The 112,673-nt window shown below is 55.7% G+C and carries 114 protein-coding genes and 3 tRNA genes (2 of these 117 only partly in view); 47 read left to right on the forward strand and 70 right to left on the reverse strand.

The window, feature by feature from the left end:
* The 5 genes from arcC to ygeW form a co-directional block, all read right to left on the reverse strand.
* On the reverse strand, nt 1-559 hold the 5' portion of the coding sequence (gene arcC, locus Q1L34_RS10930) for a carbamate kinase (protein ID WP_004862832.1). It extends 374 nt beyond the left edge of the window; 559 of the gene's 933 nt are visible here — the first part of the coding sequence; the start codon lies at nt 557-559; its stop codon lies beyond the left edge, outside the window.
* 12 nt (nt 560-571) lie between these two features.
* Nucleotides 572-1,978, reverse strand: a complete 1,407-nt coding sequence (gene hydA / locus Q1L34_RS10935) for a dihydropyrimidinase (RefSeq protein WP_004862828.1) — start codon at nt 1,976-1,978, stop codon at nt 572-574.
* 51 nt (nt 1,979-2,029) lie between these two features.
* The gene (locus Q1L34_RS10940; protein ID WP_004862825.1) at nt 2,030-3,241 is read right to left on the reverse strand and encodes a YgeY family selenium metabolism-linked hydrolase; all 1,212 of its coding nucleotides are present in this window, start codon (nt 3,239-3,241) and stop codon (nt 2,030-2,032) included.
* A gap of 62 nt (nt 3,242-3,303) precedes the next feature.
* Complete coding sequence (gene dpaL / locus Q1L34_RS10945; RefSeq protein ID WP_004862823.1) at nt 3,304-4,503, reverse strand: diaminopropionate ammonia-lyase; 1,200 nt, start codon at nt 4,501-4,503, stop codon at nt 3,304-3,306.
* A gap of 60 nt (nt 4,504-4,563) precedes the next feature.
* Complete coding sequence (gene ygeW, locus Q1L34_RS10950; protein ID WP_004862818.1) at nt 4,564-5,751, reverse strand: knotted carbamoyltransferase YgeW; 1,188 nt, start codon at nt 5,749-5,751, stop codon at nt 4,564-4,566.
* Nucleotides 5,752-6,217: 466 nt separating this feature from the next.
* Between ygeW and Q1L34_RS10955 the strand changes: the two genes are divergently transcribed.
* From Q1L34_RS10955 to Q1L34_RS10975, 5 genes are all read left to right on the forward strand, one after another.
* Entirely contained in the window at nt 6,218-7,996 is a 1,779-nt protein-coding gene (locus tag Q1L34_RS10955; protein WP_015584180.1) for a sigma-54 interaction domain-containing protein, read from the forward strand.
* A 297-nt stretch (nt 7,997-8,293) separates the two neighbouring features.
* Nucleotides 8,294-9,943: an OFA family MFS transporter gene (locus tag Q1L34_RS10960; protein ID WP_032716412.1), complete on the forward strand. Its 1,650-nt coding sequence runs from the start codon at nt 8,294-8,296 to the stop codon at nt 9,941-9,943.
* Nucleotides 9,944-10,155: 212 nt separating this feature from the next.
* Nucleotides 10,156-10,791, forward strand: a complete 636-nt coding sequence (locus Q1L34_RS10965; RefSeq protein WP_004862810.1) for a carbonic anhydrase — start codon at nt 10,156-10,158, stop codon at nt 10,789-10,791.
* 174 nt (nt 10,792-10,965) lie between these two features.
* A complete protein-coding gene (locus Q1L34_RS10970) occupies nt 10,966-11,760 on the forward strand; it encodes an MBL fold metallo-hydrolase (RefSeq protein ID WP_327204504.1) in 795 nt (264 codons plus the stop codon).
* Nucleotides 11,761-12,036: 276 nt separating this feature from the next.
* The gene (locus Q1L34_RS10975; protein WP_327204505.1) at nt 12,037-12,174 is read left to right on the forward strand and encodes a hypothetical protein; all 138 of its coding nucleotides are present in this window, start codon (nt 12,037-12,039) and stop codon (nt 12,172-12,174) included.
* Between the two features lie 9 nt (nt 12,175-12,183).
* On the opposite strand, the gene Q1L34_RS10980 is transcribed toward Q1L34_RS10975, so the two are convergent.
* Both Q1L34_RS10980 and Q1L34_RS10985 read right to left on the reverse strand, forming a co-directional pair.
* On the reverse strand, nt 12,184-13,794 hold the full coding sequence (locus tag Q1L34_RS10980) for an FAD-NAD(P)-binding protein (protein ID WP_099843742.1): 1,611 nt from the start codon (nt 13,792-13,794) through the stop codon (nt 12,184-12,186).
* Between the two features lie 237 nt (nt 13,795-14,031).
* Nucleotides 14,032-14,640: a glutathione S-transferase family protein gene (locus Q1L34_RS10985; RefSeq protein WP_069475887.1), complete on the reverse strand. Its 609-nt coding sequence runs from the start codon at nt 14,638-14,640 to the stop codon at nt 14,032-14,034.
* 241 nt (nt 14,641-14,881) lie between these two features.
* Between Q1L34_RS10985 and gcvA the strand changes: the two genes are divergently transcribed.
* Nucleotides 14,882-15,787: a transcriptional regulator GcvA gene (gene gcvA / locus Q1L34_RS10990; protein WP_032716408.1), complete on the forward strand. Its 906-nt coding sequence runs from the start codon at nt 14,882-14,884 to the stop codon at nt 15,785-15,787.
* A 27-nt stretch (nt 15,788-15,814) separates the two neighbouring features.
* Here the strand turns inward: gcvA and Q1L34_RS10995 are convergent, their stop codons facing one another.
* On the reverse strand, nt 15,815-16,720 hold the full coding sequence (locus Q1L34_RS10995; protein ID WP_044349852.1) for a LysR family transcriptional regulator: 906 nt from the start codon (nt 16,718-16,720) through the stop codon (nt 15,815-15,817).
* Between the two features lie 102 nt (nt 16,721-16,822).
* Between Q1L34_RS10995 and Q1L34_RS11000 the strand changes: the two genes are divergently transcribed.
* Nucleotides 16,823-17,140, forward strand: coding sequence for a nuclear transport factor 2 family protein (locus tag Q1L34_RS11000; RefSeq protein WP_180553818.1), 318 nt, complete (start codon nt 16,823-16,825; stop codon nt 17,138-17,140).
* A complete protein-coding gene (locus tag Q1L34_RS11005; protein ID WP_088912307.1) occupies nt 17,133-17,912 on the forward strand; it encodes an SDR family oxidoreductase in 780 nt (259 codons plus the stop codon). The genes Q1L34_RS11000 and Q1L34_RS11005 overlap by 8 nt, the downstream gene beginning before the upstream one ends.
* A gap of 80 nt (nt 17,913-17,992) precedes the next feature.
* Here the strand turns inward: Q1L34_RS11005 and Q1L34_RS11010 are convergent, their stop codons facing one another.
* The 3 genes from Q1L34_RS11010 to Q1L34_RS11020 all read right to left on the reverse strand — a co-directional run bounded on the left by Q1L34_RS11010 (nt 17,993) and on the right by Q1L34_RS11020 (nt 19,662).
* Complete coding sequence (locus Q1L34_RS11010) at nt 17,993-18,466, reverse strand: RES family NAD+ phosphorylase (RefSeq protein WP_015584188.1); 474 nt, start codon at nt 18,464-18,466, stop codon at nt 17,993-17,995.
* Complete coding sequence (locus Q1L34_RS11015; RefSeq protein ID WP_004862777.1) at nt 18,463-18,906, reverse strand: Xre family toxin-antitoxin system antitoxin; 444 nt, start codon at nt 18,904-18,906, stop codon at nt 18,463-18,465. The genes Q1L34_RS11010 and Q1L34_RS11015 overlap by 4 nt, the downstream gene beginning before the upstream one ends.
* 189 nt (nt 18,907-19,095) lie before the next feature.
* On the reverse strand, nt 19,096-19,662 hold the full coding sequence (locus tag Q1L34_RS11020; protein WP_015584190.1) for a DJ-1/PfpI family protein: 567 nt from the start codon (nt 19,660-19,662) through the stop codon (nt 19,096-19,098).
* A 397-nt stretch (nt 19,663-20,059) separates the two neighbouring features.
* Here Q1L34_RS11020 and Q1L34_RS11025 point away from each other — a divergent pair, with 397 nt between their 5' ends.
* Together Q1L34_RS11025 and zigA are read left to right on the forward strand one after the other, a co-directional pair.
* Nucleotides 20,060-20,842, forward strand: coding sequence for a DUF3750 domain-containing protein (locus Q1L34_RS11025; protein ID WP_032717546.1), 783 nt, complete (start codon nt 20,060-20,062; stop codon nt 20,840-20,842).
* 196 nt (nt 20,843-21,038) lie between these two features.
* Nucleotides 21,039-22,262: a zinc metallochaperone GTPase ZigA gene (gene zigA / locus Q1L34_RS11030; RefSeq protein WP_004862767.1), complete on the forward strand. Its 1,224-nt coding sequence runs from the start codon at nt 21,039-21,041 to the stop codon at nt 22,260-22,262.
* A gap of 247 nt (nt 22,263-22,509) precedes the next feature.
* Here the strand turns inward: zigA and Q1L34_RS11035 are convergent.
* The 6 genes from Q1L34_RS11035 to Q1L34_RS11055 form a co-directional block, all read right to left on the reverse strand.
* A tRNA-Val gene (locus Q1L34_RS11035) sits at nt 22,510-22,586 on the reverse strand.
* A 4-nt stretch (nt 22,587-22,590) separates the two neighbouring features.
* Nucleotides 22,591-22,667, reverse strand: a tRNA-Val gene (locus tag Q1L34_RS11040).
* A 4-nt stretch (nt 22,668-22,671) separates the two neighbouring features.
* Nucleotides 22,672-22,748 (reverse strand) — tRNA-Val (locus Q1L34_RS11045).
* Nucleotides 22,749-23,036: 288 nt separating this feature from the next.
* Nucleotides 23,037-23,120 (reverse strand): small membrane protein YdgU, encoded by an 84-nt coding sequence (gene ydgU, locus Q1L34_RS28520; RefSeq protein ID WP_099130681.1) that lies wholly within the window; start codon nt 23,118-23,120, stop codon nt 23,037-23,039.
* A gap of 70 nt (nt 23,121-23,190) precedes the next feature.
* Complete coding sequence (gene asr / locus Q1L34_RS11050; protein ID WP_071887178.1) at nt 23,191-23,667, reverse strand: acid resistance repetitive basic protein Asr; 477 nt, start codon at nt 23,665-23,667, stop codon at nt 23,191-23,193.
* A 177-nt stretch (nt 23,668-23,844) separates the two neighbouring features.
* A complete protein-coding gene (locus Q1L34_RS11055; RefSeq protein ID WP_044349432.1) occupies nt 23,845-24,474 on the reverse strand; it encodes an NADPH-dependent F420 reductase in 630 nt (209 codons plus the stop codon).
* A 107-nt stretch (nt 24,475-24,581) separates the two neighbouring features.
* Between Q1L34_RS11055 and Q1L34_RS11060 the strand changes: the two genes are divergently transcribed.
* Nucleotides 24,582-25,475, forward strand: a complete 894-nt coding sequence (locus Q1L34_RS11060) for a LysR family transcriptional regulator (RefSeq protein ID WP_015584194.1) — start codon at nt 24,582-24,584, stop codon at nt 25,473-25,475.
* A 51-nt stretch (nt 25,476-25,526) separates the two neighbouring features.
* Here Q1L34_RS11060 and mdtK read toward each other — a convergent pair whose 3' ends face one another.
* Nucleotides 25,527-26,900, reverse strand: a complete 1,374-nt coding sequence (gene mdtK, locus Q1L34_RS11065) for an MdtK family multidrug efflux MATE transporter (RefSeq protein ID WP_004862752.1) — start codon at nt 26,898-26,900, stop codon at nt 25,527-25,529.
* 229 nt (nt 26,901-27,129) lie between these two features.
* On the opposite strand from mdtK, the gene Q1L34_RS11070 reads away from it, so the two are divergent.
* On the forward strand, nt 27,130-27,765 hold the full coding sequence (locus tag Q1L34_RS11070; protein WP_004862750.1) for a riboflavin synthase: 636 nt from the start codon (nt 27,130-27,132) through the stop codon (nt 27,763-27,765).
* A 65-nt stretch (nt 27,766-27,830) separates the two neighbouring features.
* Here the strand turns inward: Q1L34_RS11070 and cfa are convergent, their stop codons facing one another.
* Nucleotides 27,831-28,979: a cyclopropane fatty acyl phospholipid synthase gene (cfa, locus tag Q1L34_RS11075; RefSeq protein ID WP_004862748.1), complete on the reverse strand. Its 1,149-nt coding sequence runs from the start codon at nt 28,977-28,979 to the stop codon at nt 27,831-27,833.
* A gap of 295 nt (nt 28,980-29,274) precedes the next feature.
* Complete coding sequence (gene punC, locus Q1L34_RS11080; protein ID WP_004862745.1) at nt 29,275-30,459, reverse strand: purine nucleoside transporter PunC; 1,185 nt, start codon at nt 30,457-30,459, stop codon at nt 29,275-29,277.
* Between the two features lie 109 nt (nt 30,460-30,568).
* On the opposite strand from punC, the gene punR reads away from it, so the two are divergent.
* Complete coding sequence (gene punR, locus Q1L34_RS11085; protein WP_004862743.1) at nt 30,569-31,480, forward strand: DNA-binding transcriptional activator PunR; 912 nt, start codon at nt 30,569-30,571, stop codon at nt 31,478-31,480.
* A gap of 18 nt (nt 31,481-31,498) precedes the next feature.
* Here the strand turns inward: punR and purR are convergent, their stop codons facing one another.
* The gene (purR, locus tag Q1L34_RS11090; protein ID WP_004862740.1) at nt 31,499-32,524 is read right to left on the reverse strand and encodes an HTH-type transcriptional repressor PurR; all 1,026 of its coding nucleotides are present in this window, start codon (nt 32,522-32,524) and stop codon (nt 31,499-31,501) included.
* 296 nt (nt 32,525-32,820) lie between these two features.
* Here purR and cydH point away from each other — a divergent pair, with 296 nt between their 5' ends.
* Both cydH and Q1L34_RS11100 read left to right on the forward strand, forming a co-directional pair.
* Complete coding sequence (cydH, locus tag Q1L34_RS11095; RefSeq protein ID WP_004862736.1) at nt 32,821-32,910, forward strand: cytochrome bd-I oxidase subunit CydH; 90 nt, start codon at nt 32,821-32,823, stop codon at nt 32,908-32,910.
* A 163-nt stretch (nt 32,911-33,073) separates the two neighbouring features.
* Nucleotides 33,074-34,240: an MFS transporter gene (locus Q1L34_RS11100; RefSeq protein ID WP_004862733.1), complete on the forward strand. Its 1,167-nt coding sequence runs from the start codon at nt 33,074-33,076 to the stop codon at nt 34,238-34,240.
* A gap of 42 nt (nt 34,241-34,282) precedes the next feature.
* On the opposite strand, the gene sodB is transcribed toward Q1L34_RS11100, so the two are convergent.
* Entirely contained in the window at nt 34,283-34,864 is a 582-nt protein-coding gene (sodB, locus tag Q1L34_RS11105) for a superoxide dismutase [Fe] (protein WP_004862730.1), read from the reverse strand.
* A 299-nt stretch (nt 34,865-35,163) separates the two neighbouring features.
* On the opposite strand from sodB, the gene Q1L34_RS11110 reads away from it, so the two are divergent.
* Nucleotides 35,164-35,655, forward strand: coding sequence for a GNAT family N-acetyltransferase (locus tag Q1L34_RS11110; RefSeq protein WP_088912405.1), 492 nt, complete (start codon nt 35,164-35,166; stop codon nt 35,653-35,655).
* A gap of 38 nt (nt 35,656-35,693) precedes the next feature.
* On the opposite strand, the gene Q1L34_RS11115 is transcribed toward Q1L34_RS11110, so the two are convergent.
* Nucleotides 35,694-36,572, reverse strand: a complete 879-nt coding sequence (locus Q1L34_RS11115; protein ID WP_327204506.1) for a C40 family peptidase — start codon at nt 36,570-36,572, stop codon at nt 35,694-35,696.
* Between the two features lie 337 nt (nt 36,573-36,909).
* Between Q1L34_RS11115 and grxD the strand changes: the two genes are divergently transcribed.
* Nucleotides 36,910-37,257, forward strand: coding sequence for a monothiol glutaredoxin 4 (grxD, locus tag Q1L34_RS11120; protein WP_004862717.1), 348 nt, complete (start codon nt 36,910-36,912; stop codon nt 37,255-37,257).
* 52 nt (nt 37,258-37,309) lie between these two features.
* On the opposite strand, the gene rnt is transcribed toward grxD, so the two are convergent.
* From rnt to Q1L34_RS11140, 4 genes are all read right to left on the reverse strand, one after another.
* On the reverse strand, nt 37,310-37,957 hold the full coding sequence (rnt, locus tag Q1L34_RS11125) for a ribonuclease T (RefSeq protein ID WP_004862716.1): 648 nt from the start codon (nt 37,955-37,957) through the stop codon (nt 37,310-37,312).
* 106 nt (nt 37,958-38,063) lie between these two features.
* Nucleotides 38,064-38,471 (reverse strand): lactoylglutathione lyase, encoded by a 408-nt coding sequence (gene gloA, locus Q1L34_RS11130; RefSeq protein ID WP_004862713.1) that lies wholly within the window; start codon nt 38,469-38,471, stop codon nt 38,064-38,066.
* A gap of 247 nt (nt 38,472-38,718) precedes the next feature.
* Nucleotides 38,719-39,816 (reverse strand): alkene reductase, encoded by a 1,098-nt coding sequence (locus Q1L34_RS11135; RefSeq protein WP_004862710.1) that lies wholly within the window; start codon nt 39,814-39,816, stop codon nt 38,719-38,721.
* Nucleotides 39,817-39,869: 53 nt separating this feature from the next.
* A complete protein-coding gene (locus Q1L34_RS11140) occupies nt 39,870-40,469 on the reverse strand; it encodes a TetR/AcrR family transcriptional regulator (protein WP_004862709.1) in 600 nt (199 codons plus the stop codon).
* Between the two features lie 138 nt (nt 40,470-40,607).
* Between Q1L34_RS11140 and Q1L34_RS11145 the strand changes: the two genes are divergently transcribed.
* From Q1L34_RS11145 to sodC, 3 genes are all read left to right on the forward strand, one after another.
* On the forward strand, nt 40,608-40,847 hold the full coding sequence (locus Q1L34_RS11145; protein ID WP_004862706.1) for a DUF1289 domain-containing protein: 240 nt from the start codon (nt 40,608-40,610) through the stop codon (nt 40,845-40,847).
* A gap of 48 nt (nt 40,848-40,895) precedes the next feature.
* Complete coding sequence (locus tag Q1L34_RS11150) at nt 40,896-41,792, forward strand: aldo/keto reductase (protein WP_004862703.1); 897 nt, start codon at nt 40,896-40,898, stop codon at nt 41,790-41,792.
* A 71-nt stretch (nt 41,793-41,863) separates the two neighbouring features.
* Entirely contained in the window at nt 41,864-42,385 is a 522-nt protein-coding gene (gene sodC / locus Q1L34_RS11155) for a superoxide dismutase [Cu-Zn] SodC (RefSeq protein ID WP_327204507.1), read from the forward strand.
* On the opposite strand, the gene Q1L34_RS11160 is transcribed toward sodC, so the two are convergent.
* From Q1L34_RS11160 to Q1L34_RS11170, 3 genes are read right to left on the reverse strand one after another with little or no spacing between them, the layout of a single operon-like run.
* The gene (locus Q1L34_RS11160) at nt 42,378-44,402 is read right to left on the reverse strand and encodes an FUSC family protein (RefSeq protein ID WP_004862698.1); all 2,025 of its coding nucleotides are present in this window, start codon (nt 44,400-44,402) and stop codon (nt 42,378-42,380) included. The genes sodC and Q1L34_RS11160 overlap by 8 nt on opposite strands.
* Nucleotides 44,402-45,298 (reverse strand): efflux RND transporter periplasmic adaptor subunit, encoded by an 897-nt coding sequence (locus Q1L34_RS11165; protein WP_071359515.1) that lies wholly within the window; start codon nt 45,296-45,298, stop codon nt 44,402-44,404. Before Q1L34_RS11165 ends, Q1L34_RS11160 begins: the two co-directional genes overlap by 1 nt.
* Before the next feature lie 10 nt (nt 45,299-45,308).
* Nucleotides 45,309-45,545 (reverse strand): DUF1656 domain-containing protein, encoded by a 237-nt coding sequence (locus Q1L34_RS11170; protein ID WP_004862692.1) that lies wholly within the window; start codon nt 45,543-45,545, stop codon nt 45,309-45,311.
* A gap of 172 nt (nt 45,546-45,717) precedes the next feature.
* On the opposite strand from Q1L34_RS11170, the gene slyA reads away from it, so the two are divergent.
* Nucleotides 45,718-46,158, forward strand: a complete 441-nt coding sequence (slyA, locus tag Q1L34_RS11175; protein WP_032687399.1) for a transcriptional regulator SlyA — start codon at nt 45,718-45,720, stop codon at nt 46,156-46,158.
* Between the two features lie 475 nt (nt 46,159-46,633).
* On the opposite strand, the gene slyB is transcribed toward slyA, so the two are convergent.
* On the reverse strand, nt 46,634-47,101 hold the full coding sequence (gene slyB, locus Q1L34_RS11180) for an outer membrane lipoprotein SlyB (protein ID WP_004862684.1): 468 nt from the start codon (nt 47,099-47,101) through the stop codon (nt 46,634-46,636).
* Between the two features lie 267 nt (nt 47,102-47,368).
* Here slyB and anmK point away from each other — a divergent pair, with 267 nt between their 5' ends.
* From anmK to pdxY, 5 genes are all read left to right on the forward strand, one after another.
* Nucleotides 47,369-48,493: an anhydro-N-acetylmuramic acid kinase gene (gene anmK, locus Q1L34_RS11185; protein ID WP_032687401.1), complete on the forward strand. Its 1,125-nt coding sequence runs from the start codon at nt 47,369-47,371 to the stop codon at nt 48,491-48,493.
* Nucleotides 48,494-48,585: 92 nt separating this feature from the next.
* The gene (gene mliC / locus Q1L34_RS11190; protein WP_015584200.1) at nt 48,586-48,909 is read left to right on the forward strand and encodes a C-type lysozyme inhibitor; all 324 of its coding nucleotides are present in this window, start codon (nt 48,586-48,588) and stop codon (nt 48,907-48,909) included.
* A 57-nt stretch (nt 48,910-48,966) separates the two neighbouring features.
* Entirely contained in the window at nt 48,967-49,623 is a 657-nt protein-coding gene (gene pdxH / locus Q1L34_RS11195) for a pyridoxamine 5'-phosphate oxidase (protein ID WP_015584201.1), read from the forward strand.
* A gap of 241 nt (nt 49,624-49,864) precedes the next feature.
* Nucleotides 49,865-51,139, forward strand: coding sequence for a tyrosine--tRNA ligase (tyrS, locus tag Q1L34_RS11200; RefSeq protein WP_004862674.1), 1,275 nt, complete (start codon nt 49,865-49,867; stop codon nt 51,137-51,139).
* Nucleotides 51,140-51,200: 61 nt separating this feature from the next.
* Nucleotides 51,201-52,061 carry a pyridoxal kinase PdxY gene (gene pdxY, locus Q1L34_RS11205; protein WP_044349041.1) on the forward strand — a complete coding sequence of 287 codons (861 nt, stop codon included), beginning with the start codon at nt 51,201-51,203 and terminating at the stop codon, nt 52,059-52,061.
* A 46-nt stretch (nt 52,062-52,107) separates the two neighbouring features.
* Here the strand turns inward: pdxY and gstA are convergent, their stop codons facing one another.
* From gstA to blr, 13 genes are all read right to left on the reverse strand, one after another.
* Complete coding sequence (gene gstA / locus Q1L34_RS11210) at nt 52,108-52,710, reverse strand: glutathione transferase GstA (RefSeq protein ID WP_015584202.1); 603 nt, start codon at nt 52,708-52,710, stop codon at nt 52,108-52,110.
* A gap of 105 nt (nt 52,711-52,815) precedes the next feature.
* Nucleotides 52,816-54,321: a dipeptide/tripeptide permease DtpA gene (gene dtpA / locus Q1L34_RS11215; protein WP_015584203.1), complete on the reverse strand. Its 1,506-nt coding sequence runs from the start codon at nt 54,319-54,321 to the stop codon at nt 52,816-52,818.
* Nucleotides 54,322-54,921: 600 nt separating this feature from the next.
* A complete protein-coding gene (gene nth, locus Q1L34_RS11220) occupies nt 54,922-55,557 on the reverse strand; it encodes an endonuclease III (protein ID WP_004862665.1) in 636 nt (211 codons plus the stop codon).
* Nucleotides 55,554-56,258 carry an electron transport complex subunit E gene (locus tag Q1L34_RS11225; RefSeq protein ID WP_048025228.1) on the reverse strand — a complete coding sequence of 235 codons (705 nt, stop codon included), beginning with the start codon at nt 56,256-56,258 and terminating at the stop codon, nt 55,554-55,556. The genes nth and Q1L34_RS11225 overlap by 4 nt, the downstream gene beginning before the upstream one ends.
* Nucleotides 56,259-56,261: 3 nt before the next feature.
* Entirely contained in the window at nt 56,262-56,882 is a 621-nt protein-coding gene (rsxG, locus tag Q1L34_RS11230) for an electron transport complex subunit RsxG (protein WP_015584205.1), read from the reverse strand.
* A gap of 9 nt (nt 56,883-56,891) precedes the next feature.
* Entirely contained in the window at nt 56,892-57,944 is a 1,053-nt protein-coding gene (rsxD, locus tag Q1L34_RS11235) for an electron transport complex subunit RsxD (RefSeq protein WP_004862657.1), read from the reverse strand.
* A complete protein-coding gene (gene rsxC / locus Q1L34_RS11240; RefSeq protein WP_327204508.1) occupies nt 57,945-60,242 on the reverse strand; it encodes an electron transport complex subunit RsxC in 2,298 nt (765 codons plus the stop codon).
* Nucleotides 60,235-60,813: an electron transport complex subunit RsxB gene (gene rsxB, locus Q1L34_RS11245; RefSeq protein ID WP_015584207.1), complete on the reverse strand. Its 579-nt coding sequence runs from the start codon at nt 60,811-60,813 to the stop codon at nt 60,235-60,237. The genes rsxC and rsxB overlap by 8 nt, the downstream gene beginning before the upstream one ends.
* Before the next feature lies 1 nt (nt 60,814).
* Nucleotides 60,815-61,396, reverse strand: a complete 582-nt coding sequence (rsxA, locus tag Q1L34_RS11250) for an electron transport complex subunit RsxA (RefSeq protein WP_004862649.1) — start codon at nt 61,394-61,396, stop codon at nt 60,815-60,817.
* A 79-nt stretch (nt 61,397-61,475) separates the two neighbouring features.
* Nucleotides 61,476-61,916, reverse strand: a complete 441-nt coding sequence (locus tag Q1L34_RS11255) for a DUF2569 domain-containing protein (RefSeq protein WP_004862645.1) — start codon at nt 61,914-61,916, stop codon at nt 61,476-61,478.
* 68 nt (nt 61,917-61,984) lie between these two features.
* Complete coding sequence (ydgT, locus tag Q1L34_RS11260) at nt 61,985-62,200, reverse strand: transcription modulator YdgT (RefSeq protein ID WP_004862642.1); 216 nt, start codon at nt 62,198-62,200, stop codon at nt 61,985-61,987.
* 217 nt (nt 62,201-62,417) lie between these two features.
* Nucleotides 62,418-63,788, reverse strand: coding sequence for a GH1 family beta-glucosidase (locus Q1L34_RS11265; RefSeq protein WP_004862640.1), 1,371 nt, complete (start codon nt 63,786-63,788; stop codon nt 62,418-62,420).
* Between the two features lie 126 nt (nt 63,789-63,914).
* Complete coding sequence (gene blr / locus Q1L34_RS11270) at nt 63,915-64,064, reverse strand: division septum protein Blr (protein WP_071824612.1); 150 nt, start codon at nt 64,062-64,064, stop codon at nt 63,915-63,917.
* 189 nt (nt 64,065-64,253) lie between these two features.
* On the opposite strand from blr, the gene Q1L34_RS11275 reads away from it, so the two are divergent.
* The gene (locus Q1L34_RS11275) at nt 64,254-65,294 is read left to right on the forward strand and encodes an oxidoreductase (RefSeq protein ID WP_327204509.1); all 1,041 of its coding nucleotides are present in this window, start codon (nt 64,254-64,256) and stop codon (nt 65,292-65,294) included.
* 36 nt (nt 65,295-65,330) lie between these two features.
* On the opposite strand, the gene add is transcribed toward Q1L34_RS11275, so the two are convergent.
* Nucleotides 65,331-66,332, reverse strand: coding sequence for an adenosine deaminase (gene add / locus Q1L34_RS11280; RefSeq protein ID WP_325940347.1), 1,002 nt, complete (start codon nt 66,330-66,332; stop codon nt 65,331-65,333).
* A 49-nt stretch (nt 66,333-66,381) separates the two neighbouring features.
* Nucleotides 66,382-66,813 (reverse strand): hypothetical protein, encoded by a 432-nt coding sequence (locus Q1L34_RS11285; protein WP_126509599.1) that lies wholly within the window; start codon nt 66,811-66,813, stop codon nt 66,382-66,384.
* A gap of 31 nt (nt 66,814-66,844) precedes the next feature.
* Here Q1L34_RS11285 and Q1L34_RS11290 point away from each other — a divergent pair, with 31 nt between their 5' ends.
* Complete coding sequence (locus Q1L34_RS11290; RefSeq protein ID WP_004862627.1) at nt 66,845-67,558, forward strand: hypothetical protein; 714 nt, start codon at nt 66,845-66,847, stop codon at nt 67,556-67,558.
* Between the two features lie 13 nt (nt 67,559-67,571).
* Here the strand turns inward: Q1L34_RS11290 and dgcJ are convergent, their stop codons facing one another.
* Both dgcJ and Q1L34_RS11300 read right to left on the reverse strand, forming a co-directional pair.
* Nucleotides 67,572-69,104 carry a diguanylate cyclase DgcJ gene (gene dgcJ, locus Q1L34_RS11295; RefSeq protein ID WP_327204510.1) on the reverse strand — a complete coding sequence of 511 codons (1,533 nt, stop codon included), beginning with the start codon at nt 69,102-69,104 and terminating at the stop codon, nt 67,572-67,574.
* A gap of 93 nt (nt 69,105-69,197) precedes the next feature.
* Nucleotides 69,198-69,368, reverse strand: coding sequence for a hypothetical protein (locus tag Q1L34_RS11300; protein ID WP_004862622.1), 171 nt, complete (start codon nt 69,366-69,368; stop codon nt 69,198-69,200).
* Nucleotides 69,369-69,622: 254 nt separating this feature from the next.
* On the opposite strand from Q1L34_RS11300, the gene metQ reads away from it, so the two are divergent.
* Nucleotides 69,623-70,438 (forward strand): methionine ABC transporter substrate-binding lipoprotein MetQ, encoded by an 816-nt coding sequence (gene metQ, locus Q1L34_RS11305; protein WP_004862619.1) that lies wholly within the window; start codon nt 69,623-69,625, stop codon nt 70,436-70,438.
* A 55-nt stretch (nt 70,439-70,493) separates the two neighbouring features.
* Here the strand turns inward: metQ and yedF are convergent, their stop codons facing one another.
* The 4 genes from yedF to Q1L34_RS11325 form a co-directional block, all read right to left on the reverse strand.
* Nucleotides 70,494-70,727 carry a sulfurtransferase-like selenium metabolism protein YedF gene (gene yedF / locus Q1L34_RS11310; protein ID WP_004862615.1) on the reverse strand — a complete coding sequence of 78 codons (234 nt, stop codon included), beginning with the start codon at nt 70,725-70,727 and terminating at the stop codon, nt 70,494-70,496.
* The gene (gene yedE / locus Q1L34_RS11315; protein ID WP_004862613.1) at nt 70,724-71,935 is read right to left on the reverse strand and encodes a selenium metabolism membrane protein YedE/FdhT; all 1,212 of its coding nucleotides are present in this window, start codon (nt 71,933-71,935) and stop codon (nt 70,724-70,726) included. The genes yedF and yedE overlap by 4 nt, the downstream gene beginning before the upstream one ends.
* Nucleotides 71,936-72,123: 188 nt before the next feature.
* Entirely contained in the window at nt 72,124-72,327 is a 204-nt protein-coding gene (ydfZ, locus tag Q1L34_RS11320) for a putative selenium delivery protein YdfZ (RefSeq protein ID WP_004862611.1), read from the reverse strand.
* Nucleotides 72,328-72,491: 164 nt separating this feature from the next.
* Nucleotides 72,492-74,114, reverse strand: a complete 1,623-nt coding sequence (locus Q1L34_RS11325; RefSeq protein ID WP_064359277.1) for an inorganic phosphate transporter — start codon at nt 74,112-74,114, stop codon at nt 72,492-72,494.
* Between the two features lie 187 nt (nt 74,115-74,301).
* Here Q1L34_RS11325 and Q1L34_RS11330 point away from each other — a divergent pair, with 187 nt between their 5' ends.
* Nucleotides 74,302-75,330: a CorA family divalent cation transporter gene (locus tag Q1L34_RS11330; protein ID WP_004862606.1), complete on the forward strand. Its 1,029-nt coding sequence runs from the start codon at nt 74,302-74,304 to the stop codon at nt 75,328-75,330.
* A 70-nt stretch (nt 75,331-75,400) separates the two neighbouring features.
* Here Q1L34_RS11330 and Q1L34_RS11335 read toward each other — a convergent pair whose 3' ends face one another.
* Nucleotides 75,401-76,573 carry a MalY/PatB family protein gene (locus Q1L34_RS11335; protein ID WP_065906598.1) on the reverse strand — a complete coding sequence of 391 codons (1,173 nt, stop codon included), beginning with the start codon at nt 76,571-76,573 and terminating at the stop codon, nt 75,401-75,403.
* Nucleotides 76,574-76,622: 49 nt separating this feature from the next.
* Nucleotides 76,623-78,215 (reverse strand): maltose/glucose-specific PTS transporter subunit IIBC, encoded by a 1,593-nt coding sequence (gene malX / locus Q1L34_RS11340; RefSeq protein WP_004862603.1) that lies wholly within the window; start codon nt 78,213-78,215, stop codon nt 76,623-76,625.
* Between the two features lie 174 nt (nt 78,216-78,389).
* Between malX and Q1L34_RS11345 the strand changes: the two genes are divergently transcribed.
* Entirely contained in the window at nt 78,390-79,418 is a 1,029-nt protein-coding gene (locus tag Q1L34_RS11345) for a Mal regulon transcriptional regulator MalI (protein ID WP_004862601.1), read from the forward strand.
* Nucleotides 79,419-79,596: 178 nt separating this feature from the next.
* On the opposite strand, the gene Q1L34_RS11350 is transcribed toward Q1L34_RS11345, so the two are convergent.
* The gene (locus Q1L34_RS11350; RefSeq protein ID WP_004862598.1) at nt 79,597-81,141 is read right to left on the reverse strand and encodes a YdgA family protein; all 1,545 of its coding nucleotides are present in this window, start codon (nt 81,139-81,141) and stop codon (nt 79,597-79,599) included.
* Between the two features lie 98 nt (nt 81,142-81,239).
* On the reverse strand, nt 81,240-82,418 hold the full coding sequence (gene manA / locus Q1L34_RS11355; RefSeq protein WP_064359280.1) for a mannose-6-phosphate isomerase: 1,179 nt from the start codon (nt 82,416-82,418) through the stop codon (nt 81,240-81,242).
* 196 nt (nt 82,419-82,614) lie between these two features.
* Here manA and fumA point away from each other — a divergent pair, with 196 nt between their 5' ends.
* The gene (fumA, locus tag Q1L34_RS11360; protein ID WP_004862594.1) at nt 82,615-84,261 is read left to right on the forward strand and encodes a class I fumarate hydratase FumA; all 1,647 of its coding nucleotides are present in this window, start codon (nt 82,615-82,617) and stop codon (nt 84,259-84,261) included.
* A 144-nt stretch (nt 84,262-84,405) separates the two neighbouring features.
* A complete protein-coding gene (gene fumC, locus Q1L34_RS11365) occupies nt 84,406-85,806 on the forward strand; it encodes a class II fumarate hydratase (protein WP_015584215.1) in 1,401 nt (466 codons plus the stop codon).
* Here the strand turns inward: fumC and tus are convergent.
* The 3 genes from tus to Q1L34_RS11380 form a co-directional block, all read right to left on the reverse strand.
* Entirely contained in the window at nt 85,796-86,728 is a 933-nt protein-coding gene (gene tus / locus Q1L34_RS11370) for a DNA replication terminus site-binding protein (RefSeq protein WP_004862589.1), read from the reverse strand. The genes fumC and tus overlap by 11 nt on opposite strands.
* An 82-nt stretch (nt 86,729-86,810) precedes the next feature.
* On the reverse strand, nt 86,811-88,112 hold the full coding sequence (gene rstB / locus Q1L34_RS11375) for a two-component system sensor histidine kinase RstB (RefSeq protein ID WP_064356998.1): 1,302 nt from the start codon (nt 88,110-88,112) through the stop codon (nt 86,811-86,813).
* A 163-nt stretch (nt 88,113-88,275) separates the two neighbouring features.
* Nucleotides 88,276-89,166 (reverse strand): LysR substrate-binding domain-containing protein, encoded by an 891-nt coding sequence (locus Q1L34_RS11380; RefSeq protein WP_118860318.1) that lies wholly within the window; start codon nt 89,164-89,166, stop codon nt 88,276-88,278.
* 163 nt (nt 89,167-89,329) lie between these two features.
* On the opposite strand from Q1L34_RS11380, the gene Q1L34_RS11385 reads away from it, so the two are divergent.
* The 3 genes from Q1L34_RS11385 to Q1L34_RS11395 are packed head-to-tail and all read left to right on the forward strand — an operon-like array spanning nt 89,330 to nt 91,116.
* Nucleotides 89,330-89,854 carry a DUF4286 family protein gene (locus Q1L34_RS11385; RefSeq protein ID WP_004862584.1) on the forward strand — a complete coding sequence of 175 codons (525 nt, stop codon included), beginning with the start codon at nt 89,330-89,332 and terminating at the stop codon, nt 89,852-89,854.
* A gap of 20 nt (nt 89,855-89,874) precedes the next feature.
* A complete protein-coding gene (locus tag Q1L34_RS11390; protein WP_004862582.1) occupies nt 89,875-90,201 on the forward strand; it encodes a hypothetical protein in 327 nt (108 codons plus the stop codon).
* A 12-nt stretch (nt 90,202-90,213) separates the two neighbouring features.
* Nucleotides 90,214-91,116 (forward strand): MBL fold metallo-hydrolase, encoded by a 903-nt coding sequence (locus tag Q1L34_RS11395; protein ID WP_327204511.1) that lies wholly within the window; start codon nt 90,214-90,216, stop codon nt 91,114-91,116.
* A 55-nt stretch (nt 91,117-91,171) separates the two neighbouring features.
* Here Q1L34_RS11395 and rstA read toward each other — a convergent pair whose 3' ends face one another.
* The gene (gene rstA, locus Q1L34_RS11400; RefSeq protein ID WP_004862578.1) at nt 91,172-91,888 is read right to left on the reverse strand and encodes a two-component system response regulator RstA; all 717 of its coding nucleotides are present in this window, start codon (nt 91,886-91,888) and stop codon (nt 91,172-91,174) included.
* Between the two features lie 246 nt (nt 91,889-92,134).
* Here rstA and Q1L34_RS11405 point away from each other — a divergent pair, with 246 nt between their 5' ends.
* On the forward strand, nt 92,135-92,470 hold the full coding sequence (locus Q1L34_RS11405) for a GlpM family protein (protein ID WP_004862575.1): 336 nt from the start codon (nt 92,135-92,137) through the stop codon (nt 92,468-92,470).
* Here the strand turns inward: Q1L34_RS11405 and folM are convergent.
* The 3 genes from folM to ydgH form a co-directional block, all read right to left on the reverse strand.
* Nucleotides 92,467-93,192, reverse strand: a complete 726-nt coding sequence (gene folM / locus Q1L34_RS11410; protein ID WP_004862572.1) for a dihydromonapterin reductase — start codon at nt 93,190-93,192, stop codon at nt 92,467-92,469. The genes Q1L34_RS11405 and folM overlap by 4 nt on opposite strands.
* Before the next feature lie 36 nt (nt 93,193-93,228).
* Nucleotides 93,229-94,611, reverse strand: a complete 1,383-nt coding sequence (locus Q1L34_RS11415; RefSeq protein WP_004862570.1) for an amino acid permease — start codon at nt 94,609-94,611, stop codon at nt 93,229-93,231.
* A gap of 178 nt (nt 94,612-94,789) precedes the next feature.
* Nucleotides 94,790-95,740 carry a DUF1471 family protein YdgH gene (gene ydgH / locus Q1L34_RS11420; protein ID WP_165459024.1) on the reverse strand — a complete coding sequence of 317 codons (951 nt, stop codon included), beginning with the start codon at nt 95,738-95,740 and terminating at the stop codon, nt 94,790-94,792.
* A 522-nt stretch (nt 95,741-96,262) separates the two neighbouring features.
* Here ydgH and pntA point away from each other — a divergent pair.
* From pntA to Q1L34_RS11440, 3 genes are all read left to right on the forward strand, one after another.
* A complete protein-coding gene (gene pntA / locus Q1L34_RS11430; protein WP_004862565.1) occupies nt 96,263-97,792 on the forward strand; it encodes a Re/Si-specific NAD(P)(+) transhydrogenase subunit alpha in 1,530 nt (509 codons plus the stop codon).
* Nucleotides 97,793-97,802: 10 nt separating this feature from the next.
* Nucleotides 97,803-99,191, forward strand: a complete 1,389-nt coding sequence (gene pntB, locus Q1L34_RS11435; RefSeq protein WP_004862561.1) for a Re/Si-specific NAD(P)(+) transhydrogenase subunit beta — start codon at nt 97,803-97,805, stop codon at nt 99,189-99,191.
* Nucleotides 99,192-99,339: 148 nt separating this feature from the next.
* The gene (locus Q1L34_RS11440; protein ID WP_327204512.1) at nt 99,340-99,528 is read left to right on the forward strand and encodes a YdiH family protein; all 189 of its coding nucleotides are present in this window, start codon (nt 99,340-99,342) and stop codon (nt 99,526-99,528) included.
* 138 nt (nt 99,529-99,666) lie between these two features.
* Here Q1L34_RS11440 and uspE read toward each other — a convergent pair whose 3' ends face one another.
* The 3 genes from uspE to ogt all read right to left on the reverse strand — a co-directional run bounded on the left by uspE (nt 99,667) and on the right by ogt (nt 102,219).
* Nucleotides 99,667-100,617 carry a universal stress protein UspE gene (uspE, locus tag Q1L34_RS11445; protein ID WP_004862557.1) on the reverse strand — a complete coding sequence of 317 codons (951 nt, stop codon included), beginning with the start codon at nt 100,615-100,617 and terminating at the stop codon, nt 99,667-99,669.
* Nucleotides 100,618-100,755: 138 nt separating this feature from the next.
* Entirely contained in the window at nt 100,756-101,508 is a 753-nt protein-coding gene (fnr, locus tag Q1L34_RS11450; RefSeq protein WP_004862555.1) for a fumarate/nitrate reduction transcriptional regulator Fnr, read from the reverse strand.
* A 195-nt stretch (nt 101,509-101,703) separates the two neighbouring features.
* Nucleotides 101,704-102,219, reverse strand: coding sequence for a methylated-DNA--[protein]-cysteine S-methyltransferase (ogt, locus tag Q1L34_RS11455; protein WP_004862553.1), 516 nt, complete (start codon nt 102,217-102,219; stop codon nt 101,704-101,706).
* Nucleotides 102,220-102,356: 137 nt separating this feature from the next.
* On the opposite strand from ogt, the gene Q1L34_RS11460 reads away from it, so the two are divergent.
* Nucleotides 102,357-102,623 carry a hypothetical protein gene (locus tag Q1L34_RS11460; RefSeq protein ID WP_004862550.1) on the forward strand — a complete coding sequence of 89 codons (267 nt, stop codon included), beginning with the start codon at nt 102,357-102,359 and terminating at the stop codon, nt 102,621-102,623.
* A 353-nt stretch (nt 102,624-102,976) separates the two neighbouring features.
* Here Q1L34_RS11460 and abgT read toward each other — a convergent pair whose 3' ends face one another.
* From abgT to Q1L34_RS11475, 3 genes are read right to left on the reverse strand one after another with little or no spacing between them, the layout of a single operon-like run.
* Nucleotides 102,977-104,503: a p-aminobenzoyl-glutamate transporter gene (gene abgT / locus Q1L34_RS11465; protein WP_004862546.1), complete on the reverse strand. Its 1,527-nt coding sequence runs from the start codon at nt 104,501-104,503 to the stop codon at nt 102,977-102,979.
* A 58-nt stretch (nt 104,504-104,561) separates the two neighbouring features.
* Complete coding sequence (locus tag Q1L34_RS11470) at nt 104,562-106,007, reverse strand: M20 family metallopeptidase (protein ID WP_015584220.1); 1,446 nt, start codon at nt 106,005-106,007, stop codon at nt 104,562-104,564.
* Nucleotides 106,007-107,317: a M20 family metallo-hydrolase gene (locus Q1L34_RS11475; RefSeq protein ID WP_327204513.1), complete on the reverse strand. Its 1,311-nt coding sequence runs from the start codon at nt 107,315-107,317 to the stop codon at nt 106,007-106,009. The genes Q1L34_RS11470 and Q1L34_RS11475 overlap by 1 nt, the downstream gene beginning before the upstream one ends.
* Before the next feature lie 165 nt (nt 107,318-107,482).
* Here Q1L34_RS11475 and Q1L34_RS11480 point away from each other — a divergent pair, with 165 nt between their 5' ends.
* On the forward strand, nt 107,483-108,394 hold the full coding sequence (locus Q1L34_RS11480; RefSeq protein WP_015584221.1) for a LysR family transcriptional regulator: 912 nt from the start codon (nt 107,483-107,485) through the stop codon (nt 108,392-108,394).
* A gap of 97 nt (nt 108,395-108,491) precedes the next feature.
* Nucleotides 108,492-109,055, forward strand: a complete 564-nt coding sequence (smrA, locus tag Q1L34_RS11485; protein ID WP_327204514.1) for a DNA endonuclease SmrA — start codon at nt 108,492-108,494, stop codon at nt 109,053-109,055.
* Here the strand turns inward: smrA and Q1L34_RS11490 are convergent.
* Nucleotides 109,052-109,858, reverse strand: a complete 807-nt coding sequence (locus Q1L34_RS11490) for an IclR family transcriptional regulator domain-containing protein (protein WP_004862537.1) — start codon at nt 109,856-109,858, stop codon at nt 109,052-109,054. The genes smrA and Q1L34_RS11490 overlap by 4 nt on opposite strands.
* 167 nt (nt 109,859-110,025) lie before the next feature.
* Here Q1L34_RS11490 and Q1L34_RS11495 point away from each other — a divergent pair, with 167 nt between their 5' ends.
* The 4 genes in view from Q1L34_RS11495 to Q1L34_RS11510 are tightly spaced (at most 10 nt apart) and all read left to right on the forward strand, a layout consistent with a single transcriptional unit that may run on beyond the window.
* The gene (locus Q1L34_RS11495; RefSeq protein ID WP_004862535.1) at nt 110,026-110,712 is read left to right on the forward strand and encodes a 3-oxoacid CoA-transferase subunit A; all 687 of its coding nucleotides are present in this window, start codon (nt 110,026-110,028) and stop codon (nt 110,710-110,712) included.
* 10 nt (nt 110,713-110,722) lie between these two features.
* Nucleotides 110,723-111,379 carry a 3-oxoacid CoA-transferase subunit B gene (locus Q1L34_RS11500; RefSeq protein ID WP_004862533.1) on the forward strand — a complete coding sequence of 219 codons (657 nt, stop codon included), beginning with the start codon at nt 110,723-110,725 and terminating at the stop codon, nt 111,377-111,379.
* A gap of 10 nt (nt 111,380-111,389) precedes the next feature.
* Entirely contained in the window at nt 111,390-112,592 is a 1,203-nt protein-coding gene (gene pcaF, locus Q1L34_RS11505) for a 3-oxoadipyl-CoA thiolase (protein WP_015584222.1), read from the forward strand.
* Nucleotides 112,593-112,601: 9 nt separating this feature from the next.
* Nucleotides 112,602-112,673, forward strand: partial view of a 3-carboxy-cis,cis-muconate cycloisomerase gene (locus Q1L34_RS11510; protein ID WP_015584223.1) — the beginning only. The gene runs 1,281 nt beyond the window's last position; 72 of the gene's 1,353 nt are visible here — the first part of the coding sequence; the start codon lies at nt 112,602-112,604; its stop codon lies off the right edge, out of view.

The raw sequence follows: 112,673 nt of genomic DNA on the forward strand, positions 1-112,673 counted from the left end.
CGGTAATCACCACATGACCCGCTTCCATCATCGCTTTCACCGTCTCTTTTTCGATGATATCCACCGGTTGTGGCGATGCGACAACGCGGCGGTAGCCGCGGCCGGCATCCTCTTTCATGGTGTACCCCTGGCGGGTCAGCTGCCTGGCGTCTTCTTCGCTAAAAAAGGAGCCGATAGGTTTGGTTGGATGTTTAAATGCGGGGTCGTTGGCGTCCACTTCGACCTGGGTAATCAGCGTTGCCACGGGCACGGTCATTCCTCGGGAAAGGAGTGCTTCACGGAGTGCGTTTTGTAAGTCGTAGCCAATGTAGCCCTGGCTCAGGGCGACGCAGACCGACATTGGCAGCATGGGCGTGTGCGCTTCCGTTTTAGCAGCGGCTTCAAAAGCGAGGTTAATCATCCCCACCTGCGGACCATTTCCGTGAGTCACCACCACCTGGTGTCCCTGCGCAATCAGGTCAACGATGGCCTGCGCGGTTTGTTTAACGGCCTGCATTTGCCCGGCCAGGTCGTCCCCTAAGGCATTTCCGCCAAGGGCGAGAACAATTTTCTTACTCATTCATTCCTCACTTTAGGGTGCATTTCCGCTTACGGGAGCGTTAGCGATTGAAAAGGGATGGCGGCGCAGGAAACGCCCCTGGCCTGCGGTGCCGGTAAAGTGACCGTTATCGAAGATCACTCTGCCGTGAGACAAGGTCTGGCGAATAGCGCCCTGACAGATAAACCCCTCCCACGGGGAATAGTCAGCGTTGTCATGCAGCATTTCATGACGAATGGTGGTAGTCCGACGCGGATCGATGATCGCCACATCGCCATCGGCGCCGGGTGCCAGCAGCCCTTTTTTCGGCCACAGACCGAACAGTTTTGCCGGCGTCGCGCTGGTGAGAGCCACGAAACGTTCCGCCGAAATGCGTCCGGTCATCACCCCGTGGGAGAACAGGAGCAGCAAACGATTTTCGACTCCCGGCAGACCGTTCGGACAGCGGCTGAAATCGCCACCGGAAAGCTGCTGGCGTTGGGCCATGGAGAAAGCACAGTGATCGGTGGCGACAACATCAATCGCGCCATCGCTGATGCCGCACCACAGGGCATCGTTATGCCTGGCATTACGCAGCGGTGGACTGAGCAGAAACTGCAGGGCATCTTCACGCTCATAGCAGCGTTCGTCGAGCAGCAGATACTGTGGGCAGGTTTCTACCCATACCGGCTGATGGCGGGCCTGGGCGAGACGTAGATAGTCCAGACCCAGACTATTGGAGAGATGCACAATGTATAGCGGTGCATTGCCGGCAAGCTGTGCCAGATTGATCATCCGCGCGATGGCTTCGGCTTCGCACTCAAACGGGCGACTTAAAGCGTGATAGCGCGGGGCGGTCTTACCGGCGGCAAGAAACTCAGCGCGCTTTTGCGCGATAGCGGCATCATTTTCCGGATGGACGGTCGTTAATGCCCCGGCACGCTGTAGATGACGCATCGCCTGCAGCACCTCGTCATCATTGAGTTTGTACTGGTAGGTCAGGTAGAGCTTAAAGCTACTGATCCCCGCCTCGACCATCATCGGGATCTCATCAAGAATCGCGTGATTTATATGCTGGATAACGCCATGAAAACTGTAGTCAATCACCGCTTTATAAGCGGCATATCCGTGGTAGGCCTCCAGCTGGTGGCGTAACCGACAGCCGGCAGGGCCAAAGCCCATATGATCGATGATGGTTGTTGTACCGCCACACGCGGCGGCGCGGGTACCGGTAAAAAAATCATCACAGCTGCGGGCGAGTCCGGTATCAATATTAAAGTGGGTATGAACATCGATGCCGCCGGGCATCACGTAGCAACCTTCGGCATCAATAGTGTCGCAAGGTTGGTCAGGCGTTATCTGGGGGGCCAGGCGGCTGACCAGACCGTTTTCAATGAGCAGATCCTGTTTAGCCCGGCCGTCGGCATTGACGACGATGCCATTTTTAATCAGTACGCGCATAAACACTCCAGACTCCCGTCGCGAAGCGACGGGAGGGGTTGCAGTCAATGATTATTCAGTGGCCAGCCAGCTAAGCGGAATGGCGGCATACATCGCGGCACAGGTCACCAGATGGGATTTCCAGGTCTTCTCATTAGGCGCATGGGCTTCCGGTTCTTTACCTGGCCCAAAACCGATGACCGGAATGCCGTGACGGCCCATGATGGAAACGCCGTTGGTCGAGAAGGTCCATTTATCAACGACCGGCGCTTTACCAAACAGCCCTTCATAGGCATTGCTTAGCGCACGGACGGTGAAGTGGTTTTCTTCCACTTTCCAGGTCGGGAAATAGCACTCGGTCGGGTAGACCAGCCCGGTCCAGGACGGACGGTCATAGTTGTACATCGACACCACCGCGCCGGCATTTTGTACGGCGGGCAGGGCGCGAATTTCAGCCAGAGCGCCTTCCCAGGTTTCCCCCCAGGTCAGGCGCCGGTCGATGGAGACTGCGCAGCTGTCGGCAACGGCGCAGCGGCTTGGCGAGGTGAAGAAAATTTCGGAAACGGTCAGGGTGCCTTTGCCCAGGAACTCATCATTGCCCAGTTTGTGCGAGAGTTCCTGCAGTTCATTGAGGATTGGTCCCATTTTGAAAATCGCGTTATCGCCGCGTTCCGGCGCGGAACCGTGGCAACTGATGCCCTGGACATCAACGCGAATTTCCATACGCCCGCGCTGACCGCGGTAGATCTGACAATCCGTTGGTTCGGTGCTGACAACAAACTCCGGGCGAATACCTGACTGCTCGATGATGTACTGCCAGCACAGCCCATCGCAATCTTCTTCCTGAACGGTGCCGGTGACCAGCAGGGTGTACTCATCTTCCAGTCCGAGGTCTTTGATAATTTTACCGGCGTAGACCATGGAGGCCATTCCCCCCTCCTGGTCAGACGTTCCACGACCGCCGATTAACTCATCGGTCTCCATGCCTTCATAGGGATCGAAATTCCAGTTCTTGATGTTGCCGATGCCGACGGTATCGATATGTGCGTCCATCGCGACGAGACGCGGGCCATGGCCGATATAACCAAGAACGTTGCCCATCGGGTCGATGACCACTTTGTCGAAGCCGACCTTTTCCATCTCTTCTTTAATGCGATGGACAACGCGTTTTTCATCACAGCTTTCGCTAGGTATTGCCACCATGTCCCGTAGAAAACGGGTCATGTCCTGCTGGTAGTGGTTTGCTTTTTCAAGAATAAGTTTGAAGGGAATGTGCTTGGCCATGAATCAGTTCTCCAGTTTTTGTTTCCCGCTCAGCGGGATGAATTTGTCAGTGTTCTGAGGAATTATTGGGCTGCCGGATATTTACCTTCCCAGACGACTTCCCGGTAGTGCTCCACATCGGTATCGCCTTCAGTACTGATAACCAGCACCACGGAGCGGCTATCCAGTCCGAGCTTATTCATCAGCGCTTCGCGCTGTGGATGGAAATGTACGGCGGAGAGAATGCCCAGACCGACAGCGCCAGACTCTCCGGAAATCACCCGCGGATCGGTACCGAGAGGATTACCCAGTACGCGCATCCCGAGCGCGGCTACGGCATCCTGACAGGAGATAAACTGGGTGGCGCAGTTGCGCAGAATGTCCCAGCCCAGCGGATTGGGTTCGCCGCAGGCCAGGCCTGCCATAATCGTGGCCATGCTGCCGCCAACGTTGACGATTTGACCTTTGACGCCTGAACGGTAGAGACAATCCGCCAGCTCTGGCTCAACGATAACCGAATGCAGATCGCGTGCGCCGAAGACGTCCACCAGATAACCGAGCACGCCGCCGGCCATCGCGCCGACGCCAGCCTGCAGGAAAACGTGGGTCGGACGAGCAATGCCCATTGCCGCCATCTGCTCTACCGCTTCATCGGCGAGGGTGGCGTAACCTTGCATAATCCAGGTCGGGATTTTGGTATAACCTTCCCAGGCGGTGTCTTGTACCACTTCCCAGCCGTTTTGCCGGGCGGTTTGCATCGTGAAGCGTACGGTATCGTCATAGTTCATCTCGGTGACGATACACCTGGCGCCAAGCCGCAGGATGGCATCAACGCGCTCCTGGGCAGAACCTTTGGGCATATAGATGACGGCATTCTGTCCCAGCTGCTGTGCCGCCCACGCCACGCCGCGTCCGTGGTTACCGTCGGTGGTGGTGGCAAAGGTCATCTTTTCTTTGATGCTGGATTTGAAGGTTGCGAAGGAAAATGCGTTGATATCCAGGTGATATTTTTCGCACAGCAGCTGTGCGATAGCGTAGGCGCCGCCCAGCATTTTGAATGCGTTCAGACCGAAACGCTGCGACTCGTCTTTGACCAGAATCGTACTTACGCCGAACAGAGCAGCCAGCGATTTGAGGGCATACAGCGGCGTCGGTTTATATCCGACGATTTTTTGATGAAAATGTCGTGCCTGTTGCGCCTGCTGGCGCGAAAACAGCGGGGATGTTTCGCCGGTAAAAAAACGGTTTTCGGCAATATCCATTTTCAGTGAGAAAGCAGACATACTCTGTCCTTATCCATCATGCGGAGAGTGTGATGCTGGCCTGCAGGCCAGCCTGATAGGTTACTTGACGCGTTTTTGTGCTTCGTTGAGCAATTGCTCCAGCAGCTGGCCAGGTCTGGCGTATTTGCGGCACAAAATCATGGCGGCGATGATGTATGGCTTCCAGCTGGCTTCTTTGTAGGTGGCGATACGGTATTTTTCGAAGACCGCTTCGGTGACTTCCCCCTCGTCGCAGGAGACGCCGGTGATGTCGGCAGGCAGACAGTGCATATATAGCGCCTCGCCGTTTTTAGTCTGCGCCATCATCTCTTCAGTACAGTGCCAGTCTTTATGGTTGGCGTTTTGCGCCAGGCAGGCCTGCTCCAGCGCTTTTAACCCATCATGATCGTTAGCGCGCAGCAGTTCGGTGCGTTTTTCCATCACCTTATAAGGTGCCCAGGACTTCGGATATACAATGTCCGCATCCTTAAACGCTTCTGCCATATCGGTGACCTGACGGAAGCGGCCGCCAGAAGCTTCGGCGTTGTTTTTCGCCACGTCGATGACGTCCGGAATCAGATCGTAGCCTTCCGGGTGTGCCAGAGTGACGTCCATACCAAAGCGGGTCATCAGACCGATAATTCCCTGAGGCACCGAGAGAGGTTTGCCGTAACTTGGCGAGTAGGCCCAGGTCATGGCGATTTTTTTACCTTTCAGGTTTTCCAGCGATCCAAAATGTTCGCGCAGCCAGGCAAGATCGGCCATTGCCTGCGTCGGGTGGTCGATATCGCACTGCAGGTTAATGAGGGCCGGGCGCTGCGGCAGTACGCCCTGTTGGAATCCGTCGTCCAGCGCGTCGCCGACTTCGCGCATGTAGGCATTGCCGGCGCCAAGATACATGTCGTCGCGAATACCGATAACGTCGGCACAAAATGAGATCATGTTGGCGGTTTCGCGAACGGTTTCGCCGTGGGCAATTTGTGATTTGCCTTCATCAAGGTCCTGCTGCGCGAGACCTAACAAATTCAGCGCTGAGGCATAGGAGAAACGAGTGCGGGTTGAGTTATCGCGAAAAACGGAAATTCCCAGCCCGCTATTAAAGGCCTGGGTGGCAATATTCTCTGCACGCAGCGTCTTTAAGGCTTCGGCAACATCCAGCACCTGTTTCAGCTCATCCGGAGACTGTTCCCACGTCAGCAGGAAGTCTTTATCGTGAAGGTTGGAGTTGAGGTGGTTGATATCCTTAATCAGTTCGTTAACAGTTTTCATTTTTAGGTCCTGGTAGTGAATGACGAGCTTAATGATTGCTGTGCGGTCGGGAGCGGCGAGCGTGAAGTGGCGACGGCCAGCGCTGTATATTCACTAACAATAACTGTGCCAGTTCCTGATAAAGAGTCTGACGTAGAGATAAATGGCTGTGATTATGCGATGACGATCACGTAAACATCGGTGCTCGAGGGGGTGAGGTAAATAAGATTCATTTTCGTTATGCCGGCTGCAATTCGGTTTCTTTTATTCAGCGGCCGCAGAACGGGGAAGAAAAGACAGCTTCATCGTCAAATTGATAAAAAACCGCTGCGAATTCTCATATTGATATGAAAATGTGATATCGCCTCCATATTTCCGTCAAAGAGTGAAAAGGGGATTTTATCTGCATCAATTCCGTTCAACCCTGGAGTAGTATCATCGGGAAAGAATAAAAATAGTTTTCGGTTAGTGAGAGTAAGGGTTCATTATGATTTCCTCTAACACCTTATCCGTATTGATGCAAATTCAACCTACAATTCAACGGTTTGCTCGTATGCTCTCCAGCGTGCTTCAGCTTGAGGTCGAGATTGTCGATAACACACTCTGTCGCGTCGCCGGAACAGGCGCGTACGGGAGATTGCTGGGAAAAAAGTTGAATGAAGATTCGCGACTTTTGCGTTACATAATAGAAACAAAAAAAGACAAAGTTGTTACCCATTCTCGTTTTGATCCTCTTTGTAAAGGATGTGCCAGTAAGGAAAGTTGCAAAGAAAAAGCGTTTCTTGGCACTCCTGTTATTTATCAGGGACAGTGTGTGGGCGTTATTAGCCTTATTGCGTTAACCCGCGAGCAGCAGGAGCGAATTAAAGATAATCTTCACGAATTCTCCGATTACGTTCGCCATGTCTCATCAATATTCGTTTCGCGGCTGCTGGAGGGGCAGGGCAGTAGCGATAATATTCAAAAAATATTTTTGACCATGATTGAGAATATGGATCAGGGGGTGCTGGTGGTCAGCCTCGATCAAAAGATAAAATTTGCCAACCAGACGGCATTAAAGATTCTTGGTGTAAATCAGGGAAATATGGTCGGCAAAACGATTAATTTTCGTCCGTTAACCTTTGAGCATAATTTTGTGCGCGGCCATATGCAGCATGTGATCTCCTTTGATGACAAGAAAGAACTTATTATCGGGCAGCTGCATGCTGTTCAGGATCAGTGGCTATTCTTAATGGCTTTTCATCAATCGCACGCCACGACGGATTTCAGTGCGGCGCAGGACGAGCCGCAGATTGAGCAGCTGATTGGCGAATGTCGCCCGATGCGTCAGTTGAAAAAACTGATAAGCCGCATAGCGCGTGGTCCGTCCAGCGTGATGGTTGCTGGCGAAAGCGGGACCGGAAAAGAGGTTGTCGCCCGCGCCATTCATAAGCTGAGCGACCGACAGGCAAAGCCGTTTATTGCCATCAACTGTGCGGCTATCCCCGAACAGCTGCTGGAGAGCGAGCTGTTCGGTTACGTAAAAGGGGCATTTACCGGCGCGTCGGCCAACGGTAAACCCGGGCTGATACAGGCGGCGAATCACGGTACGCTGTTTCTCGATGAGATTGGCGATATGCCCCTTACGCTGCAGGCAAAGCTGCTGAGAGCAATTGAGTCGCGTGAGATCCAGCCGGTAGGGGCCAGTCACCCGGTTCCGGTCGATATCCGCATTATTTCCGCCACCAACCAAAACCTGGCGCAGTTTATCGCCGAGGGTAAATTTCGTGAGGACCTCTATTACCGGCTTAACGTGATTCCGTTAAGGTTACCGCCGCTACGCGAGCGGCAGGATGACATCGAGTTGCTCATTCACCATTTCCTGCAGCTGCATACCCGCCGTCTTGAGCTGGTCTATCCCGGCGTCTCTCCCGAGGTCATCGGTTTGCTTAAGCGCTATCATTGGCCTGGCAATATCCGCGAGCTGAGCAATTTGATGGAGTACCTGGTCAACGTTGTGCCATCGGGTGAGGTGATTGATGCGTCATTGCTTCCGCCAAACTTAATCTGCAGCGGTAAAACCACCGGGCGGGACGCCAGCCTGCCTGGCGAGATGGCGGAGGTTAAAGAGGAAGAAGGGAGCACGGCGCTGGAAGCGATGGAAAAACAGATGATTCGCGACGCTTTGACTCGCTACAGCAATAAGAAACAGGCGGCGGATGAGCTGGGAATTGGCATTGCCACGCTGTATCGCAAAATTAAAAAGTACGAGCTGATTGGCATCTGATTCTTGAACGGACAAGGATAGCCCTTATGCTAAACGTATGGCGGAGCGGCGGCGGGTTATCACTCTGAGAGCGGTAATTATCAAAATCATCTCTTCCTGACTCAGGCTTGAGGTTTGACGCATTCACTGCTGCCGGTAAAGCTATCGCTTCTGTCTATGAGACCAACAGCAGGCAGTGCTTGCTCGCTTCAGTCTGCATTTTTGTCTATTTTTTAACCAGGTGGCGTCATTATTGCTTTGTAACCCTGTCTTCGGCTGCTGAGGTAGCCGGTTAGCAAACATGATAAGGACAGGATTATGGCGCAACTAAATGAGAATACACCTCCCTTAGCCGTATCACCGATAACACCATTTTTTGCTAAGTCTCGCATCATTGCTCGCCCCGGATTTAACCGTTGGCTGGTCCCACCGGCGGCGTTAGCCGTGCATTTATGCATCGGCATGGCTTACGGTTTTTCCGTCTTCTGGTTGCCAATGTCGCAGTTAATTGGCGGTACACACCCCCTGCAGTGTCCGGCTGAGATGTCATTCTGGCAGCAGCTATTTACCCGAGAATGTGACTGGAAAATTTCGCTGCTGGGTTGGACCTATACCTTGTTTTTTGTTTTCCTTGGCTGCGCCGCGGCACTCTGGGGAAGCTGGCTGGAAAAAGTCGGTCCGCGACTGGTGAGTCTCGTCGCGACGCTGTGCTGGTGCGGCGGGTTGCTGCTCTCCGCTCTCGCCATTTACAGTCATCAACTGTGGCTACTCTGGCTGGGAGCCGGAGTGATTGGTGGTATTGGCCTGGGACTGGGCTACATATCGCCGGTTTCTACGTTACTGCGCTGGTTCCCGGACAAGCGCGGGATGGCTGCTGGCATGGCGATCATGGGCTTCGGCGGCGGGGCACTGGTCGGCGCGCCGTTAGCAAACTGGCTGATGAACTTTTTTGCCGGCCCGCAAGGAAACGGCGTCTGGCAGAGTATCCTGGCGCTGGCGGGGATCTACTCGCTGTTTATGTTGTGCGGTACGTTTGGCTACCGTTTGCCGCCGATGGGCTGGCATCCCTCGGGGGAGAAAGCGCAAAAGGTGATGCGTAATCATTCCACCATACAGGTGCATGTCAGCGTGGCGTGGCGAACGCCCCAGTTCTGGCTGCTGTGGCTGGTGTTGTGGTTGAATGTCACCGCCGGTATCGGCATTTTGGGTATGGCATCACCCATGCTGCAGGAGATTTTTGCCGGAAAGCTACTCTCGCAGGACCTGAGCTGGAATGAATTAAGTGGCGAACAGCTGAAGCGGATTGCGACGATGGCCGCCGGATTCACCGGCCTGCTCAGTTTGTTTAATATTCTGGGGCGTTTCTTCTGGGCTTCGGTGTCGGATCTGTGCGGCAGAAAGACCACCTTTGCCTTAATTTTTTTGCTGGGGGCGTTGTTATACGGGACGTTGCCGCTGACCAATCACGGTGGCTATGTGGCGCTTTTCGTCTGCGCGCTGTGCGTCATTATTTCGATGTATGGCGGCGGCTTTGCCACCATTCCGGCTTATCTGGCCGATGTATTTGGTTCTCAGATGGTCGGAGCGATTCACGGTCGTCTGTTGACCGCCTGGTCCGCTGCCGGCATTAGCGGCCCGGTGCTGGTGAATTACCTGCGAGAATATCAGCTGGCGCAGGGCATCGCCCCGGCACGGATCTATGATATTACGCTGCTGGTCTTGACGGTATTACTGGTTATGGGTTTCATCTGCAACCAGCTTGTGCGCCCGATTGCGGAAAAATATGCCATGACCGCCGAACAGCAGCAGCAGGCTAAGGGCATGTATACCATTAATGCCAACGCGCAATTGACATGGGAGGCCCGTCCCTCCGTTGTGCTGCTAACGTTAAGCTGGTTTGCTGTGGGGCTACCGCTGCTGTGGGGAATAGGCACGACGATGCAACAGGCAATAAAATTCTTCATCTAGCGAGGAGGTAGTGCACGTACCGACTGAACGCAACCGTTGCGCTGTCTGAGGCGTGAGATCCCTTGTATTTTGTCACAGCCCCGCAGAAACGATCGGGGCTGCAACATATAGATTCCATTTGAATAACGATTCCTATTCTCTGCTGCGGTGATACACTGACAAACTGTGATCTTTGTCATACCGTAATTCATACCGAGAAAAGAGACACTGCTATGCAACATATCATTGAGGGTTTCCTCAACTTCCAGAAAGAGATCTTCCCGCAGCGTAAAGAGCTCTTCCGTAGCCTGGCCTCCAGCCAGAATCCCAAAGCGCTGTTTATCTCCTGTTCTGACAGCCGCCTGGTACCGGAACTGGTGACCCAGCAGGAACCTGGACAGCTCTTTGTCATTCGTAACGCGGGGAATATCGTGCCCTCATTCGGACCAGAGCCGGGCGGCGTGTCCGCGACTATCGAATATGCCGTTGTTGCCCTGGGCGTCACCGATATTGTCATCTGTGGCCATTCCAACTGCGGCGCGATGACTGCGGTTGCGACCTGCCAGTGTCTGGATCCGATGCCGGCAGTGGCGCATTGGCTGCGCTATGCCGATGCCGCAAAAGCGGTGGTCGAAAAAGGCACCTGGAACAGTGAAATCGATAAAGTGAATGCGATGGTGCGGGAAAACGTTATCGCACAGCTGAACAACATCAAAACTCACCCGTCGGTTGCCGTCGGTCTGCGTGATAAGGCGCTGCGCCTGCACGGCTGGGTTTACGATATCGAAAGCGGGGCGATTGGCGCGCTGGATAAGAACACCAAAACCTTTGTATCGCTGTCGGAGAACCCGGCCGTCTACTTCGAGTAATTTCTCTCTTCAGGGCAGGGAAGCCCTGTATCTCAGTGTACCGTTTTTGACTCGTCCTCCCGTTCTTATTCCTGTTCTCCCCTCTGTGGCTTTCCTGTCATCTTTGGAATCACCGGCCGTCGCCGCGCATCTGCCATACTCATGACTGCTTTACCATCGTGCAGGAGGGGAATAATGATTAAGCTGTGTAAAACGTGCGGCACGTCGTATGACGAAAGAAGTACACCCATCTTACGCTGCAAGATTTGTAACGATGAACGCCAGTATGTCCCGGTCAGCGGACAGGCGTGGGTAGCCTTCGAGGATCTCATCAGCCATCATACCAACGCCTGGCAACAGCATGACAACACCTTGTTTAGCCTTAAAACCGTTCCCCGGTTCGCTATTAACCAACGCGCGTTTCTGCTCAGAACGCCGCAGGGCAATATTCTGTGGGATTGCATTGCCAATCTCGATGCCGCCACGATGGCGTTGATAGCTGCGCTTGGCGGTATTGATGCCATCGCGATTTCCCATCCTCATTACTACACCACCATGCAGGATTGGGCGGCCGCCTTTGACGCGCCAGTCTATCTGCATGCCAGCGACAGTGAGTGGATCGTGCGCGATAGCCCGGCGATTCGTCTGTGGCAAGGCGATGCGTTTGAGCTATGGCCCTCGGTGCAGCTGTTGCGACTGGGCGGCCACTTCGGCGGGGGAACCGTTCTACACTGGCGCGAGGGCGATGGCACGCTGCTGGTGGGCGACATCCTGCAGGTGACTCCCGGTGCGGATGCGGTCTCTTTTATGTGGAGCTACCCGAATATGCTGCCGCTGCCCGCGTCGGTCATTGAAAACATCATGCAGCGCCTGGCCGGCGTGCGGTTTGCCAGACTGTACGGAGCCTTCGCCGGGCAAAATATGCTGAACAACGCGCATGAAAGGGTACAGCGTTCCGCACGAAAATATCTCGCCTGCCTGCGTGGATGACGCCTGTTAATCGCGATGAGAGGCCCTTTTGCACAGGCCGCTCATCGCCGCCCATTGCCGAAAAGGGCCGCTACCACACCCCGTCGCCGTCATCCGAACACCAGACCTGGCCTGAGGCGAAGGAGCAGGCGCAAATCTTTTCACTGGTGAAAACTTGTCCTGGCAACCAGGCTTTATAAGGCCGGTTGAGGAACCTGCACAGGACTTTTTCCTGCGCCGGCTTATCAGCCACCGCAATCATCCACGTCGCGACCGGAGGTATACATGAGACGATTGATGGCAAATGACACCGCAAAGCGCGGGAGTCGCCCGGCAAAAGACGACCCGCGCGAACAGGGGGAAATACCGCGTAAACGCGATGATAGCGAGGACCATAAGAAAGATCCTTTTCACCCGGATCCCGGGCAGCGCTAAGATTGATCGTCACAGATCGGTCTGCGGCAAACGCCTGCGGCGACGGGACGCCGGACGGGAAATGGCGCCGGCCATGGCTTCAGCCATCTCGGCACAGGCGGTAATACCCTGCACAAAAGGCCGATCATGCATTAACCACGGCAGCGCCGCGAACGCCACGCGGCCTCGTACCTCCGCAGGCTCCTGTAACGTGTAGTCGTCCCCTACGTCCGGGATCTCATCGCCGGTGGCCTGCAGCTGCTCCCGTAACGTCGGGAAGGGCAGATCTTTTGTTTTTAGCGCTCTTTGCCCGCGTGCATCAATAAAGACATCATAGGTGGCCCGGCTTTCCCGCGTGGTAATCACCGTTTTGTCCTCTTCGATCGCCATCTGGTAATCCTCGCCGAGGGCGAGAATGCGGATCGCTCCGGCTTCACGAAGCGCCAGCAGGCGGCGGATCGACTCTGACGGAATAGCGGCGTAATTATCGATGAACACCCGGGCGAGCCCGTCGCTAAAGCGCTGACTATCCCGCTCATCCAGATGCGGGACCATTTCCTGCACGGCCTCATGCAGCCGGAGGATGACATAGCGCCACGGAACGGTGTATTTCTCGCGCTTGTTGCGCTCGACTTCCATAAGATTGGCCTGCGCCCAGTGAAACGGGTCATGTTGGTGTCGTTCACGAAACCACGCGTCGCTGAAGCTATCGGCGTTCAGCGTCGGGAGGGCGATACCGGCACTCCATTGCGGATCGGCGCGCTCGATCTCCTCTGCCATCAACCGGAAAACGCGGTCAAGTAAACCCTCTGAACCGGCGGCAATCGCCTTTTCCAGCGCGTCAGGCGTCACCACCGAAAGCGGTTCATAGGGAATCGGGCAGTAAAAATCCGCTTCCGGCAATATGCCGGAGCGCGACATCAGGACAATATTCAGCGCTTTGCTGGCCGGATTGAGCCTGAACTGCAGCGAGCGCGCGGCGGATTCGACAAACTCGCCGTGCTGAACCACCACGGCCATCGCGGCATCAATACCGCTCAACGAGGTACCCATGATACCGACCCTGCATGCCGGGATCTCGGCATCCATCAGGCCGGACCACGGACTGGGGAAAAAGGTACGGGTGGACTCCTCGTCAGCGGGCCAGACGTGGCCCGTGGCGATGACCGCAAGATCGAAACGTTCCGCCGCCGACTCACCTTGTGCCCATAATCTGACGCCTTCTGCCGTGGCCTGCAGGTCGGTGACCTCACAGGATTCATGCACCGTCAGCGAGAAACCCTGTTGTCTGGCTCTGGCTGTCAGGCCGATAAACTGGTCGCGAAAATATTCGCCAAGCAGGATACGCGGAAGAAACTGGCGAACATGCAGCGAATCATAGCTGACGCCATAGCGGGCAAGGTGCTCCTCGCTTTGCTGTTTCAGCCAGTCGATATAGGGACAGAGGATCGGTGGGATTTCAATACTGGCGATATTGGCCAGCATCATGCGCGAGTTTTCTTCGTCGCTGTATGGCATGCCGACGCCGGCCTGACTCGCCTGCTCATAGACCGTCACCGCCAGCGGCTCCGGATATTTTAACAGGGAAAAAAGAGTATAAATCCCGGTGGGGCCTGCGCCGATAATCGCAATTTTCTTCATGCATCATCACCCGTGATAAACGTTCTTCCATTGCCGTTTCCCGCCTGCCGGACGGTCAACCGGGAAAAGCGATCGGCGCCTTAGGTTCAGCAGCGGGAGTCGGGTTTAAGTGTGGTCGAAAACCCCGGCGCCAGCCAGCTGGATGCATGCGGTCTGTACGTCGCTCCCGGCTGTCGGCTGGCGGGCAATAAAAAAGGGGCCTCTGTGCCCCGCAAAAGTTTTCCGCTGTTATATCGCTCAGGGAAAAGGAAACTGTTTCAAGGCCGGATGGGCTTCTGCTATTTCGCTGTGGGCACGAATTGAGTGGAAGTCATCGGCCTTCACCACCTCGGGGATCATCGCCTGAATAAAGGTCCATACCACGGCGCTGGTTACCGAGACCTGATCGAGCGGCGTGTTGAGCGCCCGGCGTTCCAGCGCGGCGTTCCATTCCCGGCAGGCAGACAGTAACTGCCAGGTGATGCGTTCAATCCACGGTTGATACTGTTTCTCTGGCGGCCGTAAGCGGTGTTCGTAAACCTGTTGTACGGCTTTTTCGCTGGCAGCCAGAATCCATCCCAGCGTCTGAAGATCTTCGGCCAGCGCAGGGCCGGCGGCGGGGAGCAATTTACGCTGCAAATCTGCCTGAGATTCGAAGTAATGAAGGATCAGCGTGGAGTCCATCAGCCGAACGGCGTTATCCAGAATCAGCGTAGGCGCCTTGACCACCGGATTGAATTTTGCGAAGGGTTCAACGGCACTAAACACCGACAGCGGCAGGTGTTCAAATTCGACACCGTACAGCGCCAGAGATACCGCGATGCGCCTCACGTAAGGGGAGTCCAACATGCCAATGAGTTTCATCATGATTCCTGTTTTCCTGTCTCTGAAAGGAGAATGCCGGGTCAATCAAGGTGCGCCAGGAAGGATATCACCGTGCGCATTGCCCCTGGCTGCAGAGAGACATTACGCCAGATTGGCGATAACGAATATTACGCATTTCTTACCTGAGATGTCAGAATGACTGACCGGTACTGTCGCCCGAGGTTTACCCTCCTGGACCAGGGTAACGTTGACCTCCAGGAGCCGGAATATAAGGAGCTGCTTCATGTCGGATTACCCACCGATCGCCAGTTTACGGAGCTTTGAGGCCGTTGCCCGACTTGGGAGCGTGACGCAGGCGGCGAAAGAGCTGCATGTCACCCATTCGGCAATCAGTCAGCAAATTAAAGTGCTGGAAGAGATGCTCGGCGTGAGATTGTTTACGCGTCACGGACGCGGAGTGCAGATTAACGAAGAGGGGCGACTGTATGCGATGCATGTCCGCGAGGCGCTGGAACATATCGCGGATGCCACTCGTCTGGTCCACGTTAAGCCGCGGACGACGACGTTAACCCTGGCCACGGTACCGTCTTTTGCCTGCCACTGGCTATTGCCGCGCCTGGATCGCTTTCGCACCAGCTATCCCCATATCACGTTGCGGCTGCTGGCCAGTCTGACGGTCACCAACATGCAGCAGGAGGCGGTGGATATCGCCATTCGCATGGGGAAAGGCGACTGGGAAGGGCTGGAAAGCCGCTATATGTTTGCCGATGAGCTGATTGTGGTGGCCGCGCCGCATTACAACGGCGGCGCGCTGCCGGCAACGCCGCAAGAGGTGGCGGCGAGTAAGATTCTATTTTCGATGGAATCCTGGAAAACCTGGTGCCTGAAGGCCGGGCTGGAGCGTGAGATCGTCGCCGGCGGACTCTGTATCAACGACTCGAATCTGGTTCTGGAAGCCGTGCGACTCGGCAATGGCATTGCGCTGGAGCGGCGCTCCCTGGTGCAGGGCGCGATCGATCGAGGAGAGCTGGTCCAGGTCACCGCCTGTTCTGCGCCTTATCCCTGGCCGTACTGGCTGGTCACCCCGCAGCAAAGTGAAAAGAAAACGGAGGTCTCGTTGTTCATCGCCTGGCTGAATGAAGAACTTGCGGCCTGGCGCCAGCGGGAAGATTTGCCGGCGCCGCGATAGCATTGTACCGGCGCTTGCCAGCGGGCCTCAACGGCCGGCGGATCGGGCAAATTCCCGCACCAGCGCCAGAAAGGCGGCCAGCCCGGCGGAGGGGTGACGTCTGCCGGGATAATACAGACACAGGCCGGGAAAAGGGGGCGTCCAGTCGTCCAGTAAACGAATGAGCCGGCCGGCCTCAATATCCTCGATGACATCCTGTTCAAGAAAGAAACCTATTCCCGCATCTTCCAGCACCGCAATCCGCGCCAGCGACGCCTCATCCAGCGTCAGCTGCCCGCGGACATCGACCTGTACCGTTTCTCCTTGCTTCTCAAGATGCCAGCGATAGAGGGAACCATCGGGCAGACGCACCCGGATGCAGGGATGATTGAGCAGATCTGCGGGGGTTTCAGGCCGCTTATGGTGCGAAAGATACTGCGCAGAAGCCACCACGGCATAGCGCTGAGGTTTGCCGAGGGAAAGTGCGATCATATCCTCCGGTATCAGGCTGGCGACCCGTACTCCCATATCGAAGCCTTCCGCAACGATGTCGATCAGCCGGCCATCGGTGACGATATCCACCTGCATTTGCGGATAGCGGCGCAAAAACTCCAGCACGACCCGGGAGAGAAGCGTCCGGGCGGCAAACGGAGGCGTATTGATGCGCAGGACGCCAGAAGGGGTTTCGCTGCGGGAGCGGACAACCTCAAGGGCCTGATGAACGCCCTGCAGCGACGGACCGATGTTATCGATAAACAGGCGACCGGCGTCGGTGAGCCCCACGCTGCGGGTAGTCCGGTTAAATAGACGTACGCCCATTTCGGCTTCAAATCTGGCGATGATATGGCTCAATGCGGTGGTTGATACCCCCAGCTCGATCGCCGCCGCGCGAAAGGTCCCTCGTCGGGCGATGGCCAGAACGGCATCTAAATCCGTCAGCGTGATTCGCGACATTATCCCATTTCCTTCATCATGGCATCCCGGTTTGTCCTGATTGTTTAAATTATAAAGGATTCTTAAAGTTAAGCCGTAGCGTTTAATCACGGGAGATTCACTATGGATACGCCATCAGCAGTACAGGCCTTTTTTGCCGCTGAAGATCTGGAGCGCGTTGTCAGCGCCTTCACCCCGGATGCGGTGGTGAAAGATGAAGGGAATACCTATCGCGGACGGCAGGCCATCCGCGAGTGGCGGGTTGCCGCCAGACAAAAATACCGGTATGTCGCCGAACCTATTGAGACGATAACGCAGGGCGCCAGGGTAAAGGTGCGCGCCAACGTCAGCGGAAATTTCCCCGGCAGCCCGGTCATCCTTAACTATGTATTTCGCCTGACGGCAGGGCAGATCGATGAGCTGGAGATCGGTGATGAGTGATTTTCTGGCGCTGGAAGGAAAGCGTGTTCTGATTACCTCGGGTACCAAAGGGGCCGGGGCGGCAACCGTGGCGCTGTTTCGCCAGCTGGGGGCGCGAGTGTTAACCTGCGCTCGCCATCTGCCGGACGCTCCTGTTGATGCGCTCTTTGTGACGGCGGATCTCGCCACGGCGAGCGGGTGCGCTCTGCTGGCCGCGGAGGTACAGGAGCAGCTGGGCGGCGTTGATATTATCGTTCATATGCTGGGCGGTTCTTCCTCCCCGGCAGGCGGGTTTGCCGCGCTGAGCGATGAGCTGTGGCAGCAGGAGCTGGATCTCAACCTTTTCCCTGCCCTCAGGCTGGATCGTCTACTGCTTCCCCTCATGCTCAACAGCGGGAAGGGGGTGATTATCCACGTCTCTTCAATCCAAAGAAGGATGCCGCTGCCGGAGTCAACCACGGCCTACGCCGCGGCAAAAGCCGCGCTCTCCACCTACAGTAAAAGCCTGTCGAAAGAGGTTTCCCCCAGGGGCGTTCGTGTTCTGAGCGTGGCCCCCGGCTGGATTGAAACCGAGGCGGCGGTCAGATTTGCGCAGCGGCTCGCGCAGCAGCAGGGGGTTGAGTATGCGCGAGGGAAACAAATCATCATGGACTCATTAGGCGGAATTCCACTCGGTCGTCCGGCGCAACCCGAAGAGGTGGCCAATCTGATTGCGTTTTTAGCCTCCGACCGGGCGGCATCGATAACCGGGGCAGAATACCTCATTGATGGTGGAACCGTGCCGACGGTTTAACCATCACCACGGACTGGCAAGGCGCGGCGAAAGGTTTTCTCCTCACTCAGTCTTGATGGCAAGGTATTGCTGCCAGGGCTTCAGAGGGGCGTGGAGCGTGCGAGGCGGGGATCAAAGGTAAAGGGATACTGACGCACGGAGGCCAGGGCCTCGCTGAACGCGGGATGCAGCGGGTTTAAAATGGCGTTGTTTTCATAGGGAATAATGCAGGAGGGAAGCATCAGCGCCAGACCGCTGCCCGACTGTAGCCAGCCGGTGCCCAGATCCATTGTGGAAACGGGCATCGGATTTTCTTGCCAGTTATCCGGTAACCACTGTTTATCGAGGGATTCCACTTCACTGTCCGGTATCTCGATACTATACAGCTGATACTGGTTGAGGATTGCCTCATTTTTGACGTGAACCAGGATCTCCAGTGACGCCAGGGCAATGGAAGTGGACACATAGACCGCCGGGTGTCCCTGGTGATTCCAGCGCCCGCCGTACTGGTTGGCCCCGCTTCCCGTCCAGGCTTCGCTGGCGTAACGGCCGGTAACCAGACGATAGAAAATCATGCAAAGACGCCGTGTTCCAGGCGACCAATCAGGTCTGTTACTTCCAGCGCGCCGCTCTCGGTAGCAATCAGATCGATGGGGGCGACATTGCCCAGTCCTCTGACCGGCGACTGCAGCCAGTCGTAGGCATCCTGCTTGCTGCCAAAATAGTCGACGGCGGTATCCAGGACCCTGACAAAACGCGCCACACGTTCGCTTTCGCCTGGCGTCAACGTGCCGCCCGCGCTCTTGCGCCGGGCAACGTTGCGCTCATTAATCCCGGTGATGCGCAGAATGTCGGTTTTCGACATTTCCGTCCACTCATGAATATTATCCAGAATGCTGACCGGTAATCCCATACTCAGCAGCTCAATCAACTGCATACCGCGATTCGCCGGTAGCCCGGCATAGCGCCACAGCGCATTATCGGCAGGTTGCTCTGCAGGAACCCAGGTTTTCATCTTCCCTCCTGAATAAGGACATTTGTCATGCTTTATTATAGTCATTTGTCGGGTTGTTGAAAATATAATCGCCGGGCAGGTCATGAGTTGATTGCGGTTTTGTGGCTGGCGGCCCCGAAAACAGTCCGCAGTAAGGACCGTCAGCTGGACGGTCCTCCGGGGTCGTTTTATTCGTCGCGGATTCAACGTTTACTGCTGCAACACTTCAGCAAATTTCGCCAGCCATTGCGGATGGGCGGGCCAGGCCGGGGCGGTGACCAGGTTGCCGTCAACATGCGCCTGATCGATACCGATCTCAGCATAATGCCCGCCGCTGAGCCGTACTTCCGGCGCGCAGGCCGGGTAGGCGCTACAGGTGCGGCCTTTCAGTATTCCGGCGGCGGCCAGAAGCTGCGGGCCGTGGCAAACGGCGGCAATGGGTTTGTGCGCCGCGTCAAACGCCTGAACCAGTTTGAGCACCTCGTCATTCAAGCGCAGATACTCCGGCGCTCGTCCACCGGGGATCAGCAGGGCGTCATAATCCTGTTCTTTTACGGCAGCAAAGTCGGCGTTGAGGACAAAGCGGTGCCCGGGTTTCTCGCTATAGGTCTGGGCACCGTCAAAATCATGGATCGCCGTCATGATATAGTCGCCTTTGCTCTTATCCGGGCAAACCGCGTCAACCTGATGGCCAATCATCTGCAATGCCTGAAACGGCACCATGGTTTCGTAATCTTCGGCATAATCACCAACCAGCATCAGAATTTTTTTGCTCATAAGGGTTGTTCCTCAGGGAATAAAGATGCCTAAGGTATAGTCCAGGGGCGAAGGGAATGCGAACCGCAAGTGGCGTTGTGTGTACTGATACCGCGGTGTTTCGCCTGTGCTCTGCTTTTGGAGCGCGCGCAGTTCTCGGCCTGAGTGACTTTGGTAGACGATAAATGATTGCCGACCTGCGGCAGGGAGCCGGGCAAGGAACTACTGAAGCGTCTGGCCAATCCCGAAACTGTAAGGGCGTGAAATCGTACGCCATATCGCGTTCTTGTAATGCATTAATGTAATTTCTCATCGGTGTGTGCAGATTGACGATGATCTGCGCGTTTTATATTGCTGCCCGGTCCCGTCAGGACAATAATCGCCCATAGAGATGTCTCCTCACTGAATACAGGCCGCCATGATTATAAAAATCGTTTGTCTGAGTCTGCTTTGCATCATCCTGCTCTCCCTTGGCGCCAGCCTGGCCCAGACGATGTATCAACGGGAGCTACGTCCGCAGGAGGGCTGGTGGTCCGCCCGTCGTGACTCAGCTGGCCTGGCGCCTGATCCCCAGCAAAACGCCCGCCTGGCCATTGTGCAGGTTTACGCTGCGCCCACCTGGGGCTGGAAAGGCGTGGTGGCGGTGCATCCCTGGATTATCTATAAACGCGCCGGGGAAACGGAATATAACCGCTATGAAGTGATTAGCTGGGGAGGCGGGGAGAAGGTGCGCCGTAATAGCAACCCGCCGGATGGCTACTGGTTCGGCGCGAAACCTCGTTTACTGGTGGAGCATCGGGGAGCAGAGGCCGAGGCCATGATCCCGCAGATTGTCGCGGCAATTGCCTCCTACCCCTGGCCGGATACCTACCACGCCTGGCCGGGTCCTAACAGTAACACCTTTCTGGCCCATATTGGGCGCGAGGTGCCCGCGCTCAAACTGGATATGCCGGCCAACGCGGTGGGGAAAGATTTTCGCTCGCTGCTGAATCCCATTGGCCTACCGCCATCCGGGCGCGGGCTGCAGGTGTCGGTGCTGGGTATCGCCGGCGTAACGCTGGGAGCTGAAGAGGGATTTGAACTCAATCTGCTGGGGCTGAACGTCGGCCTGGATTTCACGCCGCTACGTATCCGTCTGCCATTTATTGGCGGACTGGGCCATGACAATTTATCCAATAACGCTGCGGAACACTCCCGATAAATGGCGACGCTCCCCACCTGCAGCTAAGCCAACATTGCGTATCGCTGCTGCACATTTCTCCTCAATGTGGCCAGAAAGGTCGATGTTGGCATTTTAATTGTTATGTTATAACATAACAATTAAAATGCTGTGGTCACGCTGAGTGGCCCGAAATCAGCGGACCAATGACAAATGAAGTACGAGGAGATAAAAGGCAATGTCTGACATCAGCGTAGAAAGACAGGGCGACATGCGTCTGCCGGTGACCGTTCTGTCCGGTTTTCTGGGCGCCGGGAAAACGACCCTGCTCAACCATATTCTGAACAACAGAGAGGGCAGGCGTGTTGCGGTTATCGTCAATGATATGTCGGAGGTCAATATTGATGCCGCTCTGGTCAGGGAAGGGGGCGCCGAACTTTCACGTACCGATGAAAAACTGGTTGAAATGAGTAACGGCTGTATCTGCTGCACGCTGCGGGAAGATCTCCTGCTGGAAGTGAATCGCCTGGCGAAAGAAGGGCGCTTTGATCAGCTGGTTATCGAGTCTACCGGTATTTCTGAACCGCTTCCGGTTGCTGAAACTTTTACCTTTGCCGGCGATGACGGGCAAAGTCTTTCAACCGTGGCGCGTCTTGATACCATGGTGACCGTCGTGGATGCCTTCAATTTTTTGCGTGATTATGACTCTGCAGATAGCCTCCGCTCACGCGGAGAATCACTGGGCGAAGGCGATGAGCGCAGCGTGGTCGACCTGCTCATTGAGCAGATTGAATTCTGCGATGTGCTGGTCCTGAACAAAGTCGATCTGATCGATGACGGGCAACAAGAAAAGCTAACGGCTATTTTGCGCTCTCTGAATCCACGGGCAAAAATAGTTGTTTCGCAGTTTGGTCAGGTAGCACTGGATAAGGTCCTGAATACCGGGCTGTTTGATTTTGATAATGCCGCACAGGCGCCAGGCTGGCTGAAGGAACTGCGCGGCGAACATACCCCGGAAACAGAAGAGTATGGGATTAGCAGCTTTGTTTTTCGCGCCCGCCGGCCTTTCCATCCGGCCCGTTTCTGCCAGGTGATGGCACATGAGCTGGCCGGAGTGGTCAGATCGAAAGGATATTTTTGGTTGGCCAGTCGTCCGGAATTTGCCGGCGCCTGGTCCCAGGCCGGTGGCGTGGCGCGTCAGGAACTGGGGGGAATGTGGTGGGCAAGTGTCCCCAGAGAACGCTGGCCTCAGGATGATGAGTCGCTGAAATTTATCCGGGCAAACTGGATGGATGGTGTGGGCGATGCCCGGCAGGAACTGGTGTTTATCGGAATGAATATGGATGAATCAGCACTACGCGCCAGGCTGGGTTCGGCTCTGCTTACGGACGAAGAAATGGCGGAGGGGCCGGGCGAATGGCGTCACTACTCCGACCCGTTTGCGCCCTGGGTTGCCGCATAAGTCAACGCAAGAGACCCGGTAAAAGCCGGCTCTTCATCGCTTCTCTGTGCAATAACGCCGCAGAGACGGCGTGCGTGCGGGAATATTCGTCAAGGGGGCTGCTGAGAGGATAAACTGGCCCCAGTCCTGTTTCAGCAATGGCCTGAATAACTGCAAAGGAGAGATGAGCGTGTTACAGCGAGAAATGTGCGAAATTCACACCGTTCGATAACCTACAGACGGTTGCTGATGTCTGCGGAATAAAGAATGGTGCGTCCGAGTGGACTCGAACCACCGACCCCCACCATGTCAAGGTGGTGCTCTAACCAACTGAGCTACGGACGCATTATGGTGCGTTTAATTGGACTCGAACCAACGACCCCCACCATGTCAAGGTGGTGCTCTAACCAACTGAGCTATAAACGCATTATGGTGCGTTCAATTGGACTCGAACCAACGACCCCCACCATGTCAAGGTGGTGCTCTAACCAACTGAGCTATGAACGCAATGTTGTGGTGACAACGGGGACGCATATTAGCGATCGGATGGGGTTGTGGCAAGAGGCAAACGTCACTTTTCTTTCAGATCTCACGCGATTGCGGAAGTTTTACGCATATTGCTCATATTTTACTGATGCTAAAGGATATTTCTTATCCAGTTGCCCTGGTCTCGCTGCGGCGTCGTGCCTGACGCGGCGCGAAGTAAGGCCTGGCGACGCTGTCGGGAGAGAATGAGTGATTCGTCAGGCGAATGGTGCAAGAGGCGTCGCAGACGCGGGGGCCGGAAAAGAGAGGTTACCTGAAAATAAGGCGAAGGGTAAAAAGTGCGCAAAGGACTAACAGGATCAGAATAAGCTCAAAACGATAGCGCTGTAGCATAGTGGCCTCCTGAAATAAAACCGGCGCTGAAACAGCGCCGGTTTATGATTAACTCAACTTAGCGGAAAAATTAAGCAGCCGGTTGGGCAGCCGGTTTAGCGGCCTGATGCTTAGTGGTTTTGTGATGTTTTTTTGCCGCCTGAGCTTTCTGGGCTACCGGTTTAGCCGCCGCTTTGTGGTGTTTTTTAGCGGCCTGGGCTTTCTGGGCTACTGGTTTGGTTGCTGCTTTGTGATGTTTTTTCGCGGCTTGGGCTTTCTGTTCAGCGGCCGGTTTGGCGGCGGCTTTGTGATGTTTTTTCGCGGCCTGGGCTTTCTGCTCAGCGGCCGGTTTGGCGGCAGCTTTGTGGTGTTTTTTCGCAGCCTGAGCTTTCTGCTCAGCGGCCGGTTTGGCAGCGGCTTTGTGATGTTTTTTATGATGAGTGGTTTTGGCAGTGGTGCTGTGAGTTGCAGCCGCCGGAGCCTGAGTGGTGCTTACTGCGTCAGCAGCGAAAGCAGCAGAAGACAGACCCATAGCAGCGGCAACGACCAGAGCTAATACTTTTTTCATTCTGATATCCTCGAAATTATTTCTTCAGTGAACCCCACTGCGGGGCTGTTGAAATCACTATAAGTTTTTCTTTTTCAGGCTTCAGTGAGTGTTTGGTATCGGCGAGTAACGGAATGTACAACGCATAGAGCGGGCGAAAAGCCGGATGCTCCGCTAACAGCGTCAGCGGAGGGGGGGTTAGCGACGCGGTGTATCGGACAGCGTCGTGAGCAGCGTCGGGCGGGTCATTCGTACGCAATAGGCAGGCTGGCCGCGTTCAAAACGCCATCCTTCGGACAGAGGTCCGGCGTCTACGGTGTCAAAGCCAAATGCCTCGTACAGCGCGGCGGCGATCGCTTTTCCTTTTTCACTATCGCCTGCCAACGGCAGCGCCCGACGATTTTCCGCGCCCGCGGGCAGTCCATCGCTTTCCAGCTGGGTCATGGGAATCGCGTTAAACGCTTTGGTGACGGTAGCGGCAGGCAGGATTTGGGCGAGCAATTCGCTGGTGGTGGTTTCTCCTGACTCCAGCGCCTCGATCGGGCCGTCACGCTCGGGATAGTAATTCACTGCATCAATGACATGTTTATCCTGAATTACGCTGACCGGCAGCGAATGGATGGCGCTGAGCGGCACGGCAATGACCACCACCTCGCCAAATTCGGCAGCTTCCTCTGCGCTGCCGACCTGACAGCCAATCATCGGCCCCAGGCTGAAAAGCGTCTGGGGCCCTCGTGAGTTACTCAACATAACGTCGTGACCGGCGGCAAGCGCCAGCTTCGCGACAGACCGGCCAACGAATCCGGCGCCGATAATGCCAATCTTCATTTTCAACTCCTTACGAATGATCTGAGAGTGTTGATAAATTTAATTCCATCCCCGCAGAAGATAAATCGTAAGATAGTGGAATGATAAACAACTCAAATGAGTGAATCATGGACCAGCTCACCAGTATCAGGGTTTTCGTGAAGGCGGCTGAAACGGGGTCGTTTGCCGCCGCTGCCGGACAGCTGCGACTTTCGCCGCAGATGGTCGCCCGACACGTGGCGGCGCTTGAAGCACACCTCGGCACTTCATTAATCGCCCGCACCACGCGGCGACAGACGCTCACCGATATCGGGCGTAGCTATTATGAACGCTGCCGCGTGGTACTGGCGGAGATCGCTGAGGCGGACGCGGTGGCACAGGAGATGAAAGCGACACCTTCAGGCATCATCCGGGTGAATGCGCCGGTCACATTTGGATCGCATGCGCTCGCGGCCTTTATTACCGACTATCTTGCCCGCTATCCTGACGTTCAGGTTGAACTGACGTTGAGCGACCGCATTGTCGACCCGATTGAAGAGGAGTTTGAGGTGATCGTGCGCATCGGTGAGCTGGCCGACAGCTCGATGGTGGCGTGGCCTCTGCTGCCATACCGGCTGATTGCCTGCGCGTCACCGGACTATATTTTGCGTCACGGCGAACCGCAGACGCCGACCGATCTTCAACATCATGCGTGTCTGGTTTATGGACATTGGTCGGCGGGCAGCGCCTGCCGGTGGCGATTTGAGAAACAGGGGGAGATGTTCGAGGTCAAACCCTCCGGGCGGTTTCGCGCGAATGACTGGAAGGCGCTGATGAATGCGGCTATCGCCGGGCACGGTATTACCCTCGGGCCGGAAGATGTGTTGAAAACCGAAGTGGAGCGGGGGAGCCTGGTACAGGTTTTAGCCGGATTCTCAGGACCGGCGCGGCCCATGCATATTCTGGTACCGGCCGGACGTCGGCGGACGACGAAAATTAAATGCTTTGTTGACGCATTAAGAGCTGCGCTGGGCCCGCGCTGAATCCGTACGACGGTGAGAAGCGGCACCCCGGGAACAGGATGCCGCTGGGCGTTAGCGCGCCGCGCGTTGCAAAATCACGCTGGACGGCTGACGCTGCAGGAAACGCATCCGCAGCATCATCATCACCGCTGCCGAGGTGAGCCCGATAATAAATCCGCACCAGAAACCCGCGGGACCCATACGCGGAACCAGCGTATCTGTTAAGGCCAGCAGGTAGCCGCTCGGCAGTCCCAGCACCCAGTACGCGGTAAACGTAATAAAGAAGATCGAACGCGTATCTTTATAGCCGCGCAGAATCCCGCTACCAATCACCTGGACGGAGTCGGAGATCTGATATATCGCGGCCAGCAGCATCAGCTGGGAAGCCAGCAGGACCACCTCCGGATTGTCGTTATACAGCAGCGCAATCTGCTTACGCATCAGGATGGTGAAAATCGCCGTGATCACGGCCATGCAGACGCCAACGCCAACCCCGGTTCTGGCAGAAACCTGCGCATCGAGGGTGGAACCCTGCCCAAGACGGAAGCCGACGCGGATGGTGACCGCTGCCGCCAGCGAAAGGGGTAAAACGAACATCAGCGAACTGAAGTTCAGGGCTATCTGATGGCCCGCGACGTCCACAATGCCCAATGGAGAAACCAGCAGCGCAACGACCGCAAACAGAGTGACTTCGAAAAACAGCGCCAGCGCAATCGGCAGTCCCAGCTGCACCAGGCGTTTAAGCACGTTCAAGTCCGGTCCGCTGAAGCCTTCATCGCTACGGATATCGCGCATAGAACGGGCGCGACGTACCCAGGAGATCATGCAGAAGAACATCACCCAGTAAACGGATGCCGTCGCCACGCCGCAGCCGATGCCGCCCAGCTCAGGCATGCCAAAGTGGCCGTAGATAAAGATATAGTTAACGGGAATATTGACCAGCAGGCCGATAAATCCCATCACCATCCCCGGTTTGGTTTTCGCCAGGCCTTCGCACTGGTTACGAGCGACCTGGAAGAAGAGGTAGCCGGGGGCGCCCCACAGCAGCGCGCGCAGGTAGCCTACCGCTTTTTCAGCGAGGGCCGGGTCGATATTGTGCATCGAGCTGATGATGTACCCGGCGTTCCACAGCACGACCATAACCAGCAGCGAAACGAATCCCGCCAGCCAGAACCCCTGGCGAACCTGATGGGCAATGCGGTCGCGGCGGCCGGAGCCGTTTAGCTGGGCGATAACCGGCGTCAGCGCCAGCAGCAGACCGTGGCCAAAGAGAATTGCGGGGAGCCAGATAGAGGTCCCAATCGCGACGGCAGCCATATCGGTGGCGCTATAGCCACCCGCCATCACGGTATCGACAAAGCCCATAGAGGTCTGGGCGACCTGTGCCAGGATCACAGGAATGGCCAGGGCTAATAACTGACGCGCTTCAATAAAATACTTCTGCACGTGAACACCTTTATATTGTTGTTATTTTGAGACTAAAAAAGCCGCCGTAATTGGCAGCAAGAAGAAAGAGCTGAGGGGTTTTCCAGTCTATTGTAGCGATGATGCGCCATTAAGCCAGTGAAAAAATGGTAGGGCACGATGCGCGCTGGCAACCTGTTTTGCCAACTGGTATTGTTCCCGACAGGTATAACGGTAATGATACCGTCACGAAAGTCTACAGGAGTAAAGCATGTTTACTGGCATTGTGCAGGGGACCGCTAAAGTGGTGTCCATCGATGAAAAACCCAATTTTCGCACCCATGTGGTGGAGCTGCCTGAGCATATGCTTGCCGGCATCGAGACCGGGGCATCGGTGGCGCACAATGGTTGCTGCCTGACAGTCACCGAAATTGACGGTCCGCGTATCAGTTTTGACCTGATGAAAGAGACGCTGCGTATTACCAACCTCGGCGCGGTAGAGGTGGGGGACGTGGTGAACGTGGAACGAGCGGCAAAATTCAGCGATGAGATCGGCGGTCATCTGATGTCCGGTCATATTATGACCACGGCGGAAATCGTCAAGATCCTGACCTCGGAAAATAACCGCCAGATCTGGTTTAAGGTTCAGGACCCGACGCTGATGAAATATATCCTCTATAAAGGATTCATCGGCGTTGACGGGATCAGCCTGACGGTCGGAGAAGTGACCCCGACGCGTTTTTGCGTGCATTTGATCCCGGAAACGCTGCAGCGCACCACGCTTGGCATTAAAAAACTCGGCGATCGGGTGAATATTGAGATCGACCCGCAAACGCAGGCGGTAGTGGATACCGTGGAACGTGTGCTGGCGGCCAAAGAAGCGGCACAACACCTGAGCGATGAATGATCGGGCGCCGCCGCCGGATGAAGCATAAAAGAAAAGAATATCCCCCGTTTTAGCGGGGGATATTTTTAGCGGGCGACGCGAAGGCCGTTTTCAACACCGCGAGAAAAGACCACCTGCCAGAGCTGAATATCGCGCGCGCGAAAAGCCCCCGCGCAGGCGTTCAGATAATAACTAAACATACGTTTAAACCGTTCCGAATAGTTATCGGCGATATCGGGCCAGCTGGCCAGGAAACGTTCGTACCAGGCCATCAGCGTAGTATCGTAATCGGCGCCGATATTGTGCCAGTCTTCCATCACAAAATGGGATTCGCTGGCTTGCGCGATATGACGAACCGAAGGCAGACAACCGTTGGGGAAAATATATTTATTGATCCACGGATCGACGCTGTGGTCCGTTTTTTTGGAGCCAATGGTGTGCAATAAAAAACGGCCGTCAGGTTTCAAATTACGATCCACCACTTCAAAATAGGTGGCGTAATTTTTAGGTCCCACGTGTTCAAACATCCCGACGGAAACAATGCGATCAAAGTGGTCATGCAGATCGCGATAGTCCTGCAGCAAAATGGTGACGTCTAACCCTTCGCATCTTTGCTGAGCCATTTTCTGCTGCTCGGCAGAAATGGTCACGCCGACTACGCTAACGTGATAATTTTTGGCCATATAGTAAGCCAGACCACCCCAGCCGCAGCCAATGTCCAGCACCCGCATCCCCGGTTCCAGCTGCAGCTTGCGACAAATAAGATCTAATTTTGCCACCTGCGCCTCTTCCAGCGATTGCGCCTCTTTCCAGTAGGCGCAGGAATATTGCATATAGGGGTCGAGCATACGGCTGAAAAGATCGTTGCCGAGGTCGTAATGTTCTTTTCCGACAATCCAGGAGCGCTTTTTACTTTGTAGATTAAACAGGCGAGCACCTGCGATGCGCAACGTATCTTTGAGATGATGCGGGAGCTGATTTTCCAGCCCGGCGCGCAGTACTTTATGGAAGAATATATCCAGCCGTTCACAATCCCACCAGCCGTCCATATAGCTTTCGCCTAACCCCAGCGAGCCTTCCTGTAAAACGCGTTTAAAAAAGAGCGGATTGTTAATCCGCAGATCGGAGGGGGCGGGGCCATTGACCTCAATGCCCGCGCGACCGAGCAATTCGGTTGCAATTCGGTACCAGTCGTCGTTTGGTACGCTTACTTCTTCTATACACGATGAACTCATAGCTTCTCCATCACGCCCAAGTGATCAGAACCTTAAAACAGCGTAGACGCTTTTTTGGCTTTGTGAGAAATCTCACGGAATATCCGTGAAGCTGCTATCCGACGTAGAACAGAGGAAGGGCGATAACCCTTGCCGAAAGGCCTTCCATGGTGAAACGGGACGCATCCTGCTGCCGTTAATCGTAAAAAATATTTTATTTATGTGAAGCCGGTTCAGTATAGGCCGCTGAAATCCGGCTTTCAATAAAAATATATTAGCAGGCTAATTACTGAGCCTTAACATCGCCGAAACGCGTTTATGCATGCGACGATTCGGTAGTCAGGCAGGCGCTGTGACGCTGCATAAAATAACCCAGCCCGGCCAGCACGATCGAGACCAGCATCACGCTGGTGGTGGTGAGCAGCGGTGTGGCAATCAGCGCGGAGACCAGCAGACTGGTCAGGAAGCACAGACCAAGCTGCAGCGTATTCTGCAGCGCGGCGGCACGGCCGGTCGCCTGCGGGAACGGCTTCAGTGCCTGGGCGACAACAATCGGGTAAATCCCGCCATTGACAACGGCCATCACGCAGAAGGGAATCATCACCGCAATGATTGAGACATCTTCAACCCGACCAACCATCCAGGTTGCAGCCACGCTGACGGCGAAAATCACCAGCAGCCAGGGCAGCAGCTGTTGGCCCTGCCATTTCTGCAGCGCCGCGCGGCATCCATAGCCACCGACTAAAAAGGCGATTGTCTGCGGAACATAGCTAAGACCGATAGCGGTCGGGCTGTAGCCCATCTCATGGAGAATAAACGGCGACCCGGTCAACCAGGCAAAAAAGCTGGCGGAGCAGGCGGCGTAAATCAGCACGTTGCCGCTGTATTCGCGCGAACGCAGCAGCGTCATAAAGGTCAACTTCTCGCGGACATCACCCTGCGGCCTGACGACCGGCTTCAGGCGTAGGGCGGGTACCATCAGCAGCAGGGCGATGGCAAACAGGGTGGCAAAAATGGCCTGCCATTCCAGATGGGCAAGCAGCCAGCTGCCGAGCAACGGCGCCAGAGCCGGCGATAGACCCACCAGCGGCATGATGGTGGCGAAAATACGGTTAGTGCGCTGGGCTGGATAATAATCCGTGACCATCGCCTGCCAGGTCACCGCCGCCGCGCAGACGCCGATCGCCTGAATAAAGCGCAGCACCAGCATCAGGGTGGCATCCCGCACCCACAGCATTCCCAGACAGCTGATAGCGAAGATCGCCAGCCCGGTCAGCAGAATCGGTTTACGTCCGTAGCGGTCCGAGAGCGGGCCCCAGAACAGCTGTCCGATGGCGAAGCCGGCGAGGAACAGGCTCAGACTGGCGCTGACCGACGCCGCAGACGTATTGAGATCTTGCTGGATGGCCGAAAAGGCCGGCAGATACATGTCGGTGGCGAGGAAACCCAGCACGCTGAGTCCCGCCAGCCACACTAAAAATCCTTTCCCGGGTTGTTGCATAACATTCTCTTATAGGTGCAGGTATGATGCCGCAGAGTGTAGGGAGTGCATTCTGGCTTGTGAAACGCTAATATTTGCTACATGCATTCAAAATTTTTGCAGGCAGAATATGTGGTCCGAATACTCACTCGAAGTTGTTGATGCTGTCGCCCGCAACGGCAGCTTTAGCGCAGCGGCTCAGGAGCTGCACCGCGTACCTTCGGCGGTCAGTTATACCGTACGTCAGCTGGAGGAGTGGCTGGCAGTACCGCTTTTTGAACGCCGCCATCGCGATGTCGAATTGACCCCCGCCGGGCTCTGGTTTTTACAGGAAGGACGATCTGTTATCAAAAAAATGCAGATCACTCGCCAGCAGTGTCAGCAGATAGCCAACGGCTGGCGCGGCCAGCTGTCGATAGCCGTAGACGACATTGTTAAACCGGCCCGTATGCGTCAGATGATTGTCGATTTTTATCGTCACTTTCCCGATGTCGAGCTGATTGTTTTTCAGGAGGTCTTCAACGGCGTCTGGGACGCGCTGGCCGACGGGCGCGTGGAACTGGCTATCGGGGCAACGCGTTCGATTCCGGTCGGGGGGCGCTACGCCTTTCGCGATATGGGAATGCTGAGCTGGCATTGCGTAGTGGCCAGCCATCACCCGCTGGCGCAGATGAACGGGCCACTGAGCGATGATGTGTTGCGCAACTGGCCGTCGCTGGTCCGGGAGGACACTTCCCGTTCGTTACCGAAACGCACGACCTGGCTACTGGACAACCAGAAAAGGGTAGTGGTGCCGGACTGGGAATCATCAGCTACCTGCCTCTCGGCGGGATTGTGCGTAGGGATGGTGCCGAGCCATTTTGCTCGCCCCTGGATTGACCGCGGTGAATGGACCGCGCTGGCGCTGGAAAACCCGTTCCCGGACGCCGCGTGCTGCCTGACCTGGCAGCAGAGCGACACGTCACCGGCGCTGTCGTGGCTGCTGGATTATCTGGGGGACAGCGAAACGTTGAACCGGGAGTGGCTGCGGGCGCCGGAGTAACCGGCGCCGCACGGGCGATCAGCGACGATAATCGACGAACGGGCCGTCTACGACGGAGCGACGCTCTACCAGCCGCGGGTGAACCTCAATAGATTGCGACTCTTCACGCTTGTTGACGATACGATCCATCAGCATATTGAAGGCCGCTTCCCCCAGCGAATCTTTCGGCTGGTGGATGGTGGTCAGCGCCGGGCTGAAATAGCGGGCGTTACGCACGTTATCATACCCGATCAGCGAAATGTCCTGCGGCACGCGCAGTCCCATCTCATCCGCAGCACAGATTGCGCCCATCGCCATGATGTCGCCGCCGCAGAAGACCGCCGTCGGGCGATGCTGCTGGCTGAGGATCTGCTGCATGGCGCGGTAGCCGGATTCAGGCTCGAAGTCGCCCTGAACAATCCAGCTTTCCGGAACGGCGATCTGCGCTTCTTCCATGGCTTTCATAAAGCCCGCCAGGCGGCCGGCGCCGGTATTACGCTCCAGCGGACCCGGGATCACGCCGATTTCACGGTGGCCGCGTTCCACCAGATAGCGACCGGCCATATAGCCGCCTTCGAAGGCGTTATCGATGACCGAATCGGTGAAGTCGGCTTTGGATTCACCCCAGTCCATTACCACCATCGGAATATGGCGGTACTCTTCCAGCATGCTGAGCACCGATTCCGGATATTCAGAACACATAACCAGCAGGCCGTCGACGCGCTTTTGCGCCATCATCGACAGGTAGGCCTGCTGTTTTTCGAGATCGTTCCACGCATTGCCCAGAATCAGGGTATAGCCTTTCTGGAAACAGCTCTTTTCTACGGCTTCAATAATCTCAGCGAAATAGGCCGCTTCGCTGCTGGTGGCCAGCAGGCCAATCGATTTGGTGTGATTAACCTTCAGGCTGCGAGCAACGGCACTGGGGGAGTAGTGCAGCTCTTTGATCGCCGCCCACACGGCGTTGCGGGTTTCTTCCGCCACGAAACGGGTTTTGTTAATTACATGTGACACTGTTGTAGTGGAAACGTTTGCGCGCTTCGCTACATCTTTAATTGTTGCCATTACTTCTCACTCCAGACCTTGACCTGATCGTCTGATTATCGATACGTAAACGTTTGCCTATACACACCCTGAATACAATTTTCAACATTGCATCACGTCGGGAAAACGACACAGAACGACAGGAAGGGGTCAATGGCCGATACGCTTTCAAATTAGCGTGGGATTTTGTCCGATCTTGCGGCAAAGGGGAAGAGCAAAAATGTGCATCACCCTAAAACATGGAAGATTTTTGCGCTATATTGTGCAAAAATGAGCAAGCTCACTTTTCATGTGGGGATAACTGGGGGGAAAAATTGATGGATACAGATTTAAAGTTTTCGCTGACGACAACGATTATTGTCCTGGGTCTCATCGTGGCCGCCGGCCTGACAGCGGTGCTGCACTGATTTATCAGGGGGAGAGGCCTCTTTCCCCCGACATCCCGCCATTATTATCAATTTCGCAAAAATCTTTTGCCATTTCGTTTACTTTTGTTTTTTTGTGATTGATGTCATGCTTTTGACTTCTGATGAGATACCGTCGCCGATGGCGGTCTGCTGGAGTCATTGAATGAAAATCAACTTTCCCTTGTTAGCGCTGGCGATAGGCGCGTTTGGTATTGGCACCACGGAGTTTTCCCCGATGGGGCTGCTGCCGGTAATTGCCAAAGGCGTCGACGTGTCAATTCCGGCGGCGGGAATGCTGATCAGCGCTTATGCGATCGGCGTGATGGTCGGGGCGCCGCTGATGACTTTGCTGCTCTCTCATCGCGCGCGCAGAAATGCGCTGATTTTTCTGATGGCGATCTTTACGCTGGGTAACGTCCTCTCCTCAATGGCGCCGGATTACACCACGCTGCTGATTTCGCGCATTATCACCAGCCTTAACCACGGCGCTTTCTTCGGCCTCGGTTCGGTGGTGGCGGCGAGCGTGGTGCCAAAACACAAACAGGCCAGTGCGGTGGCGACCATGTTCATGGGGTTAACCATCGCTAACATTGGCGGCGTTCCGGCGGCGACATGGCTTGGCGAGACCATCGGCTGGCGGATGTCGTTCCTCGCGACGGCAGGTCTGGGGCTGGTGGCGATGGTCAGCCTGTGGTTTTCGTTGCCCAAAGGCAGCGCTGGCGAGCGTCCGAACGTAAAGCAGGAGCTCTCCGTGCTGGTTCGTCCGCAGGTGCTCTCCGCATTGCTGACCACCGTGCTGGGGGCCGGCGCGATGTTTACCCTCTATACCTATATTTCACCGGTGCTGCACACCATTACGCACGCCTCGCCGCTGTTCGTCACCGCCATGCTGGTGTTGATTGGCGTCGGCTTTTCGCTGGGTAACTACCTCGGCGGTAAATTCGCCGACCGTTCCGTCTCCGGGACGCTGAAGGGGTTTCTGCTGCTGCTGATGGTCATCATGCTGGCGATTCCGCTGCTGGCGCAGACACAGCTGGGGGCTGCAATCAGTATGGTGGTCTGGGGGGCGGCGACCTTCGCCGTGGTTCCACCGCTGCAAATGCGGGTGATGCGGGTGGCTCATGAAGCGCCGGGGCTCTCTTCGTCGGTCAATATCGGGGCCTTTAACCTTGGCAATGCGCTCGGTGCGGCAGCCGGTGGCGCGGTGATTTCCGGCGGACTGGGCTATGCCTTTGTGCCGGTGATGGGGGCGATAATTGCCGGTGTGGCGCTGCTGCTGGTGCTGTTCGGCGGGCGTTCGCAGCCGGAAGAGGCGTTGGTCGGACAGTAGTCGGTGTATTCGCAGAAGGGTTTCCCCTTCTGCGTTAGCGTTTTAGGCCGCCAGGTTGGCCGCCACAAACTTCCAGTTTACCAGCGCCCAGAAGTGCGCCAGATAGTCAGGACGGGCGTTGCGGTAGTCGATGTAATAGGCATGTTCCCAGACATCCACGGTCAGCAGCGGTTTGGCGTCGCCGGTCAGCGGCGTGCCAGCGTTGCTGGTGGAGACAATGCTCAGGCTGCCATCGCTATTTTTAACCAGCCATGTCCAGCCTGCACCAAAGTTCTTCGCTGCCGCGTCGGTAAACTTCGCTTTGAACTCTGCGAAGCTGCCGAAGGATTGATTGATGGCGGCTGCCAGCTCACCTTCCGGCTCGCCGCCCGCATTCGGCGCGAGGCAGTTCCAGTAGAAAGTATGGTTCCAGACCTGGGCCGCATTGTTAAAGATGCCGCCTTCAGAAGAGCGGACGATCGCTTCTAAAGATTGACCTTCAAACGCGGTGCCTTTGATCAGGTTGTTGAGGTTGGTGACATAGGCCTGGTGATGTTTGCCGTAGTGGTATTCCAGGGTTTCTGCGGAAATGTGCGGCGCCAGGGCGTCTTTTGCATACGGTAATGCAGGTAATTCAAACGACATTGTTACTCTCCTTATAACTTCTTGTTTTCTAGCTCACATTCAAAGGATGTTTGACCATCCACAACAGCATGTACTGTCCCTCGCCGGGGCGAGTGCAACAGGTTTTTATTGTGATCGGAATGCTAACACTTGCAGAAGGGAGTTAAAAGCCTTGCAATGATAAAGGGTATATTTAACAAATGTACCTGGTTAAGCCTTCGCCGGAGCGCAAGGCAGCGCATTTCAGCAGAGCCGGTTGATCGCTGTTGCTGTTGAAATATAAAGTGATTACTGAAAAATCCATTTTGCAGAGGTCTGTTTTGTCTAACATAGTCTATCGCCAGGCGTCCCTGGCCGACGTCGAACGCTGTTTTGAAATTGAAACGAGCGCGTATGAAGGGGATGAGGCGGCTACCCGTGAAAAGATTGCCACCCGAATCCAGCAGTACCCGGAAGGATTTCTTTGCATGGAACGGCAAGGAGAGGTTATTGGCTTTATTAACTCAGGGTGCGCGTGGGAAGTCGTTATGTCGGATGAAGCCTTCAAGGAGCTGGTCGGGCACGATCCCCGCGCGCCGAATGTAGTGATTATGTCTGTAGTCATTGCGCCTGAACACCAGGGAAAAGGGTATTCGACCGCCCTGATGGAGCGATTTATCCGGCAGATGGCACAGGCGCAGAAGAGCGCCATTCACCTGATGTGCAAAGACCGACACGTGGCCCTGTATGAGCGGTTTGGTTTTCGCTACGAGCGGCCTTCGGCCTCGGATCATGGCGGGATGTCCTGGCATGAGATGAGCATGGCGTTATAGCCGGGGAATTGACCTGCCGCAGGTGCGGCAGGTCAGGTTCAGCGAATGGTTTTGGGGGTCATCACCCGGCGTGCGCCGACATAGTGGCGAATCCAGTAATCTTCGCTTAATGAGGTGATCTGAATATCGCGGCCGGTACGCGGCGACTGAATAAACTTGCCGTTGCCAACGTAAACGCCGACGTGATCGGCGGTGCCGCGCCCACGGGTGCGGAAGAAGACCAGATCGCCGCTCTGCAGCTCGCCGCGATCGACCGGACGGGCATCGCGCAGGTGATACATCTCATTGGCGGTGCGCGGAATGCGGATTTTTACCAGATCCTTATAGGCGTAGTAGACCAGCCCACTGCAGTCAAAACCAGTACGCGGCGAGGTTCCGCCCCAGCGATACGGTTTGCCAATCTGATCCATTAACTTCGACATCGCGGTGCTTTGCGCTTTCTGCACGCGGGCTTTGTGCGCATCCGCCAGCGTCAGCGGCGGTTCTTCCGCGATTGTTTTACAACGTTTTTTATAGCCTTTACGGACGACGCATTTGCTCTGCATGCTGGCCATGACCGGAGCCGGTTCGGCGGCCGGCGCGATCGTTTTCGCACACTGCTTTTTATACCCTTTACGCAAAACGCATTTTTTGCTGCCGGCGGCCTGACGGTTCAGCGCCGTCTGGCTGGATGCGGTGGTGCGAGTGGGGTGTCTGGTGCGGGTGGCCGTTGAGGCTTTCTTGCTGGCGGTTTTGGTTGTGGACTTCGTTTTCTGAGCGGTGGCTTTTTTCTTACGTTCTGTTGTGTCTTTCGCCGCGTGCGCTTTTGGCGTGGCGGAGGTGTGCGTATGCCCTGAAGCATGCGCCAGTGGTGTAAATGAGATAGATGTAAACAGTAATGCACAGAGCGAAATCGCGATTTTGTTTAGCCGCGCCACTGAGCAATCCCCTGATTAATGACAGATATGTACCCATACCTGACGGTGAATGACAAAACCCAACGATTCTAAAGCATAAAAACCCGGAAAGTTAATACTCTTTTGTATCTAAAGTGTCGTTTGATTAACAATTGCAAAAAATTATCTCAGACATTAACCACCTTGTACGCGAAATGTACAGCGATACCGCTTTTCGGTGGCCAAAATGATATTTTTAAGGCAACTTCTGACCACAGAAGATAAAATATAATGAGTGAAAAAAATGTTATTATCTGTCCTGCGTTCAGGACGCTACAATGACAAATTACTGCCGTATAGAAGTTAAGGAAGCATGACAATGAGCACGACTGTAGAAAAAATCCAACGTCAAATCGCTGAAAACCCGATCCTGCTGTACATGAAAGGGTCTCCGAAACTGCCAAGCTGCGGTTTTTCCGCTCAGGCTGTGCAGGCGCTGTCTGCATGCGGCGAGCGTTTTGCCTACGTTGACATCCTGCAGAACCCGGATATCCGCGCGGAACTGCCGAAATATGCGAACTGGCCGACCTTCCCGCAGCTGTGGGTTGATGGCGAGCTGGTTGGCGGTTGCGACATCGTGATTGAAATGTATCAGCGCGGCGAACTGCAGCAGCTGATCAAAGAAACGGCGGCAAAGTACAAGACCGACGAGCCGAAAGCTGAATAAGTCTGCTGCCAGTAAAAAAGCGACTTCCTGTGAAGTCGCTTTTTTTTGTCTCTTACTCTTGTCCGGCAAGCGGTAACGGCCAGCCGCCAAGACGTTTCCAGCGGTTGACGATTTCGCAAAACAGCTGCGCCGTCTGCTCGGTATCGTACAGCGCAGAGTGCGCCTTGGTGCCATCAAACGCCATACCGGCGGCCAGGCAGGCTTTGGACAGCACCGTCTGACCGAGGGCCAGTCCACTCAGCGCCGCGGTATCAAACGTCACGAACGGGTGAAACGGATTACGTTTGAGTCCGGCGCGTTCGGCGGCGGCCATCGTAAAGGTGAGATCGAAGGTCGCGTTGTGCGCCACCATGATGGCACGATTACAATCGTGCTCCTTAATGCCCTTGCGGACCATTTTAAAAATGGCGTGCAGGGCGTCGTATTCGCGCACCGCGCCGCGCTCGGGGTCGTTCGGATTGATGCCGTTAAAGGCCAGCGCTTCAGGCTGCAGATTGGCGCCTTCGAAAGGTTCAACATGAAAATGCAATGTCTCGTCCGGCATTAACCAGCCTTGCTCATCCATTTTCAACGTAATGGCGGCGATCTCAAGCAGGGCGTCGGTTTTAGCATTAAACCCGGCGGTTTCTACATCAATTACCACGGGGTAGAAACCACGAAAACGGTCGCACAGACCATTAAGTTGAACGTTCTCGGACATCTGATTCTCTTAACTGGAAAAAAGTAGCGCGCATTATGGCAAATTTTGCCGCGCCTTGCAGCAGGAAGGGGAAAAACAGCGGGCGCCGATAAGCGCCCGGAGCAGGTTAGTTGCCAAGACCTTTGCCGGCATCTTTCTCTTCAATCAGCTCGATTTTGTAACCGTCCGGATCTTCAACGAAAGCGATCACCGTGGTGCCGCCTTTCACCGGACCGGCTTCGCGGGTGACGTTGCCGCCGTTCTGGCGAATACGCTCGCAGGCTTCGGCGGCGTTATCCACGCTCAGCGCGATATGACCGTAAGCGCTGCCGAGGTCGTATTTGTCAACGCCCCAGTTGTAAGTCAGCTCGATAACCGCCGTATCGCTCTCCTCGCCGTAGCCGACGAAGGCCAGCGAGTATTTGTACTCGGTATTTTCGCTGGTGCGCAGCAGCTTCATGCCCAGCACGTTGGTGTAAAACTCGATAGAACGTTGCAGGTCGCCAACGCGCAGCATGGTGTGAAGTAAGCGCATAGTTTTTATACTCCTTGTTTACAGCCCCTTAGCAGAGACCGTATGTGCAATTGTCTGAATAGCGTAACAAAACGGACAAGGCGTTTCATACCCCTGAGCACTATATCGTAAAAAGGCCGCCATTTCAGGCGGCCCTTACGCCGATCTTTCTTATCGCATCCGCGGACGGCGTGAGTGCGTCCAGGACGTGCAGTCAGATGCGACAGAATACGAGTATAGCGGCTAAACGTCGCCATACCCGGCTGGATTATAACGTCGGGTAGTCGGTATAGCCTTCCGCACCGCCGCCGTAGAAGCTTTCAGGGCGCTGCGGGTTCAGCGCGGCCTTGTGCTGCAGACGTGCGACCAGATCGGGGTTGGCAATATAGTCACGACCGAAGGCGACCGCATCAATTAAGCCTTTGCCGATCAGATCGTTGGCTTTTTCTACCGTATAGGCGCCGGCGCCGATAATCGCCCCCGGGAAGCGATCGCGCACTTTTTGGCGGAATGCGTCGCTGTACGGCTGGCCGCCGGCCCAGTCCGGCTCGGACATGTGCAGATAGGCAATGCCGCGTTTGGCGAGTTCTTCAATCAGATACAGCGCATCGGCTTCTTCGTTCGGGCCATTATCGACATTCTGGAAACTGCCAATTGGCGACACGCGGATCCCGATACGATCGGCGCTCCACTCTTTGCTGACGGCATCGACAACTTCCAGTACCAGACGCGCGCGGTTTTCAACGCTGCCGCCGTATTGATCGGTACGGTGGTTGGAAGAAGGAGACAGGAACTGATGTAGCAGGTAGCCATGCGCAGAGTGCAGCTCTACAAGGTCAAAGCCGGCATCGCGGGCATTGCCGACCGCCTGGCGGAAATCATCGACGATCCCCGGGATTTCATCGAGCTCCAGCGCACGCGGCATGGAGGTGTCGACGCGAATAGCGTGGCCATGCTCATCGCGCAGGGAGGTTCGGGTGCCCGCGCTGATAGCAGAAGGCGCAACCGGCGCTTCGCCGCCGGGCTGCAGGGAGTTGTGGGAAATACGACCGGTATGCCACAGCTGCACGGCGATACGGCCATGTTCAGCGTGAACCCCGGCGGTAATTTTCTGCCATGCCGCGATCTGTTCCGGGCTGTGCAGACCAGGCGCGCCGGCGTAGCCTTTCGCCTGGGCGGAAATCTGCGTGGCTTCGGAGATGATCAGTCCGGAGCTGGCACGTTGACGATAGTACTCTGCCATTAACGGCGTCGGGATATCGCCGGGTTCGATACTGCGCAGACGCGTCAGCGGAGCCATAAATACGCGGTTAGGTACAGTTATTGCACCGACTTTCAGTGGAGAAAACAGTTTTGATTCGGACATAATGACTCCTGAGTAGACCGGTCGTCTTGTAATTCGTTAAATAAAAACGCCTGTTAAACGCCAGGCGCTGCAATAATCTGTTTGGCATGGGCAAGGGCGCTTTCCAGCGGCATTGCGCTGCGGGTAATCTTGGCCTGCAAATTGGCTCCCAGCCACAGGGAGTAAAGCACCTGGGAGAGGGTAAAGGCATCGCCGTCAAATGTCAGGCTCCCTTCCTGGCGACCCTTTTCCAGCGCTTCGCCCAGTAAAGTAATAATCTGGCTGGCGCCTTTGTTCATCTCTTCACGCATGGATTCAGACAAATCGCACACTTCAGCGGAGAGCTTGACCGTCAGGCAACCGCTGATAATACCCTGCTGGCAAAACTGCGTCAGGGTGTGCTGGTAATAAGCCAGCAGGCGGTCGCGATAGGTTCCTTCGCCGTGAGCAAAATGGTCAACCAGGCGGCGGATATAGCCAGCATAGTGATATTCAAGCAGCGCGACGCCGTAAGCTTCTTTAGAGCGAAAATAGTGGTAGAAAGAGCCTTTCGGCACTTCCGCTATTTTCAGCAGCTCGCTCAGGCCCATTCCGGTAAAACCGCGGTGCATGCACAGCTGTTCACCGGTCAGCAGAATATGTTCGCGGGTATCGTATTCACAATGTTTGTTCATGGCGCTCACTGTAATAGACCGATTGGTCTAATGCAAGCAAAAAAATGTCGCCTGGGGCAGAGGCTGAACAACAAAAGTTGCGAAGCAGAGTTGAAACGTCTTCAATAAAAGACACAGAGAAGTCGCCGGAGGCGTGGAGTGGCAGAGCAGCTGGAGTTTTTCCCGGTACAGAGTCCATGCCGGGGAATTTGTCAGTCGGACGAACGTGGATTTTGTCGCGGTTGCTTTCGTAGTCGCGAAGAGCGTTTTCACTGGCAAACAATGAGTGATGTCCAGAAGCAAGACGTGCTGCGCCTGTGCCGGCAGCGTCTGTTGCGCAAATTACGCGCGAATAAACCGCAGGCCGAGGAAGAACCACAGCAGCCTTCACTGTTTTAATGGCAAAATTGCGTATACTCAACACACTTTTTTGTTGAGGACGTTGTTATGGTTCAGCGTATTGCTATGGCCCCACAGGGGCCGGAATTCTCGCGTTTTGTGATGGGCTACTGGCGTTTGATGGACTGGAATATGTCCGTGAACGAGCGGGTCAGCTTTATTGAGCAGCACCTGGATCTGGGCGTGACTACGGTTGATCACGCAGATATTTACGGTGATTATCAGTGCGAAGCGGCCTTTGGCGAGGCGCTGAAGCAGGCTCCGCATCTGCGTAGCCGCATGGAAATCGTCAGCAAGTGTGGGATTGCCACTAAAGCCCGCGCCGAAAACACCATCGGTCACTATATCACCGACCGCGATCATATCGTCTTAAGTGCCGAGCAGTCCTTGCGCAATCTGGCGACCGACCATCTTGATTTGCTGCTGATTCACCGCCCGGATCCGTTAATGAATGCGGATGAGGTGGCGGAGGCCTTTCTCGCACTGCATCACAGCGGCAAAGTTCGCCACTTTGGCGTCTCCAACTTTACGCCGGCGCAGTTTACGCTGCTGCAATCGCGTCTGCCGTTTACGCTGGCCACCAACCAGGTTGAAATCTCCCCGGTACACCAGCCGCTGCTGCTGGATGGTACGCTGGATCAGCTGCAGCAGCTGCGTATCCGGCCAATGGCCTGGTCTTGTCTCGGCGGCGGGCGCTTGTTTAATGATGAAAGCTTCCAGCCGCTGCGTGATGAGCTGGCGCAAGTGGCTCAGGAGCTGAATGCTGAGAGCATTGAGCAGGTGGTTTATGCGTGGATCCTGCGTCTGCCGTCGCAGCCGTTGCCGATTATCGGCTCCGGTAAAATTGAGCGTGTGCGCTCTGCCGTGGTGGCCGAAAAACTAAATATGTCTCGTCAGCAGTGGTTCCGCATCCGCAAAGCCGCGTTGGGCTACGACGTACCATAATCCTCCCACCGCCTCCGCAATGGCCGTCTCTGGTTTACCCTTATCAGGGACAGAGCCATTCTGGAGGTGTTATGCAACGATGTATCCTCGCCATATTGACTTTAGCGATCTCAGCGGGCGCGCAGGCGGCCAGCGAAAACGTGGATCTCAATCTTGTTACCCGCCAAAGCGTGGGCCAGGCCATTGGCAGCGTTAAAATCAGCGAGACCGCAAAGGGGCTGGAATTTACCCCAGATCTCAAAGCGCTACCGCCGGGTCGACATGGTTTTCACATTCATGCTAACGGTAGCTGCCAGCCGGCGATAAAAGAGGGTAAGGCCGTCGCTGCCGGTGCCGCCGGCGGACATTACGACCCGCAACAGACCGGGAAACATGAGGGGTCCGAGGGGCGCGGGCATCTGGGCGACCTGCCGGTACTGGTAGTCAACAGCGACGGGAAAGCCACCCGGCCGGTGGTGGCGCCGCGGCTTAAAACGCTGGATGAGGTACGGGGAAAAGCCCTGATGGTCCACATTGGTGGCGACAATATGTCCGACAGTCCGCAGCCCCTTGGCGGAGGCGGCGAACGTTTTGCCTGCGGGGTGATTAAGTAGCTCTTTCGGTTATCGTCCCGACCTCAGGTGCCTGCTCAAGTTGAGACAGGGCGCAATACAGCCGCCAGATCACGGCGGCCAGCTCTTTTGCCGCTGGCTGGTGATGGTGGTTCAGGGTATCGCAAATTCGCTGTAGCTCCTGCAAGGTTGAGGCCAGAGGACGCTGCTGGACGCCGCGCTCGCTCATGACATCCCGGAGCAGACTGATGCATAAATCCCGCACCTGCGAGAGCGGGTCAGAGCGGGTTTCCCACTCGCGAAGCTGCCAGACCACGTGCGAACAGTTAAGCAGCACCACGCCCCAGCGCAGCAGCCAGCGGCGCGCGAGAGCATCCTGGCTGTTACTTAACTGACTGATGTGATGGTAGACCAGCGATTCAAACTCGTGCTCGCTATGCTGAGGGCGGCGGCTCAGCTGGTCGACAAAGTGACGGCGTAACGCCTTTATGTGCCGGCGGCTCTTGCGCGCATCGGAACCGGGACTGATCACCGCAAAAGCAAGCCAGGCAAAGCCAACGCCAATGATTTTTCCAAGATTGTCGTTGAGAAACGAGGCAAAGTCGTAGACCGGCGGGTTGGTCACCGAAATAAACGACCCCATGAACACAATCAATTGTCCCCAGAGACCCGCCAGCTTTGGCATCTGCAGTTTGAGCAGTTGCATGGTGGTGAGCAGCGGGAAAAGGAACAGCAGGAACTGCCACAGGTCGGTTATCTGCACCATCAGACCGAACTTCACCCCGAAGCTGAATAGCGACAGCAATATCAGCGTACGCATCAGCAGGCTCAGCGATTTGAACGGCGAAGGTGAGACTGAATAAAGCACGCAGCAAATCGCCGCCAGGGTGAGCGCGGCGGCGCAGGACTGCCATTGGGTGCTGATACCCCAGGCACCCACCGCAACCAGCGCACAGAAGGTTCTGATACCGTTCCACAACGCTTCGGCCTGATCGGTATGACGCGCTAACGCCGGGGCGGAAGGAACATTAAATTCGGCGATTACCGAGGCGTTTTCCACGCGGCGGAGCCAGCGACTGCTGTCCAGATACAGGCGGCAGAAATAGCGCAGGCGCTTCCAGAACGCGAGATGGCGATAGTCGGCATCGGCGGGAGGCGCCAGCGGGGCGATTATCCGTGCGACAGCGTAAAAATCGGCCCGTGGATTAGCCAGCGCGGTAAGCAGCGTTTCCAGCACTTCGCGGGTCTGCGCCGGCGCGGCCGGCCAGTTCACTAACATCCGGCGCAGGCTGGAGATTACGCTGGTCAGCCGCAGCTGCTGGTGGAGTAAATAGTTCAGCAGCGGATTCTGACGGCGAAAACGGTAATGACTCCAGAAGGCCTGAATTCGCAGCAGGTTCATGGTCAGGATTTGCCCGATCACGCTTTCGTGGGCGGTACGAATGGCATCGGTGGTTTCCGGCACCCACAGCAGACTGGCGTGCTCAAGCAGACGAGCATGCATATTTTTCAATGCCGTCAGCAGCGCAGTGCCATCCGAGGTACTGGGCATGATCATCATCATCAGCCCGCCGCACAGGATACCGACGATAACCTCGCACACTCGCGACTGCGCGATAGTCCACAGCTCGTTGGCGTCGGTAATGTTGATAACCGGAAAGGCGATAATGGCGCAGGTATAGCCGGCGAGCTGGAAGGCGTAGGCTACGTTGTTGGTATACATCGCGCAGGCCCAGGTGCAGAGCGCAATCCACGCCGAAATGCTGAATAAAAATAGCCAGGGGTCGTTTAGCGTATGTCCGGCGAGCAGTAGCGCGGCGCAGGCGCCGAGCAGGCTTCCGGCAATACGCCCGAAGCTCTTACTGATCACGCCACCCACCGTCGGGAAGCTGACGACGGCGGCAGAGGTCATCGCCCAGTAAGGCTCATCAAGATCCAGCCAGTAGGCAATACTCAGCGCGAGACACATCGCAATGCCGTTACGCAGGGCATAGCGCCATTGCGGACGGCTGGCTTTAACCCAGGGAAGAGCACGCCATGACGGGACCTGCAGTTTCATCAGGGTTCGCCAATTGAGACGGTGCAGGTGGTCCCGGAAACCAGCGTCGTATCCGCAGGCAAACTGTTGAGTTCGATGCGCACCGGTACGCGCTGGGCCAGACGAACCCACGGGATATTCGGTTTAATATTGGCAACCAGGCTGTTCCCGCCTTCGACGCTTTGGTCGACGATGGCGCGACCGATACTGGATACGTGACCCTGTAACGTTTGTTTACTGCTGTACAACACTATCTGCGCATTATCGCCAGAGCGAATATGGCGCAGCTTAGTTTCTTCAAAATAACCAATGACATAAAACGAATTGCTATCGACAAGGGCGAAAACCGGGTGGCCTGCCGAGGCGTAGTCGCCCACGCGGGTCGTTAAGTTTGTCACCCAGCCATCTACCGGCGATTTCACGGCCGTCTGGCCAAGCTGCCATTGCGCGTGCTCCAGACTGGCCTGCGCCACGCCGACCACCGCTTTGGCGGCCTCAAGGTTGGTGGTGGCGGTGTCCAGCGTGGTATTGGCGCTTTCCAGATCTTCGGCGGAGATGGCCTCTTGCGAAAGATGACGACGACGACGGGCATCACTGGCCGCTTTCGTTTGCTCCGCTTTGGCTTTAGCCATTTCCGCTTGCGCTTTCGCGAGCTGCGCTTCGGCGTTGAGAGCGGCAATACGATAGGGGGTGTCATCGATCCTGAACAGAACGTCGCCGGCTTTGACCAGCTGGTTATCGCGCACGTTCAGCTGGAGGATGCTGCCAGAGACCTGCGGCGTAATGCTGACCTGTTCGGCGCGGACTTTGCCATCCCGGGTCCACGGCGATTGCGTGTAATAGTTCCAGACCAGCCAGGCGGCAATGATGGCGAGTGCGGCGACCAATAAGGTCGAGAGGTATTTGAGTTTTTTCATGTCGTGAACATTACCAGGCAGTCAGTAAAACCAGAGCCAGACACACAGAGAGTGCAAACAGGGACAGATCCATCAGCAAGGGATGCCAGATATCGCCGGCATACATCCAGTCTCGCAGCTGGCGGTGAATAACCAGCCAGATAAAAAATCCCAGCAATACGGCTTTAAACAAGGGGGGAAAGTAAATTGACGCACCGAATACCAGGTCCTGGAGCGCCAATCCGGAAGTGTTAAGACTCAGTTTCACAAGCAAAAATCCTTTGCCATTGCAGGGAGAATGTTCAGAGCATGCTACTATTACACATTGTAAATCATTGTTTTGAATTTGGTGTATCAGGTAATTCATTTGTTTTGATTATTCAAATGCTGCACACTATTCTAAAATCAGTATAATAACTTAGCAAGCTAATTATAAGGAGATGAAATTGGAATCGCCACTGGGTTCTGATCTGGCACGTTTAGTGCGCGTCTGGCGCGCGCTGATCGACCATCGCCTGAAACCTCTGGAGTTAACGCAGACCCATTGGGTCACGTTGCACAATATTCATCAGCTGCCTCCTGAGCAGTCGCAGATTCAACTGGCGAAAGCTATTGGTATCGAGCAACCCTCACTGGTGCGTACGCTGGATCAGCTGGAAGAGAAAGGGCTTATTTCTCGCCAGACTTGTGCAAACGACCGGCGCGCGAAACGAATCAGGTTAACGGAAAAAGCCGAGCCGCTGATCAACGAAATGGAAGAAGTGATCGGCAAGACGCGAGATGAGATTCTGTCTGGTGTGTCGGCAGAAGAGGTCGCTACGCTGCTCAATTTAATCCGTAAACTGGAACAAAATATCCTCGATCTTCAGGCAAAAGATTAATTTATTCAGGGCCCTGAGCATTCAAGGCCCTTTTTTTTATCTCCGGTTATGCGCTGCATCAGTTAGCCACCTGATAACCTCGCCGTTCCTCGCCTGATACAGGGCGGCATCGGCTGGTTTATCGCCAGACGGAACCCTTCTGCCACCGTCAGTCTTCATAATAAGGCCCGGAATCAACGTATCTCCTCCATCAAAACAGCGCTGAATTTCTGCACGCCGGACGGAAGAATAATACGCATTGCCGTTGACAATAATTTCCATCTTTTAGGGCAGCGCAATAGGTGTGACAGGACAATATGACGAAGCCGTTATTCGTTAACGGTGAGCGGGAAGATGAGGTTGCCTGAGTACGCTATTTTTATCGTTAACCACGGCGCTGCTGAGTTGCAGTTTTCAGATGCTGGCGGACAAGGTTTTGATATTAACAACAGGGAAAAGCAGGGCGGCCATAAAGACCGCACTGAGAGGTTCAAACTTAACGTGGGGAAACGGTAACCTGGCTGCCGCTGCCGGCAATCGCCACGCGCTGACCGACAGAGAACGGCGTGGTACCCTGTTTCTGCACGACCAGGATGGTATTGCCGTCATCCTTACGGATTTCCAGCTCAACGCCCTGAGTTTTGTTCATTGCGCCCTGTACGCCCTGGCCGGCTACGCCGCCGGCGACTGCACCTGCTGCGGTTGCCAGAGAGCGGCCAGTACCGCCGCCGATGGTATTACCGAGGAACCCCCCCAGTACCGCACCACCGATAGCACCGATAGCATTGCTGTCATCACCGCTCTGGATCTGAACTGCACGGGTATGAACAATGGTCCCGTAGGTGACGCTTTGCACCTGTTTGGCTTCCGATGCGGAGTAAACGTCTCCGGAGAGGCCGCTGCTGCTCACGCAACCTGCAAGCGATAAACCAATCATCGAGACAGCCAAAACACGTAAAATCATTTATGAATCTCCTTCACCGAATAGTGTTCTGTTGAACGTCCATGCGTTCAATTATATGGCATTTCATCGTCGGCTGGCATACCTCCGGCATGGACTATACAAAAAATAATAATCCGTTCCTCTTCAACTTAACATAAACATAAGTTCTTTACGTAATGCGCAATCTTTCGCGCTTTAGTGTTAATAAACGTTAGTGCGCCGTAGCATTGCCCTCTTCTTTATGATGGAGTGTGAGGTATACGAGAGTCATGGAATGAAGGAAGACGTATGAAATCAGGTCACTTTATCGGCGTAATGTCCGGAACCAGCCTTGATGGCATTGATGTGGTTCTGGCGGCAATCAACGAAAGCGTAGTGGCGCAGCAGGCCAGTCTGTCGTACCCCATTCCGGTGGCAATAAAAGAGGATATTCTGGCTATCTGCCAGGGACAAACGCTGACGTTATCCCAGCTCGGTCAGCTGGATACGCGTCTGGGGCGCTTATTTGCCGATGCCGTGCTGGCCCTTATGCGTCAGGAGAATGTGCAGCCGACGGATATTGTCGCTATCGGTTGTCATGGGCAAACGGTATGGCATGAACCCACTGGCGAAGCGCCGAATACGCTGCAAATCGGGGATAACAACCAGATAGCGGCCCATACCGGCGTGACGGTGGTAGGGGATTTTCGGCGTCGTGATATGGCGCTAGGCGGTCAGGGAGCACCGCTGGTTCCTGCTTTCCACCATGCGCTGTTGGCGCATCCCGTAGAACGGCGGATGGTGCTCAATATCGGCGGGATTGCCAACCTGTCGCTGTTGGCACCGGGCGTGCCGGTCCGCGGCTATGACACCGGGCCGGGTAATATGCTGATGGATGCGTGGATCTGGCGTCAGTGTGGCAAACCCTACGATAAAGACGCGCAGTGGGCCAGCGAAGGCAAGGTGCTGCTACCGCTGCTACAAAATATGCTCAGCGACCCGTGGTTTGCGCTCCCGGCGCCGAAAAGCACCGGACGTGAATATTTCAACTACGGCTGGCTGGAGCGCCATCTGGCTCGTTTCCAGGGGCTGCGTCCGCAGGATGTGCAGGCGACGCTGGCAGAACTGACGGCGGTGACCATCGCGGAACAGGTGCTGCTGAGCGGCGGCTGTGAACGTCTGCTGGTGTGCGGCGGCGGCGCGCGTAATCCGCTGCTGATGGCGCGGCTGGCAGCGCTGCTGCCGGGAACGGAGGTCTCCACAACCGATGCGGCTGGCATCAGCGGCGATGATATGGAAGCGCTGGCGTTTGCCTGGCTGGCATGGCGGACGATGTCCGGCCTCCCCGGTAATCTCCCGTCGGTCACCGGCGCTTGTGAAGCCACTGTGCTCGGGGCCATCTTCCCCGCAAACCGACCGCAGAATCAGAGTTAACTGAAACACCTATTTTTTATTAACCGGTAAACTGGATGAAGTTAACGGGGGGCGATTTGCCCTCCTGGACCGGGAAAGTCGAAGGCAAACGAATGAAAAAAATCCTTATCGCGGTAGTACCCTTTATGCTCGCAGGCTGTAGCTACTATAACCAGTTTGTGGAGCGGATGCAGACGGATACCCTGGAGTATCAGTGCGATCAGAAACCGCTGACCGTGCACATCAACAATACCCGTCAGATTGCCAGCTTTATCTATGACAACCAGCAGTTGAATCTGGCGCAGGGGCTTTCGGCATCAGGGGCGCGTTACACCGACGGCGTGTATGTCTTCTGGTCGAAAGGCGACAGCGCCACCGTTTACAAGCGCGATCGCGTTGTGCTGGAAAACTGTCAGCTGCAGACGCCCAAACGTTGAGATTTCCGCCCCGGGGGCGCACAATGACGCCACCCGATGACTATTTTCTCAATTGCCATGTCTGATAACGACGAATTGCAGCAAATCGCGCATCTGCGCCGAGAGTATACCCGTGGCGGCCTTCGCCGCCGCGATCTTCCCGCTGAACCGCTGACTTTATTTGAGCGTTGGCTCAGGCAAGCCTGCGACGCCCGGCTGGCCGACCCGACGGCAATGGTCGTCGCGACCGTTGACGAAAACGGTCAACCTTACCAGCGAATTGTTCTGCTCAAGCACTATGACGAAAAAGGGCTGGTGTTTTATACCAACCTCGGAAGCCGCAAAGCCCACCAGATCGAAAACAATCCTCGCGTGAGTCTGCTTTTTCCGTGGCACATGCTGGAGCGTCAGGTGATGGTGACTGGCAAGGCGGAGCGCCTGTCAACGCTGGAAGTGGTGAAGTATTTCCACAGCCGCCCGCGCGACAGCCAGATCGGCGCGTGGGTCTCGCAACAGTCAACCCGCATCTCAGCCCGCGGCATCCTGGAAAGTAAGTTCCTGGAGCTGAAACAGAAATTCCAGCAAGGCGAAGTACCGCTGCCGAGCTTCTGGGGCGGATTCCGCGTGAATATTGAGCAGATGGAGTTCTGGCAGGGCGGTGAACACCGTCTGCACGATCGTTTTTTATACCAGCGCGACAACAGCGCATGGAAAATCGATCGTCTGGCCCCGTAATCCCTGAAATTTGTTGTGTTAAGCGCTGGTGCTGGATGGGCTGGCGCTTTATTCTATAGACTTCATTTTTCAAGCTGCGTCTTTGTTGGCTGTGCCGGCTTATTCCGGTCGTTTGCTTGCGTAAGTCTCCGTACTTGCCGCCTTGAGGCAGCTTGAATGATTTTGCATAGATGTTTTTTTTCGCGTCTGGCGAAAAGTCGTGTACCGGCAAAGGTGCAGTCGTTTATACATGGAGAATTTGATGGCAAGCAGTAACTTGATTAAACAATTGCAAGAGCGGGGGCTGGTAGCCCAGGTGACGGACGAGGAAGCGTTAGCAGAGCGACTGGCGCAAGGCCCGATCGCGCTCTATTGCGGCTTCGATCCAACCGCTGACAGCTTGCATTTGGGGCATCTTGTTCCATTGTTATGCCTGAAACGCTTTCAGCAGGCAGGCCATAAGCCTGTGGCGCTGGTGGGGGGAGCAACCGGTCTGATTGGTGACCCGAGCTTTAAAGCCGCCGAGCGTAAACTGAACACCGAAGATACCGTGCAGGAGTGGGTCGATAAAATTCGCAAACAGGTCGCGCCGTTCCTCGACTTTGATTGCGGTGACAACTCGGCCATTGCCGCGAATAACTACGACTGGTTTGGCAGCATGAACGTGCTGACCTTCCTGCGTGATATCGGCAAGCACTTCTCCGTAAACCAGATGATCAACAAAGAAGCGGTTAAGCAGCGTCTGAACCGCGACGATCAGGGCATCTCATTTACCGAGTTCTCCTATAACCTGCTGCAGGGTTACGACTTCGCGTGTCTGAACAAGCTGCATGGCGTGGCGCTGCAGATTGGCGGTTCCGATCAGTGGGGCAATATCACCTCCGGCATCGACCTGACCCGTCGTCTGCACCAGAACCAGGTGTTTGGTCTGACCGTTCCGCTGATCACCAAAGCCGATGGCACCAAATTTGGTAAGACCGAAGGCGGCGCGGTATGGCTGGATCCGAAAAAGACCAGCCCGTACAAATTCTACCAGTTCTGGATCAACACCGCGGATGCTGACGTTTATCGCTTCCTGAAGTTCTTCACCTTTATGGACATTGCCGAGATCAATGCGCTGGAAGAGGAAGATAAAAACAGCGGTAAGGCCCCGCGCGCGCAGTACGTGCTGGCCGAACAGGTCACTCGTCTGGTACATGGTGAAGAAGGGCTGGTGGCGGCAAAACGCATTACCGAAAGCCTGTTTAACGGCAATCTGAGCGACCTGAGCGAAGCCGACTTCGAACAGCTGGCGCAGGATGGCGTGCCGATGATTGAACTGGAAAAAGACGCCGACCTGATGCAGGCGCTGGTGGATTCTGAGCTGCAGCCATCGCGTGGCCAGGCGCGTAAGACAATCGCCTCCAACGCCGTCACCATCAACGGTGAAAAACAGTCTGACCCGGAATATGTATTTAATGACGGCGATCGTCTGTTTGGTCGCTACACCTTACTGCGTCGCGGTAAGAAAAATTACTGTCTGGTCTGCTGGAAGTAATTGCGTAAAGGCAGGGGCGTGGGAAACCACGCCCCTTATTTTTTGCTGTCAGGTATCCAAGATGAAGAACATCCTCGCCATCCAGTCCCACGTTGTATTTGGTCACGCCGGCAACAGTGCCGCAGAGTTTCCGATGCGCCGCCTTGGCGCAAACGTCTGGCCCCTTAACACCGTTCAGTTCTCCAACCATACGCAGTACGGGAAATGGACCGGTTGCGTGATGCCGCCTGCGCATCTGACCGAGATCGTTCAGGGGATTGCTGATATTAATCAGCTGCAGCGCTGTGATGCGGTACTGAGTGGCTATCTGGGCTCCGCCGAACAGGGAGAGCATATTCTCGGTATCGTGCGTCAGGTCAAAGCGGCCAATCCGGCGGCGAAATATTTCTGCGACCCGGTGATGGGACACCCTGAAAAAGGCTGCATCGTCGCACCCGGCGTGGCGGAGTTTCACGTCCGCCATGCGCTGCCGGCGAGCGACATCATTGCCCCCAACCTGATTGAGCTGGAAATCCTCTGCGGTCATCCGGTGGCGAACGTTGCGCAAGCCGTCTTAGCCGCGCGCGAGCTGATTGCGCAGGGCCCGCAGATTGTGCTGGTTAAGCATCTTGCCCGCGCCGGGCTGAGTATGGACCGGTTCGAAATGCTGCTGGTGACGGCTGATGAAGCCTGGCATATCAGTCGCCCGCTGGTGGACTTTGGTCTGCGTCAGCCGGTTGGCGTCGGCGATGTTACCAGCGGACTGCTGCTGGTTAAACTGCTGCAGGGGGCCCGGCTTCGCGATGCGCTGGAACATGTGACCGCCGCGGTGTATGAAATTATGCTGGCCACGAAAAATATGCAGGAGTACGAGCTGCAGGTGGTGGCCGCCCAGGATCGTATTGCCCAGCCGGAGCACTACTTCAGCGCCACGCAGCTGTAACCGAAGAACTGCCCGGCCTCGCAGCCGGGCAGAGGATGTCAGGGGATTAAACTCCTTCCGCCGCCAGCGCCGCGGCTACCGATGGACGAGCGGCCACGTGTTTCATCCAGGCCTCGATATTGCTGTAACCGGTCATATCCAGCTTCACGGCCCACGCCCAGCGCAGTACGGTAAACAGGTAGCCATCAGCGATGGTGAAACGATGCCCGCTCAGCCACTGCTTCTCCTTCAGCGACTCATCAATGTAATGCAGCTTCTTCTCCAGCTGAGCGCGCGCGATCGGTTTGTAATCTTCCGGCGTGTCCGGGCGGAATAGCGGCGTAAAGCCTTTATGCAGCTCCGTCGCGACGTAGTTTAGCCACTCCAGTGTCTGATAGCGCGCAATGGTGCCCACCGGCGCCAGCAGCTGGCGATCCGGCACCCGATCGGCAATGTATTGCATGATGGCGACGCCTTCTGTAAGCAGGATCTCGTCGTCAAGTAGCAGCGCCGGAACCTGTCCCTTCGGGTTGATCCGCAGATAATCCTCCCCGTTTTCCAGGCGCTTCTTCTGCAGGTCGACGCCTTGTAAGGTGAAGTCCAGTCCGCTTTCGCGCAGGGCGATATGTGATGCAAGGGAACAGGCGCCGGGTTTGTAGAACAGTTTCATCAGTAACTCCTCGTGGCTGCAGTTTTCTGTATGTTAGCCCAGGGGTAAAAAAAAAGCCGCTAACAAAACGTTAGCGGCCTAAATTTATTGGTTTTCCCGAAGCGCTTAAGCGGTTGCCGTATCGCGAGCTTTGCTCAGTGAGTCGTCATCCTGGGTCATGCGGTTCAGTTTCGGCGCGATAGCAAACATCAGCACGGCGATAACTGCGGTAGCAATACCAATCTGCAGGAAGACATGGCCATAGACGGCAAGAGACTGCAGCGGGTCGGTCACGTTCTCCGGTACCGCCATCAGGTTGGCGACTTTACCGGCGATGATAGCGGCACCTGCGGTAGTCAGGAACCAGCTGCCCATGATAAAGCCCATCAGGCGCTGTGGTACCAGCTGTGCCACCATCGCCAGACCCAGACCGGAAATCATCAGCTCACCGATACTCTGCAGCGCGTAGCTCAGAATCAGCCAGTTAACGGAGACGATACCGGCGTCGGTTGCAAATTTGGCGCCCAGCGGCAGGACGAGGAAGGCCAGCGAGCAGAGCACCATGCCAATCGCAAATTTGTGCGGCATCGGCAGACGGTCGCCCATCTTGTTATAGATAGCGGCCAGAATCGGGCTGCCGATCATAATCCAGAACGGGTTCAGCGCCTGGAACTGTTCAGGCTGGAAGCTAATGCCCAGAATGGCGTGCTCAACGTTGCGGATAGCAAAGAAGTTCAGTGACGTCGGCATCTGGCTGTAGAGGACGAAGAAGACGATCGCCTGAACCATCAGAATGAAGGCCACAATCATCTTACGACGCGCAGCACCTTTCATCGCAATCGCTTCTTTAGCAAAAATAATCACGATACCCAGAGCCACCACGCCAAGCACCATGCGGGCAATGCCCTGGTTGTGCAGCAGCCAGGTCGCAATCACCACCAGCACGACCACGCCGACGATGGTCGCCAGCAGTTTACCGAAGTGTACCGGGGCAAAGTCAGGCTTCGAACCGTAGTTTTTTACCCATTTTTTGCAGAACATGAAGTTCACCAGGGTAATCAGCATCCCGACGAAGCTCAGAGAGAAGGCGATGCTCCAGCCGAATTTCGCCGCCAGCCACGGGGTAGCCAGCATCGAGAAGAAGGAACCGATGTTGATGGACATGTAGTACATCGTAAATGCGCCATCAAGACGCGGGTCATCTTTCTCATAGCAGGTCGAGAGCAGGGAAGACGGGTTAGCCTTAAACAGGCCGTTACCGACGGCGATGGTCGCCATACCCATATAAACGATAGCCGCGTCATGTCCGGAATACGCCACCAGGGCGTAGCCGATAGCGAGGACGATAGTCCCCAGCATAATCACGCGCTTAGTACCGAGCACTTTATCGCCCAGCCAGCCGCCGATAGCCACGAGGCCATAAACCAGCGCACTGAAGGAGGAGAAGAGAGTAATAGAATCCGCTTCTGACATACCCAGCTGTTTGACCAGGTAAACGGCCATGATCCCTTGCAGGCCGTAATAACCAAAACGCTCCCATAATTCGATCGAGAAGATCAGATAGAACGATTTCGGTTGTTTGAAAGCGTTCAGACTCACGCTTTCTGCTGGTTTATTGTTTGCAGTTGACACATATACCTCTTTTTTTACATCCCATATTAACGGGGGGTGTTCGGGGCGCAATCTGATAAGACCGCCGCCTTTATAGTTATTCTGGAGGGAAAACGGGAAGTAATGTTCACTATCCTGGCCGTTCAGGCAAGCGTTTTGTAATACTCTGTTACATATATCTTAAGCGTTATAATACGCCAGTCATTCAAATGTTATACAGAGTTAAATTTCACCTTTTACACATTGGTGATATTTTTATCTGTCGAGACCGGAATGGAATCGGATAATGGCGATATATTCTGCTGATAAGCCTTGAACATAGTGATATAGCCCATAATCCTAAAAAATGATGGGGTATTGTCCTGGTAAGTGGTGCTCTGGTATTGGAAATACTGGCTTTCTTTATCATTGCGACAACAATAATTTAACATTAAGTTGCGTGGATGATCTGGATCACAAATGTATAGAAATTTTTTCACCACAAAAAATGATTAACCTGGATGAACGTTATATAGACGGTTAATTGTCCTGTAGAGCGCAGAAATAGTGGCGTTAAAGCTAAGGGAATGGCGGGAAGAACAGAACCATTACCACAAGCAGGGTAATGGTTCTGCCAGAATGTTATGCGTAGACTTTTTCTTTAAACTCGCACAGATCTTCAATCAGGCAGGAGCCGCAGCGAGGTTTGCGCGCAATACAGGTATAGCGGCCGTGGAGAATAAGCCAGTGGTGGCAGTCGACTTTAAATTCGGCGGGAACGACCTTTAGCAGCTTTTCCTCCACCTGTTCAACGTTCTTCCCTGGGGCAAATTGTGTCCGATTGCAAACGCGAAAAATATGCGTATCCACGGCAATCGTCGGCCAGCCGAACGCGGTATTCAGTACCACGTTGGCGGTTTTACGTCCCACGCCGGGAAGGGCTTCCAGCGCCGCCCTGTCCTCGGGAACCTCGCCATTGTGCTGCTCAAGCAGAATCCGGCAGGTTTTAATCACATTTTCAGCTTTGCTGTTAAATAACCCGATAGTTTTGATATACGCTTTGACGCCATCAACACCCAGCGCCAGCATGGCTGCCGGCGTATTGGCCACCGGATAGAGCTTTGCCGTGGCTTTATTCACGCTGACGTCGGTCGCCTGCGCCGAGAGTAGTACGGCTATCAGTAATTCGAACGGGGAGCTGAAATTCAGTTCCGTTGTGGGGTGCGGGTCGTTATCCCGCAGTCGGGTCAGTATTTCCAGACGTTTGCTCTTATTCATCCCAGACTTTCCCTGTGCGCATCAACTGGCGTGGCTTGATTCGCTTCAGCTGCTTTCGCTTTACGTTGCTTAGTTCGTTCGTCAATCAGGTATTTCACCGCCAGCATCATCCCTAAACCGATAAAGGCGCCCGGCGGCAGCATCGCCAGCAGGAACGGCGTATCGGTGTGGAATACTTCGATACGCAGCACTTTCGCCCAGCTACCCAGCAGGCTATCGGCCCCATCAAACAGCGTCCCGTTGCCGAGGATTTCTCGCAGCGAACCGAGCACAAACATCGCGCAGGTCGCCCCCATACCAATGGAGAAACCATCCAGCGCCGACAGTGCCGGCCCTTTTTTGGCAGCGAACGCTTCGGCACGACCGACCACGATGCAGTTGGTTACAATCAGCGGAATAAAAATTCCCAGAGACTGATACAGACCAAATGCATAGGCGTTAATCAGCATCTGTACGACGCTCACGACCGAAGCGATGATCATGACATAAATCGGTATACGAATTTCAGCCGGTGTCCAGCGGCGCAGGCTGGAGATTGTCAGGTTGGTCAGCGTCAGCACCAGGGTTGTCGCCAGTCCCAGCCCTAACGCATTGGTGGCGGTAGAGGTCACGGCGAGCAGGGGGCACATGCCTAACAGTTGGACCAGCGCGGAGTTGTTTTTCCACAACCCCTGAACAATAACGTCTTTGACTTCGCTCATGGCTTACTCTCCACAGGACGTGAGTTCGGGAATCTGTGCGGGCAGCGTTTGCGCGTACAGGCCGGCACGCTTAACGGCGTTGACTACCGCGCGTGGGGTAATAGTGGCGCCGGTGAACTGATCGAAATCACCGCCGTCTTTTTTCACGGCAAAGTGGCTGTCGCCGGAACCGTGAATGACTTTGCCCGCAAAGTGGGTTATCCAGTCCGACAGACGGAGTTCAATTTTGTCGCCAAGGCCGGGCGTCTCATGATGCTCCGTTACGCGGGTGCCAAGAACGGTGCCTTTGAAGTCGGCGGCAACCAGCAGCTGAATCGCACCGGAGTAACCATCGGGGGCGGTCGCTTCCATCACCACTCCGACCGGAGCATCGTTATTTTTGGCAATCCAGATCTTATGCTGACCTTTACCGAGCGGTGGCGCTGTGACCAGGTAGCAGCTCTGCAGCAAATCGTTATTATAGCGGTCCGCAGGCAAAACCTGATTGAACAGCGCTTTTTGCTGGGTCGCCGCCTGCTCAGCAATCGTCGATTTTGTCAGCTCATTGATGGCCGCGGTTAACCCGGTAGAGCCGGCGGCGAAGAGCGCCAGCGTAATGCCGTGTTTGCGCATGCTTTTTAACATCATCGGTCCTCAGCGGTGGCCATAGACGCGCGGGCGCGTGTAGTAGTCGATTAACGGAACGGTAATGTTCGCCAGCAGCACGGCAAAAGCCACACCGTCAGGATAACCGCCAAAGCTGCGGATGAGCCACACCAGCAGACCCGCGAGGGCGCCGAATATCAGGCGGCCGCGGTTGGTGGTGGAGGCGGTAACCGGATCCGTTAAAATAAAGAATGCGCCGAGCATGGTCGCGCCGGAAAGCAGATGAATCTGCGGGGCCGCGAAGCTCTGCGGTGAAAACAGCCAGCCCAGGGTGGCGCAGAGGGTCAGGCTAAGCAGGAAGCTCAGCGGGATATGCCAGCGAATAGTCTTCTGCCAGAGTAAAAACAGACCGCCGACCAGATAGGCGATATTGACCCACTGCCAGCCAAGACCGGCCAGCGTGCCGCCGTAGATCGGGTACTGCAGGATCTCCTTCACCGCATGACCGGCATGCAGTGACGTTTTAAACGTATCCAGCGGCGTAGCCTGGCTGATGCCATCGATCCCCAGCCGCAGGGCGTTCATATCGTTGCCGCTGGCGGTGTGACCGCTAAAAATAACCTGCAGGGCGTCGGTGAAGCCCGGAACGGTGGCCGCAATTTCATGCGGCGGCAGCCAGGAAGTCATCTGCACCGGGAATGAGATCAGCAGCACAACATAGCCAATCATCGCCGGGTTAAACGGGTTGTGGCCCAGCCCCCCGTACAGCTGCTTGGCAATAATAACGGCAAAGGCGGTACCCAAAACGACCAGCCACCAGGGAGCCAGCGGCGGAATACTAATGGCCAGCAGCAGACCGGTCAGTAGCGCGGAGTTATCGGCAAGCGTGGCGGCAATATTCTGTTTCCGCAACCTGAGGATGGCGGCTTCTGTCGCCCAGGCCGTGAGGGAGGCGAGGACGAGCTGCACCACGGTTCCCCAGCCAAAAAACCAGGTCTGAACCGCGATGCCGGGTACGGCTGCGAGCAGAACCAGCAGCATAATCCGTGAGGTCTGACGCTGGTTGTGGGTATAAGGAGAGCTTGCGATTCTGAAAACCATTTATTCCTCGTTAACTGCCTGCCGGGATGCTTTCCTGGCCTGAACGCGGGCGATTGCTTCGGCGACCGCGGCTTTGCGCGGATCGTCGTTGGCGGTTGACTGGGTCATCTCTTGCTGCCCGGCCTTGCGGGCCTTCGCGCGGGCGATAGCCGCTTCAACGGCCGCTTTGCGCGGGTCGATGGCTTCGGCGGCGGGCTGAACGTCAGCCGGTGCGGCGGCCTGCTGCTCAGCCTTGCGGGCCTTCGCGCGGGCGATAGCCGCTTCAACGGCCGCTTTACGCGGGTCGACGACTTCGGCGGCGGGCTGAAGGTCAGCCGGTGCGGCGGCCTGCTGCTCAGCCTTGCGGGCCTTCGCGCGGGCGATAGCCGCTTCAACGGCCGCTTTGCGCGGGTCGACGGCTTCGGCGGCGGGCTGAACGTCAGCCGGTGTGGCGGCCTGCTGCTCAGCCTTGCGGGCCTTCGCGCGGGCGATAGCCGCTTCAACGGCCGCTTTACGCGGGTCGACGGCTTCGGTTGCAGGCTGAACGTCAGCCGGTGCGGCGGCCTGCTGCTCAGCCTTGCGGGCCTTCGCGCGGGCGATAACCGCTTCAACGGCCGCTTTACGCGGGTCAACGGCTTCGGCGGCGGGCTGAACGTGAGCCTCGGTCGCAAGTTGCCCCGTATCCTGATCCTGCAGCGCCAGTTTGCGGGCGCGGGTTTCGGCTTTACGAGCTTCGCGGGCGGCGATCGCTTCACTGTTATCCGGTTTCGCGCCTGCCTGGACTACGATCGGCTGGGCGGCATCGCGTTGTTTTTCGCGAACCCGGGCCAGCGCCGCGTTAATCGCCGCATGATCTTTCGCGGCCGGTTGAACAGCAGACTGTTTGTGGCGCTCCAGGCGTGCGGCTTTGTCCCGTTCCAGGCGAGCCTGGCGGGCCTCAAAGCGGGCTTTGGCCTCCGCTGCACGCTTTTCTTCCTGACGGATAGCCGTAATCTCGGCCTTTTCCTGACGGAAATATTGTACCAGCGGAATATTACTCGGACAGACCCAGGCGCAGGCGCCGCACTCGATGCAGTCGGCCAGGTTATGGGCGGTGGCTTTATCGTGCTGCTGGCCTTTGCTGAACCAGTACAGCTGCTGCGGCAGCAGATCGGCCGGACAGGCGTCCGCACAGGCGCTGCAGCGAATACACCCTTTCTCTTCCTCGGGGTCGCCCATTTCGCTTGCCGATGGCGCCAGCAGGCAGTTGGTGATTTTGACCACCGGAACGTCAAGCCACGGCAGGGTGAACCCCATCAGCGGGCCGCCCATAATGACCATCTGTTCGGCGCTCGGGCAGAAGCCGGCATCTTCCAGCAGATGGCGAACCGGCGTTCCCAGTCGCGCCCACACGTTGCCAGGGCGGGTAACCGCCTCGCCGGTGAGGGTGACAACGCGCTCGGTCAGCGGCTCACCGTCGATCACCGCACGTTTAACCGCATAGGCGGTACCGACGTTTTGCATCAGCACGCCGATGTCCGACGAGCGCCCGCCGTGGGGAACCTGTTTGCCGGTGAGGATCTGCGTCAGCTGCTTCGCGCCGCCGGACGGGTATTTGGTGGGAATCACCCGCAGTTCGATACCGTGAGCATCGGCAAGGACTGCCCGCATCATCGAGATGGCCTGCGGTTTATTATCCTCAATACCGATCAGCACCTGGCGCGGCTGTAAAATATGGGCCAGGATGCGGATGCCGGCGATAATTTGCGCTGCGCAATCCTGCATCAGGCGATCGTCGGCGGTAATATAGGGTTCGCATTCAGCGGCGTTAATAATCAGGGTTTCAATTTTGTCGCCGCCGCCGCGTAATTTGCTGCCGGTCGGGAATCCCGCGCCGCCCAGCCCGGCCACGCCGAACTGGTGAATACGCTCGATGAGCTCTTCACGGGTTTTGTTTGCGTAATCACTCCAGCCGTCACGCTCAATCCACCGGTCTTCACCGTCGGCATCGATAATGACGCTCATCTCGGCGAGGGCGGAAGGGTGAGCGGTCGAGTGCGGCGCGATGGCGCTGACGGTACCGGAGGTCGGGGCATGAACCGGCAACATTCGTCCCCAGCCGCGGGTCAGCGGCTGACCACGCAGTACGCGATCGCCAGGCCGCACGCAGAGCTCACCCTCAGCGCCGATATGCTGTTTTAACGGGATCACAAACTGCTGCGGCAGGGAAACCTGGCGCAGCGGCGTGCCGTTAGACTGGCTTTTCATTTCAGGCGGGTGAATACCGCCGTTGAAGTCCCAGACTTTATCTTTTCTGAACGCGGAAAATAGCTTAAACATGTTGTTCCACAGGAATATTGCGTACTGGAATAGTGTGCAGGTCCCACTTCCAGTTTTCAGTGGTCGTCGCGACAGGAACCATTTCGATACATTGCGTCGGGCAGGGCGCGACGCAAAGATTACAGCCGGTACAAAGATCGCTCATCACGGTGTGCATTGCGCGAGTTGCGCCAACAATCGCATCAACCGGGCAGGCCTGGATACATTTTGTGCAGCCGATACAGTTATTTTCGTCAATGACCGCGAGCATGCGTGCAGGCTCGAGTTGTTGTTCATCGCCATCGATGGGCTGCGGGTCGACGTTCAGCAGAGCGGCAATTTTTAGCATCACCGCTTCGCCGCCTGGGGCGCAGCGGTTGATTTTCTCACCCTGAGTGCCGACGGCCTCGGCATAAGGACGACAGCCGGGGTAGCCGCATTGTCCACACTGACTCTGCGGAAGAAGCTCATCGACTTTTTCAACAACGGGATCATCTTCTACTTCAAACCGACGGGAGGCGTATCCCAGAATCACGCCAAAAATGAGCCCCAACAGGCTAATGGCGATCACGGCTATCCAGACTGCACTCATATTACAACTTCACCAAACCACTAAAGCCCATAAATGCCAGCGACATTAAACCCGCAGTAACCAGGGCAATGGCATTACCACGAAACGGCGCAGGCACATCCGCAACCACCAGCCGTTCGCGAATAGCGGCGAACAGCACCATCACCAGCGAGAAACCGACCGCGGCGGCAAAACCGTAGAGCGCGGACTGCAAGAAGTTATGCCCGAGGTTAATATTCAGCAGCGCGACGCCGAGCACCGCACAGTTGGTAGTGATCAGCGGTAAGAAAATACCCAGCAGTCGATACAGGGCAGGGCTGGTTTTACGCACCACCATCTCGGTGAACTGCACCACTACCGCGATAACCAGGATAAAAGCCAGGGTCCGCAGGTAGATCAGGTTAAGCGGGATAAGAATCCAGGTATCAATCAGCCAGGCGCAAATTGAGGCCAGCGTCATCACAAAGGTGGTGGCCAGCCCCATCCCCATTGCGGTTTCCAGTTTTTTGGAAACCCCCATAAACGGGCACAGTCCAAGAAACTTCACCAGCACGAAGTTGTTCACAAGGACAGTACCAATAAAGAGCAGTAAATAATCAGCCATCAACTCGACCTGAAAACAGAAAAAGCCGCCTATTATCGAATAAATCGATACCGGCGACAACAGGTTAACTGTGGGGTTATTACGAATTCACGAAGGTTCGCTTAACCCGTGCGGAACGTTTGAAATAGGGGACCAACAGCGCCGCGGCAAGAAGCGGAAACAGCAGCTGGCGCAAGGCCATCGCGTCTGAAATCGGTGAAAAAGCAAAGGCCTTTATCGCCAGCAGCAGAGAGATGAGCAGCCAGATAATATAGTGCTTTGGTACGATGCTTCGCCGTTTGAAAAACGCAATGGTCAGCCACAGGGTATAGTACCACATGGCGAGGGCGAACAGCAGCGACCCCACCCAAAGCAGGAGGTGCCCGGCGCTCATTTCCGCCAGCAGGGCGTAGGTCCGGGAGCTCATCAACGCATTAGCAAAGATCAACAGCGACAGCGAAGTGCTAAGCAGAGCAACCAGTAGCCATGCGAGCGGTGCCAGCAGCCACCCGCCGATACGTTCTGCAGAGTGAGAAGACATGATTTCTCCCGGATTCAATCAAAATAAAGAGCGGGAGTATAAGCAACTGGCATGGCTGAGAACAGTTTTTATTGCACGTAACGCCAGACGGATTTCGGAACCTGCCCGACATCGAACAATTTACCGCCAGAAACCAGCTCTGCCCGGCGGTGATCGGCTGCGCGATACATGTTGACGATTTCCGTGGTGTCGGTCAGGGAATAGTTAAGATGGTCAAAAAGTTTTTCAAGGCTTTCAAGGGAACTGATTTTACGGAATTTTAATAAGTAGTCCTGAACGGTCATTTGCGGTTCCATTTTATAATCGGAATAAACAAGTCGAATATTAACAACTGTCGGTAAACCAACTTTCAACAAACGGTGCCTTCTTAACGGGCCGGATGAAATTATTTAGGTTGTAAATACTAAAGACAAGAAATGATTTCATTCCTGGGGTAGTCAAAAGAAATTTAAGAATATTCTAGGGCTAAATCAGGCGCCGGGCGGCGCCTGGGAGAGAAGATTAACGCTGTTTGCCCCGGCTGGCAATAACGTTTTGATACCAAAAAAAGCTCTTTTTCCGTTTACGGGCGAGCCCTTGCTGATGATCAACATACACAAAACCGTATTGTTTTTGGTAACCGTTCAGCCAGCTCAGCAGATCAATAAACGACCACGGATAATAACCGCGGACATCGGCCCCCGCCTCAAGGGCTTTTTCCAGCGCATTAATATGGCTGCTAAGATAGTCGATGCGCGGATCGTCAACGACTTCGCCATCAATAATCGGATCTTTCGCGCCTAAACCATTTTCGGTGATGTAAATGGGAATATCGCCATAGCGTGCTTTGATCATCATTATGCCGTCGGTTAACCCCTGCGGCCAAATCTCCCAGCCCCATTCGGTATAGGTGCTCTGCGGGTTACGCACGAAGTAAAACAGACCTTCGACGCCCGGTTCACCGCCGCTGGGTCCCTCCTGAGGTCGGGCTGAGACGGTTTCACGGCGATAATAGTTGAGTCCAATAAAATCGCAGCGGTTGTCACGCAGCAGCGCGTCATCGCCGGGAGCAAACTGCGGAACACCCCACAGGGTCTGGGTCTGCTGCAAAAGCGACTCGGGGTAATGGCCTTTTAACACCGGATCGTATAGCCAGTGCGTATGTATTGCGTCCGCCATGTCGCTGGCCTGGCGATCTTCTGCGCTGTCGGTGAGCGGCGTATGCGGCTGCAGGACATTAACGAACCCAATCTCGCCCTTGATACCGCTTTGGCGAAACTGTTTAACCGCCAGCGCGTGGGCAATAAAAACGTGATGACAGGCCTGGATAGCGCGCGCCGGATCGCGTACCGCCGGCGGATGACAGCCGTTAATATAGCCGTGACCGATGAACACAATGGTTTCGTTGAAGGTTGCCCACAGCTTCACCCGGGAACCGTAGCGCGCGTAACACAGGCGGGCATACTCGGCGAACGCTTCGGCGGTGCTTCGTGCTTCCCAGCCCCCTTCATCCTGCAGCGCCTGCGGCAGATCCCAATGATAGAGCGTAATCATCGGCTCGATATTGTGAGCCAGCAGCTCATCGATCAAATCGCTATAAAACCGGACGCCCGCTTCGTTAACTTCGCCACGGCCGAGAGGCAGCAGGCGAGGCCAGGAGATAGAGAAACGGTAGCTTTGCAGGCCCATTTCGGCCATCAGGGCAACGTCTTCGCGAAAACGATGATAGTGATCGACGGCGACGTCACCATTGGTGTTCTCGAATGTCGCGCCGGGCTGATGGGCGTATATGTCCCAGATTGACGGGCCTTTACCGTCGGCATCGTGACCGCCTTCAACCTGATAGGCTGCGGTGGCGGCGCCCCAAAGAAAATGTTGCGGAAATGCGGCCATGAAAAACTCCTTATCGAATGATAAAGAGAGTGTAGTGAATGCGTTTATCGCTGTGCAACCGGTTTCTGAAACCGGTTGCACACTTGCGAAGTGGGTCACTGTTTAGCGTCAGCAGAGGCTGACAGGCTAATGGGGCAGCGAGGTCGTTTGCACAACATTAGCTGGAGGCGGGGATTGGTAGTTATCAATGTGGTGAGCGATAACCAAAAGCAGGGCTGAGACGCCAAATACAACCCAACCAATAAGTTCTACAATTCGGTTAAAAACGTTTGCCATAATCCTGAAATTAAAAGTTAAAACAGGAGTAAATGTTACTAAATGGGGAGAGTAACGCAAGGGCTGGCGGAAGAGTATTATCACCATTGCTGTAAAGGTGAACGCTTGAGAAGCATAAGCAAAGCTAATAAATCAATTGAAGCTTATAGTTATCAGAGGGCAAAAATCCTTGAATGAGAGGGCAGCAAGATGAGTGACACTATCCGGGTGGGGATGATTGGCTACGGATATGCGAGTAAAACTTTCCATGCGCCGTTAATCAGCGGTACGCCGGGAATGACGCTGGCCGCGGTGTCCAGTAGCGATGAAAAGAAAGTCCAGGCCGACTGGCCTCTGGTGAACGTGGTGGCTGAACCCGCAGGCTTACTGAGCAACCCCGATATTGATTTGATCGTCATCGCTACGCCAAACGATACCCATTTCCCGCTGGCGAAAGCGGCGCTGGAAGCGGGCAAGCATGTGGTCGTGGATAAACCTTTTACCGTGACACTGTCACAGGCGAGAGAGCTGGAGGCCGTGGCCAGACGCTGCGGCAGACTGCTGTCCGTTTTTCATAACCGCCGCTGGGATAGCGATTTTCTGACGCTGAAATCGCTGATTCATGAAGGGCTGCTCGGCGAGGTAGGTTACGTCGAATCGCACTTCGATCGCTATCGTCCAGAGGTGCGTAACCGCTGGCGCGAACAGGGCGGCCCGGGAAGCGGAATCTGGTACGATCTAGGGCCGCACCTTCTTGATCAGGTCGTCAATTTATTTGGCCTGCCGGTCAGTATGACCGTTGATTTGGCGCAGCTGCGTCCGGGCGCCCAGGCTACCGACTATTTCCACGCCGTGTTGGCTTATCCCCAGCGGCGGGTCGTGTTGCACGGTACGCTGCTGGCGGCAGCAGAAACCGCGCGATATATCGTTCACGGGTCCCGGGCAAGCTATGTCAAATATGGGCTGGATCCGCAGGAGGAGCGGCTGAAAAATGGCGAGCGGTTGCCGCAGGAAGACTGGGGATACGATATGCGCGACGGGGTGCTGACGCGGGTTGAAGGGGACGCTCGCACGACGGAAAACTGGCTCACTCTGCCGGGCAACTACCCGGCTTACTATGCCGCCATTCGCGACACCCTGAATGGCAGCGGCGAAAATCCGGTGCCTGCCAGCCAGGCGATTCAGATTATGGAGTTGATTGAGCTCGGTCTGGAGTCGGCGAAACATCGCCCCACCCTGAGTCTGATCTAGAGTCTTTGCCCGGCAGCGAGGCCGCCGGGCTGAGGGTCAGGCCTGCTGAACGCGCTGAATCAGCGCCGCTTTTTCCTGGTTGCTGAGAAACGCCTGTTCCAGACCATTAATTTGCGCCTGGCGAATCTGATCGCGACTCAGGCCGGCTGCCGGCGCGGCCACGGTGTATTCGTGAATGATGTCGATACCTTGTACCGCCGGGTCGTCGGTATTAATGGATGCCAGAACGCCGTGTTCAAGGAACGATTTGAGCGGATGCTCTGCCAGTGATGCCACGGTGCTGGTCTGGATATTGGAGGTCAGGCAGGACTCAATACCGATACGCTGCTGCGCAAGATAATCCATCAGAGCCGGATCCTGGACCGCTTTTACGCCATGTCCGATACGCTCTGCTCCTAGTTCTCGTATAGCCTGCCAGATGCTTTCCGGACCGGCCGCTTCGCCGGCGTGCACGGTAATACGCCAGCCGGCATCACGAGCGAGGGTAAAGTGTTCCATAAACAGATTGCCCGGGAAACCGAGCTCATCACCCGCCAGATCCAGGGCGGTGATCGCGTCGCGGTGGGCAAGCAGCGCGTCCAGCTCTTGCTGGCAGGCCGCTTCACCGAATGTCCGGCTCAGAATACCAATCAGACGGGTTTCGACATTAAAATCGCGGCTGCCTTCGCGTACGCCGGCAATCACGGCTTCAACCACGCCGTCGACCGGCAGCTGGTGGGTCATGGCCATATAGCGCGGGGAAAAACGCAGCTCAACGTAGTGGAGACCATTGCGTGCCGCATCCTCGACGTTTTCATAAGCCACGCGACGACAGGCTTCCAGCGAGGCCAGAACTTTTACCCCCCAGTCCAGTTTGGCGAGGAAGCTGACCAGATCGGGTTCATTACTGGTGACCTGTACATGGGGGATCAGCGTGTCGAGTGAGGTTGCCGGAAGGGGGATATTGAACTGGCGGCCAAGATCGAGAATGGTTTGGGCACGAATATTGCCGTCAAGGTGGCGGTGAATGTCGGTTAATGGCAAAGTTAAATCAATCATGGTCGCACTCATTTTTTAGTTAAAGTGCACGTCATTATACAGCAATTCTTTAACTCTTTAAAAGCATTGAAAAAATCCAGTGGATACAATCATCTGTAAGAGCCGCGATCGGTTTTGAACCTACATCACGAGAGTCTCCTGGCCCGAACAGGATCCCCGGCAAACTTGCGGGCGGTGGGCCGGGCGGCGGGCGATTATCCTGTCGACTAAACTTAGCCAGCAGGCCGGCATAGGATGCGGGACGTTGCGTGAGGGAGAGGGCGTCTAAGGAATCCGGGGCGTTCACGATAGAGATGCAAAGAAAGCCATTCGATTCCAGCAGCAGACTCTCGCATCGCGTGGGCAAACGTGGCAGATAGCCGTTGCGAAGATCGATAAACTGTGAGCCAGAGGGGCGTTGTTTCAACTCAGATAAAATAAAGTTAACCGGGTTAACCCGGTTAAAGCAGATTTTTTCATTCACGGCAACGGCGTACGCCAATGCTTCATCCTATGCATGATGACAATTTAAGATGAAAGTGATTCACCTGGATAGCGTTTATCAATCAACGAACGAGAAGACCCAGGCGACCTGGCTGGAAAACGAGGGTATTGGTAGCATTCGCGAGACGCCGGACTATGACCCAACAAAGCTGGCGCTTGCAACGGGCATACGGCCCACAATGCCTGCTCAAATACAGCAGCTTTTCAATAAACTAAACGATCTGGTGCGCGACGACGTACTGGCGGACAGGTTGCCGGAAGCGTGTTTTCATTTTACCTTTTTACCGTTGACTCTCCCGCTATACGCTGAAAACGAGGTCCTTCCCGAAAAGATTTCGCAATTAGGTGAAATGTGGGCTGACTATCAGGCCCGACGTATAACGGTCAGAGAATTGCGTTTGGTTGCCCTGCCTGGCCAGCTATTGCTTGCCGGGATTCCGGATGAGGCGGCGGTTGCGATGCGCCACGCATTTTGTCAGAAAGTTCTGGCATCACCCTGGAAACAAGAACTGCTTGCCCGGCACGCTGCTACGCCGCTTCCGGCGCCTTTCTGGCACAGTACGCTATTGCGCTACCAAGCCCGTTTTCTGCCCGCACAATTGCGACGATACTTCCAGCAGAATCAGGCGCGGCGCTTTGGTACGGTTTCAGGAGAACTCAAGCTCGTCAAAGTGAACTACAACTGGGCGCGCTGTGATTTTGTTCACCTCCAGAACCCGGACATCGGTTACCGACATCCCTGAGAGACGGCACAGGTTATTTACCGGGTACGGCATGTTTATTTCTTTTGTGAACGTACAACAGCTGATCGGATTTGTTGATCGCGCTTTCAAGAGAATCGCCAGCTTCTAATGGATAGTTGCCATGCGAAAAGGAGACCCGCTTGTCTTTATCGGTATGGCGCAGGTTTTCTTTGATGCGGGCGATGACGTCTAAGCTTTTCGCGTAGTCGGTATCGAAGAGAATTAATAGAAATTCATCGCCGCCAGCACGGATGCCATAGTCACTTTTACGAATCGACTGCTCAATGGCGCGGCCTAATGACTGGATGACTTTATCGCCCATATGGTGTCCGAGGGTATCATTGATTTTCTTCAGACCATCGCTGTCGATAGACACCAGCGTAACAGGAATATGCTTTGCCAATGCCGCGTCTATTTTATGACTTAGCGCGTCGTTCAACACTTTTCGGTTATAAAGGCCGGTCATGGTATCCGTAATATTATCTTTGGACAGTTCAGCATGACGTGCCATTTGCTTTTTCGTGTAGCGACAAAGCAGCCAGGTGCTGAGGGCATAGATGAATGCCAGCCATAAGTTATTGATAATAAAATAGATAAGGTCAAGTTTAACATTCAGCTTATATAACGGTGTTAAGTTCGCCTGGTATTTAATGATGTTAATAGATTTGAGTATCGAACGATGGAAATAAATATCACCAGCGGTTGACTCATCCGTGACATACAGTGACAGGAAGCGCCAGAGTACCGGGCGGTCCGCAGTGTAAAACGCAGTGGTCAAATCATCAATATTAACATCGGTGACAATGATGCCTTTGATTAAACCGTTCTGAAAAACTGGCGTGAGCATACTAATTATATTTTTCTTGGTGTAGCCGTCCCGGTAAATATGGGAAGTGATGCTCTCACCATGGAGTAAATCGTTCAATGCGCGACGATCGATGCTGATAGTATGGGCGCTGCGAGTGATATCGATCACGTTATCATCACGGACTAACCAGTTATCAAACTGGTATTTATTAACGTCAATGATTTTATTAATATAAATATAATTATTGAACAGATCGATATAATAGCGGATATTATTGAAAATGTAGCCGCGATAGCTGGAGAAGGTATATTTTGACACCGATATCCGATGATCATTTTGAATAACAGAAAGCGCAGGAACATCCTCGGCCCAGACCTGGCAGTCCGCATTCCGGGTTTGCAATGTCCCGTTTAAACCACGATATGTCTGGTTGGTAAGGTTTAACCCCTGAACACCGTTGGCCGATTCAAGATGTTCGCACACCTTGTCACGCTTATTCTTTTGCACACCTGGCGAGGCAGGCAAAACTGAAAAAGCCCGGGAAAGCTGGAACGCCATATTCTGGTTGATATATTCCGCATGGGAGAGCGCGGATCGTCCATTTTCCGCCACGTAGCCCATATATCTTTCCAGATCGCGGTATTCACGCGTGATGAGACCGATGAAAATTGAGGTGGTCAGAATCACGATCAGCGTATTGATATACCGGAAATTAACGGAAAAGATTTTGGTGTCCATACTCAATGACCTGTGTGCCTGAAGCGGTGATAACCCAGGTCCGATGGCGCTGGAGCACTGGTAATGTAACGTCCCCGAACGTCAACGTTTTCATCAATAAATGAGAACAGCAACGACAAAGGGATGGGTATATTTCTGCCAGCGGTGTTTATTTTTCATGCGTGCCCTCCGGCTGGCAATAAAATCATCAAGTAATATGCTGGAACAGGCGGACTCATCGAATACGCTTGCGTTCAGCCATGGTTCACTGACCTCATCAGCCATGAAAAATCCCTTTCATCCGTTAGCTGATTGAAATTTTAATCTTCATTAGCCAATTTTTCCAGTGAGTTAAACTATAATTTCGTCGCCTCCGTGACAGCTCCGCGAGGAAAACTCAGCCATGAGACAGGCTCATAGCCAATCGCTATAAATCATAGTGAATCAGTCTTTAATATCGCCAATGATATTTCCTATAGTCTCAGGCGCTACTTTTCCTGCTATAAGCGGCAGGCTATTTTAAAAAGGACTCTGGGATTATGGTTTTTACGCTGAAGAAGTTTGCTGTTTCGCTGCTTGTCGCCAGCACCACGCTGCTTGCCGCCTGTGGCCCCGCCGGGCAGGACCCGAATCATATCAAAGTGGGTATCAGCGCGGGGATCGATCAGCAGGTATGGGCGGTGGCGCAGAAGGTGGCGAAAGAGAAATATAACCTTGATGTCGAAGTCGTCACCTTTAACGATTTCGTTTTGCCCAATGAAGCGCTGAATAACGGCGATCTGGATATCAACGCTTTCCAGCACAAACCGTACCTGGATAAACAGATCCAGGAGCGCGGCTACAAGCTGGTTGAGGTAGGCACAACATTCGTCTATCCGATCGCCGCCTACTCGAAGAAAATACACGCCATTGATGAGCTACCTGAAGGTGCTCAGGTAGCCGTGCCAAACGATCCGACCAACCTCGGACGTTCGCTGCTTTTGCTGCAGAAGCAGGGCCTGATTACCCTTAAAGATGGGGTGGGTCTGCTGCCAACGTCGTTAGATATTGTGCACAACCCGAAGAAACTGAAAATCGTCGAGATTGAGGCGCCGCAGCTAACTCGCGCGCTTGACGATCGGCAAATTGCGCTTGCCGTGATTAATACGACATTTTCCAGTCAGGTTGGGCTCTCGCCAACCCGCAACGGGCTTTTCATCGAAGATAAAAATTCACCCTACGTCAATATTTTCGCCAGCCGGATTGATAACAAAGACAGTGCAAAGGTGAAAAACCTGGTGAAAGCGTATCAAAGTGATGAAGTCGCCGCTGCGGCAGCGGAGCTGTACAAAGGCGACGCGGTAAAAGGCTGGTAATCTGTATGGCATCAGGCCGGCGGCGGGAGCGCGTCACCGGCCTGGACGGGAGGGATTACTTCTGAATTAAATAGCGGATGGTTGGCCCGTCTTGTTGAATGTCCAGCACCGTATAACCGTAGTTGCGGGCATCCTGCGGAATGTTATTAATCGACTGCGGGCAATCGCTGACCACTTCCAGAATCTCCCCTTTTTTAAGCGAAGGCATCGCTTCCAGAGTGGCAACGGCCGGATAGGGGCAGGGTTCGCCTACCATGTCGAGACGATAATCGGGAACGATAGCTTTCATGCGGTTTCCTTAACATTGGCCATGGCGGCGGATTTCTGGCGGAAAAAGCGTTTCTCCCAGGCAATGACCAGCATCAGCGCGATAAATAATAGCAGATAGGTCACCAGCAGGCCGCCAAAAGGCCCGAAGGTGGCCAGCAGATTGACTTTATCCCAGCTGGTGGCCAGCGCTGGGGATAAATCATCCCAGAAATAGGCCAGAATCGTCGAACCAATGACGTTGCCCAGTCCTACCCACCAGTAGTGAACCTGACCTTCAACGGCGCGGTACATCCAGCCGGTTTCACAGCCGCCGGCCAGCACAATACCGAAACCAAACAGCAGGCCGCCGATCACCGCATTCGGGCCTGCCCACATGATTTTGGGCTCCATGCCCAGCTGCACATAGCTGAAAATGCCAATCGCGCTCGCCGCCATCCCGAAGATAATCGCTTTGGCCATATAGGTGCGTCCGGTGATCCACATATCGCGGAATGCCGAAGTAAAGCAGATCTGCGCACGTTCAATCAGCAGACCAAAACCGACCCCAAACAGCATCGCCAGGCCGAGTTTAGGCTGATTGAGTGCAGTCAGTAATCCCCAGGCGATCATGGCGAAGAACACCAGCATTCCTGCGCGAAAACGACGCCGCGCCTGCGCCGGCTTTTGTGTGAGCGGCGAGGCCGCAGAAACTTTTTGTATCCTGACCGGAATTCGAAACAGAGGCAGTAGCGTAAAGCGTGCGCCAAACCAGGTCCCGATAGCTGTCGCGATGGCAAAGAACCAGGCGTGGAGGGAAAACTGAGGAATACCGGTAAAAAAGGCTGCCAGGTTGCAGCCCATCGCCAGGCGTGCGCCAAAACCGGCAATGATCCCGCCCGCTACGGCCTGAATAATACGGATCCGGCTGCGCGGCAGGCGTAATTTGATATTGTTTGCCCACAGCGCGGCGGCGAAACAGCCACCAAACATGCCGATAATCATCATGCCGTCAATGCGGGTTAACGGCGTCCCTTCGAGATGAATCAGTTTGAAATAACCCCACTGCTCGGTATGAACGCCGGCAAGTTGCAATAGCTGCCCGCCCCAGCGGGTAAATTCCCCGGTCACGGCCCAGAACGTGCCGGTAATACCGAAATAATAGGTGGAGAGAATACCGGCGGCGATAACCGCGGGGGCCGGTGCCCAGAATTTAATCAGGTAGGCCTGTTTGAACTGTTGCCATGTCATGAAAGATGCCTCTGAACTCAGAAGGTAAATTACCCCGGGCGGGGTGAAAGAAGGCGGGATAATACGCCGCTTATAGCGAGAAAACGCTCGATGGGATCAAAATGAATCGATCCGGCAACAAAAATAAAGGCCGCCGCGGCGGCCTTTATTCTCTTTCGGCAGGGCGACGAGCCATCGCCGGGAGGTAATTAATGAAAGCCCAGCCGAATAAGGCTCATTGGGCAATATAACCCTTCGCAGCCTTCTATTTCCACGCAGTCAGCGCGGCGTAATTGTTCCGCCGTTTTACCTTCGCCGTGGATGGCCTTAATGACGCCCGTCACGCCATTTCCTGCCACCATAACCATGCTGCCTGTTGAGATAGCGTTACGGTTACGATCGTAAGTTTTCATGGTTTCCTCCTCTTATCAAAATAGCTGAACGGGATGGTTAGCGGCTTTTTAATACACCTTTTGCCAGTGAATTTTTTTGAGCTTTATCAAAATCATGGCTGTTTTTACCCATGAGTCCGCCCGTCAGGGCGACGGGCGGGAAGCGGGCAAATCTGCGCCGGTGGCTAGGACACTTTTGCGAACATCCAGTACAGCACCGCGGAGAGGATCACCGAGGCGGGCAGCGTCAGTACCCAGGCCATCAGCAGATTACGCACGGTAGAAAACTGCAGTCCTGAGCGATTTGCCGCCATGGTTCCGGCGATACCGGAAGAGAGGACGTGAGTCGTGGAAACGGGAAGGCCAAAAGCATCGGCGGCGCCGATGGTGCTCATCGCCACCAGTTCTGCGCTGGCACCCTGCGCGTAGGTCAGGTGCGTTTTGCCGATCTTCTCGCCAATGGTGACGACAATACGCCGCCAGCCGACCATGGTGCCCAGTCCGAGCGCCAGAGCAACGGCCACTTTGACCCAGAACGGAATGAAACGCGTGGCGCTATCGAGCTCTTTTTTCAGCGCATCGAGATTCTGCGATGTCTCCAGCGGCAGTTGGAGATCGGGGTTATTCTTCAAATGCTTGATAGTTTCCGAAGCCAGATACATATCGTTACGGGTGTTGGATACCGCCTGGGCCGGGATTTTATCTACCGAACCGTACTGGCGAATCTGGTCGCCAATAATGCCGGAAAGGCGCGCCAGCGCCGGTAATACGTCCGGCGTCAGCTGGCTGTCGCGCACATACTGGGTCAACACTTCACGAGGATCGGTGGGGAGGTTGCCCGGGAATTGTTTGAGCAGCCTGTTTTCGGTGACTTCGGCCAGCGCCGCGACCCGCGGTGCCTGTTCCGGCGGCAGAGTGCGGTTAAGCGCATAGGCAATGGGCATGGTCCCCACCAGAATCAGCATAATTAGCCCCATTCCCTTTTGCCCGTCGTTAGAGCCGTGGGCAAACGAGACGCCGGTACAGGTGAGGATCAGCAGACTACGGATCCACAGCGGCGGCGGCGCGTCATTTTTCGGTGCGGCGTAGAGCTGCTTGTTTTTGACGAAACGCTTTAACAGCAGCAGCAGGACGGCGGCGCAGACAAAACCGACCACCGGCGAGAGCAGCAAAGAATAGCCGACATTGACCGCCTGGCCCCAGTCGACGCCGCTGGTACCGTTGCGCCCGTGGATCAGCGCGTTTGAAACGCCGACGCCAATGATCGAGCCGATCAGCGTGTGTGACGAAGAGGACGGCAGGCCGAACCACCAGGTGCCCAGGTTCCAGATAATGGCTGAAAACAGCAGGGCATACACCATGGCAAACCCGTTGCCGGTACCGGCCTGCAGAATGAGTTCGACCGGGAGTAATGAAATGATACCGAAGGCCACCACGCCGCTGGAGAGCAACACGCCGAGGAAATTAAAAAAGCCGGACCACATGACCGCGACCGTCGGCGGCAGGGAGTGGGTATAGATGACGGTGGCCACGGCGTTGGCGGTATCATGAAAGCCGTTAACAAACTCAAAGCCGAGAGCAATCAATAAAGCCAGCCCTAATAAAAGAAAAGGCAGGTAGCTGGTATATACCGTTCCTGAACGGGCCACGTCGTTAAATAAGCTCACGGCGGAAAATGCGATGCCGATAGCTAATAAAAAGACAAAAAAAAGAACAGTTTTTTTACTGTTCTTTTGGTAAATCTTTGACTGGATGATTTGCGGGCTAAGGCCCGGCGCAACGCGTTGCGAGCTGCTGTTATCGCTCATCAGGAACCTTCCTTTAAACGTCAGACAGGATAAATTGTTACGGGTGACAGCGCTGAACTTATAAAACGCAGATGTCAGCCAGGTTTCCGTTTGATGAACAAATCATTAACCTTGCCAGGCTCTGAAAAATAGCGAAAGATGACTTTATTCGGGTCCGAACAGCATGCAATACAATCCTGAGGGATATATGAGTCAAGATGTCGCAGGAAAGATGTTAAAGCCCGATTTTGATATGGAAGTCTCCGGGTTGGTGTACGGTTTTCTTTTTCGGGAAGGGCATCAGCCGCTGCAAATCACCTCCCAGCAAGTATGCGCCCGCTTTCACGAGCTGGACGGTGAAAATGATTTCGTCTGGCTGCATCTCAATCTCAACCACGCAACCGCTGAGAAGTGGTTGATGAATCATTTCCCCGTTGCCGATTTTTTCTTTGAGGAGATCCGCGACGGCTCTCACACCACCCGCATTGAGCGCCAGGGCGACAATTTGTTTGCCGTGCTTAACGACGTCATTTTTCATCCCAAAGAGACCACCGCAGAAACATCGACGCTGTGGCTGTACTGCAGTCAGAAGCTGGTGGTGACGGCCCGCTATAAGCCGCTGCGCTTTATTGAATGGATGTTGCCGCGGCTGGCGACATTGCACGTGACATCCTCTACCGCGCTGCTGGCCTTTTTACTGGAGGAGCAGGAGGAGGTGCTGGAACAGGTGGTGCGCCAGGCCAGCCGCCATGTCGATGCCATCGAAGAGCGGCTGCTCAGTAACCACGTCCAGCGTAACCGCGCCGACCTGGCGCGCCTGCGGCGGATGCTCCTGCGCTTTCAGCGGCTGTTGGCTCCCGAACCGGCAGCCATGTTTCGACTCCTCAACCGGCCTCCGGCGTGGATCGATCGCTCCGTAGTTCAGGAGTTTCGTCAGTTCACCGAGGAGTTTACCGTGGTGCTCAACGATCTCTCCGGGCTGACCGAGCGTATCAGCCTGCTGCAGGAGGAGATCAGCGCCCGGCAAATGGAAAGAAGCAACCGCACGCTATATACCTTGACGGTCATTACCGTGCTGGCGTTACCGATCAATATTGTGGCGGGGTTCTTCGGCATGAACGTCGGGGGGATCCCGCTGTCCACCAATCATCACGGGTTTATCCTGCTGGTGCTGCTCGTCGGTGGATTTACCCTTGGGGCCGGATATCTGGCCTTTCGGCGGCGGGACGACTTGTGAGCCGGGGATCCGGGCAGACTTGTCCGCGGCGTTTAACACGGCCGACGCCGTGCGGTACGCCGCGGTATCGCTATGCTAAAGCGCGCAGCGCGGCAATCAATCCGTTGACGCCTTTTTCCAGTTTCTCCCGGGGACAGCCGGCATTGAGGCGCACAAAACCAACGCCTTCTTCGCCGTAGGTATACCCGGGCATAATGGCGACCTTCTGTACCTCGATGAGCGCTTTTTGCAGCGCGCGGTCGTCTACGCCGAGCGGGCGCAGATCGATCCAGGCGAGATAGGTGGCCTGCGGCGGCTGCCAGTTCAGCTGCGGGAAGGCGTGATTGAGCGCCTGAGCAATATAGCGCATGTTGTCCTGCAAATAGGCCCGCAGCGCATCGAGCCACGGGGCGCCTTCACGGTAGGCGGCAATATGGGCGACCAGCGCCGGTACGGAAGGCGAAGAGAGGCCATCGCGACTCTTCAGAGCCGTGAGATAAGCTTCGCGGGATGCGGCATCATCAATCAGGCCGTAAGCCCCGGTAAACGCGGGAATATTGAAGCTTTTTGAGCCGGAGGTGAACAGCGCCCACGGCCCGCGAGCGACGTCGCACCACGGCGTATGACGATGCTCACCCCAACACATATCCATATGAATCTCATCGCTGATGACCTTCACGCCGTGTTTTTCGCACAGCAGGGCCATGGTCTCAAGCTCCTCGCGGCGCCACACTTTCCCGGTCGGGTTATGCGGGCTGCACAGCAGCAGCAGCGTGTTGCGCGGCTCCGCCAGCGTGCGTTCAAGCTGCGCCATATCGCAATGCCACTGATTATCCCGCTGCGTCAGCGGCACCGATGCAACGCGACGCCGGTTTCCTTCAATGGTTTTATAAAAAGCGTCATAGGCCGGGGTATGGACGACCACACCGTCGCCTTCGTCAGACCACTGGCGAATCATCTCCGCTACCATGTAAATGACCGACGGGCCATAGACGATCGCATCGCGGTTAACGGGGCAGTGAAAACGGCTGGCGTACCAGTGGGCGACCGCGGCCAGAAACTCATCGTTTTTCCAGCGGCTGTAGCCGAACACGCCGTGCGCCAGGCGCTGACTGAGGGCATCAAGAATGCAGGGGGCGGTGGCGAAATCCATATCGGAGATAGTAAAGGGGAGCAGGTCGGCGGCGCCGAAGCGGTCGGCTACGTAGTCCCATTGCGTACACCAGGTGCCGTGGCGATCGACAGGCGTTGCAAAATCAAACATTGACACTTCCTTTATCAAAGCCCCCTCCGGGTCAGGAGGGGGCGGGCGTTTATGCCTGGACGGTATTCATCAGGACGGTCATTTCATCTTTCACCGACTGTACCTGAGGGCCGATAACAACCTGCAGGTTATGCTGATTCAGCTGTACGACGCCGATGGCGCGGTTGGCTTTCAGCGCGGCGCTATCCACTTTACTCATGTCGTGCACCGACAGCCGCAGGCGGGTAATGCAGTTATCCAGGGAGACGATATTCTCGGCTCCGCCCAGCGCGGCCAGAATTGCCGGCACGTTGTAACCGGATTTACCGGTGACGCCGCTCACGGCTTTGTCAAAGGCCGTCTGGGTTTCGATATCGCGGCCCGGCGTTTTCAGGTTAAAGCGGGTAATGGCGAAACGGAAGATGCCGTAATACACCGCAAACCAGATGGCGGCAACCACCGGCACCAGATACCACTTGGTTGCCAGACCGTGCAGGATGCCGAAGACCACGAAGTCAATGACGTTCCCGTCGGTGTTGCCGATAGTGACGCCCAGCACCGCCATAATGGTGAAACCAAGGCCGGTCAGCAGGGCGTGAATAACATACAGTACCGGGGCGACGAACAGGAACAGGAACTCCAGCGGTTCAGTGGTGCCGCCGACGACACAGGCAATCACCCCGGAGATCAGCAGGCCTTTAATTTTATGACGGTTTTCCGGACGTGCGCAGTGGTACATCGCCAGTGCCGCTCCCGGCAGGCCGCCGAGGAATGCCGGCATTTTACCCTGCGACAGGAAGCGGGTGGCGCTTTCTGAGAAGCCGTGAGTTTCCGGGCAGCTTAGCTGCGCCTGGAAGATAGTCAGCGCGCCGCTGACGGTATGACCGCACACATCCATGGTCCCGCCCGCTTCGGTAAAGCGAATCAGCGCCACCAGAATGTGGTGCAGACCGAACGGCAGCAGCAAACGTTCGCCGGTGCCGAAGATCATCGGTCCGAAGTCGCCCGCGCTGTTAATCACGTGACCGAGGGCATTAATTCCCATGGCAAAGACCGGCCAGACGAGGGGGATAACCAGACCAACCAGCCCGAGCACCACGGTGGTGATAATCGGTACAAAACGCGTGCCGCCAAAGAAGGCTAATGCGTCAGGCAGGCGGATATTGTGAAAACGCTCGTGCAGCATCCAGACAATGATCCCGGCGATCACCGCCCCCAGGATCCCGGTATCGATCGACTGAATACCGATGATGTTCTGGATATTGTTGGCTTTCAGCACCGCGGCATCGGTCGTGGGGAGAATCCCTTTCGCGGTGAGCCAGAAGTTCACCGCCAGGTTCATGACCGCATAGCCGACGAAGCCGGCGAAGGCCGCCACGCCTTTATTTTCACGCGCCAGCCCCAGCGGAATCGCGATACAGAACATCACCGGCAGGAAGCTAAAGGCGAAGGAGCCGACTTTGCTCATCCAGACAAACACAGCCTGCAGCAGCGGAATATCGAGCCATGGCAGCAGGGTGAGCACATCGTGGCTGCTTAAAGAGCTGCCGATCCCCAGCATGATCCCGCAAAAAGAAAGCAATGCCACGGGCAACATAAACGTTTTTCCTAACTGCTGGAAAAACTCCCACAAGGTAATTTTTGGTGTCGTTTTTGCCGTCATTAACACGAATCCTGATTTTTTAAGTTATGGGTAGGGTGTAACGCTACGGCAAGATAAAACGTTTTATCACTTTTTAGTGCGATAAAAATCACATAATCAGGCGAAGATAACGTTTATAAAGGTAACCCATTGATAAAACGTTTTATCGACCGCCACAGGGAGACGGTTGCAGTTATGGCTATCGCAAAAAAGATCACCATCAACGACGTTGCGCAGGTGGCCGGAGTGTCGGTGAGTACGGTCTCACTGGTGCTGAGCGGCAAAGGCCGGATATCGTCGGCCACCGGCGAGCGCGTCAATCAGGCGATTGAACAGCTGGGTTTTGTGCGTAACCGCCAGGCGGCTGCACTGCGCGGCGGGCAGAGCGGCGTGATTGGTCTTATCGTGAGCGACCTCTCCAAGCCGTTTTATGCGGAGCTTACCGCCGGGCTGACCGATGCGCTTGAGGCCGAGGGGAAAATGGTCTTTCTTACCCAGGGCGGCTACGGTGGGGAAAAAATGCGTCAACGTTTTGAAACCCTGATTTCGCAGGGTGTAGACGGGGTGATTATTGCCGGTGCTATCGACAAAGGTAGCGAACTGCGCGATCGCGCCGCGGAGGTTGGTATGCCGCTGGTGTTTGCCTCCCGCGCCAGCTACCTCGATGATATCGACCTTATCCGCCCGGATAATATGCAGGCCGCGCAGATTGTCACCGAGCATCTGATCCGCCGCGGACACCAGCGCATTGCCTGGCTCGGCGGACAAAGCGCGTCGTTGACGCGGGCGGAGCGGGTGGGCGGATACTGCGCGACGCTGCTGAAGTACGGTCTGCCGTTTCATAGCGAATGGGTCGTGGAGTGCGAATCCAGCCAAAAGCTGGCGGCCGAAGCAATGGCCTCGCTGCTGCGGCAGAATCCGACCATAACCGCCGTGCTGTGTTACAACAACGTGATTGCCACCGGCGCCTGGTTTGGCCTGATGCGAGCGGGACGCCAGAGCGGTGAAGACAGCGTGGAGAGCTATTTTGAACAGCGCGTGGCGCTGGCGGCTTTTGCCGAAGTCCCGGAAAGCGCGCTGGATGATGTGCCGTTGACCTGGGTCACCACGCCTGCGCGCGAGATGGGCCAAAGCCTGGCGGAATGTATTCTACGGCGTCTGGAGAAGGGGCAGATGAGCGCGAGAAATCAAATTATGCCCCCGCGGCTGGTGACCCGAAAATAGCCCCTCGAAAGGGCTCAGATGTAAACTATGGTTCCCGCATTCTGGCCCGGTGGCAGTTACGCCTTACCGGGCCGGCGTGATTGTAGCGGTTGCCACGTTTCCGGTAGGCCCGCGCAAGCGAAGCGCCGCCGGGCACTGACCGCTAAACTGAGCCCCTCGAAAGGGGCTAATCGCGAGATTACTGCTGCGGCGCGACCGGCGGCGCCACTTCTTCTGGCAGGGTTTCCTGCGGTTCGGCGCCAGGGGCTGCCGGCAGAGTAAAGCCAAACATTCCGGCGAACTCATCCAGCGGCATTTTCTGCCCGTTCAGGGTGACCTGACCTTCGGCGTATTGCAGACTGGAGGTGATCGCGTTGTCTTCCATCGCGGTAATGCGGAACATCTGGCCCATGGCGGCAAGACCTTTCACCTGCTGGTCTGCCAGTTTAGCCGCATCTTCCGGCTGGTAGCCTTCGAGGCCGGCAACCTGAGTCATAAATGCGGTGGCCATATCGACCGGAATGACCAGCTTGCTGTCGAGCGACTTGACGCTGCGATCCACTTCATCCGCCAGCGTTTGCGGTTCAGCGGTGGTCAGCGCCGGGTCTTTCAGCAGAACAGACATATTAAAGGTGCTTTCCCCTTTGGCGTTGCGCCAGCTCAGCGGGGCGATAGTCAGCGACGGGTTACCCTTCAGTAAAATCGGTAGCGCTTTAAAGAAGGTTTCCGTCAGCGCCTGCTGGTACAGCTCAGGATTCTGCGCCAGCTGCGGGTTCGCCATCAGCGCCTGCGCTTCGGCATTGTACTGCTGGCTGAACTGATGCCAGGCCTGGCCGTCAAGATTCGCCAGCTTGACGGTCAGTTTACCGCTGCCGATATCCTGGTTTTGCAGCTTCAGGCTGTTGACGGTGTAATCCAGCTGGCTGTTAATCCCTTTACCGTCTTCAGTCAGCGAAGACTGGCCATCGATGTTCATGCCTTCCAGCAGGGCCAGCTCTTTCCCTTCAACGCCAATCGACAGCTTCTCCAGGGAGATTTTCTGCTTACCGATGCGCTCATTGAAGCTGGTCATCTCGGTGGCGCCGTCGGTTTTCAGGTTATTGAAGTTCAACTGAACTTTCTGGTTGTATTCATTCAGCGCGTTGATCTGACCGCTGCTCGCTTCGCCGCTCAGACTCACCGATTTGCCTTCCGCATCCGCATCGAGCTGGAACTGACCGCCGCTGAAGGTGACTTTCTCATCGCCTTTCGCGTAGTCCAGTGGTCTCAGGTCGATAGCCGACCGGCTGTCGCCGCTGTAGGCAATCCGGGTATTGATGGTAAACGGTGACTCGCCTTTGGCGATATCAAACAGCCCTTTGCTGGCATCGTTATTGACCAGCGTGGTTCTGACGGACGCCATCGCCGGGGCAAGCTGGCCGGATTTCAGCGCTGCCGCCGGGAAGGGGCCGTGATCGACCACTTCATCAAACACCAGCGACTGCCCGGCCGCCAGCCAGCTGTTCTCTTTACCGGCAACCGGCTTCACTACCAGCTGCAGGTGGCTACTGAATACGCCGCGCTGATAGTTTTGCCATGACAGCTCGACGCCCGCTTCCGGCGCGCTGCTCTGTAGCTGCGCATTAGCCTGTTGCACTACCTCGGCGAGGTGGCTTTCCAGCTGTTTCCCTGTGTACCAGGCGCCGCCTGTCCAGATGACGCCCAGCGCCACGATAATTCCTGCTGCGACCAGCGATTTCTTCATAGCATTTGTCCATAAATAAAACCAGGCGGATCGAGCCGCCTGGTCATGTTGTCATGATGAGGGAAAGTCTAGCAAGCGCGACTAAAAAGTTCAGTAACTTACTTGAGCTTATTAAAGACGCGCGCCAGACGACCGCTGCCGCTGACCGCGACCGGCGACTCGTTACAGCCAATAAAGGCCGACTCACCGGCTTTCAGGGTCAGACGCTGTTCACCTTTACGCAGAACCGCTTCGCCTTCTACGCAGAAGATGATAGCCGCGCTCTGCTGGTCGAGGGTGGATTCCTGTGCCGAGAGATCGTGCAGGGAGAAGGCGAAATCATCGACCGGAATCGGGAAATCCAGCTCCGCGGCCTGTTTCACCGGCTGAGTCAGCAGCTCGCCTGCCGGCTTGGCAACGAACTTCACGTTGGCAACCAGCTCAGGAATATCAATGTACTTTGGCGTCAGGCCGGCACGCAGCACGTTATCCGAGTTGGCCATCACCTCCAGCGCCACGCCCTGCAGGTAGGCGTGCGGCGTTTCGGCGAACAGGAACATCGCTTCGCCTGGATTCAGCTTCACCACGTTAAGCAGCAGCGGAGAGAACAGGCCGCTGTCGTCGGGATAGAATTCAGCGATCAGGCGGATGGTCTGCCACGGTTCGCCCTGTTGGTTATCCAGCGCCGCTTGCAGCACGCGCAGAGCCTGCGCTTTTTCTTCGCCTTGCATATTGAGCAGGCCGGCGAACAGCTGGCTTAAATGTTCAGCATCCGGATGACTGAGGAATTCGCCGATGGCCGGGTGCGCGCTGGCAACCGGCTGCAGCAGGGCGGCAATCTCGTTAAATTCGCGGAACGCGTTCATCGCCAGGAATGGCGTCAGCGCAAAGACCAGCTCCGGCTTGTGGTTAGGATCTTTATAATTACGTTCAGCGGCATCCAGCGGAATGCCGGCGGCGTTCTCTTTGGCAAAGCCAATTTCTGAAGCCTGCTTGTTCGGATGAACCTGAATGGAGAGCGGCTGGGCGGCGCAGAGCACTTTAAACAGGAACGGCAGTTCGCCGAAACGCTGTGCAACCTTGTCGCCGAGCAGGGCGGACTTGTCGCCGTCAATGATCTGGCGCAGCGCGTGCGGGCGACCGTCAGCATCGAGAACCTGCGAACTGCTCTTCGGATGCGCGCCCATCCACAGCTCTGCCATTGGCAGGTCGTCCGGGTTGGCGATACCATAAAGTTCCGTTAATGCGGTGTGACTTCCCCAGGCATAGTTCTGCACTGAGTTAATGAGCTTTTGCATTCTCAATCCCTGTTTCCACATGATAATAATCGCTCTATTAAACCAGCAAACCGCCGAGAAGCAACTGCTGAAAGAAAAAGTCGTCCCTGTCTCAGTTTTTGTTAAAATTTTGTGTAAAATTGATCGACTCGCTTTTCTACAGGCAAATGGAGTGTCTGCCTGAAATATAATCAGCCCAGCAGTAAGTGAGAGCACAATGTCGAATAAACCGTTTGTTTATCAGGATCCTTTTCCCCTTAAAAAGGATGACACCGAGTATTATCTCCTCAGTCGTGACTACGTCTCTGTCGCCGAATTCGCCGGCCAGGAAGTCCTGAAGGTTGAACCTCAGGCGCTGACCCTTCTGGCACAACACGCTTTCCACGATGCTTCCTTCATGTTGCGCCCGGCGCACCAGCAGCAGGTCGCCGATATCCTTAACGACCCGGAAGCCAGCGAAAACGACAAATACGTCGCCCTGCAGTTCCTGCGCAACTCCGATATCGCGGCCAAAGGCATTTTGCCGACCTGCCAGGATACCGGTACCGCAATCATCACCGGTAAAAAGGGCCAGCGCGTCTGGACCGGCGGCGGCGATGAAGCGGCGCTGGCGCAGGGGGTGTATAACACCTATATCCAGGATAACCTGCGCTACTCGCAGAACGCGGCCCTGGATATGTATAAAGAGGTCAACACCGGGACTAACCTGCCGGCGCAGATCGATCTGTATGCCACCGACGGCGACGAATACAAATTCCTCTGTATCGCCAAGGGCGGCGGTTCGGCCAACAAGACCTATCTGTATCAGGAAACCAAAGCGCTGATTACCCCGGCGAAGCTGAAAAGCTACCTGGTTGAGAAGATGCGCACCCTCGGCACCGCGGCCTGTCCGCCGTACCATATCGCCTTCGTGATTGGCGGCACCTCGGCGGAATCGACGCTGAAAACCGTGAAGCTGGCATCGACCAAATATTATGATGGCCTGCCGACTGAAGGTAACGAACACGGCCAGGCGTTCCGCGATATTCAGCTGGAGCAAGAGCTGCTGCTGGAAGCGCAAAATCTCGGCCTCGGCGCCCAGTTCGGCGGCAAATACTTCGCCCACGATATCCGCGTAGTGCGTCTGCCGCGCCACGGAGCCTCCTGTCCGGTCGGCATGGGCGTCTCCTGCTCCGCTGACCGCAATATCAAGGCCAAAATCAACCGCCACGGTATCTGGATTGAGAAGCTGGAAAGCAATCCGGGTAAATACATTCCGGAGCCGCTGCGTCAGGCCGGTGAAGGTGAAGCGGTGAAGGTTAATCTCAATCAGCCGATGAGCGAGATTCTGGCACTGCTGTCGCAGTACCCGGTATCGACCCGGCTGTCGCTCAGCGGTACCATCATCGTGGCGCGCGATATCGCCCACGCGAAGCTGAAAGAGCTGCTGGATAACGGCGAAGCGCTGCCGCAGTACGTGAAAGATCACCCGATCTACTACGCCGGTCCGGCGAAAACGCCCGATGGCTATGCCTCAGGTTCACTCGGCCCAACCACCGCGGGGCGCATGGACTCCTATGTTGATCTGCTGCAGTCCCACGGCGCCAGCATGGTGATGCTGGCAAAAGGCAACCGCAGCCAGCAGGTGACCGACGCCTGTCACAAACACGGCGGATTCTATCTCGGCAGCATTGGCGGCCCGGCGGCGGTGCTGGCGCAGCAGAGTATCCGCAGCCTGGAGTGCGTGGCGTATCCGGAACTGGGGATGGAAGCTATCTGGAAAATCGAAGTGGAAGATTTCCCGGCCTTCATCCTGGTGGATGACAAAGGCAACGATTTCTTCCAGCAGATTCAGACCTCGCAGTGCACACGCTGTGTGAAATAATCTAAGCCGCCCTCCGGGGCGGTTTTTTTATGTCGTTTAGCGGCACGAACGAGCAACATAATCTTAAAAATTTGACCAATACTTAACCCTTTATAGCAGGTGAGCTTTGTCGTAATTACGTACTTTGTATTCAAGGAGAAAGTAATGACAACGCATCGCAGTGAAAGAGACTCAATGGGCGCTATCGAGGTGCCTGCCGATAAGCTATGGGGCGCGCAGACCCAGCGTTCGCTGGAACATTTCCGCATCTCGACGGAAAAAATGCCGGGCGAACTGATTTATGCGCTGGCGCTGACCAAACGGGCGGCGGCGAAGGTTAACCAGGATTTGGGATTACTGACCGCAGAGAAGGCCGGAGCGATTATTCAAGCCGCAGATGAAGTTCTGGCCGGCAATCATCCCGATGAATTTCCGCTGGCCATCTGGCAGACCGGTTCCGGCACGCAAAGCAACATGAACATGAACGAAGTGTTGGCCAACCGCGCCAGTGAGCTGCTGGGCGGCGTGCGTGGCATGGAGCGCAAAGTTCATCCTAACGATGACGTTAACAAGAGCCAGAGTTCCAACGATGTCTTTCCAACCGCGATGCATGTCGCGGCGATTATCGCGCTGCGCGAAGCGCTCATCCCCCGGCTCACGGTGCTGAAACAGACGCTGAGTGATAAAGCTGCTGCCTTCAACGACATCGTTAAGATTGGCCGCACGCACCTGCAGGATGCGACGCCGTTAACGCTGGGGCAGGAGTTCTCAGGTTGGGTGGCGATGCTGGAACACAATCTCCGCCATCTGGAGCTGAGCCTGCCGCACCTGAGCGAGCTGGCGTTGGGCGGTACCGCCGTTGGTACCGGTCTGAATACCCATCCGCAATATGCCGTTCGCGTAGCGGAAGAACTGGCGACCCTCAGCGGCCAGCCGTTCGTCACTGCGCCGAATAAATTTGAAGCCCTCGCGACCTGCGATGCGCTGGTTCATGCCCACGGGGCGCTGAAGGGGCTGGCGGCTTCGTTGATGAAGATTGCCAACGATGTACGCTGGCTGGCTTCCGGCCCGCGTTGCGGGATTGGCGAAATCGCGATTCCGGAAAATGAACCCGGCTCATCCATCATGCCCGGTAAGGTTAACCCGACGCAGTGCGAAGCGCTGACGATGCTGTGCTGTCAGGTTATGGGGAATGATGTGGCGGTCAATATCGGCGGGGCGTCCGGTAACTTCGAACTGAACGTATATCGTCCGATGGTGATTCATAACTTCCTGCAATCGGTGCGTCTGCTGGCGGATGGGATGGAGAGTTTTAATGAACACTGTGCGACCGGCATCGAACCGAACCGTGAACGGATCGCTCAGTTGCTCAATGAGTCACTGATGCTGGTCACGGCGCTGAATACCCATATTGGCTATGACAAAGCGGCGGAGATTGCCAAAAAGGCGCATAAAGAGGGGCTGACGCTCAAAGCCTCCGCGTTAGCGCTGGGCTATCTGACGGAGGCCGAATTTGACAGCTGGGTGCGCCCGGAAGAGATGGTGGGCAGCATGGCTACTCGTTAGCCAGCCACAGATGCAGTCGCGGGATAAGTAACCTGAGCGACTGCGCCTGCGGCTTATAGCGATACTGCACATTATCCGCATCGTAGTTCAGTAACTCGCCGATATCCGGCACGCTCACCCCCTGAGTGCCGGATATCAGCGTGATAAGCGGGCCCGGGCAGGCGTACTGCACCTGTTTCTGTTCACCGGCGTACCAGACGCGTGCAATAGGCTGGACCTTCACCGGCCGCTTGATCTTAAGCTTTGCCCGCTGCGGCAGAGCGGCGACATCCTGATATTCTCGCTCCAGTTTGCTTTGCCACTGTTCACGCGTCCAGGGCGGCACCGCGCGCGGCGATTGCAGACTTTTTTCCAGCTGCTGCAGCACCTCATCACGGGTGAGATTTTTAATCACGTGCTTATTAGCCCAACCGAAGCGAAGGGTGCTTGGGTCGCATAGCACCGTCAAGGTACGGTAGGCGCTGAGGGTGATAAGCCCCGGCAGATGACGGTGCACCCATTCAAAACGTGCCGCGGCGGGCAGGCCGGAATCAACGGTGACAATCTTTTCGAAAGCGGCTTTCAGCGCGTTAATGCGAGAAATGCTCTGCAGTAACGCCGCCTGCTCCTCGCCATCGGTTTGCAGGCAGATAGCGCCGGGGAGGCGGACCGCAGCCTTACTGCTACGGCTTTCTGATTGCTGTTGAATGAACAGATGGCTGTAGTGTTTCAGCGCCATCTCCAGCGCCGGTTGACCGGTGTGCTGAACCACCTGAATAGTCTCCAGCGGATCGTGTTCCGTCTCTTTACTGACGGCCGGCAGTTCAAACACCCGGGCGGCCAGCAGTCGACAGGCGCGCAGGCGTTGCTGGAGCATCTGCAGCTCGCGTTCCAGCTGGCGAAAGGTGTCATTAAGACGTTCAACGAGATCGTAGCTGGCCATAGCGCCACCTTAGTTACAACATACTGTTTGGTTTTTAACTATACGCAGGCCGAAGCACCTGCGCAAGAGGGTCAGGCAGTACTCAAAGAGCGCTCAAATTGGGCAGCTGGTGATAGATTGGCCAGCTAAAACAAAAGCGAGCGCCGCCCAGAGAGCTGGCGCCGCAGCTCACCTCGCCGGACATGGCCTGGGCGATACTGTGGACGATCGCCAGCCCAAGCCCGCAGCCGCCGGTGGCCCTGTCACGGCTAGGATCGAGACGGACAAAGGGCTCAAACACCCGCTCGCGCTCCTCTGGGTCGATGCCCGGACCGTCATCTTCAACCTGTAAAGTTGCGCGCGAACCCTGTAGCGTGAGGCTGACCTGAATTCGCTGATTGCTGTAGCGCAAAGCGTTGTTGACGAGATTGTCCAGCACCCGTTCCATCAGACGCATATCAAGCGCGCCGTAATCCCCGGCGACCACCTTATGTAACGTCACATCGCGTTGGGGATTAACCATCTGAATCTCTTCAACGTGCGCCGCTATCCAGGCGGGAAAATCAGGCGTCGTCAGGTGTAGTTCGTTCTGCGGTCGGTCCAGACGGGCGTAGGTCAACAGCTCCTCGATTAAGGCTTCCAGCTGCCCAATATCGCGGTTCAGCGCCAGGGATTCCGCTTCGGTCAGGTTTTCACTCATCTCAAGGCGATAGCGCAGACGCACCAGCGGAGTACGCAGTTCGTGGGCAATGCCGTCGATCAGCAGCTTCTTGCTGGCGATTAGCGCGTTGATATTGTCGGCCATCTGGTTAAAGGCCACGCCCAGACGCTCGAAGCTGGACATACTGTCGAAATGAATGCGTTCGGTGAAATGCCCCTCGCCAAAGCGTTGTGCTGCGGTCTCAAGACGCAACATATCCTGCCAGTGGGGGCGCATCCAGATGAACACCGGAAAGGCCAGCGAAATGGCGATGAAAGCCATTAAGGCAACATCCAGCAAACGCATCTCGTGGAGGAAGTAGAGATAGGGGACGGGGCCCACCGACAGAACATAGTGGCTTCGCGGAATGCGTTGAATAAAGGTGTATTCATCATCGAGGGCGACAATATCCCCGGCGCGCAGATGCTGCATGGAGTTTTCCGACAGCTTAAATTTGCTCAGCGGCTCAATATGCAGATCGAACGACAGATTAAGATCCAGCTCCTTTAGCGTTTTGCTCCAGTCGCGCGGTGGGATTTCCCGCAGCTCGCTGCGCATCAGATACAACGAGCTTTTCATCAGATCGTCCAGCGACTGCCGGCCCGCACGTTCGGCGGTGAATTTATACACCAGCCCCACCAGCATGGTCATCACCAGGAAGCAGACGAACAGCAGAAGGTAAAACTGCACAAACAGCTTTTTCATTAAATCTCACCTAAAAATCAAAAAAGTTAACTACCTGTCTTTTACCTTCATGGGCACGATGGAGCATTGGCATCGCTCTTTTATGGATTATAAAGATTAGACTTCAGCTGATTCTTATCATGTTTTATTTTCCGCTTTTGACAGAAAGCAGACAACCGCTATGTCATGTCACGAGCATCGGTTCTGCCCGTAACCAGCGCTCAAAATCTTGCAGGGCGGGTTCATTAATTCCTGTTTCCACCGGTTTTACCAAACAAAATGTCTTGCTCAGTTGCTCTGAGTCCGGCCAGGGCGCAACCAGCAATCCCTGGTTTAGCTCTTTTTCGACGTATATGCGTGGCACCATGGCCACACCTTGTCCCGCCAGTACGGCTGCTATCGCCATTTCATGAAGGTCATAGCGGACTCCCTGTGCCGGGTTATCAAGGACTATCCCACTTTGCCCGGCATAATGCAGCCAGGCTTCTGGGTTCTGCCGCCGGTGAATGCGGGGCAGTGTATTCAACTGTTCAACGATATCCTTATCGCTTAACAGGTCGGGACGACAAACCGGCACCAGCTTCTCTTCAAACAGAACCTGCGTGCGCATACCCGCCCATGCGGGATGCTCGAAATGAATCGCCGCGTCAAATCCGCTCCCGGTGAAAATGAAAGGGTCGGTTCTCGCCGCGATATTCAACGTGATGTCCGGATATAAAGACTGAAAGCCGCTGAGCCGGGGAATCAGCCAGCGGCTGCAAAACGTCGGCAGGACAGCAATTTCCAGGCTTCTGCTGCCTTCGGGCATGCCCATCACATACTGAGTATCCCGTTCTAACCGTTCGAGTATTTCCCGTACGTGATGGGCATAGTGTGAACCCACTGGATTAAGCTTTACTCGGGTTCCCGTACGGTCAAATAGTCTGCACTCGAGCAGAGCCTCCAGGCGGGCAATCTGTCTACTGATGGCGCCTTCGGTCAGCGATAGCTCCGCGGCGGCACGGGCAAAATTACCGTGCCGGGCAGCGGCCTCAAACGCCTGAAGTGAAGCGCTGCTGGGAATTTTTCTGCGCATTAGAATTGCCTTATTCGACGAAAGTGTGAATTGTTAGTGACATAATGTCACTAATACTTGAATTAATATCGATTCATCGCCGAGTTAACAGCATATAGCATGATCAAAAGTCATTAAGCAAGGCCATTCGGGCCCTGCGTTTTATTCATGCAGAGGTGAATCGATGCTCTATACCGTGGAGTGTAACTATACCGACCCTGAAAGTGAGCAGGAGTGGAATACGTTTTACAGCCAGCAAAAGCTGCCCGCGCTGATTTCGGTCGCCGGGTTTAGCTCTTCCCAGCGTTTTAAGGCCCTGAAACCAGGCGGCTCCCGGTATCTCGCCATTCATACGGTGAAGTATGCAGAGGTGCTTACCAGCGAGGAGTACAAGCTGAAAGGGGGCGGTCATTTTTCACGCTGGCAAAATCACATCACCGACTGGCAGCGTAATTTGTATGAGTGTGACGGCACGGCACCTGCGGTAGCCAGTGATGAAATCCTGCTGCTCAGCACCCAGCCATTGAGCTTTATTGAGGGGCTGGGGTACCCGGCACTGCAAATGCAGGCGTCAGGATTAGATAAAATGCCCGCCCGACGCATTGCCTGGGTGGTGACGCGGGAAACTGCCGCGCAGTTAGCTGACCTGCCCGGCGTAAACTTCTATGCGCCGCTGACAGCGCAGTTGACGAATCCTGCTCAAGCCTGAAGGGAGGCGAGTTTATCAACATGCCGAATCTGACGTTTTATCTTTCTCAGGAACATGCTGCCAGGTTTAGTGACCTCCGCGATTTAACGCGTACCTGCAGTGCGCTCTGCACAGGCATTCTCGCTGCGGAGTCGGAAAATGTGCATATCATCTATGTCGATGTAAAACCCGGATGCGGACATCCGGTATATGCCGAGCTTTTTTATCGTCTGACAAACGTGCGTACGTCAGAAGTCATGGAGGAGTTCATGCGCGAGTTAGAACGAGCCATTCGACAAGCTTCGGGCCTTACAGCGCGTATTCGCTGTTTTGGCTCCGCTGCATCACACCTGTTTGCGCGCAATTAACCAGAGGTAACGATGAACCATCACTCTTTTTCAACCCGTCGGATTGGGGATTTTGTGGTGACCGCGCTGAGCGATGGCACGATGTCCGCCAGTCTGGATTGGCTGTCAGGTATTGAAACAGCAGAAGCAACGGTGATTCAACACCGCGCCCGGATCGCTGAACCCGGCAATATCCATATCAACGGCTATCTTATCCAGGGGCGCGGGCGAACCCTCCTGGTCGATGCCGGTGCCGGGGGGCTGAATAACGTAGGCGGGCAACTCATAGATAATCTTGGCGCTGCAGGTATCAGCCCCAATGATGTCGATACCGTGTTGCTGACGCACGGCCATCCTGACCATATTGGGGGGCTTTTAGATGCCGGAGGGCTACCTGTTTTTAAACAGGCCGAACTTCATCTTCACCCGCTTGAGGCACAATACTGGCAGGATGATGAACGATTTAAAGTAGCGAATGAGCGCGGGAAGCGAAATTTTAACCTCGCCCGCAGGACGTTAGACGTGTACGCCCGGCAGCTGCGCCTGCTTGACGAGGGGGCGATAACTGAGGGTATTCTCCCGGTATGGCTGCCAGGACATACGCCAGGACATACCGGATTCCGTATCACTTCCGGGGAACAATGCTTATTGATCTGGGGAGACATCGTCCATTTTCCGCATATCCAGTCAGCACGCCCGGACGTTTCCATTGTGTTTGACTGTGACCCCCTTCAGGCTGAAGAGACACGTAAAAAAATCCTCGCGCAGGCGGCAAGTGAAAAACTGTTGGTTGCAGGAATGCATTTAGACCGTTCGGGTTTTGCCAACGTGCTCAAGGCGGGCCAGGGTTACCGTATTGCCTACCGGGAAAACGGGCGAGAATGCCGGTGTGCATCCAGGACTGGCCGCCAGGCCAAAAATGCGGATCACCATTAAGTGACCCGCATTAACCCGCCGGCGGTTTTTTGTCGCGTTCTACGGCGGGGGAAGATTAATTGTCCCAGGCGTGAGGAGCGAACAGATACCCTTTATTGCGCACCGTCTTGATGCGATAGGGCTCGGTCGCGCTGTCGAGCAGTTTTTTCCGCAGGCGCGAAATTGCCACATCCACGCTGCGATCCATCCCATCGTAACTGACGCCGCGCAGATTTTTCAGCAACGCATCACGATCCATAATCTGTCCGGCGTGGGTGGCCAGTTCCCATAACAGCTCAAAATCCGCCGTTGAGAGGGCCACGCTTTCGCCACCGAGCAATACCTGACGATTAACCGGGTCGATGAGCAGTGAACCGAATGCAATCGATTTATGCGGGGTGAGCGATGCCGGAGCATTGGTCACGGGGGAGGCGACGTGCTGGCGTAAATGCAGGCGCAGACGTGCCAGCAATACGGCAGGCGGCGTGGTCTTCAGAATGTAATCGCTGGCGCCCATTTCCAGGGACAAAATATGGTTCATATCGCTGTCGAGCGAGGTGAGCAACACAATCGGACCTTGCCACTGGCCGCGCAGATCGCGGCACAGAGTCATGCCGTCTTTGCCTGGCAGCATGATATCCAACAACACCAGATCGGGTTTTTCCCGCGCGATAACCTCTTCTGCCCGGTCACCTCGTGGTTCAACCACTACGTCCATATCGTGCTTTCCGAGATAAGCGGCAATCAGAGCGCCCACTTCCGGATCATCCTCAACAAAAACGATCTTATTCATATCTTACTTGTACTGGAAAAAGAATTAACATACACCGCCACCAGACTACCTGCCATTACTCTTTTATAAAAAAGACCTCATCCTTCAAGCGACCCCGACGTTTGCTTCGCGCGGAGTGGTCAGCCGGTTATCTATGCTTCGGGGCATTCGCTCTTGCGCCGCGGTGGGGCGATTCGAATAATATTGTGAAGAGAGATACTTCCGTTATGCTACATCAACTGTTGTTTAAATGTTAAGGCTAAAGGAATGGGGTTGTTGATTAAAGGGCTGATCGGTGCGCTGGTGGTGATATTGATTGGCGTATTGTCGAAAAGCAAAAATTATTATATTGCTGGTTTAATTCCGTTATTTCCGACCTTTGCCCTGATTGCGCATTATATTGTGGCCAGCGAACGCGGGCTTGAGGCGCTGCGGACCACGATCGTCTTTGGGATGTGGTCAATCATTCCCTATTTCGTCTATCTGCTGTCGCTCTGGTACTTCACCGGGATGATGCGCCTGCCGTTGGCGTTGGCGGGCGCAGTCGGGTGCTGGGGGCTGTGTGCCTGGCTGCTGATCCTCGGCTGGAGCCGCTTCCACTAACGCAGGTGTCTGCCGCCATCCACGGCAAAAGAGCGGCCCGTAACGAACCGGCTGGCGAACAGATAATCGAGCAGGTCGATGATCTCTTTTTCGCCCGCCACGCTTTTCATGAGCGATTTATCCAGCGCCTGCTGGCGATATTCGGCGTCGTCGCCCTCATTAAACATGATCAGCGAAGGGGCAACGGCGTTGACCTTAATCTCCGGCGCCAGCTTGCGGGCAAACGAGCGGGTCATATTATCCAGTGCCGCTTTACTGGCCGCGTAGGCAATATGTTTATCGCTGCCGCGTTCAACGACATAGTCAGTGATATGAATAATGTCGCTGGCGGCGTGCCCGTGCCCGCGCAGGAGCGTTTCCAGCGCATGGTTGAGCAAATAGGGGGCATGAACGTGGATCTGCATCATGCTGGCCAGCACCGTGGTGAGTGGAATGCCCGGCTTTTCAGCCATCCAGTCGCTGGCGTTATGGACGATGGCGCGCAGGCCGCCGGCGGCGTGGTGTTTTACCGCTTCGGCGAAGGCCAGTATCTGCTCATCGGTACTAAAATCGGCGGTAAGACAGATAGCTCCGGCGTCGCGCAGTGCGTCAATGGCCGGGTAGTGCGTGCGATAGCTGACGATAACCGGCTGCTGCTGATCCAGAAAATGGTGCGCCAGCGCAAGGCCGATGCGGCGGCCTCCACCGGTGATGAGAATCGGGCGAGGCTGTCGGACAGTCATGGGTATCTCCTTTGAGTTCAGCAGCAGGGCGACCGCTTACCCCACCAGCATCCACGTTGCCGGTACAGCGGCAACCAGCAAAAAACCAATTAAGGCTAATTCACGGCGTTTGAGCATGCGATCGTGCTGGTGCGTACGGCGAGCGTACAGGAAAACCAGAAGACCCGGAGCGTAAAGTACCACTGACAACAATAAATGCACAGGGCCGGATGCATATAATAACCATAAGCCATAAATACATGCACCGACACCCACCGCCTTATGCAGCGGGCGTACAGCAATCTTCAGCAGGAAGGCGCCCACGAGGAAATAGGGCACCAGAATCATCTCGGACGCGATGGTCAATAACGTATTGTAATCAGACTTTGTCAGCCAGATGAGCACCAGCGACAGCTGAACACTGATATTGGTTAGCCACAGCGAGGCCGACGGGGCGTTGTTTTTATTCTGCCGGGCGAAGCGGCGCGGAAATGCTTTATGCGTCGCGGCCAGCCAGGGAACTTCTGCCGCCATGATGGTCCAGCTCAGATAGGCGCCGCACACGGAAATAATCAGCCCGGCAGCGATCACTACTTCGCCCCATGAGCCCATCATTTTCACCATCAGGCCGGCCATCGACGGATTACGCATTTCGGCCAGTTCCGGACGGGCGACCACGCCTAAAGAGAGCAGGGTCACCAGCAGATAAACCACCAGTGCGGAAAGGACCGCCAGCAGCGTAGCGCGGCCGACGTCCTGTTTATTACGCGCCCGCGCGGAAACCACGACCGCACCTTCCACGCCGATAAACACCCATAGGGTGATCAGCATGGTGTTCTTCACCTGCTCCCAGACCGGTACGCCGAGCGCCAGACCGCTAAAATCAAGGCGGAACGTCTCCAGACGAAAGGCGATGACGGCGAGGATGATAAATGCACCGAGTGGGATCAGCTTGGCCAGGGTGGCGATCAGGTTAATTCCTGCGGCGGTCTGGACGCCGCGCAGGACCAGAAAGTGCACCACCCACAGCAGGACCGACGCGCCCACGATCGCCTGCCAGGTATTCCCGTTGCCGAAAATAATGGCGTCCGGAGTATCGGTAAAGAAGCTGAGCGCGGCAAAAACAATCACCAGATACGAGACGTTGGCGATCACCGCGCACAGCCAGTAGCCCCAGGCGGAGCAAAAACCGACGAGTTCACCGAAACCTTCGCGGGCATAGGTGAAGATACCGCCGTCAAGATCGGCGCGAATGCGGGTCAACAGCAGCATGGCGAAGGCGAGGAATAAAATCCCCACGCCGGTGATTGCCCAGCCAATCAGCAGCGCCGACGGGCTGGCGACGGCCGCCATGTTTTGCGGCAAGCTGAACACCCCTGCGCCCAGCATTGAGCTCAGTACCAGTGCGGTCAAGGCGCTGAGGCCCAGTTTCTTTTCCATTGTATTCCCGAGGTGACGGCAGTGAATCAAGAATATTTATTTGGCGAAATCGCATAAAAATGGAGGATTACGCTAAGGCGCGGGATTTTACGGAGTGTCTTGTGCGCATGCAATGGTGGCGGATGAAAAAAAACAAAAAGGCGGCATATTGCCGCCTTTTTACACAGTGCCAATACGATTATTTATACAGGTCTGCGCTGATGGTGATGTTACCGCCACGTTCCTGCCACTGGCGGGTAATGTGGTAGTACTTCGCCCCTTTCTTCGCCGCGCGCTTGGCGGTCTGGTAAGAAATCTCGGTCATGTTGCCGTAATTGCCGGTGAACTTGATGCTGTCAAACGGCGCCATCTGGGCCGCGGTAACCTTGTTCACTTCTTCGACTTTGGTGCCATCCGGCAGCGTGACGGTGTAACGTCCACCTTTTGATGACTGGGTTTCGAAGAAACGACCTACGCCGGTACCGGAACCGACGGCTGCCGTGGTGGCAACGCCTGGGATTTCAACATTTTTCGCAGCTGTGCCGCCTTCAGCCAGCGCCGCGCGACCGGCTTCAGAGTCGGCCGGGATCGCATCCGGGCTCTGCAGAACGCGTTTTCTGGCATCGGCTTTATAGATATAGGCAGTAATACGCTGGTTACCGCCCTGGTTGGCATCAACCTGACGGACGATAAAGAAGGAGGCGGCACCTTTGGCTTTCGCCGCTTTGGTGATCGCATCATTCACTTCCGGCTGACTGCGATAAAAGCCCTGCACGGTCACGGTATCAAAAGGCTCAAGTTCGACGGCCTGATCCTTTGGTAACTCCATGACGCCATTGATGACGCGATTTTTCGGGGCATCCGCCTGCGGGGCATTGTCTTTATACAAGTCTGCCGTTACGCGCCAGTTGCCGCTGTTGCCATAATCAGAAGTGTCGACAACATAAAATGAGGCCGCGCCATCTTTGTCCGCTTTACGGGACATGGCTTTTACCGCATCGCCGATGGCATTAAAACGGCCCGTGATCACTACGCGATCGTAGGGTTTTAGCGCCGCCGCCTGCTCCGGAGTCAGCTCGGTCGCTGCATGGGCTGACAACGCTGTCGTAGCCAGGAGAGCAGACGCCAGGAGTGAGTTCTTAAGCTTCATAAAAATAATCCTTTGCCTTGCGCAAACCATGTACTGGTATTGTTGTTGACTGATAACGCTCGATTATTGCATTTAAAAGGAGTCACTGTCTGCGTCATTTTTTGCTTACCGCCCGAAACGTGCTTCACAATAATATAACAATTTCTGATATGTTGAAAAAACAGCCGCTTGACCAGCAAAATTGATAATCAATACCACTTTTATAAGTTAACGTAATGTTAATGTTATGTTCTTGCTGGCGATTAATGGCGTATTACTGCATCAGTTAAGCGATTTATCAGGCCTGACCATAAATTTAAGGTAAATATTGCTGCCTGACACGGTTCGCGATGCGTTTTACCAATAAAATCAAAATTTCTGTTTTATCGCAGTAGATCACAATCGCTATTTTCAGTAGGTTATAAAAAGTTTGTTACTGTTTCATTTTTTCAGTCAATGGAAAAGAAACGGCATGTTTTGCCGCTTAACCGTCGTCTGTAAGAAAAGAAAAACCATCATCAAAAACCGATGGAAGGGAAAACTATGCGTATCGGGGTACCAAAAGAACGGTTTGCCAATGAAACCCGCGTCGCTGCCACGCCGAAAACGGTGGAACAGCTGCTAAAACTCGGGTTTACCGTTGCCGTTGAAAGCGGCGCGGGTCATCTGGCAAGTTTCGATGACGAAGCCTTTGCTCAGGCGGGTGCAGAAGTTGTAGACACCGCTGAAGTCTGGCAGTCATCCATTATTCTGAAGGTGAACGCACCAGAAGAACATGAAATTGCATTACTCAATCCGGGCACCACGCTGGTGAGCTTTATCTGGCCTGCGCAAAATCCTGAGCTGATGCAGAAATTAGCGGCTCGCGATATCAACGTGATGGCGATGGATTCAGTGCCGCGTATTTCTCGCGCCCAGTCGCTGGATGCGCTCAGCTCGATGGCCAACATTGCCGGCTACCGGGCGATTGTTGAAGCGGCCCACGAATTTGGTCGCTTCTTTACCGGTCAGATCACCGCTGCCGGCAAAGTTCCGCCGGCGAAGGTCATGGTCATTGGCGCCGGCGTCGCCGGACTGGCGGCCATCGGCGCGGCGAACAGCCTCGGCGCCATTGTCCGTGCGTTCGATACGCGTCCAGAGGTGAAAGAACAGGTGCAGAGTATGGGCGCCGAGTTCCTGGAGCTGGACTTTAAAGAAGAGGCGGGCAGCGGCGATGGCTATGCCAAAGTGATGTCGGAAGCCTTTATTAAAGCCGAAATGGCGCTGTTTGCCGCGCAGGCCAAAGAGGTGGACATCATCGTCACCACGGCCCTGATCCCGGGTAAACCGGCGCCGAAGCTGATTACCCGTGAAATGGTTGACTCCATGACCGCGGGCAGCGTGGTGGTCGACCTGGCATCGCAGAACGGCGGCAACTGTGAATACACCGTTCCTGGCGAAGTGGTGACTACCGCCAACGGCGTGAAGATCATCGGCTATACCGACCTGCCGGGCCGTCTGCCGACGCAGTCCTCGCAGCTGTACGGGACTAACCTGGTCAACCTGCTGAAGCTGCTGTGCAAAGAGAAAGACGGCAATATCACCATCGATTTTGACGACGTCGTGGTTCGCGGCGTGACGGTGGTTCGTGAGGGCGAAGTGACCTGGCCGGCGCCGCCGATTCAGGTTTCTGCCCAGCCGCAGGCTGCGGCGAAGCCCGTTGATGCGCCGAAAGAAGCAGAAAAACCGACCTCCCCGTGGCGTAAATACGCGCTGATGGCGCTGGCGATTATTCTGTTTGGCTGGCTTGCCAACGTGGCGCCGAAAGAGTTCCTCGGTCACTTTACCGTCTTCGCGCTCTCCTGCGTGGTGGGCTATTACGTGGTATGGAACGTTTCTCATGCGCTCCACACGCCGCTGATGTCGGTGACCAACGCTATTTCAGGGATTATCGTTGTCGGAGCGTTATTGCAGATCGGCCACGGTGGCTGGGTCAGCTTCCTGAGTTTTATCGCGGTGCTGATCGCCAGCATTAATATTTTTGGTGGTTTCACCGTTACTCAGCGCATGCTGAAAATGTTCCGCAAGAACTAAGGGGTAGCACATGTCTGGAGGATTAGTTACAGCTGCATACATTGTTGCCGCTATTCTGTTTATTTTTAGCCTTGCGGGGCTGTCAAAGCACGAAACCTCGAAGCAGGGTAACCTGTTCGGGATGGCCGGGATGGCTATCGCGCTGCTGGCGACCATTCTCGGGCCGGATACCGGCAACGTGGCGTGGATCATCCTGGCGATGGTTATCGGCGGCGCGATTGGTATTCGCCTGGCGAAGAAAGTCGAAATGACCGAAATGCCGGAGCTGGTTGCCGTGCTGCACAGCTTTGTGGGCCTGGCCGCGGTGCTGGTAGGCTTTAACAGCTACCTGTATCACGAAGCGGGTATGGAACAGATCCTGGTGAATATTCACCTGACGGAAGTGTTCCTCGGCATCTTTATCGGTGCGGTGACCTTCACCGGCTCGATTGTGGCCTTTGGCAAACTGCGCGGCAAGATTTCGTCTAAACCGCTGATGTTGCCGCATCGCCATAAGCTGAATCTGGCGGCGCTGGTGGTTTCCTTCCTGCTGCTGGTGGCCTTTGTTCGCACCGACAGCACAGGAACTCAGGTTCTGGCGCTGCTGGTGATGACGGTCATTGCCCTGGCCTTTGGCTGGCATCTGGTGGCTTCGATCGGCGGGGCAGATATGCCGGTCGTGGTCTCAATGCTGAACTCCTACTCGGGCTGGGCAGCGGCAGCGGCGGGCTTTATGCTCAGCAACGACCTGCTGATTGTGACCGGGGCGCTGGTGGGCTCGTCGGGTGCGATTCTGTCTTACATCATGTGTAAGGCGATGAACCGCTCATTCTTCAGCGTGATTGCCGGCGGTTTTGGTACCGATGGTTCCTCTACCGGCAGCGATGAAGAAGTAGGCGAACACCGTGAAATCAGCGCCGAAGATACCGCGGAAATGCTGAAAAACTCGCACTCGGTGATCATCACCCCGGGCTACGGCATGGCGGTCGCGCAGGCACAGTATCCGGTGGCGGAAATCACCGAAAGATTACGTGCTCGCGGCATCAAAGTGCGCTTTGGTATTCATCCGGTTGCCGGACGTTTGCCTGGGCACATGAACGTACTGCTGGCGGAAGCGAAAGTGCCGTATGACGTGGTGCTGGAAATGGATGAGATCAACGACGATTTCACCGATACCGATACCGTGCTGGTTATCGGCGCCAACGACACCGTTAACCCGGCGGCGCAGGACGATCCGAAGAGTCCGATCGCCGGCATGCCGGTGCTGGAAGTGTGGAAAGCGCAAAATGTGGTGGTCTTTAAGCGTTCAATGAACACAGGTTATGCCGGCGTTCAGAACCCGCTGTTCTTCAAAGAGAACACCCACATGCTGTTTGGCGATGCGAAAGCCAGCGTCGACGCAATTCTCAAAGCGTTGTAATGGTTTGCCGTCCTAAATAATGTTTGATTCTGAAGCCGTCTCTGCTGAGACGGCTTTTTTATATATACAGCAAGGCCATGAATTGCTCATAAAGTCGTCAGTCCGGAGTGCTATACTAAGCCTGTTTTTTCATCACTCTGAGGATATTATGGATACCGAATTAACCCCGGCGCAAATGGCAATCGAGTTTCTGCGTCGCGACCCAACAGCATTAACCCCCGCGCAGTACCTGAAAAAACTCAAACTTCTTGAGCTGGAATTTGCGGATTTGATGTCGCTCTCTTCCAGCGAGCTGAAAGAAGAGATCGATCATGCCTGGCGCTTAGGTATCCATTAAAAGCATTGTTGCTGTCTATGTGTTGTCGATGACGGGGCCGAAAGGCCCTTTGTTTTTTCCGTTGCCGGAGTGGATACCTAAAAAAATCCCCCGCCGAAGCAGGGGAACGTATTTTACGCAGCATCAATCCGCGATCGATTAATCGTCGTCCTCGTCATCCATTTCAACCGGCGTTTTGTACTGCTCAGGCTTGAGAACCAGCAGGTCGCAGCGCAGATGGTCGATAACCTGCTCGGCGGTATTGCCGAGAAAGGCCGCCGACAGCCCGGTGCGCCCGACGGTGCCCAGAACCACAATCCCCGCCTGCAGGTGTTCAGAGAGGTCAGGTATGACCTCTTCCGGCAGGCCTTTTTCAACGTGGGTGCGGTTTTCATCAATGCCGAATTTTTGCCGCAGGGCCTTCATGGCCAGCAAATGCTGACCGCGAATGGCATCGTTGTAGATACTGGGGTCAAAATCAGGTAGTTCGATAGCGATATTAATCGGCGTTACCGGGTAGGCGCCCACCAGATGGACTTCGGTATGGTTGACCTGGTCCGCCAGTTCGAGGGTTTCTTTAACCAGTTTTTCGTTTAACGCGTCGTGGTAATTTTCTTCGCTGGCCAGATTGACGGCCACCAGCGCTTTGCCGCCTTCCGGCCACGGCTGATCTTTTACCATCCAGACCGGACATGGACATTTACGCAGCAGATGCCAGTCGGTTGGGGTGAAAATAACGGCCTCCAGCTTGTCATGCTGGTGCGCCATTTTCAGCAGCAAATCGTGTTTGTCGCTGAGGATTTCCTGAATAATGGCTTCGAAGGGGCGATTGTGCCACACCACCTTAATCTCAATGGGAACGCCGGATTCAATATAAAACCGGGCCTGTTCTTTGATCCAGGCGCTACGTTGGCTGATAACGCCCTGGCGCATCGCCGTCCGCTCGTCGGGCGACAGCAGGGTTGTCATCTCATAGGAAAAATCGTAGATCGGCAAAAAGGCTTTGATGCGTCCACCAATCCGTTGGTGTAGATACACCGCACGCCGCAATGCAGGCTGGTCGTCCTGATTGGGGTCGATTACTACCAGCATGTTCTGATACTTGGCCATACAGGGTCTCCTTACAACTGTAACCACAGTCTGTCTTTAAAAAGATAACCTATATGGATGAAATGAAACAGGGGATGACCCTGGCCAGATCAACAAATCAGAAAAAAAATGAGCGATCTGGCGGAGGGACAAAGAGGATCAGGCGACGTTGCGGGCCTGACCAGCGAGCTGAGCAAGCAGGTCGCTATTTTCGATGGTGATGTATTTGCCTTTTACCGCCAGCATGCCGCTTTTCTGGAAACGCCCCAGCAGACGGCTGATGGTTTCGACGGTCAGACCAAGATAGTTGCCGATATCACCGCGGGTCATCGTCAGGCGGAATTCGCGAGGCGAGAAACCGCGCTGCGCGAAACGACGGGACAAATTATAAATAAAGGCCGCCAGACGCTCTTCCGCATTCTTTTTAGACAGCAGCAGGATCATGTCCTGGTCGCCTTTGATCTCGCCACTCATCAGCCGCATCATTTGCTGGCGCAGATTGGGCATTTTACCGGAAAGATCGTCCAGCGTTTCGAAAGGGATTTCGCAGACCATTGAGGTTTCCAGCGCTTGTGCAAAGCTCGGATGCAGCGCGGTACCGATGGCATCAAAGCCAACCAAATCACCCGCCAGGTGGAAGCCGGTAATCTGCTCGTCACCTTGTTCGGTAATGGTATAGCTTTTGATGGTGCCCGAACGAATCGCATACAGAGATTTCAGCTCATCGCCAGCTTTGAATAAGGTTTGCCCTTTCTGGATTGGCTTTTTACGCTCGATGATATTATCCAGCTGATCAAGCTCGTGCTCGTTCAGAGTAAAAGGGATGCAAAGCTGACTAATGCTGCAATCCTGACAATGGATTGCGCAACCGCCAGACTGAATGCGTCGTATAATTCTCTTTTCCGGGATCATAAGTCTGCTCAAGCCTTAATTGATATTGGTCAATTTTAACATCTTTTTGGTGAGCAGGTAAGCCTCGAACCCGTGAAACACGTAATATTAAAAGGGTAAAGCTTTTATCACTTTTATCTCATTGATAACCAATGCAATGTTGGTCGGAAGCATATTGTAAAGTTACCTGATGCTTCCGATAAAAGGCACGTAGCGTTAAAGCAGCAGATACCCCTCATGGCGCAATAACCACTCTTTCCGCTGCACGCCGCCGGCATAGCCGGTCATGGTGCCATTTCGTCCAATCACGCGGTGGCAGGGCACGACAATGCTGACCGGGTTTGAACCGTTGGCCGCGCCGACCGCACGCGCCGCGCCAGGACGCCCCAGCGTTTCCGCCAGCTGGCCGTAATGCATCACCTGACCGCAGGGAATAGTGCGCAGGGCTTGCCAGACTTCACGCTGAAAGGGGGTGCCTGCCGTTGCCGTCGGCAGCGTCTCAATGACGCTGAGATCGCCGGCGAAGTAGGCGTCAAGTTGGCGACTCAGTCCGCCGGGATCGCGGGCATCGATGCGTTGATAACCTTCATGACGATAATGCAGATCAAGCAGTTGCGTCATACGGTCGCTATGCTCGTCCCACTCCACGGCGCGCAGGCGAAACTGCTCGTCGCAAAGAATCCATAACGGCCCCAGCGGGGTGTCGATTTTGTCCTGAAGCAGTACCAGCATCATTTCTCCTTGTTACCTGATTAGCAAGATAACTATTGCGTGATATTGACAAGATATCACGCACGCCGTTCCGCCAACTATACTCCTGAAAGATAATCCACCGCTGTGCGGATAAAGGCCGGGAACCGGGGGAAGAAATGACGCGCGATTTCAATCTGCATACGGCTGCTGAGACGGATAAAACCGCGGAGATACCGTCTGCGGTGATGTTTATTTTTGTATTAATTACGCCGCGCGGGTGTGACGGGTTTTTGTTACTTTTATTCGGCGGCGAATTCCCCTGTGCGGAGGAGCGTTCAGTTCATTTTTCTCTGCAGTTTGTCATACGCACGCGGATTAGTAAGAACTGGCTAATTCATCGGGAGGCACCCGGCGCCGCGAATAAATATACAGGCATTCCTTGAGTCAATTATTTTGCCAGCACCCCGGTGTTGGCTTTTTTTTATAACCATTAGAGGTATCGATATGCAATATATGCTGACAGGACTTTTAATCTTGATTATCAGTGGTTTATTGTTAAACGCTGTCTCTCTTGCGATTGAGTCGGTATATAAGATGCTGAAAGAGATGCATTTAAAAAAACGGCATCTTTAAGAATGTCGCAGGACAACCTCGGGTGACGAAAAATGCGGCGCAGACGACAAGGCTGATATTATAAAAAGTCTGGAGATGAACGCTTCTCTCCACGCGATCACGCGATGATGCGTGTCGTCACGCGCGCAGCGGAGGGTGACCAGGCTCTGGCCACCCGGTTTTATCAGGACAGGCGCGGGTAAATTCCCGGGCCGATGGGTAAACCCAGCCAGTACCATATCACCAGCATCAGAAGCCACACGACGAGGAATATCAGAGGATAGGGCAGGACGAGTGAATAATAAGTACCGAGTTTCGCATCTGAGCGATAGCGTTGCAGGAAGCCAAGAAACAGCGGGACAAACGGCGATACCGGCGCCAGCGGCAGGACCGACGAATCCGCGATGCGGAACAGTATCTGGGCAAAGGCCGGATGAAACCCGAGCAGCATAAACATCGGCACAAAGATCGGCGCCAGAATGGACCAGATTGCCGAGCCGCTGGCGATAAACATACAGAGAAATGCCGACAGTAGCGCCAGGCCAACAAAAGCCGGTACTCCGCTCATTCCCGCCTGCTCCAGCAAATCAGTCAGCCCCACGGCCATAAATTTACCCATATTGCTCCAGTTAAAAATGGCAACAAACTGGGCCAGCGGGAACACCATGACGATAAACCCGGCCATCTCTTTCATCGGTTCGATCATTAACGGCGGCAAATCCGCCTGACGACGAATTTTCCCGGTGGCAATACCGTAGGCCAGCGAGACGAAGCAGAAGAAAAAAATAATCAGCGGCACAATGCCTTTAATAAAGGGAGAGGGCATCACCGTATGGCTGACCGGATCGCGCAGAATACCGTTCTGCGGCACGACCATGATGGCGACCAGAGCGATAAAAACCAATGACGCGATACCGGCAACCCGCAGCCCGAAGCGTTGCTCCGCCGTCAGCGCCTCAAGTCTGTCCTCGCTGCGGCCTTCCCAGCTTCCCAGCCGCGGTTCAATCAACTTATCGGTGATAAGCCCCCCAACCAGGGTCAGAACGATGACCGAACTGGCCATGAAATACCAGTTGTCGATAACGCTGACATGCAGCGAGCCATCCAGTGTTTTTGCCGCCTCGGTACTGATGCCCGAGAGCAGCACATCGGTCGTGACAATCAGCAAATTAGCGGTGAACCCACAGCCGACGCCGGCAATCGCCGCCAGTAAGCCCGCGACCGGGTGGCGGCCAACGGCGAGAAACATCAGGGCGCCTAGCGGCGGCATAATCACCAGAGCGGCGTCGGATGAGATGTGGCTAAAAAAGGCGATAAACAGCACCATATAGCTGGCGTAGCGCGCGCTGACGTGCGAGGCCATTTTGGCCATCAGCGCCGGCAGCAGTCCCACCCGCTCAGCAAGTCCAGCGCCGAGCACCAGCGCCAGAATCGCCCCCAGCGGTGCAAACCCGCTGAAGTTCTTGATGACGTTTGGCAAAAACCAGTGTAACCCTTCGACGCTGAGCAGGTTTTTGACCACCACGGTGGAGCCGTCCGTCGGGTTGATCACCGCCACGCCAAAGGCCGACAGCGCGGCGGTGGCTACCGCCAGCACCACGATAAGATAAATAAACAGCAAAAAAGGGTGTGGAACCTTGTTACCGATCTTTTCAACCCAGCTGTACAGCTTCCCGTTGGGGGAAGGCGACGGTATGGATGACATACTCATGGGCATTCCTCAGTCGTTGTTGTGTTAGTTGTGGTGTTTAGTGCGTGAATGATTGTTTTTATTTTAAAGGTGACGGTGTCACGCCTTGCGGGATCGGGCAGTGATATGGCTTTTCAGCCAGCTGTTGCGCCAGTTCTTGTTGACTGGCTTGCAGCAGCGCACCATCGGTGAGCAGGCGGATCGCCGTGGCGCCGAGCACTTTTCCGGCCACCAGCATCCCCTTATGGGCGATGGCCGTGCGGCCCTGGCTCACCAGTTGCCAGGTATGCAGCGGTGTTCCGACGGCAAAACAGGGGCTGAAACATTGGGCGACCGGGGTTTTCCAGCTGACGTCGCCCACATCGGTGGATCCCGCCAGGATAGTATCCGTCGCAGCCCAGGGGGCGACTTCATCGATTAGCACCGTTTCCCGGTGGCGACGGGCGAAGCGTTTGCCCTCTTCGCCGCCGGTGCCGGCGATATTTCTCAGGCTGTTGTTGAGGTCGTTCTCGCTTAACGTGGCACGAATGTCGTCGGCAAACGCGCGATCCGCCTCGCTCCATGACGGTGTACCGTAGTGGCACACGGCCTGATACATCGCCGCCTCCAGCGTGCGATTAGGTAAATAACTGGAGCAGGCCTTCTCGAAACGACAGGTGACCGACGTTTCAGTCATCAGCGCCGCGCCCTGGGCGATTTTCTCGATGCGGGCATAGATTTGCTGCGCATCCGCCATCTCCGGCGCGCGGATTAAATAGAGCACCTCCGCCTGAGCCTGTACCACGTTGGGGGAAATGCCGCCGCTGTCGGTTATGGCATAATGGACGCGTGCTTTCTCAATAATGTGCTCATTGAGGAAGTTGGTGCCGGTGGTCATCAGCGTGACGGCGTCCAGCGCGCTGCGCCCCAGATGCGGCGAGTTGGCGGCGTGAGCCGCGGTGCCGCTGAAACGCCACGCGGCCTGAATGTTGGCCAGCGTGCTGGTGCTGAACATGCCGGCGTAGGCTTCCGGGTGCCAGGTCAGCGCGGCGTCCACATCGTCAAACATGCCTTCGCGCACCATAAACGTTTTGCCGGAACCGCCTTCTTCCCCCGGACAGCCGTAGAAACGAATCGTCCCGCAACCGCCGTGCTGCACCAGCCAGCTCCGGCAGGCAATGGCGGCGGCCAGCGCGGCGGTGCCCAGCAGGTTGTGACCACAGCCGTGGCCGTTCGCCCCAGGCGTCGCGGCAGCAGGATACGCGCACTGCGCCTGCTGACTAAGCCCGGCCAGCGCATCATATTCACCCAGCAGGGCAATCACCGGCTTTCCGCTGCCGTAGCTGGCGACAAAGGCGTTGGGGATCCCGCCGGCCTCACGGCAGACCTCAAAACCTTCTGCTTCAAGGGCGAGCGCCAGCCTTTCGGCTGACCAGAACTCCTCAAAGCGCGTTTCCGGGTGATCCCAGATGGCGTCGGCGATAGCGGTCAACTCGCCGGCGCGGGCGGTAATCACCTCATCAACGTAGCGGTAGAGGGCCTCCATTACACACCTCGCTGCCAGGGGAAATTGAGCGCGGTGAGGGCCAGAGTTTCCACGGCGATGGCCATCACGTTCTCATCAAAGTCGAATTGTTCGTTGTGGTGACCGGCGCTGAGTTCCGTGCCAAAAACCATATACGAGGCCAGGCCATTATGCTGTTGAACCCGGGCCATCATCAGGGTGGCATCTTCTGAGCCGGCAGGGGCGGCAATACGGTCGATAGCCTGCTCCACGCCGGGCACCCGTGCCGCCTGCTCGCGCAGATAGTGTACCCACGCCGGGGACGGTGCGCTGGAGGTCGCCGCGCCCATCAGGCGCAGCTCGACGCTGGCTCCGTACATCGCGGCAGCGCCGTGGATAACCTCCCGCGCGCGTTCAAACACATACCGGTTAATGTCTTCCGTTTCGCCGCGGGTTTCCACCTTCAGGAGCGCGCCGGATGGGACAACGTTCCGCCCGGTGCCCGCCTGCATCACGCCGACATTGACCCGCGATGCGCCGGCGCTATGCGGCGCGATGGCGTGCAGAGCAATCGCCGCCTGCGCCGCGGCGAGCAGCGCATTACGCCCGTCTTCCGGTTTACCTCCGGCGTGGGCCGCAACGCCGGTGAATAGCGCGTCGAATTTAGTGGTCGCCATAAAGTTATCGCTGCCGCACACCACGGTACCGGCCGGGACACCGGTACCGATATGAATAGCGGTAAAGTAATCGACATCATCCACCACGCCAGCGGCGACCATTGCCCGCGCGCCGCGGGTACCTTCCTCCGCAGGCTGGAAAATCAGCTTGATCACGCCGTGCAGCCGATCGGCATACTGTTTCAGAACGTGGGCCAGGCCAAGGCCGATGGCCGTATGACCATCATGTCCGCAGGCGTGCATCATCCCAGGGTTACAGGAGGCAAAATCCTCGCGGAACGGGCGGTGGTGGCCGTCGGTATCTTCATTCAGATCGAGGGCATCCATATCGACCCGAAAGGCCAGAGTGGGGCCGGGACGCCCGGTATCCAGCGTGGCGACGATACCGGTGAAGCCGCCTTCGAATGCGTTCAACCACGGTTCTGGCGCACCTTGCTCACGGGCGCGCTGAAAGGCGTTGGCCAGGGTGATCTCATCCGGTAATCCCATCCGGCTATCGGCATCGACCGCGTCGCGGCCCAGGGTCAGGTCGTAGCCCAGCTGATGCAACTGCTCTGCAACTTTACTGGCGGTGCGGAACTCGACCCAGCCGGACTCGGCATAATGGTGTAAATCGCGACGCCATTGCGTCATCTCTGGCAGCAGTTGACGGATGTATTCATTGAGTAACGGCATAACCTGTCCTGTCATATTTAAAAATGTGATGAGGTTCACGGTGTGATAGCTTTTACTTATCGCTGATGGGTTTTTCAGCAGCGCATTCTTACGTTGCCACAACGCTTTGCATTACAGTAGATGCCATTTTCTTCTGTTTGATAAACAATGGTTATCACTACGGCGATGTCTTTTCAGATTAAATTTCACCAAATTCGTGCCTTCGTTGAAGTGGCGCGTCAGGGCAGTATTCGCGGTGCCAGCCGGACGCTGGCGTTATCGCAACCGGCTTTGACCAAGGCCATTAAAGAGCTGGAAGAGGGGCTGTCCGCCCAGCTGTTCGTGCGCCGCAGCCAGGGGGTATCGTTAACCGAGAATGGCGAAAGTTTTTATCAGCACGCCAGTTTGATTCTTGAGGAGCTGCGGGCGGCGCAGGAAGATCTGTTGCAGCGCCAGGGGGCGTTGACCGGGCAGATCAATATTGGTCTTGGAGCCAGCGTGGCGCGCTCGCTGATGCCCTCGGTGATTTGTCGTTTTCATCAGCAGCACCCGCTGGTGAAGGTGCGTATCATGGAAGGTCAGCTGCTGTCGATGATCAACGAACTGCGGCAGGGGGAGCTCGATTTCACCATCAATACCTATTATCCCGGCCCTTACGATCATGAATTCAGCTTTGAGAAACTGTTCGAAAAGCCGTTTGCGGTCTTCGCCCGCGCCGGGCATCCCGCAACCCAGGCGACCTCGATTGAACAACTGCTGCATTACAGCTGGACCATGCCAACCCCGCGCGGCAGCTACTTTAAGCAGCTGCAGGATCTGTTTAGCCACCGTTCGCAGATCCCGCATGTCGGCATCGTGTGCGAAACCTTCTCTTCCTGCATCAGTCTGGTGGTACAGAGTGATTTTCTGAGTATCTTACCGGTTGAGCTGGGCAGCGACCCGATGATTGCCGACAAGCTGGTGATGATCAAGGTGAGCGAAACGTTACCGAAAGCGACCTATTATCTGATCCAGCGCCGCGACTCGCGGCAGACGCCGTTAACGGCCTCGCTGATTACCCAGTTTCGCCGACAAAGTCGCCACCAGTTTCCCGCCTGAGCCGGCAGGGCAAATTGTCGCCGGTTGTCGACAAACGCATTGAGGCGGCGGGGCGCGGCGGCTATAGTAGCCTCCGGTAGCAGCCGGAGGAGTGCACATGAATCTTGACGACAAATCGCTATTTCTTGGCGCCATGGAGGACGTTCAGCCTCTGAAGCGCGGCAATGACGTTCATTGGTATCCGGAACGCAACCCGCGCCCGACGCAGCGTCTTGATGTCCTGCAGCTCGATAATTTTCTCACTACCGGCTATCTCGATATTCTGCCGCTGACCACGCCGCTGGAATTTAAACGCGACGGGCTGCAAAACGGTGTGCTGGATAAGCTGCGTCTGGGGAAATATGACCAGCAGGCCAGCCTGAATCTGTTGCGCCGTCCGGTCGAACAGTGCCGGCAAATGCTGTTTGCCTTTGTCGTGCAGGCGCAAAAGGAGGGGTTGCGCAATCTGCTGATCGTCCACGGAAAAGGGCGGGAAGATAACGCGCACGCTAATATCGTGCGTAGCTATCTGGCGCGCTGGCTGGTCGAACTGCCCGAGGTACAGGCGTTCTGCGCGGCCTCGGCACAGCATGGCGGCAGCGGAGCGTGTTACGTCGCGTTGCGCAAATCCGCCGAGGCGAAACAGGAGAACTGGGAGCGCCACGCCAAACGCAGCCGCTAGCGCAGCAGCAGCGTCAGCTCGCGAGCCGCTTTTTGCAGCTCGGGTAGAACCCGTTCCAGCATGTCGCGAGTGGAGACCTGCCCGGCATGCACGCCGACGTTCAGCGCGGCCTGTATCTGGCCCTGCGGGTTGAACAAAGGCACCGCCAGCGAGCGCAGTCCCATTTCCAGCTCCTGATCGTTGAGCGCGTAGCCCTGCTGCTGGACGCGCTTCAGCTCCGCGCGCAGCTTGTTCACCGAATCCACCGTTTGCGGGGTGTAGCGAATCATCGTCACCCGCGCCAGCATATCGTTCAGCTTCTCTTCCGGCAGATGGCTTAACAGCACGCGCCCCATCGAGGTCGCCCAGGCCGGGAGGCGGCTGCCGATATCCAGATCGATGGTCATAATCCGCGAACTGGAGGCGCGGGCAATGTAGAGAATATCGTCGCCATCGAGGGTGGCTATCGAGCAGGATTCGTTCAGCATTTCACTCAGGTGTTTAAGAACAGGCTGCGCCGAACGCGCCAGCGGCGTGGAGGCTAGCCACGCGTGGCCGAGGGCCAGAATACGCGGGCGCAGCTGGAAGTTTTTGCCATCTTCCGCATAGACGAATCCCAGTTTCCCCAGCGTGTACAGGCAGCGGCGCACCGCCGCGCGCGGAATACCGGTCTTCTGGCTGATTTGCGAGATAGACAGGACCGGGCGCTGCGGGGTGAAGGCCTGAATCACTTCCAGCCCGCGGGCCAGCGAGGCCATAAAGTTCGGATCGCCTTTAAACGGATCGCTGTCGCCCGTCAGTAAATCGTCTGGATGCTTCTCCATTTTTTTCTCCATATTTGCCGTCGATCACATTCTTTCGCTAAAGATATACGATGTTCGATTATCGCACCATATTTCGATTATCGCCCTTGACCAACATCGTTAAGCGGGTCACATTTTGTGCGAACAACGCATAAAAGTGCGATTACCGCACGTAAAGGAGCGACCTGATGATTGATAAAAGCGTGTCGACGCTAAGTGATGCCATCGCCGGGATTCACGACGGGGCGACCATCATGATCGGCGGTTTTGGTCCCGCCGGTCAGCCAACGTACCTGATTGACGCCCTGATTGAACAGGGTGCCCGCGACCTCACCATTATCAACAACAATGCGGGCAACGGTGAAGTTGGCCTGGCGGCACTGCTGAAGGCCGGACGCGTGAGAAAGATGGTCTGTTCTTTCCCGCGCCAGGTTGACTCACAGATTTTTGACGATCTTTATCGCCGCGGCAAAGTGGAGCTGGAACTGGTCCCGCAGGGTAATCTCGCGGCGCGAATCCAGGCCGCCGGCGCCGGCCTGGGCGCGATATTTACGCCGACCGGTTACGGCACGCCGCTGGCTGAAGGCAAAGAGACCCGCGAAATCGACGGTCGTCATTACGTCCTCGAATACCCGATCAAGGCCGATTTTGCCCTGATCAAAGCGCACCAGGCCGACCGCTGGGGCAATCTGGTGTATCGCAAAGCGGCGCGCAACTTCGGCCCCATTATGGCCACCGCCGCAAAAACCACCATCGTTGAAGTCTCCCGTCTGGTGAGTCTTGGCGACCTTGACCCGGAAAATGTGATCACCCCGGGGATTTTCGTCCAGCGTGTGTTCTCGCTGGAACATCTGACCACCGCACAACGCGCCTGAGGAGCCAACTATGCAAAAACTAACCCGCGATGAAATGGCCCAGCGAGTGGCGCGCGATATCCCGGAAGGGGCCTATGTCAACCTGGGCATCGGTTTACCTACCCGTATCGCCAACTATCTGCCGAGCGATAAAGAGGTCTTTCTGCACAGTGAAAATGGCCTGCTGGGGATGGGGGGTAAGCCGCAGCCGGGTGAAGAAGATCCGGAGCTGATTAATGCCGGAAAAGAGTACGTGACCCTGCTCAAAGGCGGCTGCTTTTTCCATCACGGTGACTCATTCGCCATGATGCGCGGCGGCCACCTCGACATTTGCGTACTCGGGGCGTATCAGGTCTCCGCCAGCGGCGATCTCGCCAACTGGAGCACCGGCGCACCGGACGCGATCCCGGCGGTGGGAGGGGCGATGGATCTGGCCATCGGCGCACGTCAGGTGTTTGTGATGATGGATCACCTGACCCGCGACGGCGAGTGTAAGCTGGTTGAACAGTGCAGCTACCCGCTCACCGGAGTGGGCTGCGTCAGCCGGATCTACACCGACCTGGCGGTCATTGACATCACCCCGGCCGGTCCGGTGGTACGAGAAATTTTCAACGGCCTCTCTTTTGAGGAGCTGCAGCGCATCACTCCGGTGGCGTTGACCTTTGAACATCTGGCGGAAAGCGCATAAGGAACCTATGATGAATCAGGCATTTATCTGTGATGCGGTGCGTACACCGTTCGGGCGTTTTGCTGGTACGCTGGCGACAATGCGCGCCGATGATTTGGCCGCTCTGCCGCTGAAAGCGCTGCTGGAGCGCAACCCGGGCCTCGATCCCGCGCGCATTGATGATGTGATTTACGGCTGCGCAAACCAGGCCGGGGAAGATAACCGCAACGTTGCCCGTATGGCGCTGCTGCTGGCCGGACTCCCGCAAACGGTGCCGGGTAGCACCATTAACCGGCTGTGCGGCTCCAGTCTTGATGCGATCGGCGTCGCAGCGCGGGCCATCAAAAGCGGCGAAACTCAGCTGATGATCGCCGGCGGCGTGGAGAGCATGTCGCGCGCGCCGTTTGTGATGGGTAAGGCGGAGAATGCCTTTAGCCGCAACATGAAGATTGAAGATACGACGATCGGCTGGCGCTTTATCAACGCCCGGATGAAAGAACTGTACGGCGTCGACTCGATGCCGGAGACCGCCGAGAACGTCGCCGCTGATTTTGCCGTTTCGCGTGCCGATCAGGACGCCTTTGCGCTGCGCAGCCAGATGCGCACCGCCGCGGCGCAGGAGGCCGGACGGTTTGCTGATGAGCTGATCGCGGTCTCTATCGCACAGCGTAAAGGCGACCCGCTGCTGTTTACTCGCGATGAACACCCGCGTAGCACGACTGCGGAAGCGCTGGCGAAACTCAAAGGGGTGGTGCGTCCGGACGGTTCGGTGACCGCGGGGAACGCCTCCGGGGTGAACGATGGCGCCTGTGCCTTGCTGTTGGCCAGCGAATCAGCGCTGTCGGCCAACGATCTGCACCCCCTGGCCCGGGTCGTCGGCGTGGCGACGGCGGGCGTGGCGCCACGTATTATGGGCTTCGGTCCGGCTCCGGCGGTACGTAAAGTGCTGGCGCAAACGGGGCTGACGCTGGAGCAAATGGATGTCATTGAATTGAATGAAGCGTTCGCCGCGCAGGCGCTGGCGGTGACCCGCGATTTAGGGCTGGCCGACGATGCGCCCCACGTCAATCCCAACGGCGGCGCCATTGCGCTGGGCCACCCTCTGGGGGCGTCGGGTGGTCGTCTGGCGATGACCGCCGCGTATCAGCTACGTCGTAGCGGTGGGCGCTATGCGCTGTGTACCATGTGTATTGGTGTCGGCCAGGGTATTGCGCTGATTATTGAACGTGTTTAAGGAGCCAACATGAGTTTGTTGACCCCCATGCTGCGCAGCAGTCCGCTGACCGCCTGGTTTAGCGATGCGCAGCGGGTGCAG

The sequence above is a fragment of the Klebsiella ornithinolytica genome, assembly GCF_030505655.1.
Taxonomy (GTDB): domain Bacteria; phylum Pseudomonadota; class Gammaproteobacteria; order Enterobacterales; family Enterobacteriaceae; genus Klebsiella; species Klebsiella ornithinolytica.

Coding starts and splice junctions, on each gene's coding strand:
- Q1L34_RS10995 (WP_044349852.1), bottom strand. CDS start 16,720: ATGTCGCGAATCACGCTGACGGATTTAGATGCCGTTCTGGCCATCGCC.
- zigA (WP_004862767.1), top strand. CDS start 21,039: ATGTCTGACATCAGCGTAGAAAGACAGGGCGACATGCGTCTGCCGGTG.
- metQ (WP_004862619.1), top strand. CDS start 69,623: ATGGTTTTTACGCTGAAGAAGTTTGCTGTTTCGCTGCTTGTCGCCAGC.
- rsxB (WP_015584207.1), bottom strand. CDS start 60,813: ATGAGTGCAGTCTGGATAGCCGTGATCGCCATTAGCCTGTTGGGGCTC.
- Q1L34_RS11265 (WP_004862640.1), bottom strand. CDS start 63,788: ATGGCCGCATTTCCGCAACATTTTCTTTGGGGCGCCGCCACCGCAGCC.
- pdxY (WP_044349041.1), top strand. CDS start 51,201: ATGAAGAACATCCTCGCCATCCAGTCCCACGTTGTATTTGGTCACGCC.
- Q1L34_RS11140 (WP_004862709.1), bottom strand. CDS start 40,469: ATGAACAAACATTGTGAATACGATACCCGCGAACATATTCTGCTGACC.
- gcvA (WP_032716408.1), top strand. CDS start 14,882: ATGTCGGATTACCCACCGATCGCCAGTTTACGGAGCTTTGAGGCCGTT.
- malX (WP_004862603.1), bottom strand. CDS start 78,215: ATGACGGCAAAAACGACACCAAAAATTACCTTGTGGGAGTTTTTCCAG.
- dpaL (WP_004862823.1), bottom strand. CDS start 4,503: ATGTCTGCTTTCTCACTGAAAATGGATATTGCCGAAAACCGTTTTTTT.
- punR (WP_004862743.1), top strand. CDS start 30,569: ATGTGGTCCGAATACTCACTCGAAGTTGTTGATGCTGTCGCCCGCAAC.
- Q1L34_RS11380 (WP_118860318.1), bottom strand. CDS start 89,166: ATGCGCAGAAAAATTCCCAGCAGCGCTTCACTTCAGGCGTTTGAGGCC.
- slyB (WP_004862684.1), bottom strand. CDS start 47,101: ATGATTTTACGTGTTTTGGCTGTCTCGATGATTGGTTTATCGCTTGCA.
- Q1L34_RS10965 (WP_004862810.1), top strand. CDS start 10,156: ATGCAACATATCATTGAGGGTTTCCTCAACTTCCAGAAAGAGATCTTC.
- Q1L34_RS11000 (WP_180553818.1), top strand. CDS start 16,823: ATGGATACGCCATCAGCAGTACAGGCCTTTTTTGCCGCTGAAGATCTG.
- Q1L34_RS11060 (WP_015584194.1), top strand. CDS start 24,582: ATGGACCAGCTCACCAGTATCAGGGTTTTCGTGAAGGCGGCTGAAACG.
- manA (WP_064359280.1), bottom strand. CDS start 82,418: ATGCAAAAGCTCATTAACTCAGTGCAGAACTATGCCTGGGGAAGTCAC.
- Q1L34_RS11290 (WP_004862627.1), top strand. CDS start 66,845: ATGAAAGTGATTCACCTGGATAGCGTTTATCAATCAACGAACGAGAAG.
- anmK (WP_032687401.1), top strand. CDS start 47,369: ATGAAATCAGGTCACTTTATCGGCGTAATGTCCGGAACCAGCCTTGAT.
- Q1L34_RS11470 (WP_015584220.1), bottom strand. CDS start 106,007: ATGGAGGCCCTCTACCGCTACGTTGATGAGGTGATTACCGCCCGCGCC.
- nth (WP_004862665.1), bottom strand. CDS start 55,557: ATGAATAAGAGCAAACGTCTGGAAATACTGACCCGACTGCGGGATAAC.
- punC (WP_004862745.1), bottom strand. CDS start 30,459: ATGCAACAACCCGGGAAAGGATTTTTAGTGTGGCTGGCGGGACTCAGC.
- Q1L34_RS11345 (WP_004862601.1), top strand. CDS start 78,390: ATGGCTATCGCAAAAAAGATCACCATCAACGACGTTGCGCAGGTGGCC.
- purR (WP_004862740.1), bottom strand. CDS start 32,524: ATGGCAACAATTAAAGATGTAGCGAAGCGCGCAAACGTTTCCACTACA.
- yedE (WP_004862613.1), bottom strand. CDS start 71,935: ATGACATGGCAACAGTTCAAACAGGCCTACCTGATTAAATTCTGGGCA.
- ydgT (WP_004862642.1), bottom strand. CDS start 62,200: ATGACCGTTCAGGACTACTTATTAAAATTCCGTAAAATCAGTTCCCTT.
- slyA (WP_032687399.1), top strand. CDS start 45,718: ATGAAATTGGAATCGCCACTGGGTTCTGATCTGGCACGTTTAGTGCGC.
- Q1L34_RS10980 (WP_099843742.1), bottom strand. CDS start 13,794: ATGAAGAAAATTGCGATTATCGGCGCAGGCCCCACCGGGATTTATACT.
- Q1L34_RS11070 (WP_004862750.1), top strand. CDS start 27,130: ATGTTTACTGGCATTGTGCAGGGGACCGCTAAAGTGGTGTCCATCGAT.
- cydH (WP_004862736.1), top strand. CDS start 32,821: ATGGATACAGATTTAAAGTTTTCGCTGACGACAACGATTATTGTCCTG.
- Q1L34_RS11350 (WP_004862598.1), bottom strand. CDS start 81,141: ATGAAGAAATCGCTGGTCGCAGCAGGAATTATCGTGGCGCTGGGCGTC.
- Q1L34_RS11395 (WP_327204511.1), top strand. CDS start 90,214: ATGAACCATCACTCTTTTTCAACCCGTCGGATTGGGGATTTTGTGGTG.
- hydA (WP_004862828.1), bottom strand. CDS start 1,978: ATGCGCGTACTGATTAAAAATGGCATCGTCGTCAATGCCGACGGCCGG.
- blr (WP_071824612.1), bottom strand. CDS start 64,064: ATGGCAAACGTTTTTAACCGAATTGTAGAACTTATTGGTTGGGTTGTA.
- Q1L34_RS10975 (WP_327204505.1), top strand. CDS start 12,037: ATGGCAAATGACACCGCAAAGCGCGGGAGTCGCCCGGCAAAAGACGAC.
- tus (WP_004862589.1), bottom strand. CDS start 86,728: ATGGCCAGCTACGATCTCGTTGAACGTCTTAATGACACCTTTCGCCAG.
- fumA (WP_004862594.1), top strand. CDS start 82,615: ATGTCGAATAAACCGTTTGTTTATCAGGATCCTTTTCCCCTTAAAAAG.
- grxD (WP_004862717.1), top strand. CDS start 36,910: ATGAGCACGACTGTAGAAAAAATCCAACGTCAAATCGCTGAAAACCCG.
- fumC (WP_015584215.1), top strand. CDS start 84,406: ATGACAACGCATCGCAGTGAAAGAGACTCAATGGGCGCTATCGAGGTG.
- Q1L34_RS11255 (WP_004862645.1), bottom strand. CDS start 61,916: ATGTCTTCTCACTCTGCAGAACGTATCGGCGGGTGGCTGCTGGCACCG.
- ydgH (WP_165459024.1), bottom strand. CDS start 95,740: ATGAAGCTTAAGAACTCACTCCTGGCGTCTGCTCTCCTGGCTACGACA.
- Q1L34_RS11300 (WP_004862622.1), bottom strand. CDS start 69,368: ATGGCTGATGAGGTCAGTGAACCATGGCTGAACGCAAGCGTATTCGAT.
- mliC (WP_015584200.1), top strand. CDS start 48,586: ATGAAAAAAATCCTTATCGCGGTAGTACCCTTTATGCTCGCAGGCTGT.
- tyrS (WP_004862674.1), top strand. CDS start 49,865: ATGGCAAGCAGTAACTTGATTAAACAATTGCAAGAGCGGGGGCTGGTA.
- Q1L34_RS10985 (WP_069475887.1), bottom strand. CDS start 14,640: ATGATGAAACTCATTGGCATGTTGGACTCCCCTTACGTGAGGCGCATC.
- Q1L34_RS11005 (WP_088912307.1), top strand. CDS start 17,133: ATGAGTGATTTTCTGGCGCTGGAAGGAAAGCGTGTTCTGATTACCTCG.
- ogt (WP_004862553.1), bottom strand. CDS start 102,219: ATGCTGGTACTGCTTCAGGACAAAATCGACACCCCGCTGGGGCCGTTA.
- Q1L34_RS11330 (WP_004862606.1), top strand. CDS start 74,302: ATGAGTCAAGATGTCGCAGGAAAGATGTTAAAGCCCGATTTTGATATG.
- rstB (WP_064356998.1), bottom strand. CDS start 88,112: ATGAAAAAGCTGTTTGTGCAGTTTTACCTTCTGCTGTTCGTCTGCTTC.
- Q1L34_RS11405 (WP_004862575.1), top strand. CDS start 92,135: ATGGGGTTGTTGATTAAAGGGCTGATCGGTGCGCTGGTGGTGATATTG.
- Q1L34_RS11440 (WP_327204512.1), top strand. CDS start 99,340: ATGGATACCGAATTAACCCCGGCGCAAATGGCAATCGAGTTTCTGCGT.
- sodB (WP_004862730.1), bottom strand. CDS start 34,864: ATGTCGTTTGAATTACCTGCATTACCGTATGCAAAAGACGCCCTGGCG.
- gstA (WP_015584202.1), bottom strand. CDS start 52,710: ATGAAACTGTTCTACAAACCCGGCGCCTGTTCCCTTGCATCACATATC.
- yedF (WP_004862615.1), bottom strand. CDS start 70,727: ATGAAAGCTATCGTTCCCGATTATCGTCTCGACATGGTAGGCGAACCC.
- Q1L34_RS11325 (WP_064359277.1), bottom strand. CDS start 74,114: ATGAGCGATAACAGCAGCTCGCAACGCGTTGCGCCGGGCCTTAGCCCG.
- Q1L34_RS11135 (WP_004862710.1), bottom strand. CDS start 39,816: ATGTCCGAATCAAAACTGTTTTCTCCACTGAAAGTCGGTGCAATAACT.
- pntA (WP_004862565.1), top strand. CDS start 96,263: ATGCGTATCGGGGTACCAAAAGAACGGTTTGCCAATGAAACCCGCGTC.
- Q1L34_RS11500 (WP_004862533.1), top strand. CDS start 110,723: ATGCAAAAACTAACCCGCGATGAAATGGCCCAGCGAGTGGCGCGCGAT.
- Q1L34_RS10960 (WP_032716412.1), top strand. CDS start 8,294: ATGGCGCAACTAAATGAGAATACACCTCCCTTAGCCGTATCACCGATA.
- rsxD (WP_004862657.1), bottom strand. CDS start 57,944: ATGGTTTTCAGAATCGCAAGCTCTCCTTATACCCACAACCAGCGTCAG.
- Q1L34_RS11335 (WP_065906598.1), bottom strand. CDS start 76,573: ATGTTTGATTTTGCAACGCCTGTCGATCGCCACGGCACCTGGTGTACG.
- ygeW (WP_004862818.1), bottom strand. CDS start 5,751: ATGAAAACTGTTAACGAACTGATTAAGGATATCAACCACCTCAACTCC.
- smrA (WP_327204514.1), top strand. CDS start 108,492: ATGAATCTTGACGACAAATCGCTATTTCTTGGCGCCATGGAGGACGTT.
- folM (WP_004862572.1), bottom strand. CDS start 93,192: ATGACTGTCCGACAGCCTCGCCCGATTCTCATCACCGGTGGAGGCCGC.
- rnt (WP_004862716.1), bottom strand. CDS start 37,957: ATGTCCGAGAACGTTCAACTTAATGGTCTGTGCGACCGTTTTCGTGGT.
- Q1L34_RS11275 (WP_327204509.1), top strand. CDS start 64,254: ATGAGTGACACTATCCGGGTGGGGATGATTGGCTACGGATATGCGAGT.
- Q1L34_RS11390 (WP_004862582.1), top strand. CDS start 89,875: ATGCCGAATCTGACGTTTTATCTTTCTCAGGAACATGCTGCCAGGTTT.
- Q1L34_RS11025 (WP_032717546.1), top strand. CDS start 20,060: ATGATTATAAAAATCGTTTGTCTGAGTCTGCTTTGCATCATCCTGCTC.
- rsxC (WP_327204508.1), bottom strand. CDS start 60,242: ATGTTTAAGCTATTTTCCGCGTTCAGAAAAGATAAAGTCTGGGACTTC.
- Q1L34_RS11010 (WP_015584188.1), bottom strand. CDS start 18,466: ATGATTTTCTATCGTCTGGTTACCGGCCGTTACGCCAGCGAAGCCTGG.
- Q1L34_RS11055 (WP_044349432.1), bottom strand. CDS start 24,474: ATGAAGATTGGCATTATCGGCGCCGGATTCGTTGGCCGGTCTGTCGCG.
- Q1L34_RS11385 (WP_004862584.1), top strand. CDS start 89,330: ATGCTCTATACCGTGGAGTGTAACTATACCGACCCTGAAAGTGAGCAG.
- ydfZ (WP_004862611.1), bottom strand. CDS start 72,327: ATGAAAACTTACGATCGTAACCGTAACGCTATCTCAACAGGCAGCATG.
- Q1L34_RS11225 (WP_048025228.1), bottom strand. CDS start 56,258: ATGAGCGAAGTCAAAGACGTTATTGTTCAGGGGTTGTGGAAAAACAAC.
- rstA (WP_004862578.1), bottom strand. CDS start 91,888: ATGAATAAGATCGTTTTTGTTGAGGATGATCCGGAAGTGGGCGCTCTG.
- Q1L34_RS11490 (WP_004862537.1), bottom strand. CDS start 109,858: ATGGAGAAGCATCCAGACGATTTACTGACGGGCGACAGCGATCCGTTT.
- asr (WP_071887178.1), bottom strand. CDS start 23,667: ATGAAAAAAGTATTAGCTCTGGTCGTTGCCGCTGCTATGGGTCTGTCT.
- pdxH (WP_015584201.1), top strand. CDS start 48,967: ATGTCTGATAACGACGAATTGCAGCAAATCGCGCATCTGCGCCGAGAG.
- Q1L34_RS10970 (WP_327204504.1), top strand. CDS start 10,966: ATGATTAAGCTGTGTAAAACGTGCGGCACGTCGTATGACGAAAGAAGT.
- cfa (WP_004862748.1), bottom strand. CDS start 28,979: ATGAGTTCATCGTGTATAGAAGAAGTAAGCGTACCAAACGACGACTGG.
- Q1L34_RS11100 (WP_004862733.1), top strand. CDS start 33,074: ATGAAAATCAACTTTCCCTTGTTAGCGCTGGCGATAGGCGCGTTTGGT.
- Q1L34_RS11495 (WP_004862535.1), top strand. CDS start 110,026: ATGATTGATAAAAGCGTGTCGACGCTAAGTGATGCCATCGCCGGGATT.
- Q1L34_RS11460 (WP_004862550.1), top strand. CDS start 102,357: ATGACGCGCGATTTCAATCTGCATACGGCTGCTGAGACGGATAAAACC.
- add (WP_325940347.1), bottom strand. CDS start 66,332: ATGATTGATTTAACTTTGCCATTAACCGACATTCACCGCCACCTTGAC.
- Q1L34_RS11480 (WP_015584221.1), top strand. CDS start 107,483: ATGTCTTTTCAGATTAAATTTCACCAAATTCGTGCCTTCGTTGAAGTG.
- Q1L34_RS10955 (WP_015584180.1), top strand. CDS start 6,218: ATGATTTCCTCTAACACCTTATCCGTATTGATGCAAATTCAACCTACA.
- ydgU (WP_099130681.1), bottom strand. CDS start 23,120: ATGCTACAGCGCTATCGTTTTGAGCTTATTCTGATCCTGTTAGTCCTT.
- pntB (WP_004862561.1), top strand. CDS start 97,803: ATGTCTGGAGGATTAGTTACAGCTGCATACATTGTTGCCGCTATTCTG.
- Q1L34_RS11165 (WP_071359515.1), bottom strand. CDS start 45,298: ATGAAAAAACTCAAATACCTCTCGACCTTATTGGTCGCCGCACTCGCC.
- Q1L34_RS11150 (WP_004862703.1), top strand. CDS start 40,896: ATGGTTCAGCGTATTGCTATGGCCCCACAGGGGCCGGAATTCTCGCGT.
- rsxA (WP_004862649.1), bottom strand. CDS start 61,396: ATGGCTGATTATTTACTGCTCTTTATTGGTACTGTCCTTGTGAACAAC.
- fnr (WP_004862555.1), bottom strand. CDS start 101,508: ATGATCCCGGAAAAGAGAATTATACGACGCATTCAGTCTGGCGGTTGC.
- Q1L34_RS11015 (WP_004862777.1), bottom strand. CDS start 18,906: ATGAAAACCTGGGTTCCTGCAGAGCAACCTGCCGATAATGCGCTGTGG.
- pcaF (WP_015584222.1), top strand. CDS start 111,390: ATGAATCAGGCATTTATCTGTGATGCGGTGCGTACACCGTTCGGGCGT.
- rsxG (WP_015584205.1), bottom strand. CDS start 56,882: ATGTTAAAAAGCATGCGCAAACACGGCATTACGCTGGCGCTCTTCGCC.
- Q1L34_RS11160 (WP_004862698.1), bottom strand. CDS start 44,402: ATGAAACTGCAGGTCCCGTCATGGCGTGCTCTTCCCTGGGTTAAAGCC.
- Q1L34_RS10940 (WP_004862825.1), bottom strand. CDS start 3,241: ATGGCCAAGCACATTCCCTTCAAACTTATTCTTGAAAAAGCAAACCAC.
- dgcJ (WP_327204510.1), bottom strand. CDS start 69,104: ATGGACACCAAAATCTTTTCCGTTAATTTCCGGTATATCAATACGCTG.
- Q1L34_RS11415 (WP_004862570.1), bottom strand. CDS start 94,611: ATGGAAAAGAAACTGGGCCTCAGCGCCTTGACCGCACTGGTACTGAGC.
- sodC (WP_327204507.1), top strand. CDS start 41,864: ATGCAACGATGTATCCTCGCCATATTGACTTTAGCGATCTCAGCGGGC.
- Q1L34_RS11020 (WP_015584190.1), bottom strand. CDS start 19,662: ATGAGCAAAAAAATTCTGATGCTGGTTGGTGATTATGCCGAAGATTAC.
- Q1L34_RS11475 (WP_327204513.1), bottom strand. CDS start 107,317: ATGCCGTTACTCAATGAATACATCCGTCAACTGCTGCCAGAGATGACG.
- uspE (WP_004862557.1), bottom strand. CDS start 100,617: ATGGCCAAGTATCAGAACATGCTGGTAGTAATCGACCCCAATCAGGAC.
- abgT (WP_004862546.1), bottom strand. CDS start 104,503: ATGAGTATGTCATCCATACCGTCGCCTTCCCCCAACGGGAAGCTGTAC.
- gloA (WP_004862713.1), bottom strand. CDS start 38,471: ATGCGCTTACTTCACACCATGCTGCGCGTTGGCGACCTGCAACGTTCT.